A 112,820-nucleotide genomic window follows, 5' to 3' on the forward strand; every position below is an offset into this window, starting at 1 on the left:
CGGTTGACCAGCAAACCCGACCCATACGTGTACATCGACTGGGGCCCGGAATTCCGCCGCCAGCACGATGCGGCCCTGCCGGAAAAAGCCAAGGCCGCGTTGAGCTTCAACCTCGGCCCACTCGGTTTACAGTACATCCTGGAAAACGGCGGCAGCGGCTACTTCCGCACACGCGTGGTCCAGAGTTATGTGCAAAGCGGTGTACTGGAACCTGTACCCAAGGCCCCGGAATTCAATTACCCGACCTACCTGGTGTATTCGCGCGATCGTGATTCGGTCACCCTGCAACGGGCGTTCGATTTGCTGCGTGAGGTGATCCAGTCCGATGACGACTGGTCGCAGCGCTGGAATCCGCTGAGCTGACACACCGCATCATGGCGTTTGTGTCCTCTAGTTGTGCAAGCCTTTGCGGGCAGATCAGCTAATCTGCTGGCTATAACAATAACCAGAGGTGAGCGCAGTGAGGCAGACCGTCCAGGCATTCCGCAGCCGCTATCGCGCCGACATTCATCCCCTCTACAACCCGTGGCTGCACGGCGCTTTTGTGCTGGTTTTCGGGGTGCTGGCCATCGGCGGATTCTGGGGCGCCGTGCATCAGGTCAAGCCGCTGGAATGGCTGGCGGTGCCGATCACGTTGTTGTTCTTCAACTTCGGCGTGTACGCGGTGCATCGACATCTGGGTCATCACAAAAAGAGCTTCGCGCGGATGTTCTACGCCCGTCATGCCGGCGACCATCACAGCTTTTTTGCACCCGGCCACATGACCTACGACAGCGCCCGAGACTGGCGAGTGATTTTGTTTCCAGCCTGGCTGATCGTGGTGTACACCGGCTTCATTGCCCTGCCCTTGTGGTGGCTGCTTGACCGGTTTGATGCCAACGTCGCCGGCCTGGTGGGCGGCTGTCTGGTCCTGGGTTACCTGACCTATGAAGTGTTTCATGCTTGCGAGCACCTGCCACCCGGCAACCCGGTCACGCGATTGCCGTGGATTCGCCAGATGCGCCGCCTGCATGAACTGCATCACCGCCGCGAGCTGATGCAGGAGCGCAATTTCAACATCGTGTTTCCGCTGATGGATTACCTGTTCGGCACCCTCTACTGGGAGCCGGATCATGCCCCCCTGCCCTTGACGAGAACGCCCATGACCCACATGCAGCACCAGATCGCTATCGCAGGAAACCCGATTGACGTGCTCGCCTACGCCAGCACCGTCACCCGTTGGCCGGAGTGGCATCCGTCTTCCCTCAAGGTTGACGGTCAGGCCGGCCCGTTGCACGCCGGCTCACGGTTTGAGGAAGAGATCAGGGCCGGCGGCCGCGACGGGCACCTGAGTTGGGAGGTCAACGAATACCTGCCGGGGCGCCGTTGGAGTGCTCAGGCGAGGGGTGATCACGGGTTGTCGCTGGTGGTGACTTACGAATGCGCGGCCGCGGGTAATGGCACGCAATTTATCCGCACCCTGGAATATCAGTTCTCAGGTGTCGGGATGCGCATCGCCAATCAGCTATTGCTCAAACGGCGCATCGAACGTGAATCCGCCGAATCGATGCTGGCCTTGCGGGAGATGGCGCAAAAACAACTGACACCTGCCGGAGCCAACGTGTGAGAAAAATCATCAAGTTCCGGCAGGTGCTGGCACTGCTCTTGATTGCCCTTTGCGCCTTCCTGTTGCTGTTCCCGACCAAGGTGCAACCGGTCTCCTGGAATCCGCCACCGGCGCCCTCCCTCACCAGCGGCGTCTACGCCGACAATCAGCGCCTCAAAGGCGTGGAGCGTGTCGGGCCGGGTGACATCGAGGGGCCGGAAGCGCTGCTGCTGGAGAGCGACACGCTGATCACCGGCCTGCATGACGGCAGGTTGATTCGCACGAGCATCGACGGCAAAGAAACCAAAGTGCTGGCCGATACCGGCGGCAGACCCTTGGGCCTGGCGCGTCACCCCAATGGTTTGCTGGTGATCGCGGACGGCGTTAAAGGCCTGCTTTCACTGGATGCCCAAGGCCAATTGATACCGTTGACCACCACGGCTGGCGGCGTGCCGTTTGGTTTTACCGATGATGTGGTCATCGACACGTCCGGGCATTTCGCCTATTTCAGCGACGCCTCCAGCCGTTGGGGCTATGGCAAGGATGGCGAGGCGATCATCGAACATGGCGGCGATGGCCGTTTATTGCGTTATGACTTCCAGACCGGGAAAACCGACGTGCTTCTGGACAAGCTGGAGTTTGCCAACGGCGTCACGCTGGGCCCGGACGACAGCTTTGTTCTGGTCAACGAAACCGGCGCTTACCGTATCAGCCGCTATTGGCTGACCGGGCCGAAAGCCGGCACGCATGACCTGTTTATCGACAACTTGCCGGGGCTGCCGGACAACCTCGCGTTCAATGGCCGCGACCGCGTCTGGGTGGCACTCTACGCGCCGCGTAGCGGGCTACTCGACCGCACGGCGCCGCACCCTTTCGTGCGCAAGATGATCGCTCGGGCGATGACGGTGCTGCCTAAACCAGTGGAAAAACGCGCCTTTGCCCTGGGGCTGGATCTGGACGGCAAAGTGATTGCCAATTTGCAGGACGCCAGCACGGGTAATTATTCGCCGATCACAACGGTGCGTGAGTATGGGGACTGGCTGTACTTTGGCTCACTGAAGGCGGAAAACATGGCGCGGTTGCCGCTCGCCACCGCCCTCCAGAAATAACACACCCCTTTGGGAGCCGGGCTTGCCCGGCTCCCAAAGGGGGCTGTGTGGCCCACAGGTAACCTGTGTGGGTTATTCGGAATCTGCGTCGTCAGCCGTTTCCTCATGCCCCCGCTCGGGGTCTTCATCCTCTGGATCCGGATGGGTTGTGATGTGGTTCGGGCTCAACGGCTCAGGATGAGTCGGAATCGGGTCATACCCGCCCTGCTCTTCACTCGGAAATCTGGGATTAGACATAAGGCACCTCTCAGGGAGTCATTAATGATGACTCTTCACTTGCGAGGTGCCGGTTTTCACCCCGTTCCAAATTTTGCGACACCGGTCGTCGGTGGCTCGAAACGACGCGTCAGGACGATGCCTGCAATTGTCGGACGATCTTGTCCTTGACCTGCAAGCGCTTCTCCTTGAGCTTTTTCAACACGTCATCACTGGGCGCATCGGATGACGCGGTCTCGGCTTTCACCACTTCAGCGTCCGCCTGGGAGTATTTGTTGATCAGCGAATCCAGTAACGGATCCTTGGTGCGTTTTTGCTGGATCTCTTCCTTTGAAACCTTCAAGTCCTGAAACAGGTCATGGGGCACCGGCATGGAACACCTCCGTTTGATGATCGGTAGCAAACGCGATCGATTGCGTTCACCAACTATCAGAATGGCCTTGGATTGAGCGTTCTGTCGACCACCTGTCAGACCAGCGGTGCCCGTTCGTCGTCCTTTCGCAAATGCGATAAAACCTTTGCCCAAACCCCGGCCTCCACAGATTAACGATCACTGGATCGCTCTCAAAAACCTGTGTGGAGAATAACCAATGGACGGATTCACCCTGCGCCACCTCGCCCTGGCCGTCGCCTTGAGCACCAGCATGGGCACGGCGTTCGCCGCCACCTCCAATGATTTTGTCGACAGTGCAGCCGCAGGCGGCATTGCAGAGATCGAAACCAGTCGCCTGGCGCTGGAAAAAAGCACTTCGGCCGACGTCAAGGCGTTTGCCAACATGATGATCACCGATCATTCGAAGGCCAACGACGAACTGGCGGCCCTGGCGAAAAAGCATGACATCGAGGTGCCGGACTCGACGACGCTGGTCAAACAGGCCAAGGAGCAAATTCTCGACATGCGCGACGAGTCCTTCGACGCGGCGTATGCGAACAATCAGGTCAAAGCCCACGAGGACACTATCGAGCTCTTCAAGAAAGAAGCCAACACGGTGACGGATGACAAGGTCAAAGGCGCCACCGCATTAAAAGGCTTTGCACAGCAAATGCTGCCCGCCCTTGAGAAACACCTGGCCATGGCGAAAAAACTCCAGGCTGCCCATCCTGATAAATGACTCAACCTGAAGACCGCTGATACGGTCTGCTGTTTGCTGTTTGCTGTTTGCTGTTTGCTGTTTGCTGTTTGCTGTTTGCTGTTTGCTGTTTGAATGGTCTTGGCCTCCACCGGTTCCCAGCAAAAAAAATCGCCGCCATGAGCAGCGGCGACTAGAGTTACCGGGCAATTTACGGTCGTAATGAAAAAAACCGGCGCAAAACGAACAACTATTTCATTCGGCAAAGGTCACTGCCTTCACGCCGGTCGTTTTTCAATGGAACCGGCAAAGACTCATTCAGGAGCACAAGGACATGGCAGCAATGCAAATCAGCACACTCGATGCGATGAAAAATAACCAGACGCAACTGCTCACCGAATGGATCAAGGGCCTGGAAACCAATGGAGCTACCCGCAACCTCAAAGAACAGGACTTAAAGCAGCAAACTGCAGAGTTTCTGCATCTGGTGGTCAGCGGGCTGGAAAAGGGCAACGGGCAGAATGTCGCTGCGCCGGGTTGGGACGAAGCGCGGCATTTCCTCGAAAAGCTCTCCCACAGTCGCGCCCTGCTCGGACAGGATTCCCATCAGACCGCCAGCTTCATCTTCTCGCTCAAGGGTCCGCTGTTTGGCCTGCTGCAAAGCCATTACAAAGACAGTCCGGCCGTGCTCGCCGAACAGCTCTGGGAAGTCTCAGAACTGCTCGATGCGCTGGGCATGCACACCATCCGCACCTTCCAGAAATCCCGCGAAGCGGTGATCAAGCGCCAGCAAGAAGAACTGCTGGAGCTCTCCACACCAGTGGTCAAGCTGTGGGACGGCGTTCTTGCGCTGCCGATGATCGGCACTCTGGATTCGCAACGCACCCAAGTGGTGATGGAATCGCTGCTGCAACGGATCGTCGACACCGGCTCGGAAATCGCCATCATCGACATCACCGGCGTGCCAACAGTCGATACCCTGGTGGCTCAACACCTGCTGAAAACCGTGACCGCCATTCGCCTGATGGGGGCCGACTGCATTATCAGCGGCGTGCGTCCGCAGATTGCTCAGACCATCGTGCACCTGGGCCTGGACCTGCAAGGCGTGGTCACCAAGGCCAATCTGGCCGATGCCCTTAAACTGGCCCTGACCCGCCTGGGAATCACCGTCAGCAAGACGGTATAAGCCAATGGATCGAATTCCTATTTTGCAGATGGGCCATTTTCTGCTGGTGACCATCCAGGTCGACATGCACGACCAACTCGCCCTGACCCTTCAGGACGATTTGTCCGAGCGCATTAGCAAAACCTCGGCGCACGGGGTGTTAATCGACATCTCCGCACTGGACATGGTCGATTCGTTCATCGGCCGGATGATCGGGACTATTTCCGGCCTGTCGAAAATCATGGACGCCGAAACCGTGCTGGTAGGTATGCAACCGGCCGTGGCGATTACCCTGGTCGAGCTGGGCCTGACCCTGCCCGGTGTCAGTACCGCGCTGAATGTCGAGCGCGGAATGAAACTGCTTCAGGAACGAGTACGAGAGCAATGACCCTGCGCAGCAGCGGCACTCATCCGATTCACATTGAGCAGGACGTGGTCATGGCCCGACAGACCGCGCGCAGGCTGGCCACCGAGTGCGGCATGCGCCTGATCGACCTGACCAAAATGGTGACCGCCGTCAGCGAGCTGGCGCGTAACACTATGGTCTATGGCGGTGGCGGCGACATGGATTGGCAGATCCTCGACGAAAATTCGCGGGTGGGCTTGCGCCTGACTTTTCGCGACGAAGGCCCGGGCATTCCCGACATTAAACTGGCAATGACCGACGGCTGGACCTCCGGCAGCGGCCTGGGGTTGGGCTTGACCGGGGCCAAGCGCCTCGTGGATGAATTCGAACTGGATACCGCGCCCGGCCAAGGCACTCGCGTAACGATCACCCGATGGACATGAACATTGCAGGCACCTTGACCGACGTCCTGTTGATCGAAGACAGCAGCCAGATCGGTCATGCACGGCGCACCGCGCAGAAACTCGCCGAACATATCGGCTTCGACACCACCGATGCCGGGCGTGTGGCGCTGGTGGCCACGGAGCTTGCCAGCAACGTGCTCAAACATGCCGCTCGTGGCGAACTGCACCTGCGGACCCTGCCGTTTAAAAACGGTCACGGGATCGAGATGCTGGCGGTTGATCGCGCGCAGGGCTTTGATTTACAGGCGTGTCTGGCGGATGGATTTTCCACCGGAGGTACCCAAGGCATTGGCCTGGGTGCGGTGTCGCGTCAGACTGACGTGTTCGATGTGTACGCCGACTCACGAGGCGCCGTGCTGTTGGCCCGCTTGTATCCGCGCAGCCAAAAAGTGGCGGACCTGCGATTGGGTGTCAGCCAGCACTCGCTGGCCCGCGACCCGGCGTGCGGTGATGTCTGGCACCTGGCAATCGATGGGCCGAACCTCAGCGCCTTGGTGATTGACGGTCTGGGCCATGGCGAAGACGCTGAACACGCCGCCCGCGCTGGTGAAAAAGCCTTCGCACTAGCCCCGTTTGCTTCGCCAGTATTCCTGCTCGAAGACATTCACCAGGCCATGATCGGCACACGCGGCGGAGCGTTGGCCATTGCGCAGTTCGACGCGCAACTCGACAAACTGACGTTCACTGGTATCGGCAACATCGGTGCCAGCCTGATCGGGGCGGACAAATCCCGTGGCCTGGCGTCCCATCCCGGCATCGTTGGCGGGCAATATCGAAAAGCCCAACCCTTTGATTATGCTCACGTGAACGGACATCTATTGATCATGTACAGCGACGGCTTGCAGTCCCGATGGAACTTGCACGACTACCCGGGCCTGGTGCACCGGCACCCGGCCGTGATAGCCGCCGTCCTGCACCGCGATTTCTGTCGCGGCCGGGACGATGTAACGGTATTGGTCGTTGCCCTGGAGGCTTCCCATGGCTGAGTCCCGCACGCTCGCGCCCCACGAACAAACGGCGCTGATCGCACGCTTGCAGAGTGAAACCGCCGCCCTGCGCGAAGAGCTCGATGAAACCAATCAAGGCGTGCTCGCGCTGTACGCCGAACTCGACACCCAGGCCGAAGAGCTGCGTCAGGCTTCGGACCTGAAAAGCCGTTTCCTGTCGTACATGAGCCACGAGTTTCGCACGCCACTGGGCTCGATCCTGAGCATCGCCAGCCTGCTCAGAGATGAACTCGACGGCCCGCTAAGCCCCGAGCAACACAAGCAGGTCACCTTCGTCAGCACCGCCGCGCGGGAGTTGAGCGACATGGTCGACGATTTGCTGGACCTGGCGAAAATCGAGGCCGGGCGCATCACCATTTCTCCGGCCTGGTTCGACATGCTGGACTTGTTCGCCGCCCTGCGCGGCATGTTTCGCCCGATTGTCGATGCCAGCGCCGTGGATCTGATCTTCGAAGAACCGGTGGGTTTGCCGCGTTTGTACACCGACGACAAGAAGCTGGCGCAAATCCTGCGCAACTTCATCGCCAATTCGCTGAAGTTCACCACGCGCGGGGAAGTAAGAGTATCGGCCCGGCTCGAAGGCACGAACTTGGTGCGCTTTGCCGTCAGCGACACCGGAATTGGTATCGCTGCCGAGCTACATGGCACATTGTTTGAGGACTTCTCCCAAGTCGATTCGCCCTTGCAAAAGCGCTTGCGCGGCACTGGCCTGGGATTGTCATTGTGCAAACGCTTTGCCGCGTTGCTGGGCGGCGAAGTCGGGGTCGAGAGTACACCAGGGGTCGGTTCGACCTTTTTCGTGATCATCCCGCTGGCCATAGCCATGGAGCCTGCCGATGAAACATGACATCCGCCTGCTCATCGTGGACGACAACGTTGCGACGCGCTACGCCCTGCGCCGACGCCTGGAGTCACACGGCTACACCGTGCTCGAGGCCGGGACCGGCGGTGATGGCCTGGCGCTGATCGACAGCGAAACGATCGACGCGCTGATTCTGGACGTCAACCTGCCGGACATGAGCGGTTTCGACATCGTGCGCAAGCTGCGTTCCGAGTCCGCCACCGCGCTATTGCCAGTGATTCATGTGTCGGCCGCCTCGATCCAGACCGGCGATATCATTACTGGCCTCGATGCCGGTGCCGATGCCTACTTGATCCACCCTGTCGACCCGGACGTGTTGTTGGCGACCCTGCGCACCCTGCTGCGGGTGCGCGACACCGAAAATGCCCTGCGTGAGAGCGAAGCGCGGTTTCGCGAAATTTTCGTCAATGTATCGGCGCCCATTGCGGTACTGGACGCGCAGTTCAACGTGCACGAGTGCAACCACGCCTTTTCCCGACTGATTCAGGACAATGTTCACCCGGACACCCTGGGTGAATGCTTCGCCGAAGACCAGGACGCGGTGATCGAGGAACTGCGCCTGCGCCTGCTCGCTGGCGAGCGCTGGAAAGGCATTTTGAACCTGCGTGTGGAGGGTGAGCTACGGGAAACCGAGTGGCAGATTTCGCCCTATCGCACTCCGGGATTGAGCCTGGTGTTCGTCGAAGACGTCACCGAACACCGCCATCGCGAACGCTCACACCTGGCCCGACTCGACGACGCCACTTCGCAGCTGGAACGTGAAATCGCCGAGCGCGTGCGCACCGAAGCCCAGTTGCTGCAAGTGCAGAAAATGGACGCGTTGGGCAAGTTGACCGGCGGCATTGCCCATGACTTCAACAACCTGCTGACCGGCATCATCACCAGCCTGGAACTGATCCAGAAACGTGTCGCCGACGCGCGTACCGACAAGGTTCAGTTCTATGCCGATGCGGCGTTGAACTCGGCCATGAGCGCCGCCGCACTGACCCATCGTTTGTTGGCTTTCGCCCGCCAGCAACCGCTCGATACACGGCCGGTGGACATCAACGAACACATCCGCTCCCTCGAAGAATTGCTGGTACGCACCATCGGCGAACACATTGCGCTAAAACTCGAATTGACCTCCAAAGCCGCGATTGCGCTGGTCGACCCGATCCAGCTGGAAAGCGCCGTGCTCAATCTGGTGATCAACGCCCGCGATGCCTTGCCGCAAGGCGGGAATATCTGGGTCAGCACTTATGCGGCGTATTCCCATGGCGACCTGAAACTGGCGGATGGCGCCTACGTCGCCCTGTCGGTACGCGATGACGGTACCGGTATCGAGCACAGTGTGATCGACAAGGTATTCGACCCGTTTTTCACCACCAAACCGCTGGGCCAGGGCACAGGTCTGGGGCTGTCGAGCATTTACGGGTTCGCACGGCAATCGGGGGGCGATGCGCACATCCGCAGCGTGGCCCGACGCGGTACCGAGGTGACCATCATGCTGCCGGCCAGTTCGGACCCGACCTCGGCTGACGTTGTATCAGAGGCGGTGGATCATCAAGGTTCGGGGGAGCATGTGCTGATTGTCGAGGACATGTCTTCAGTGCGCATGTTCGTCGCCGAGGTGCTGGTGGATGCCGGATATCGCTGCACCCTGGCGGGCGACATCGAAGCCGCCCTTGAGCGCCTGCAAAACGATCCGTCGATTGATCTGATGCTGACGGACGTTGGCCTGCCGCGCATGAACGGTCGGGAACTGGCGGATGTCGCCCGAAGGTGGCGTGAGGGATTGCCAATCCTGTTCATGACCGGGTATGCGGAAAATGCGATCAACCGGCAGGTGTTTTTGGGGGATGGCATGGAAATGCTGATCAAGCCGTTTCAGATCAGTGAACTGCTGGACAAGGTTCGGCGCACTTTGGACTGTGCCTGACATACCGCCTTCGACTTGCCCGCGGTGACGCCAGTAAAACCACTGCACCTTTCAAGCCCTGCCAAATACCCGAGCCAAAAACGGCGCTGTCCTGCTTTTTTTGCTTCTGGCCACGGTCTGCGGCGCACCGGCAACAACGATTTTTCCACCCCGATCCCCCGCCCCCGGCCCGATGTCGATCACCCAATCACTCTGCGCCACCACGCGCATTTCATGCTCGACCACGATCACCGTGTGCCCCGCCACCACCAGCGTATTCAACTGCTCCAGCAACCGGTCAACATCCCGTGGATGCAGACCCGTCGTGGGCTCATCAAGCACATACAACGTCGCCCCACGCTGGCTACGTTGCAACTCCGTCGCCAGTTTGATCCGCTGCGCTTCACCACCCGACAACTCGGTCGCCGGCTGCCCCAGGCGCAGATACCCCAGACCAATATCCCGCAGCACCTCCAGGGAGCGGCGAATGCCCGGCTGCTCGGTGAACACTTCGACCGCGTCATCTACCGTCAGCTGCAACACTTGCGCGATGTTCAACCCTTGCCAGGTGATCGCCAGTGTCTCGGGGTTGTAGCGGGCGCCATGGCACGTCGGGCATGGTGCGTAGACGCTGGGCATGAATAACAATTCGACGCTGACAAACCCTTCACCTTCGCAGGTCGGACAGCGGCCCTTGGCGACGTTGAACGAGAACTGCCCGGCGTCGTAGCCATCGGCCTGGGCCTCAGGCGTCGCGGCGTACAGCTTGCGCACGCTGTCGAACAGCCCGGTGTAGGTCGCCAGATTCGAGCGTGGCGTGCGGCCGATGGGTTTTTGATCGACCTGCACCAGGCGCTTGATCGATGTCAGCCCTGCTGTGACCTGTCCGCCGCTGACTTGCGGCGCATCGTCCTCAAGGCTCAACGCTTCGGCTTCGTTGTCGCCGGCGGCACGTCCCAAATGGGCGCCGACCAACTCCAGCAGCGCCTGGCTGACCAGGCTCGATTTACCGGAACCGGACACGCCCGTTACGGCGGTGAAGCAACCCAGCGGAAACTTGACGCTGAGGTTGTTCAGGTTGTTGCGCGTGATTCCCTCCAGGCACAGCCATTCGGTGGCCTCGCGACTGGCGCGCGGTTCGGTGACGTGTTCGGCGAACAGATAGGCGCGGGTCTGAGAGTTCGTCACCTCGGCCAATCCTGACGGCGGACCGCTGTAGAGGATCTGGCCGCCGTTCTCGCCCGCCGCCGGGCCGACGTCGATCAACCAGTCGGCGCGGCGCATGGTTTCCAGATCATGCTCAACCACAAACAGCGTATTGCCGGCGGCCTTCAGACGCTGCAGCGCTTCAAACAACGCCTCACCGTCCGCCGGGTGCAGACCTGCCGAAGGCTCATCGAGGACGTAGATCACACCGAATAGCTGCGAGCCCAATTGCGTCGCCAGTCGCAGTCGCTGCAGCTCACCAGAGGACAGCGTCGGCGTGCTGCGTTCCAGCGCCAGGTAACCGAGGCCCAGGTCCGTGAGGGTGCTGACCCGCTCCAGCAAGTCCTGGGCGATCCGTTGCGCGGCCAAGCGTTTTTCCACTGACAAATTGGGCGTGTGGCGCACGTCCGGCGCGTTGGTATGGCCGCTGGCACCGTGGGCGACTCGCTCTTCGCGGGCCTCACGGGTTTGGCGGTGGGTCAACACGTCGCCGGCCTCCTCGGCTTGCTCAAGGTAACTGTGCGCCGCCACCGGTTTTAGCACGGCGGCCACTTGCAGCAGCGGCATCTGCGATAACTCACCGATGTCGTAGCCCGCGAACGTCACCGACAACGCCTCGCGCTTGAGTCGCTTGCCGTCACACAACGGGCAAGGACTGCCGAGCATGAATTGCGAAACGCGCTTCTTCATCAGCGCACTTTGGGAATGGGTAAAGGTGTGCAGGATGTAGCGTCGAGCGCCGGTGAAGGTGCCCTGATAACTGGGCTCCATCTTGCGTTTGAGCGCGATCCTGGTTTCTTCGGGGGTGAGCCCGGCGTACACCGGCACCGTCGGTGTTTCTTCGGTGAAGAGGATCCAGTCGCGCAGCTTTTTCGGCAGATCGCGCCACGGTTTGTCGACGTCATAACCCATCGTCACCAGGATGTCGCGCAGGTTCTGTCCCTGCCAGGCCGTTGGCCAGGAAGCGACTGCGCGCTGGCGGATGGTCAGGCTCGGGTCGGGCACCATCAGCGCTTCAGTGACGTCGTAAACCCGCCCCAAGCCATGACACTCCGGGCACGCGCCTTGCGGGGTGTTGGGCGAGAAGTCTTCGGCATACAACATCGCTTGTCCCGACGGATAGCTGCCGGCCCGGGAGTACAACATGCGGATCAGGCTCGACAACGTCGTCACGCTGCCCACCGAAGAACGGGTGCTCGGCGTTCCCCGCTGTTGTTGCAGGGCCACAGCCGGTGGAAGACCTTCAATGGAGTCGACATCCGGTACGCCGACCTGATCGATCAGCCGTCGCGCATAAGGCGCCACGGATTCGAAATAGCGGCGTTGCGCTTCGGCGTAGAGCGTCGAGAACGCCAGCGAAGACTTGCCCGAGCCGGAGACCCCGGTGAACACCACCAGCGCATCGCGCGGAATGTCGACGTCGATGTTCTTGAGGTTGTGCTCCCGGGCGCCGCGCACCCTGACCATGCCTGAGGGAGGGTTGGAGGTGCGCTTGGACGTCATCGGAAAACCTTAATGAATTAGCTGAAAACACACATCCCCCCTGTACAAGCGAGCCTGCTCGCGATGGCGTAGTGTCAGTCGACATAAATGTTTAATGACACACCGCCATCGCGAGCAGGCTCGCTCCCACAGTGATCTCTGTTGATCTTCCACAGGGGGATTAGCCATTGAGGACTGTGCGAACCATTCGGGTAAGTGCTTCGGGGTCGTAGGGTTTGCTCAGCAAATGCGTGTCGGGGCTGAGTTGGTGATTGCGCGAGATAATGTCACGGGTATGGCCCGAGGTGAACAACACGGCCACCGGGGGAGTTTGCACCTTGGCCCAGGCCGCCAGGTCAGCGCTTTTGATCAGGCCAGGCATGACCACGTCAGTGAAAATAAGGTCCACTGCCGTGCCTTCCAGCAACCTCTGCATCGCCTGATCGCCGTTGGCCGCCGTCAACACCTGATAGCCTTCTTCACGCAGCAATTCCACTGCCGAGATGCGAACCGCTTCGTTGTCTTCGACCACCAGAATGGTTTCATGACCACCGCTCTGCTGCGCATCTTGCGGTGTTGTTTCACTGGGCGCCGGTCGCAGGCTACGCGGAAAGTACAACTGCACCCGAGTACCGTGCCCCTCGGCGCTGGAAATCTCAATGTGCCCGCCGCTCTGTTTGACGAAACCGAACACCATGCTCAACCCCAGACCCGTGCCCTGGCCGTCGGCCTTGGTGGTGAAAAACGGTTCGAAGGCCTGCGCAAGTACCTGGGGCGGCATGCCAACACCACTGTCCGCCACCGCAACGCAGACGTAGTCGCCGGCCACGATGCCCTTGCCTGCACAAAACTTCTGGTCGAGGGTGATGTGCTCGGCACTCAGACCGATGGTCCCCTCACCTTTCATGGCATCTCGGGCATTGATCGCCAGGTTGAGAATGGCGTTTTCCAGTTGATTGCGGTCCACAAAGATGTGCCAGGGATCATCCGGGGCATTCACCTTGATCTGGAGGGTTTCACCCAGCGCTCGCTGCAAAATTTCTGCCAGACCTTCGAAGACTTGCTTTGGATTGCAGACGGCTGGCGACAGTGGCTGGCGGCGGGCGAAGGCAAGCAATTGCGAAGACAATTTGGCGCCACGTTCGACGGCAGCAATGGATGCACTGACCCGGCGCTGCACGTTGGCGTTGTTCGGTTCGTGCCGCGCCAACAGGTGCAGGTTGCCGGCGATCACCTGCAACAGGTTATTGAAGTCGTGGGCCACGCCACCGGTGAGTCCGCCGATGGCTTCGAGTTTCTGTGATTGGCGCAGTTGTTCTTCGGCAGCCAGCCGCGCTTCGACTTCATCGGCGACGCGCTGCTCCAGATTGCGCGTGAACCTGAGCAAGGATTCTTCGGCAGTCTTGCGTTCATGGATGTCGATCAATACGCCGGGAAAGCGGAACGGTTCACCCTGTTCGTTAAACTCGCAACAGCCACTCGCCTGCACCCACAAATAACTGCCATCCGGGCGCAACACCCGATACTCCACATTAAAGGCATCGCCGGTTTCTACCGATTGATTGACCTGTTCCTGCACCCAACTGAGGTCGTCGGGATGGATCTTGGCTTCGGCGACATCCGGGGGCAGGTTGGCCAGATCCTGATCAGCGGGAAAGGAGAAGGTACGGGCGAAGCGTTCGTCGCCGGAGAGCCTGTTGGCCTTGATGTCCCAGACGAACGAGCCGAGCAAGGCCCCGGCATTGAGCGCCAGGCGCACCCGTTCGTTGTCGGCGCGATACGCGTCTTCGGCGGCCTGACGGCGACGTTCGGAAATGACATGCTCCGTGGTCTCGACCACCATCGCCATGACCCCGGCCGGCTTGCCGTCATCATCAGCCACCGGGCTGTAATAGAGGTCCAGCCAAACGTCTTCGGGGATGCCGTCGCGCAGCAATACCAGCTCTTTATTGCGATAGGACAAGGTGCCACCCGCCAGGCAGGTATCGACCACATTCCGATTGAATTCGGCGACTTCCGGCCAACCCAGTTCAACCGGGGAACCCAACAAGTAAGGATGACGGCCGCCAGCGAATTTGGAGTAGGCATCGTTGTAGATCATGTACGCGGCGCGGCCCCATAGCATCACCATCGGCAATGGCGAGGCGAGCATCAATTGCACCGCACTGCACAGGCTCGCGGGCCAGGTGTCGAGGCTGCCAAGTTCGGTCTGGCACCAGTCGAACGCGCGAATTCGCCCGGCCATTTCGCCGGCCCAACCGGCACACCCGTGGCTTTCATCTAAAAACTGCATCGACTGGCTCTGAATCCCTGTAAGTGAATTGACTTAGGGGGTCGCAACGACATGAGGACCGTGTGGGCCCGTTTGTTTCGAGCGTCGCCGACGTCAATGGTTTCATAGAGGTTAGCTGATTCTTGGGGCCTTCTGCGGCCATCCTGGTCCATTGTGGGAGCGAGCCTGCTCGCGATGGCGGTGTGTCATTAAACATTTATGTCGACTGACACTACGCCATCGCGAGCAGGCTCGCTCCCACAGGGGGGGATCTGCGGCAGTCACACATTTTACATTCAGCGGAAATCCCGGCTGCGCACGCTGATGCCGTCCAGCAATGAACTCAGGTCGCTCAAGCGTCCGGCAATCAGGTGGCGAACCTCGCCTTCCTTTTCCCAGCGGCCATCGACCTTGAGCAATTGCGAACCGACCAGCACCTGGCGTTGCCTTTCGGCCAGGTCGCGCCAGACCACCACGTTGACGTTGCCGAACTCGTCTTCCAGGGTCACGAAGGTCACGCCACTGGCAGTACTCGGACGTTGTCGACCCGTCACCAGGCCTGCGACGCTGACCGGGCGCCCGTGTTCGACCGCCATCAGTTCTTTCGAACTGCGGCAGCGCCGGGCTTTCAGTTCACCGCGCAGTAACGCCAGCGGATGCGGGCCGAGGGTGGTGCCGACACTGGCGTAATCGGCTTGCAGGTCTTCGCCGACGCTGGGTTTGGGCAATGACACGACGTCCTCTTCCTGACTCGGCAGGCCGACGAACAAACCGAGCTGCTTTTGCACCCCCGCCACCTCCCAGCGCGCCCGATGCCGGTCACCGGCCAAACCCCGCAGTGCACCGGCATCGGCCAGTTGCTCTTGGGCGCGGGCGTCGAGTCGCGCGCGTTCGCCCAGGTCGGCGATGTCGACAAACACCCCACACGAGCGCGCCGCTTCGATGCGCCGGGCATCGTCTTCGCGAAAACCTTTGATCATCCGCAATCCCATGCGAATCGCCGGTTGCGCGCCGGTCATCGGCTCCAGGCTGCAATCCCAGTCACTGGCGCGCACATCCACCGGACGAATCTGCAAATGATGCCGGCGCGCGTCCTGAAGAATCTGGTCCGGGCTGTAAAAACCCATCGGCCAGCTGTTGATCAGCGCACAGGCGAAAGCCGCCGGTTCGTGGCATTTCAACCAGCAACTGGCGTAGGTCAGCAAGGCGAAACTGGCGGCGTGGGACTCGGGAAACCCGTAGCTGCCAAAGCCTTTGATCTGTTCGAAGATCTGCGCGGCGAACTCGGCCGTGTAGCCGTTTTTCTTCATCCCGGCGGCCAGCCGATCCTTGTGCGGCTCCAGCCCGCCGTGGCGCTTCCAGGCCGCCATGGAGCGCCGTAACTGATCGGCCTCGCCGGGGCTGTAGTCGGCGGCGACGATGGCGATCTGCATCACTTGTTCCTGGAACAGTGGCACGCCGAGGGTGCGTTTGAGCACCTCGCGCAACTCTTCGGAGGGATAACTTTCGAGCTCTTCCTTGTTTCGGCGGCGCAGATACGGATGGACCATGCCGCCCTGGATAGGACCGGGGCGAACGATGGCCACCTCGATCACCAGGTCATAGAACTTGCGGGGCTTGAGCCTGGGCAACATCGACATCTGTGCCCGGGACTCGATCTGGAACACGCCGATGGTATCGGCCCGGCCAATCATCTCGTAGGTGGCCGGGTCTTCGGACGGGATCGTCGCCAGGCTCAGGTCAAGGTTTCGGTGGCGACGCAGCAGGTCGAAACAACGGCGGATCGCGCTGAGCATCCCCAGCGCCAGAATATCCACTTTGAGCAACCCGACCGCGTCCAGATCGTCCTTGTCCCACTGAATGATCGTGCGCTCGGCCATTGCGGCGTTTTCCACCGGCACCAGGCTGTCCAGAGGCTGTTCGGAAATCACGAAGCCACCGGGGTGCTGGGACAGGTGCCGGGGGAAACCGATCAGCTGTTGCGTCAGGCTCAAGACCCGGCGCAACACCGGGCTTTCGGGGTCGAACCCGCTTTCCAGCAGGCGTTCCACGGGCGGCGTGGCATCACTCCAGTGACCACAGCAATCGGCCAGGGCGTTGACCTGGTCCGGCGGCAAACCCAATGCCTTGGCCACATCACGCACCGCGCCGGCCGCGTGATAGGTGCTGACCACCGCCGTCAACGCCGCGCGCGTGCGGCCATAGCGCTGAAAGATGTACTGCAAGACTTCTTCACGACGTTCGTGCTCGAAGTCCACGTCGATATCCGGCGGTTCGTTGCGTTCCTTGGAAAGGAAACGTTCGAACAGCATGTTCATCCGGTCCGGGTCGATCTCGGTGATGCCCAAGGCAAAACACACCGCCGAGTTGGCCGCCGAGCCTCGACCCTGACAGAGGATTTTCTGGCGCCGGGCGAAGGCCACGATGTCCTGAACGGTGAGGAAATAGCTTTCATAACCCAACTCGGCAATCAGCCCCAGTTCCTTGTTGATCAGCCCGCGCACTTTCTCGCTCGCCCCTTGGGGCCAGCGCTCGCGAATGCCGCGTTCGGTCAATTCGCGCAGCCAGGAATCGGCGCTGTGGCCTTGCGGCACCAACTCCCGTGGATACTGATAACGCAACTGGCCAAGGTCGAAGGTGCAACGCCGGGCAATGGTCAACGTTTCATTGAGCAAGGCTGGCGGGTAGATCGATTGCAAAACCTCCAGGCTGCGCACATGCCGCTCGCCATTGGGGTGAAGGCGCAGCCCGGCTTCGGCCACCGGCAGGTGATGACGGATCGCAGTCATGGTGTCCTGCAAGGCGCGCCGGCCACGGGTGTGCATGTGCACATCGCCATTGGCCACCGCTGGAATCCGTAACTCCCGCGCCAGGGTCAGCAACGCCTCCAGGCGCCGGGTATCGTCCTGGCCGCAATGCAACTGGACGCTCAGCCACAGGCGATCAGCGAAGGTCTGTTGCAGCCAGCGGCCCTGCTCGAAGTCATCGACAGCGTCCGGCGCCCACAACACCAACAGCCCCGGCGTCGGTTCGCTGAAATCTTCACGCAGCACCTGATACTGGCCTTTTTGCGTGCGGCGCCGCGCCCGGGTAATCAGCCGGCACAGGGTCTGGTAGCCCTCAAGGCTCTCCACCAGCAGCACCAGTTTCGGGCCGTTCTCGATGCGGATTTCGCTGCCGATGATCAGCGGCAGTTCCACTGACTTGGCCGCTTGCCAGGCGCGGACGATGCCGGCCAGGGTGCATTCATCGGTAATCGCCAGCGCCTGATAGCCGTGCTTTTTCGCCCGTTGGAAGAGTTCAAGGGCGCTGGAGGCGCCGCGCTGGAAGCTGAAGTTCGACAGGCAGTGCAGCTCGGCATAGTCGATGCTCATGCGAACCAGCCCTGCAGCCACAGCGGACCGCCCTCACCCACCGCCCGATACGCCCAACCCTGCTGGCCGGAACGGGTTTCGACCAGGTAGTAATCGCGGCGCACGTCGGCGCCGTCCCACCAGCCGGACTCGATGCGCTCCGGGCCCATGAGGATGCGCGTCGAACCTTCGTGGAGCGCCTGCGGCTCCGTCAGCAACCAGCCCGGACGCTGCACACCCGGCAACCCCGCGCACAGTTGCATGTCGACCCGTGCCTGCCACGCGCACTCCGGGCGGTGATCGGCCTGAAAGCGCAAGCCGTGCACCGCCTCATCGCCGAGCCGCGCGCGCAAGCGTTCACGCAGTTGCTCCCACGGCAAGGATTGCTGCGGGCGGTCATCGAACAGTTCCTGATACTGCGGAACGAAGCTTGGCAAGTCTTCGGCACGCAGCCGAAAACCGCGCACAGGGGCTTCGACCTGAACCTGTTCCAGTCGCCCCCGCGCCAGTTCGAAGAGCATCCCCGGATCGCGCTCGGCGCCGAGCAGGCCGACCTTGATTACCGAGTCCGGCAGGCCGGCGTGTTCCAGGTGCAGGTCGAAACGCTGCACGCCGCTGTCCCGACCGCAGAGAAATGCCGACAGGTCGCCGGTCAACCGGCGCAGCGGAAACAGCAGCGCCTGATGCGACTGCACGTCGAAATTGAGTTCGATGCGCACGTCGAAACGGTCCGGCGGCAGGTAGAACGCCAGGGCCAGTCGCCGTTTCCCCGTCAACGCGTCCAGATGCTTGAGCACCTGGGCTTCAAAACGTCGGGCCAGACTCTGTCGTGGCAGTGCCTGCACCTGGCTCAAGGTGCGCAAGCCCATGCGCGATAACGCCGTGGCCACCTCGGGCTCCAACGCAATCCGGTCGACGGGCAACTGCCCGAGATGGTGCTGCAAGGCGTCGTTGTCCGGCACCACCAGCCCGTCATACACGTTGGCCAGCACCCGCGCGGCCACCGGGTTGGGTGCAGCGACGATCCGATGGCGAAAACCCAGCTCGCCGAGCTCGGCGCGCAACCGTGCCTCGAACGTTGGCCAAGGCCCGAACAAGCCCAGGCTGGATTCGATTTCAAACACCACGGCACGCGGATAATGCACGCTGACCTGAGAGCTGAAGCGATAGGCCCATGCAGCCAGAAATTGTTGCCAGTGTTCGATCTCGGCAGCGTCGTATTCGGCCGTGGCAAAGCCTTTGCTCAAGGCCTGCGCAGCCGTCATCGACTGCCCCGGACGCAAGCCCAGCGCCCGCGCCGACGCGTTGACCGCTTGCAACACCCGGCGCTGTGCCGGGCCGGTCAGCAGCACCAGCGGCTCATCGGGATCGGGGCGCTGACGCAGCACCGCGTCCAGCGCCAATTGCGGGAAGAGAATACAGACCCAGCGCATGGCAACCTCAATGCCCCACAGGGAAGGGAATCGGCGCCGAACGCGCTAGCCCGCCCCGGCACTTGAGCACGCGCAATTGCGCAGGCCTGGCGTCGATGGCAATGCGCAGGGCGGCGGGCGAAGGGTTGATGGCTTCATGGATCGAGCGGTAGGCGAACGCCAGGGTCGAGCCGGTTTCCGCCGCCACCTGCAAGCGGCGCAACGCCCGGTCATCGGCCTTGTGCGGCCAGCACAGCACTGCACCGCAACTGCCTGAACGCAGGCATTGCTCCGCGGCCCACAAGGCATCGCGCTCACTGGCCTGGATGATCGACAATTGGCGCAGATCGACCCCGGCGTTTTGCCACGCTTGCGGGTACGGCACATAGAGCGGCGCTACCAGAACGATGCGTTCACCCGCCGCCGACAACCGCGCCAGCGCCGGCCACACCAGTTGCAGCTCACCGACGCCCTGCCCGGCCAGGAGGATTTCGGTCAGCGCCGCTTCCGGCCAGCCACCGGTGGGCAACGCTGCATCCAGCGCGGCATGCCCGGTGGGTTGCGGGCTGACGGCCGGTGGCGCAGGCCGGCCCTTCCAGACCTGGCCGCCATTGAACAGCGTATCCAGCGCAACGACGGCGCCCATCACCCTTGCCTCACCAGGCCGCAGAACACGCCTTCGATGGCGAGGTCCTGATCGGGTTGAACGATGATCGGCTGATACGCCGGGTTGCGCGGCAACAGGCGAACCGTATCGCCGGTCCGCTCAAAACGTTTGATGGTGACTTCGCCGTCCAGTCGCGCCACCACGATCTGGCCATTGAGCGCTTCGGGGTGGCGCCGCACGCCCACCAGATCGCCGTCGAGAATGCCGTCCTCGATCATTGAGTCGCCCTGAACCCGCAGCATGTAGTCCGGCACCCGCGAGAAGATCGACGGGTCCAGCAGCAACCGGCTGTGCACTTCGGCATCGGCGCCGATTGGCGCACCCGCCGCCACCCGGCCGAGCACCGGAATGTCCAGCAACTCGGGCCGCGCCGGTTGCCCGAGCAAACGAATGCCCCGAGCCTGATGGGGATTGACCTCGATGAAACCGGCTTCGGTCAGCGCCAGCACATGCTTGCGCGCCACGCTGCGGGAGGCGAAACCGAACGCCTCGCTGATTTCAGCAAGGCTCGGGGACTGACCGTGCTCCGCGATTCGGTCGCGGATAAAGGTCAGGATGGCGGTACGGCGGGGAGTTAGAGTCGTCATGGAGTACATTTGTACTCTTTTGGCATTTTCCTGACAAGGACCGCCAATCAGTTCAACCCACGAGACGCCAGAAACCCTGCGATGAAATCGATAAACGCCAGCACTTTCGCGGTCGCCCGCCGATGGCTCGGGTACACCGCCAGAATATGTGGGCCGAAGCTGTCCGGGTCGATGTCGTAGTCAGCCATAACCTGCACCAGCCGGCCATCGGCGATGTACGGCGCAGCGCTCCACAGCGGTGTGTGCAACAAGCCGCGCCCGGCCAGTGCGTTGGCCAGCAGCAGGTCGTAATTGTCGCTGCGCAATCGCGGGTGTTGCGGCTGCGGCAGACTCAGGCGTTGGCCGTCGCGCTCGACCCACCAGAATTCGCGACTGAGCAACGGATGGCGGTACAACAGCCATTCGTGGTCATCGAGGGTGTTCGGGGTGACCGGCAATGCTTGGCGCGCCAGATAGGCCGGGCTGCTGCACAACGCCAGACGATTGCTGCCGACGACGCGGGCGATCAACCCCGGCAAGTCGTCGTGGCCTTCGCGCAAGGCCAGGTCGTAACCACTTTCCAGCAGATTGACGAACTCATCACACAGGTCCACTTGCAGATTGATCTGCGGGTATTGCTCCAGAAAGCCGCCACACACCTGATCGAGAAACGCGTGCCCATAGGCCAGCGGCGCGGTGATTTTCAGGTTGCCGCGCAGTCCATGCTGCAACTGCTCGATTTCCTCGCTGGCCTCCTCCAGCCGCTGCAACACCTGGCGTGCGGTTTCCAGATAGAGCCGCCCGGATTCGGTCAGCAGAATCCGCCGAGTGCTGCGCTCGAACAAACGGGCGCCGAGTTCGGCCTCCAGGTGGTTGACCGCTTTGGTCAGGGCCGACGGGGTCTTGCCCAGTTGCTCGGCGGCGCGGCTGAAACTGCCCAGTTGCGCCGTGACCACGAACATTTTCAACGCACCCAACTTGTCCATACTTTTTCCATTCAGGCAAAAACGTTTTTCGTGAGGAAGGCGTTCTGCTGCGCACAGGCAGCCACTAATCTGGCCATCAGACGCAATAACAAGGAAACATTCAATGAAAAGATTCATCCCGAATCTGTTGATGGCCGCTGTTAGTTTTGCCTCGATGGAAGCCATGGCAGCCACCGATCTGGTGCTGATCAATGGCAAGATTTTCACCGCCGACCGTGCCCAACCGAAGGTGCAGGCGCTGGCGGTACAGGACGGCAAGGTGCTGCAAGTCGGCAGCGATGCACAGATCAAAGCCTTGATCACGCCGGAAACAAAAGTGGTGGATCTGGGCGGAAAAACCCTGATGCCCGGCCTGATCGACACCCATTCCCATGCGATTTTCGGCGGTCTGGAAATGGTTGTGGCCAACATGGAAGACGAGGTGGTTGACCTCGACGAACTGGAAAAACGCCTGCGCGGATGGCGTGACGACGGCAAGGCCAAGCACGGCGATGTGCTGACCATCGCCGGCATGAGTTCGGTTTACTGGGCCAAGGCCGAAGAGCTGGGCAAAAAATTCAACAACGGTGAATGGGCCAACGTGCCCGTGGTGCTCACCGGCAGCGACCACCACACGGCCTGGGCCAACGACTTCATGCTCAAGCGCGCCGGGATTGATGCCGCGTTGCTCAAGTCATTGCCCGCCGCCGAAGTCGACACCATCGGCAAACGCGCCGATGGCACCCCCAATGGTTTCCTGGTTGATGCCGGTTGGGACCGGGTGTCCTCGAAAATGCCCGTACCGAGCACCGCCGATATGCTCAAGGCCGCCCAATCGGCCGTGCGCTATAACAACAGCTTCGGCATCACGGCGTGGATGGACCCCGCCGCCAATGCCGCTCCCGGCGAACCGCTGTTCGCGCTCAAGCCCACGGAGAAAACCGTCGGCGTGTTGCCGGCCTATAAAGCCCTGGCTGAAACCGGTGGCATGAGTGTCCACGTGGCCGCCCTGCTGGTGGCCAACTCAAAAAGCGTACCGGCTGATCTCGATACGCTGGACAAGGTTCGCCAGCAATTTCAGGGCATCCCGAACCTGACCCTGCCTGGCGTCAAGATCTTCGCCGACGGCGTGATCGAATTCCCGGCCCAGAGCGCGGCAATGATCGACCCTTACAACAACTCGCACAAACAGGGCGAATTGCTGATCGATCCGAAGCATTTCGGCGAACTGATCAGCGCCATCGACCAGCGCGGCTGGCTGGTGCACATCCATGCCATCGGCGACCGCGCGGTGCGGGAGTCGCTGAACGGCATCGCCCAGGCGCGCAAGGATCGCCAAAGCGGCGTGACGCACTCGATCACCCACCTGCAAATCGTCAACCCGAAAGAGTTTGCGCGGTTCAAACCGCTGAACGTCATCGCCTCGATGCAACTGCTGTGGGCTTCGGCCGACGACTACACCACGGACATGATCAAGCCTTACGTCAGTGCCCTCGCCTTCCGCTATCAATACCCGGCGCATTCACTGCTCAAACAGGGCGCGACCATCTCGGGCGCCAGTGACTGGCCGGTGTCCTCGCCCAACCCGTGGAACGCCATGGCCCAGGCCATCACCCGCGTCGGTCCGCTGGGCGTGCTGAACATCAAAGAAGCCGTGGATCGCGAAACGATGTTCTACGCCTACACCCTGAACGCCGCGCGCACCATCGGCCTGGAGAAGCAAATCGGTTCGCTGACCCCTGGCAAGCAAGCGGACTTCATCGTGCTGGACCGTGACGTCTTCACCGTCGACAACAAGGCCCTGAGCGACACCCAAGTGCTGCAAACCTGGTTCGCCGGGCGCGAAGTCTACGCACCGACCCTCTAATAAAAATCCGCTGTAACCCGCTGCCCGCCCCGCGTTCAACGCCGGGGCCGGCGCAGTCTTGCGCAAGAACTGCCCCATAAAACAATCACAATATCGGGACTTTAATCATGAAAGCTTTAACCCTGTTCGCCCTCGGTTCCTTGAGTCTGCTGCCGTTGAGCAGCCAGGCCATCGTCTTGAATGACGACTTCTCCGTACTGATGGACCTGACCCTGGCGAGCGATTACCGCACCCGTGGCATTTCGCAAACCCTCAATGACCCCGCCGTTCAGGCCGGTGTGACCCTGGCTCACAGCTCGGGTTTGTACGTGGGTGCCTGGAGTTCGAACGTCGACTTCGGCGGCGACCTGAAAACCCGTCAGGAAATCGACTACTACGCCGGTTGGCTTTGGGAAGCCACCGAGGACGTCAACCTGGACATTGGCTATCTGCGATACACGTACCCGAAAGAAAGCCAGTTCAACCAGAGTGAGGTCTACGGCATTCTCAGTGTCTACGGGGTGAAACTCGGCGCCTATTACTCCGACGATGCGCCGGGCATCGATAGCAAGCAGAATTCGCTGTACAGCTATGTCGGTTACGAAACCCAATTGCCTTATGACACTGGCCTGAAACTGCGCTACGGCAACATGGACTTCAAGGATCCGCACCTGTTCTCGAGTTCGGGCCATGCCGAGGACTCGTACCGCGAATGGGAAGTCAAACTGACCCACGAACTGGCCGGGGTGCTGCTGGGCCTGGCCTACATCGACACTGACCTGTCGAAAAGCCAATGCACCAGCAACTGGGGCTACGACGACCTGTGCAGCGCCACCGTGGTGGCGAGTGTCAGCAAATCCTACTGACCCACACAGATCCCCCTGTGGGAGCGGGCTTGCTCGCGAAGGCGGTTTAATATTCAACATCAATGTTGACTGACCCACCGCTTTCGCGAGCAAGTCGAATCGTCGCACCGCCGCTCCCACATTAGATATGTGTAGATTCAGAAGTGAGTTGTGCCAGGTAGGGCCAGGGGTAGATGCCGCGTTCGTGGCCGTCGCTGAAGATCAGTTGCAGGCCGTAGCCTTGGGCATTCAACTCGACCACGCGGATGCGCGGATCAACCTTCACGGTCAGCCCTTGCAACCGAAACGCCCGGCATTGCGAGCACGGGCACTGACGCCTCAGTTCAGCATGACCCAGCCACTGCTCACGCCCGTCCGGCCAGTTCAATCGCAGCTGGTGTTTACCCTGGGAATTACCCACTGCCACCGGGTTCATAGCAGTTGACTCAAGGCGATGCGCACGGCTTTACGCACTTCCGGGTCGCCGTCGTCTTGCGCGGCCTGCAAGGGGGCGATAGCACCCTTGTCGTTCAATTCGCCGAGGGCCAGTGCGGCCTCCTTGCGCAGATTGCTGATGCGGTGACCCAAGGTTTCGATCAAGGCTTCAAGGGCCGGGGCGTAACGCAAACGACCGAGGCTGCGAGTGGCGCGCAGGCGGACTTGCCAGTAATCGTCGCTCAAGGCTTCGATCAATGCAGGACCCGCGTCAATGTGGCCGATTTTACCCAACGTGGTCGCAGCTTCTTCGCGCACTTGCCAGGCTTCGTCTTGCAAGGCTTGGCGCAGCGCCGGCAATACTTGCGCGTCGGACGCCAGACCGAGGGCGCCGGTGGCGGCGCGGCGGACTTCGGTGTCCGGGTCGGCGCTGGCCAATTTCGCCAACGCCGGCAACGCATCGAACTGTTTGAGCCAGCCGAGTACGCCAACGGCTTCGCGGCGAACGCTGGCGTCTGCATCGTTCAACGCTTCTAAAGCGGCAGCGGCAGCATCGGGGAAGCGCAACTCACGCAACGCCCTGAACGCAGCAATGCGCACGCTGACGTCGGCATGCCCGGTCCACGGCAGAATCACCCGGCCCGCGGCTTCGCTTTTGAGCAAACTGAGGCTTTGCGCCGCGGCCGATTGCACGGCCAACGAGGGATCGGTCAGCGCCAGGCATAGTGCCTCGACGACCGGCGCGTCTTCCCAGGCTTCAAGCAAGCGTGCGGCTTCAGCGCGGACTTCTTCGCTCGGATCGTGCGCCAGTCGATTGACCAGCCACAACAAGCCGTCCGGTTCTTCGAGGTCGGCCAATTCGATCAGGGCAATGCGACGTACGCCTGGATCGTCATCGCTCAGGCGCGGTTGCAGGGCAAGGATGTCGTCGTTATCGGTTACATCGAATAGAGAGGTCATAGGGCAAATCGCGGCAGTTTGTTTTCAGGGGGCAGTCCGAGAGGGTTCAGGCGCGGTAACTGCCGACCGTCTTCGTGACGCAGTAATTCGAGGCAATGGCGCTTCAAGCGAGAGAACTCATGGCTCGTCACCAGTTCGGTGGTGCGTGGCCTTGGGAAGTCGAGGCGCAGCTCTTCGATGATCCGGCCGGGACGCGAACTCATGACCAGCAGGCGGTCGGCGAGGAACAACGCTTCGTCGATGTCATGGGTGACGAACACCACAGTGGTGCGAATCCGCGTCCAGATGTCCAGCAACAGCTCCTGCATGTTCAATCGGGTCAGCGCGTCGAGTGCGCCGAAGGGTTCGTCCATCAGCAACAGGCGCGGGCGATTGATCAGCACCCGGGCGATTTCCACCCGTTGCTGCATGCCGCCGGAGAGCTGGTCGGGCCAGCGCTCGGCAAAACCATCGAGCCCCACTAACGCGAGGATTTCATCGGCGGCAGCGTGGCGTTCGGGTTTCCCCATGCCACGCATCTTCAGGCCGAAAGCAACGTTGTCGCGCACGGTTCGCCACGGGAACAGCGTGTGGTGCTGAAACACCATGCCGCGCTGCGGCGAAGGGCCTGAGACATTCGCGCCGTCGACTTTCAGGGTTCCGAAGCGAGGTTGCAGATGCCCCGCCAGCGCACCGAGCAAGGTCGACTTTCCGCAACCGGACGGCCCGAGAATGCACACGAACTGCCCCGCTTCAATCTGGCAATCCAGACCTTGCACGGCTTCGAAGGCCTGCGGCCCATCACCGAGGACGATGGACAACTGGCGAATATCGATCCGCCCTTCCGGGGTTTGCATCACGCTCATCAGGCTTTTCCTCGTGGTCGGTGCCACGGCGTGAACAGCCCGCCGAGACGTTTGATCAGCAGGCTGCTGCCCATCCCGAGCACACCGATCAACAACATGCCAACGACGATGTCGGCGTAGTTCTGGATGGTGTAGGACTCCCAGGTGTAATAACCGATGCCGTATTGGCCGGAGATCATTTCCGCCGTCACCAGACAGAACCACGAGGTGCCCATACCGATGGCCAGGCCGGTGATGATGCTCGGAGCGGCGCCCGGCAAAATCACCTCCCGTAGAATCGCCCGACGCCCTGCCCCGAGGCTTTTGGCCGAGGCGATCAGGCGTGGGTCGACGCCTTCGACGCCATGCACGGTGTTGAGCAGGATCGGGAACAGCGCGCCGGTGAAGGTGATGAAGACCATCGACAGCTCTGAAGATGGGAACATGAGAATGGCCAACGGAATCCAGGCGACGGCGGGGATTGGGCGCAGGACTTCCAATGGCGGCAGCAGCAAGTCTTCGGCCCATTTCGAGCGGCCGATGGCCAGGCCGAGGGCAATGCCGATGATCAGTGCAGCGAAGTAACCGGCAAAGACCCGGCTGAGACTGCTGCTCAGGTGCTGGGCGAGCTTGCCGGAATCGCCGAGGCCCAACGCGGCCTGGATCACCGCCACCGGCGTCGGGACGTTGGCGAAGGTGATCAGGCCGAGGTTCCAGTGACCACTGGCGGCGAGTTGCCAGAATATTAGGCAGAGCAGCAGTGAGGCGGCTCGTGGAATCCAGCGTGCATAGGATCGGTACACAATTCTTCCTCTCAACCAGGACTCCTGTGGGAGCGGGCTTGCTCCGGGCGGCGTTCCGACGAATGCGGTGTGTCCGTCAACATCGATGTTGAATGTAAGTCCGCTTTCGTCGGAACGCCGCCCGGAGCAAGCCCGCTCCCACATTTGACCGCAGTGTGTTGGGGGTTAGCGGACGGCAACGGCCTGAGTGGTGGCTTCGGTGAAGTCGAAGACCTTTCCGCCCTGGGCCGTGGCGAATTGCTGGGCCTGGCCTTTGAGCAGGAAGGCACTGAGCTGCCCTTTCGCATCGCTGGCAAACCACGCCTGATCCGCCAACAACTTGATCCCGCTGTCGCTGGCCTGCGCATACACCGCGCGGATGTTTTTGCCTTCCGACTTCAAACCGGCCAACGCGGTGAACGCCGTTTGCGCCGAGGCGTACTGCCGAACTTTCGGTTCGCCGCGCACCCAGATTTCCGCGACATGGCTGAGGTCGGTGATCGCCTGGCCACTCGATGCATCCACAGCTTTCAACGGCGTTTGCCCGTAATTGGCCAGTTGCGCGGTGTAATCCAGATTCGAAGCCTTGAACGCGGCACGAATGTATTGATCGTCGATAAAGGTATTGAGATCGAGACCACGATCAGCCTTCTTCAACAATTTGAGCGTATCGATCGCGGTGCCCACCGCCTGACGGTATTCCGGCTTCCAGCTCAGGTCACGGGTTTGCACGCCCAGGGGACCGTGAAACAGGTAATTGACCTCGGCGTCGACACCAGTGACTTTGGCGATCAGTTCACTGTATTTCTCAGGTTCCGCCGCCAGCAACTGATTGGCCTCTATGCTCGCCCGCAGATAAGCGACGACGATTTCCGGGTACTTCTTCGCGTACGCCTGATCCACCAACGCGCCGTGGAACGTCGGTGCACCGGCCTGGGCACCGTCGTAAATTTTGCGAGCAAACCCACGGCTCGGGAACAGTTCGGCGAACGGCACGAAATCAGCGTGGGCGTCGATCTTCCCGGCCTGTAACGCAGAGCCTGCGACTTCTGGCGGTTGGGCGATGATATTCACATCTTTGAGCGGGTCCCAACCCTGGGCCGCCACGGCACGCAGCAACATCCCATGGGCCGTCGAGGCGAACGGCACGGAAATGGTCTTGCCCTTCAACTCTGCCAACGACTGCACACCCGAAGCACTCGGCACCACGATGCCGTTGCCGCTGCCCTTGATGCTGCCCGAGAGCACGCTGATGAACAGGCTGTGTTTACCGGCGGTTTCGAACGCCACGCCGTTGAACGAACCGGGGAAATCGGCCATGGCGCCGAAGTCGAGTTTGCCGGCGACCATTTCGTTGGTCAGCGGTGCGCCACTGGTGAAGTTTTTCCACTCGACCTCGTATTTGGCGTCTTTGTAGGGACCGTCGTGGGGCAGGTATTTGTCGAGCAGACCACGTTCACGAATCAATAGACCGCCAGCGGCGCAATTGATGGTGGTGTCCTGGGTGCCGATGGCAATGCGGATGGTTTCGGCGGAGGCCGACAGGGTGAATGAGGCCAGTACCAGACCGGCTAATGCTGCACGCAGCAATGTTGGCAAAGACATGAGTGTATCCCCTCGAATCATTTGTTGGATGTTCGTCTCCGCCACGATCAGGGTGTGGTGGGAAACGAGGGGTGGTTTGAATCAGGCGTCCGGTGTTGCCGGATGGCTTCAAGCTGTGTTCGGATTTGCGGCTGCCTGCGATCCCTTGTGGGAGCGGGCTTGCTCGCGAAGGCGTCCTTTCTGTCAATGGATTTGCAAGCTGTGCCGGCCTCTTCGCGAGCAAGCCCGCTCCCACCTTGGCACTGTGTTTCAGCGCAACAGATACGGGATTTCGACCTTCACCGCCCCAGTCGGGCAGTCCTTTTCACAGGGCATGCAGTACCAGCATTCGTCGAACGCCATGTAGGCTTTTTGGGTGGCCGGGTTGATCGCCAGCAGGTCCATCGGGCAGACGTCGACGCATACGGTGCAGCCTTTGTGGGCGATGCAAAGATCCTCGTCGACCGTGACTGGCGCGTTGGAGCGGAAGAAGATTTCCTGGGGTTGATAGGCCATTTGGGGGTTCTCTATTAGTGAGGCTCAGGCGGTAAAGGCAGCGACCCGCAGCCGGTCGTAGGCCTGCATTTCTTCGGCATCGAGCGGGATGATGTAAGGCTCGACGGCTTTCTTGAAACTGGTCATCTGGCCGTCGTCCCCCTTCTTCAGGTGGCAATGGCAGAACCAGTCGCTGTCGTTGCGTTGCGGGTGATCGACCCGATAGTGGTAAAGCCCCCAACGGCTTTCGGCGCGGAACAATGAGGCGCGGGCGGCCATTTCGGCACAGTCGCGGATCATGCTGACTTCCATGGCGCGCATCAGTTCGTGGGCGTTGTGGGCCTTGATCTGATCGAGGTCGCGCTGGATATCGCTGAAGCGTTGCAGGCCGATCTGCATCTTCTTCGTTACTTTCGGCGGTTGCAGGTAGTCGTTCACAAAACGCCGCAGCTTGTACTCGACTTGCGCGGGTGGCAGGCCGTGTTCGCGGTCCAGCGGTGCGTAAACCCGGGCTTTTTCGCTTTCGATTTGATCCACATCCAGCGTTGTAAACTCGCGCCCGGCGACAAAGTCCGCTGCGTTGTTGCCGGCAAACCAGCCATAGGTAAACGCGCCGAGCATGTAGTTGTGCGGCACCGCCGCCATGTCACCGGCCGAATACAAGCCCTTGACCGAAGTTTCCGCTCGCTCGTTTACCCACACACCCGACGCCGAATGCCCGCTGCAAAAACCGATTTCGGAGATGTGCATCTCGACCATCTGCGTGCGGTAGTCAGTCCCGCGATTGGCGTGAAACTGGCCGCGACTCGGGCGTTCGTTGCTGTGCAGGATCTCTTCGATGTTCTGGATGGTTTCCTCGGCCAGGTGATCGAGTTTGAGGAACACCGGGCCGTTGCCGCTTTCGAGTTCCTGGTGGAACTCCCACATCATCTGGCCGCTCCAGTAGTCACACTCGATGAAGCGTTCGCCCTTGTTGTTGGCGGTGTAACCACCCAAGGGGCCGGTGACGTAGGCGCAGGCCGGGCCGTTGTAGTCCTTGATCAGCGGGTTGATCTGGAAGCATTCCAGGTTCGCCAGTTCGGCACCAGCGTGATACGCCATGGCATAACCGTCGCCAGCATTGGTCGGGTTTTCGTAGGTGCCCATCAGGTAGCCCGAGGATGGCAACCCCAAACGCCCGGCGGCCCCGCAGCACAGAATCACCGCTTTGGCCTTGATCACATGGAAGTCGGCGGTGCGGCAATCGAAGCCCATCACACCGTTGACCGCGCCCTCTTCATCGGTCAGCAATCGGGTGCAGACCAGGCGATTGGTGATACTGACTCGCGCCCGCTTCAACTGGCGATACAGGACTTTTTTGATGTCGTGGCCCTCCGGCATCGGCAGTACATAAGCGCCCATGTGATGGACCTTTTTCACCGCGTAGTCGCCGGTCTCGTCCTTCTCGAATTTCACACCCCAGCGGTCCAGTTGCTCGATGGTTTCAAAGCTGTGCGTCGCGTAGGCGTACACCGCCGCCTGATTGACGATGCCGTCATTGGCGATGGTGATTTCCCTGGTGTACTGCTCCGGCGTCGAGTGGCCGGGAATGATCGCGTTGTTCAGCCCGTCCATGCCCATACTGATCGCGCCGCTGCGCTTGACGTTGGCCTTGTCGATCAACAACACACGCAGATCGCGGTTGCGCTCCTTGGCCTTGATCGCCGCCATGGGACCGGCGGTGCCACCACCGATCACGACGATGTCGTATTCCTGCTCCAAAATGCTTCTGGTTATTGAGCTGTGCGTCATGCCTGCCCCCCTTTTTGCCGGTCGATCCGCAAGCGGTACTGAAAGGCATCACCCCGGTAGTAAAGGTGTTCGAAGTCCACGGGTTGGCCGCTGGCATCGTGGGTCAGCCGCTCAATGCGCATGATCGGCGAGCCCGGTTCGACGTTCAGCGCGTGGGTCAGGTCGCTGTCGGCCAGCACCGCGTCGATGGCCAGATCGGCATGGCCGAGGGCCAGACCGCAGTCATTTTCGAGGATCAGGAAAATGTCGCGGGTGACCAGATCAGCCTTCTCCAGCCGTTCGCCGAGGGCTTTGGGCAGGTAGGTGATTTCCAGCGAGATCGGCTCGCGGTTGATCAGCCGCACCCGTTTGATCTGTGCCACGGTTTCACCTTCAGCGACCTGCAAGCGCTCGGCGACGAGTTTGTCGGCGGCGACGAATTTGAAGCTGCGCAGGCGGTTGATCACCTCGTAGCCACGACCGGTCATGGACTCGGCCAGGCCTTGCAGGGTGCTGACGTTCTGGAAGGTTTTCGGTTTGGCGACGAAGGTGCCTTTGCCGTGAATCTTGAAGATCAGCCCTTCTTTTTGCAGATCGCCCAGAGCCTGGCGCACGGTGATCCGGCTGACTTTGAACAACGCGCCGAGTTCGCTTTCGGAAGGCATCTGGCTGTCTTGCGGGTATTCCCCGTCGAGGATGCGGGCGCGCAGTACGTCGCGCAGTTGGGTGTGCAGAGGGATACTGCTGTTGGAAAGAGGGCTGAGGGATAGAACGTTATCAGTCATGGCGATCACTTGTTATAACGAGTTATGACGTGATCTTAGAGAGAGTGTGCGCAGGTTGAGAAATACTGTTTGAGCATAAGGTTAGATTCGCAACGCTATTCCCTGTGGGAGCGAGCCAGCTCCCACAAGTTCAGCCTCGCTTGAGGATCTGGTCCATCACCCAGTCGGTTTTCAACGCTTGCGCCGCCACCGCCGGATGCTGCGTTTGCCCACGAATATGCGCGTTCATGCCCAGCACGTGATGCCACTGGATGTGTTCGTGATGATCGATGTGCAGGCTGATATGTTCTTTCGTGTGAAGCTGCACCGGGTGCTCATCGAACACCGAAAAACTGATCCGGCCCTGGCTGCCGATCACCTCGACCCGGTCCTCGCGACGATCCGCCACGAAGTTCCAGCAGCCCATACCCGTTGCGCCCGAAGCAAACCGCCAACTGGCGCTGACAGCATCTTCGGCGGTATACAGCCCGGCCTGTCGCGCGGTGAAACCGGCGACGTCGGTGATGTCGCCGAGCAGGTACTGGAACAGGTCAAACCCGTGGCTGGCGAGGTCAGCGAAGTAACCGCCACCGGCAATGCCCGGGTCCGTGCGCCAGTTGTATGCACCGCTCAGATCGACTGGCGACGGGGCTTTGGTCAGCGTCCAGGTCAGGTGCCGGACCTCGCCGATCCGCCCCGCTTCCAGCCACTGACGCACTTGCTGGAAGCGCGGCAGCGAGCGCCGGTAGTAGGAAACGAACAGGTGCAATCCGGCGCCGGCAAAGACCTTTTGCATCTCGCGGCTTTGCCCGGCATTCAGCGACATCGGTTTTTCCACACAGCAATGTTTGCCGGCGGCGGCCACCAACAGGCTGTACGCGTGATGACTGTCGGGCGGCGTGGCGATGTACACCGCGTCCACCTCGGGATCATTGATCAGCGCTTGCGCGTCGGTGTACACCCGGGCGATGCCATGGCGTGTGGCGTAATTCGTCACCGCGTCCATACGCCGCCCCATCACCGCCACCAACGCCGAGCCGGGGGCCTTGTAAAAGGCAGGCCCGCTCTTGCGCTCGGCGACACTGCCACAACCGATCATGCCCCAACGCACCACGTCCATGTTCACCTCCTGTTCGTTAGCCAATGCGCAAGGCGCGCAGGTCCAGCTGACCGTCCTTGAGCGGTGGGCACCAGTAGTAGCCACCGGTGATCGGTCGGCTGATGCGGTACAAGCCGTCTGTGATGCCGTCTTCCAGACCGCTCATGCGCCGCAGTTGCGCTTCAAAGGCGTCGAGGGAAAAGCCGAACGCAAGGAACATCAGGCCCGCGCGATCACCTTCGATCCATGGCATCGAACGACGGACGATGAATGCCTCTGGCGCGAAGCTTTCCTGGGCGGTGCGTTTGACGTGAGCCGAGACCGGCGCATCGTCGAGTTCTTCGTTGTCGCTCAAACGACGGCCCATGATGTTGTCCTTCTCATGGGACGGCATCGCGTGGAAGCCTTTGAGGTCATGTTGCCACTGCTGGATCGCGGCAAAGCTGCCACCGACCAGACCGTCCGTACCTTCGCTCAACAGTGCAGCGGCGACAGCGTCTTCGTCGTGCGGGTTTTCGGTGCCGTCTTCGTAACCGGTCAGGTCGTGGCCGGTCATGTGGCGGAAGGTTTCGTTCATCTGCACCAGGCGCAGGGCCGGTGCCAGAGCGGCTTCGAAGGCCTGGCTGCGATTGAGCAATTCACCCCGGTCGACGCCGTGCAACCAGCACCACAGTGCGTGTTGCGTCGACGGGTTATCAACACCAACGCCGGTCAACGCCGGAAAGGTTCGCAGGCCATCGATCTGCGCGTGCAACGCCTTGACTAGCGACGCCCCGAAACCGACGACAGCCGACTTCCCGTCCACCAGTTGCATCAAGTTGTTGAGCGCAACCGGCAATGCTTCGGCGGATTCGAGGGCGAAGAACATATGGCGGGCTTGAGGCGGAACGGGGGTGGCGAGAATGCCCGGCTGGTAATAACTCATATGAACTCCTTGAAAAAGAGGCGGAGTTTAACCCACAACGGCTATTCGGTCAGGCTGGGGCTTTCGTTGCGGAACGCGCTCGGGCTCATGCCGGTCCAGCGCTTGAAGGCGCGGCGGAAACTGCGCACGTCGCTGTAGCCAACGTCTTCGGTGATGCGTTCGATGGACATGTCCGGGTTGGCCAGCAGGCTCATCGTGCGGGCCTGGCGTACTTGTTCCAGCAGCGTTTCGAATGTCAGCGCGTGCTCGGTGAGGCGGCGACGCAAGGTGCGGCTGCTCATGTTGAGGTCGCCGGCGATTTTCTCGATGTGGCTGCCTTCGGTCAGGTCCCGGGCACTCGCCCTCTCCACCGCCTGGATCAAGCCCATTTTCTGATGCACCTGCGTGGCTTCCAGCTCCAGCAGTTTCACGGCCTGACGCAGGGCCAGGGAATGGTGATTGAGCAGGTGAACGTCCAGCCAATGCGCCGCGATCACCATGCGGTTTTGCAGGCAGCCAAAACGCACGTCCGGCCCCAGCAGGCGCGAATACTCGGTTAGTACAGGGTTTAACGGCTGTCCGCAGAAGTCCCCCTAAATGGCCGCCAATACCCTGACTTGTACGGCGCAGACAGCTTATTTCTATGTTGCGGCCCTCGTACGGACGCAGGAAAGCCCGCTAACAATAATAACGAGTACACCCATGATCCCGACCTGCACGAGATTTCCCCTACGGGTCATCAGCCTGGCCGGCGTCTGCGCCATTCAACCGGCGCTGGCCACCGAGGCTGGCGTGGACAACATCGGCCCCGGCACCGACGGTTTTTTCATGTTGCCGCTGTCACCCGACAGTCTTCCGGCCAACATGCTGGCGTTCAACCTCTACTACAACCACTACACATCGACGAAGCTGAACATCAGCTCGCTCGGCGGCAAGGTGCCGGATGTCGACATCGAATCCACGGCGGTGATTCCGCGTCTGGATTACCTCAGCCCGTTGCGGGTATTTGGTGGCCGGGTGGCGGGCTACATCGCGCAGCCCTGGCTCAAGCAGGAAGTCGCGGTGTTCGGCTTGCACGACACTCGCGAAGGCATGGGCGACACCACTGTCGCGCCCATCATTCTCTGGGACATGGGCCCAAACCTGACCCTGGGCGCCGCGCTGGAAATCACCGTGCCGACCGGCGAATACAGCGTCGATCGCCTGGCCAACACCAGCAACAACTTCTACACCTACAAACCGCTGTTCTCCTTCACTTGGCTGCCGTCGGAAAACACCGAGATGTCGATGAAGACGACCTACAGCTTCAACGGAAAAAACAAAGACACCGATTACGAGTCAGGGCAGATTTTCCACTTCGACTATTCGGCCAGTTACAAAATCACCGAAAACTTGATGCTTGGGTTGAACGGCTATTACCTCAAGCAAACCACCGACGACAAACAGTTCGACCACACCGTGCAGTTCAATGGTCAGGACGTTAACGATGGGGTGCGCGGGCAGGTATCAACAATCCGCCCATCCCGCACCGCCAACAAATCCCCAAATTGCAACAACACCGACTCCGTCTGGGTCGGCCTTAAAAACACCTGATCCTCAACCACAAGCCCCACCGCCGCCGAACCATTGACTATTTCCTGATTCGAGCTGCGCCCGTACACCCCGTTACTCTGCAACCCCGGCGGCGATTCGAATTCCGCCATCCAGTTACCGCCATAGATGAAAAATGTCTCGCGCTGATTGGTGTCCCACCAGGAAAACAGCCGGGACTTGTCATCCAGCGCCTGGATGTTCACCGCCCCGGTGCTTTTCAACACCGGCGTGGTGATGTATGCGGCAGGCACATGTTCCACCAACGACGGCAAATCGTAATGCGTTGGTTTGAGCATCGCCGGGCCCACTGATACTTCGCTGCTGAGCTGTTCATGCTCATGCATGCGATAACTCGGGCTGCCGGCTGTGTTGAGGGTCAGCCCTTCATGCCCAAACCGGGGTAGTGCTGACGGGTGAAGTCGACGCTGCGGTTGTAAATCACCATCACATTTGTGAACAACTCCTCGGGCGAACCGAGAATCCCCGGCACACCCATACCGACAAAAGGGTCGTACCCCATGAACCCGGCGAACTCCAGGTGCTGCGGGTGCAGGCTGATCAGCGTCAGCATCCGCCCGAGCACAGCCAGATCACTGACACCGCCACGATGCAGGCCCACGTCCAATTCAATGTTCTCCCGTAACCGCGTACCCAATCCCTGCGCGAGCGCCAGGTATTGTTGAAGTCGCTCAGGCGTATCGAGCAACCACTGCAATTGCTTCGACGGGTCGAAAGGCCCCTTGTGCGTCTGATAAAACAGTTCCGCCGAACGCACTGGCAGTGGTTTGCCCAACAAAATGTCGGACTCGGGAAACTGTACCGCGTCATGATTGAGAAACGGCTGATGAAACGACATCAACCGCTGCGTGTCGGCGCGCTTGGCGATGTACGCCAGCAACCCCGGCGCCGGCAACGACTTCTCCACCAGCCGCAGATGCTTGCTGCCGCGTTTGACCGACTGCATCACCACATCGATGTTGTCATCCAGCCGATCAAGATCGATCAGCATCACCTGACGCATCGGCCCGTGCTCCTTGAGTTCACGGTTCAGCGCACGAAAATAATCGCTGTACGGCGCGCCTCGATCACTTGGCCGCAACCACGCCCCGACACCCACCAACAATGCGCCGACGCCTGCGGTTCCGATCAGAAAGTGGCGGCGATTGACGGCCATTAGCTCCCCCCAGAACGGACGACAGGTGTGGCCAGGTCGGTGGTTTCGTTGAGGGCAATCGACAAGGCGTCGTCGGAATGGGAAACCACTTGCATTTCCCAGTGCTGGTTTTCCCGGGTGTTCTTGTCGAGGTCTTCCAGTAATTCTTCGGTCTTGGCGACCCACTGCCGTTCTCTCAAGCGATACGCCGGGCGGTTTTGCAGACGAATTTTCGTGGCTACACCGAGTGCACCGAGCGACACCCGCGCCGCGCTGAACACCTCAGGATGTCGCGTGCTGTCGCAGTCCAGCACCTCGCCAGTGGCGGTGACCAATTGCAGGCCGCAGACGGGGGCGGAATAGGACTGAAAATTTTTACCGGTGCCGTGGGTCGAGGTGGAAATCGCGCCTGCGAGGGTCTGGTAATCGATGTGGGCCATGTTTTGCAGGGCCTGGCCGATGTCTTTGAGCGGTGTGCCCATGCGCGACATCGGCGTGCCGGCGGCGAACTCCGCTTGCAGTGTTTTCGTGTCGTGATCGAGCAACCCGGTGAAATAACTCAGCGACAGCAGTGTGCCATCGGTGGGCACCAGCGCGCTGAAGGAATGCGCCGAGCCCACCGGGCGAATTTTGCCGGGGGCTTGACTCACCACCTGGGTCAACTCATCCAGATTTTTGGGTGCCAGCCGCGCCGCCGGCAGGCAACTCTGGCCACCCGACCAGTTACGCCGGAATCAGCCGTGGCACGCGTAACAGTTCGGCCAGCGCAGGCGTTGAGCCGAGCGCGGTAAAGGCACCAATGACACTCGCCCGTTGCAACAACTGACGCCGTGTTAAGTCCATCATCATGAATCGCACCCTGCCGTTCTTATTGTTGGATTTGCTGGCTGGACATGAAAGCAATCAGCGCCAGGAACTGTTCTTGCGAACACTGCATGCACGTCCCCATCGGGGGCATGCCGTTGTAGCCGTTGATCGCGTGATCGAGCAGCGTGTCGGCGCCCTGCATGACCCGAGGTTCCCAGGCTTTCTTGTCGCCGGTCAGCGGCGCCCCGGCCGCCGGGTTGGCGTGGCAGAGCTTGCAACTGTTGTCATAGACCTGCGCCAGCTCGGTGTCGGCGGGCCGGGCGGTGGCCGCTTCGCTGTACGTGGCCGGGCTTTTCGGCTCTTCTTTGCCACACCCCGCGAGCAACACCGCGAAGACGCACCCCATCAGGGCAAAACAAAGGCTAGGCTTTTCTGTGAATCGGCGTGCCCGCATGACGTTTCTCTCATTGGGTGCCCGGTCAGCCGGATGCACTGTTTTTGTTGTGATCAAGGAGAGTTCAACACTAAGGCACCCGACGTGGGCAGGTTGAGGGCATTGGCGGCCAACAAAGGAGGCTTCTGAGGCCATGACCCACGTGCCGGGAAACTCACGCGCCATCACGCTGTGCCGCAAGTCACCAAGATGAGTCATGACAAGCGAGGCCGAGGTCTGCTAAAACGTTTCACCAAGGCATCACCTAATCCAGAGGGGGTAGCTACATGACCACAACCAATATTCTCGACAACCTGTTCCCGAGCCACGCTGACATCCCGGAAAAGTACCGCCTCGACGGCCAGACCGAGCAGCGTGAGTACCTGGTCGATGGCGAACTGAAAACCTGGTCCGGGCCTCTCGCCCAGGTCCGAAGCCCGGTTTATCTGACCGGCGCTAATGGCGACGAGCAAGTGATCCTCGGCAGCACCCCCTTACTGGATGCCGACACCGCACTGACCGCCCTGGACGCCGCTGTCCGAGCGTATGACCGTGGCCAGGGCTTGTGGCCTACCATGCGGGTCGCCGAACGCATCCAGCATGTTGAAGCCTTTTTGGGTCGCATGCGCGAGCAGCGTGAGGCGGTGGTCAAGCTGTTGATGTGGGAGATCGGCAAGAACCTCAAGGACTCGGAAAAAGAGTTCGACCGTACCTGCGATTACATCGTCGACACCATCAATGCGTTGAAGGAACTCGACCGCCGTTCCAGCCGCTTCGAGCTGGAACAGGACACCCTCGGCCAGATTCGCCGCGTCCCGCTCGGCGTATCCCTGTGCATGGGCCCTTACAACTACCCACTGAACGAAACCTTCACCACGCTGATTCCGGCGCTGATCATGGGCAACACCGTGGTGTTCAAACCGGCCAAACTCGGCGTGCTATTGATTCGTCCGCTGCTGGAAGCGTTCCGCGACAGCTTCCCGGCCGGGGTGATCAACGTGATCTACGGCAGCGGCCGCGAGACCGTCAGCGCACTGATGGCCAGTGGCAAGATCGACATCTTCGCGTTTATCGGCACCAACAAAGCCGCCAGCGACCTGAAAAAACTTCACCCCAAACCTCACCGTTTGCGTGCGGCGTTGGGCCTTGATGCGAAAAACCCCGGCATCGTCTTGCCTGAGGTCGATCTGGACAACGCGGTGAGCGAAGCGGTGACCGGCTCGTTGTCGTTCAACGGCCAGCGCTGCACCGCACTGAAAATTCTCTTTGTCCACGAAGACGTGGTCGAGGCGTTTATCGAGAAATTCAACGCCAGACTCGCCAGCCTCAAACCCGGCATGCCGTGGGAAAGCGGCGTGGCACTGACGCCGCTGCCGGAGTCGGGCAAGGTCGATTACCTGCATTCGCTGGTGGCGGACGCCGAAAGCAAAGGCGCCAAGGTGGTCAATCCCAACGGCGGTCAGGCCCGCGCCTCGTTCTTCTACCCGGCGGTGCTGTACCCCGTGACCCCGCAAATGCGCATCTATCAGGAAGAACAGTTCGGTCCGGTCATCCCGATTGTGCCGTACCGCCATCTGGACACGGTGATCGATTACGTCCTGGAATCGGACTTCGGCCAGCAGCTGAGTATTTTCGGCACCAACCCGGTCGCGGTCGGCCGGCTGGTGGACACGTTCGCTAACCAGGTCGGGCGCATCAACCTCAACGCCCAATGCCAGCGTGGCCCGGACACCTTCCCGTTCAACGGCCGCAAGAACTCGGCCGAGGGCACGTTGTCGGTGCATGATGCGTTGCGGGTGTTTTCTATCCGGACGTTGGTTGCCACCAAGTTCCAGGAAACCAACAAAGACCTCATCAGCGAGATCATCAGCGGACGCAGCTCAAGCTTCCTGACCACTGATTATATTTTCTGAGGACACAGCGACTGAGCACCTTCAGCCAACGATTGCCACCGCTGCTGCGCCGATTGCTGCGTCCGTTGCTGGACCCGTATCGGCGCTATCGCAACGCCAAACTGATCCACGCGGTGCGAGTCTCGCTCGGATTGCTGGCGACAATCCTGCTGACCACCGGCATCCATTTGCCCCATGGCGAATGGGCGTCGGTGACGATGCTGGTGGTGATCGGTGGCTTACAGCATCACGGCAATATCGGCAAAAAAGCCGCCGAGCGGGCCATTGGCACTTTGATCGGGGCGGGAGTCGGTCTGGTGCTGGTCGTGCAACAGGCCTGGCTCGGGATGCCTTGGCTGACTTATTTCGCCATGTCGGTGGTGTGCGGGTTTTTCTCCTATCACGCCATTGGCAAGGGCGGTTACACAGCGTTGCTGGCCGCCATCACCGTGTTTATCGTTGCGGGACATGGCGACAACGCGGTCACTGCTGGCCTGTGGCGCGCGGTGGACATTCTGATCGGCATCGCGCTGGCGCTGGCGTTTTCCTTCGCGCTACCACTGTATGCGGTGTTTTCCTGGCGCTACAACCTGGCCGATGCGCTGCGCGATTGCGCGACGATCTACGGACGTATCATCAATGGCGAGCCCGTCAGCGATGATGAACACCTCAAACTCATGGGACGCCTGAACACCGTGATGGTGCAATTGCGCTCGCTGATGCCGTCAGTGTCCAAGGAAGTGAAAATCTCCATGACCGAACTGGATGCCATTCAGCGCAACTTGAGGATGTGCGTCAGCACCCTGGAAATCCTCGGCAACACCCGCCCGGATGCCTGCGACCCGCATGGCATGGCGCAGCTGCAATCAGCGATGACCGCGGAACATCGGCAAATCCGCATGCAACTCAGAGGGATGGCGAGGGCCTTGAAAACCGGCGCGTCCCAACGGCTGAGCCGTCCCGTCGACCTACCACCTGCCTCAAGCCTTGAAGCGCCGGTCTACAGCCTGTTGGACGGCTATTGGTTATTGACCCGTCAGTTCGCCTCTAACATCGGTGAAATGCGCCAGCGACTGGCCAAGACCGCGCCGCGCTGGAACATCTGACGCTTACTGTGCCGCTAACTTTCGCGATTTGAAGCCCCAGCCCTGTTGCATCCCCGCGGCAGCCAGCAGTATCGCCGCCACGCCGAGCCATTGCAGGGGCGCGAGGCGATGGCCGAAGGCAAACCAGTCGACAAAAATCGCCGCTATCGGATAGATGAACGACAACGCTCCGGTCAATGCGGTCGGCAGCTTTTGAATCGCGCCGTACAACAGCACATACATCACACCGGTGTGAACGATGCCCAGCGTCACCAGACTGGCCCAGGCACTCGGCGCTTGCGGCAGAGCGGAAAAGTGCGCGAACGGCGCAAGCATCAGCACCCCGGTGCAGACCTGGATCAACGCGATCAGATGCGGCGGCGTACCGGTCAGGCGCTTGATGATCAGCGCGGCAATCGCATAAAGGAAGGCCGCGCCCAGCGCCAGGCCAATCCCCATCAGGTAATCATTGCCGCTCTCGCCCTGCCCGCCATGCGCACTGACAATCGCCAGCATCCCGAGAAACGAAATGCCCAGCCAGAACAGCTTCTGCAAGGTGATCTTTTCGTTGAGGAACAATGCAGCCAGGCCCACCAACATGAACGGCTGAACGTTGTACACCGCCGTACCAATGGCAATTGAGGCGCGCGAATACGACGCAAACAACAGCACCCAGTTGCCGACAATTGCCACGCCACTGAGCACTGCCAGCAGGAACGTGGTACGGGTCAGAATGTCAGGACGCAAAAAGCCGAAGGCCTTGCAAATAAGCAGCAAGGTGCCCGCCCCGAACAGGCAGCGCCAAAACACCACGTCCAGTACCGGTTGCCCGGACACCAGCACGAACCAGCCGATGGTCCCGGAGATCAGCATGGCGGTGGTCATCTCAAATGAACCGCGACGTATTGATTTGTCCATCTTCAGACTCCTGTGTTTGAGCGCAAAGTATGCCAATCCACCGGGGCGCTTCTCCAGCGCAAAAAGCAGGCTAAACTCGATTTCTGCCTTTTTTATCAAGGTGGTTTCAATCAATTGCCTTACAGGGGTTTCGCCATGACCGACGACATCGACCAAGTGCTGATCAGCGCATTGATGGAAGACTCGAGGCGCTCGCTCAAGGCGCTGGCACACCTCAGCGGCTTGTCCTCGCCCAGTGTCGCCGAACGGCTGCGCCGCCTCGAAGAGCGGGGTGTGCTCAAAGGCTACACCGTGGAAATCGATCCAAAATGCTTTGGCTATCAACTCCAGGCCATCGTGCGGATTCGCCCGCTGCCGGGTCAATTACAGGAAGTGGAGCGACAGATTCAGGCGATCCCCGAATTCACCGAGTGCGACAAAGTCACGGGCGACGACTGCTTCATCGCGCGCCTGCACGTGCGCTCCATGGAACAACTGGACACCCTCCTCGACCGCCTCAATACCCACGCCGAAACCAACACGGCGATCGTCAAGAAGACCCCGGTCAAACGCCGGTTGCCACCGATGGCATGAGTGATGTTTGTTTGCCAATGGCGTAGATTGAGGGTTTCCGGCGAAGGATTGGCGGTATATGAAAACTCAGGCGATGCTACTCGCGGCGCTACTGCTGGCGGGCTGTGGCACGATTCAAACGGTGGTGCGCGGTGACGAAGTGGCTGCGACCAGTCTCAAGGAACAGAAGAGCTATTGTGGTGCAGTACCGCGAATCTATAGCGGTGTGAGTTATGATTTTTGCAGTTTGAATGCACCTCTGAAAAAAGGGCTGGATGCACAAGACCACACCGATGCTCCAGCCGTCGTGCTGATTGACGTACTCCTGTCCGGCGCGCTCGACACCTTGTTGCTGCCCTACACCATCTACCGCCAGCAGGCCGATGGCAGCATTGTCATTGACTGAATGACCTGAATGTCAGGCAATAAAAAACCCGCCTGAGCGGGTTTTTTACTTAAAGCCTTCGATTAATCATCGCGGCTCATGATGCCGAACAGCTGCAACAAGCTGATGAACAGGTTGTAGATCGATACATACAGGCTGATGGTCGCCATGATGTAGTTGCGCTCGCCGCCCTGAATGATGGCGCTGGTCTGGTACAGAATGCAGACCGAGGAGAACAGCACGAAACCTGCGCTGATCGCCAGTTGCAGGCCGCTGATCTGGAAGAAGAAGCTCGCCAGCGTCGCACCCAGCAGCACGAAGAAGCCTGCCGTGATGAAACCGCCCAGGAAACTCATGTCCTTGCGGGTAATCAGCACATAAGCCGACAGACCACCAAACACCAGCGCCGTCATCGCGAACGCCGAACTGACCACTTCAGCGCCGCCCTGCATTCCCAGGTAACGGTTGAGGATCGGGCCGAGCAGGAAACCCATGAAACCGGTCAGGGCAAAAGCAGAAACCAGGCCCCAGGCAGAATCACGGAGTTTGTTGGTGAGGAAGAAAAGGCCGTAGAAGCCGATCAGCACTACGAACACGTTCGGGTAACCGACGCGCATCTGCTGAGCGACAAACGCCATCACGCCGCTGAATGCGAGGGTGAGAGCGAGTAAGCCGTAAGTGTTGCGCAGGACGCGGCTAACCTCTAGCTGCTCAGCCTGCACGCTGTTATTAACTGCGTAATCCTGTTCGCGCATGGCGACACTCCTGTTGGTTTGAAACGTTCAGTCGCAAAGATCATAACAGACGCTCTGTAACAAGCTATGCAGAGAGTTTGACAGTGTGTTTCATTCAGGTATTATGGCGCCCGCAACACAAACGGAGGTGTGGCCGAGTGGTTTAAGGCAACGGTCTTGAAAACCGTCGACTGTAACAGGTCCATGAGTTCGAATCCCATCGCCTCCGCCATATTTGTACCGACAAAGCCCTGATTATTCAGGGCTTTGTCGTTTCTGGCTTTCCCTTTACAAAACAAGCACTTACGCGCTATTTCAGCACCACACGTGGCGCACACTGCTCGCTAGATGCTCCAAAAGTGCCTCCAAAGCTTGGGGGCATTTTTTTGTGCGAAAAAACTACGGTAAGCAGATTGTAAGCAGCCTGTGATCCCTATTCTGCTCATAGGTATTGAGTTTTTTGATTGATCCGTACCTAATGGCGTATTGACATAGGGGACATGGAATGCACGAAGCGTTGGTAGCTATTCAGACCCAGCTAGTAGCTGTGATTGCACAAATAAAAGCCGTAGTACCAAACGACGAGCCATTCGGGAACGCGCATTCCAACTGGTCGTTCGCGGGACTTACAAGATCAGAGCTGGTCGAAGAAGCGCAGTCAATCATCGATATGATCGATGAAAATGAAACTGACACCCTTGGGGACTCTGAAGCCCGAATCAGGGACTATGCTCGACGCATAGTTCATCTTCACCAGCACACAATTCCAAATCTTTGGGGCAGCGCTGCAAATGCGATTCCTGCCTACATGCTCACGTTGTCGGGGCTGCGCAAGGCTCTTGAGCCTGTCTTGAAGGCAGACGAACGCGCGGAGGCGCAAGCAAGAATCCGTAGATTGACTGTGCAGCTACGGGCTATGGAGTCGCGAGTCAAGGCGTTAGACCCGCGCACTACTGATCTAAATTCAATGGTTGAGAGGATCGAGCAGGCTTACAACGCGGCTGATCAGCTTCCAGCCGACTTGGAGCAGTTGTCTGAGGCGCAGAATACGATCGACGGCCTTGCTCAGGCAGCCGCCAAAGATCAAGCCCGTATCCTAGCGCTTCGAGAGCATGCCGACGAACTTGATCGTCTGCTGAAAAAAAGTGCTGAGGACGCGGAAGCCGTGCTGAAGCGCTGCGAAACAGCCTACTCCGCAGCGACAAGCGTTGGGCTGGCGGCCGCATTTAGCGAGCGCTCTATAGCTCTATCCAAGTCGATGTGGTTCTGGGTTGCTGGACTTGCCGTTGCCCTTGTGGGGGGTAGCTACTTCGGCTCCAATCAGCTTCACACGCTTTCAGAACTCTTCCAAATTCCAAACATATCGACATCGGTAGTTACACTGAATTTGCTACTGTCACTGCTATCGGTTGGCGCGCCTGTTTGGTTTTCATGGTTGGCTACAAAGCAGATAGGACAAAGATTCAGGCTTGCCGAAGATTATGCCTTCAAGGCATCCATTTCGCGCGCGTATGAAGGTTTCCGGCGAGAAGCTGCTGGGTTTGATAAAGAAATGGAGGCGAAACTACTTACATCTGCGCTTGCTCGGTTCGATGAGCTTCCTCTCCGACTCGTAGAACCTGATAGCCATGGAAGTCCTTGGCATGAACTTGCCTCGTCAGACGTTGTGAAGCAAGCAATCAGAGCCGTTCCGGGTTTTGCCGAACAAGTGAAGGACCTTGCGGGAAGGGCCGTGGATGCGATGACACCTTCAAAGGCCAAAACTACACCTACACCTAAACCTGCGCCTGTACCGACCGAGTAAAAGCAGCTGACGGGTTACGCAGTGCTTACGCACCGCGTGGATGGCATGGGTCTTCCTAGGCGGGGCATGCCGCCGTGCGGTTGTGAACGAATAACTCAAGGTTATTCGTTCGTTGGATTGACGGTGCGGACTTACCTGTATTTGTGGCTCACGTTTTGCGGATCGTGCCCGGTTATTACTGCTGGTTCAGGGCTGGTTTCGCGCGCCTCCGCTACGAGCTTGTCCTGCTGAGCTGTGGCCACAGCTTCCCAATCGTCCAGCGGTAGTATTTCTACCCAACCTTCCTTGCTCCAGCGGGCAAAGGCCCGGCTTCTGAGCGCGATGGGAGTGTTTTCCAAGGCGCTTGAGATAGCTTGAATCTTTGCCCACATTGATGCAGGAATACGAGCTTTCATTGCAGCGTGACCATGGTATGCGAGGCACCTTCGAGCAGTTTCAGCACCCGAAGCGCTAACTGCCTCCCGATCCTATTGAGCGACTCCGAATCTCCAATTGGCGTAGCCGCGCGGTGTTCCTCTGCCCACTGTTCGAATGCACGTTTCTCTGAATGAGTCAGCAGACCGCAAAGCGAAGTAACTTCAAGATTTGCCAGCGTTCGCTCAAGGATTGACGCGTTGGCTTGCTCAGCCAGGTCCTGTAGCGCGGCTTTAGATGACTGCCTGATCTCTTCAGTTGCGCCGTTTCTGGTATTCCACACAGCCTCATGCCGTAGGTTTCGATAGCAGTCATTGGCCTCTGCTTCAGCTGGCTGCACGGTTTCGTTGTAGCGAAATCTGAAAAGCCCCTGTGTCGTTTGGGAAGCATTAAAGGGGCGCGTGCGCTTAAAGCTCTGCATCGTGTCGAGCGCTCGCTGCCAGATGCTGTGGGCAGATTCGTTAGCTTCTAGAACGATGGTGCGGACCACTGCGGGTGCCTCGACAGACTCAAAATCGTGCACTTCGATGGCATCGGGGCACTGCCCATTAATGGCCCCGACGATTGAATACCTTGTGCTTTCTTGGACCCAAAAAATCAGCGAACCTAGCTGTGTGTTGGTCATGACGGCTCCCCTATTCCAAGTCGCCGCTCAATCTCTTCGAGTTTGTGGGCGAGTTCATCTACGTTTCGCATGTTTGCGTAGGCTGCCAGCGAATCGAGCAACATTTTCCCGGCATCCGGCGATAGCTGACCATCAGCCACAGCTGCGATGACCTGCCCCGCCTGCTCGGTGAGAGTCAGGTTGCGATCAAGGTCGAACTGAACCAGCGGCGACTGAGAACGTAACGGCGGCGCTAAGCGAGCCAGTACCAAGCCTGCCGCGTGCATGTCGCCGCCCAATGCCGCCTCAATAACCACAGCTGCAACCTCGGCGCCTTTCTTCTCCAGTTCCTCTCCAAGAAGCGTCCGTTTGTTCTTGGCACCTTTGGGCCGACCCTTCGGGTTGCCGCTTTGGCCGGGCTGCCAAAGACCTCGAGTCGCCTGTTCACCGGCGGTATCTTGTTGGTGTTGCTGGAGCCATTCAGGAGTGGTCGAAGGGGCATTTTCTGCCCCTTCTTGTAATTTGCAGTCCGGTTGCAGGTGGCTCATTTGAAAGGTGCCTCCGCGCGCTGCTTAGCGGTGCGTACGTTGTTAACCTTTGACCAGGACGCCCCCATAGCTTTTTCAATTTCGGTGTGGACCAACCCACCAACCTTGCCAAGCATTTCATATGCAGCCTTTGTCGCCTCCAGCCGCTGTACAGCTTCTGGCGCATTGCTTCGATGGTACATACGCGTGCGAGCTTGCTGCTCCTCATGGCTGATACCGCTCAGATATGCCGGAGCCCCTAGTACAGAGCCAAGAGTTTGTTTGTCACCATTTTTTAAAGCTTGGCGGTTGCAGGAGCTGAGTGCAACACGGTTATTGATTTGAAGTCGGGCCATCATGCCGCATAGCGATGGCCTTTTGCATTACTTGACCCATCACTTCGATTGGACATTTAAAATCGAAGCGTTTGCGTGGGCGCATGTTCAATTGCAGCGCTATGGCATCAAGCTCTTCCTGGCTGTGGACTGACAAGTCAGTCCCCTTGGGCAAGTATTGGCGGATTAGTCCGTTAATATTTTCGTTACTCCCGCGCTGCCAAGGGCTGTGCGGATCACAGAAATAGATCGCCACACCGGTCCTCTGCGTGATTTCGATATGTCTCGCCATCTCCCGGCCCTGGTCGTAGGTCATGCTTTTACGCATCGCCAGCGGCATGCGATTGAGCGCAGCACAAAAGCCTTCCATCGCAGAGGTCGCTGTCGCATCGTTCATTTTCACCAACATCAAGTAGCCGCTGGTACGTTCCACCAAGGTGCCTACAGACGAGGCGTTGGCTTTGCCCTTGATCAGATCGCCTTCCCAATGCCCCGGGGTTAACCGGTCTTCAATCTCCGGTGGTCGCACATGAATGCTGACCATCTCGGGGATCTGGCCGCGCCGATCCACTCCACCAGAGCGCGGCCTACGGGAGGTCTTACCTTGGCGCAAGCAGATGATCAGCTCCTTGCGCAGCTCACCGACCGGCAAGGCGTAGATCGCGGTATAGATCGTCTCGCGGCAGACGTAGGCGTCTTTGAGGCTGGGTATGTTCATGCTGCGCAGCTTGCCGCTAATCTGCTCAGGAGACAAACGCTCACGCAGCATATGGGCCACTAACTCCAGCCGCTCACTGCCCGGCAGTAGCTTACGTTTGGGCCGACAGAGACGACGGCGAACCTGCATCCGTTGCTGAGCAGTTCGCACCAAATAGCGGCTACCTCCCTCCCGGTTACGACGTAGCTCTCGGCTTATGGTCGAGGGCGCTCGGTTGATCAAGCGGGCGATCCTTCGCTGACTAAAGCCTTGGGCCAAACCGAGTTGGATAGTGACGCGTTCTTCGATACTGAGTTCGTGATAGGACATAAGGGCAACACCGTACCGAAATGGTCAGGTGTTGCACTCAGTTTTTGCGGCCGCCCTTCATTTAAGAACTTGTGTCGTTCCTCGACAGATAGCCCTTTCACGTGCGCACGAATCTCAGCAGTTATTCCATCCGCCCTACTTTGCACCAGCGGGGTATTAAGCATGACTTCAATTGCATCAATATTTTTCTTTAGAACCGTCATAGAATGATCAAACTTTTTATTTATAGAAAACTGATGCTTTTCTGCAAAATCTGCAACTACCAGCAACCGACCCGCGTCGTTCATAGTAGGGTTGGTAGCAGCGCCCTGACGCGCCTTATGGATAGCATCGACACCTTGATACGCGGTATCTAACGCCTCAACCGCAGTGGCTAAGTGCGGTGCGATCTCTTCATTATATCCCGGCACGGAAGAAATATTCATGGGGTGAAGAGATGGGGTTACGTGCGAAAGAATTTCCATGGAAGGAGCCCTAGAGTTATTAGTGGTTGTTTACGGTGTGGTAACAAGTTACAGGTAATTGCAGGACATCTACAAAACTATTTGTTAATTAACAGGCAGTTAGCTCACATCCTTGTATTAGCCGCATCGTATTTACAGTTTGCTGTTCCTAAATCTGATGGAGAAATTCAATCAAGACTCAGTTCTTGATGCGGATAATTAGACGGGATATAGCAAGCGCTCGTTGCAGAGGCTTGACGCGGCGTCTTAGCGTTGCCCCATCAATAAATGAACGAGAAACAATGATGGAATCGAAGACGACCTATACGAAGCGTGAAAACGCCCGCCGCGCTGGCCTTGCTGCTACAGGTGTCCCGAGTGAGCGCTTAGACATTACCGTTCATAAGAAAGGTAGCGAAGTTAAGTTCGGATGGAAGGTCAAGGCTGTTGAGCTTGAACCTGTCGTGACCACAGCAGCCGCTCGCGATGTCAAAGGCGCCCCGGAGGTACAAAACGGGATCAAGCGGCCAAGGTCTGGCACCCTCTGCGGCAATGTGTGGGATTGGCTTGATGCCGAAGGTGACCAGCCAGTGAAGGATGTTAAAGCAGCGGCACTTCAGAAAGGCTGGAACCAGAACAATGCAGCAATCGAACTGTATCAGTGGCGCAAGTATCACGGGTTGAACAAGCGCAACGTCAATGCCGCTTGACCACAGGGGCTTGCGCGCGCCTCCCACCGGCCAGTGCGTGGGGCCGGTTGTATATGCTGAGCAGGCTCCCAGCCAGCCCCGTAGCGCGCCGATCGGGCCGGGCTCAAGGCAAGGGTAGCGGGGAGCATATTACAGTTGCCACAGGGTTTGTTGGTTCTGGGGCTGTTTGAAGTTCTGCCCGGCGCCCATGGTAGTCCGGCTGCCGAAAGTTTGGGGTTTTAGGTTTAAGCTAGCCTAGCCCTAAAAAGCCCCCAAAACAGCAATAACAATACACCCCCCCTTAAACCTTTAAAGTTATTAAACTATTACTGCTAGGCCGCGCAAATACTAGGCTGGGCGCGTTTAAGGAAAAAACAAGACAGGCTTAAATTTTAAGGCTCAGACAGGCAAATTCCTTCAAACGTTTAAGGGCGCAAATGCATTTGCGCGCCGAAATATTGGCGAGCTAAAACTTACAACTCGCGGAAGGCTTACCCTTTAAAGCCCGTGCCATCGAGTTTAAAAGAGCATGTGGTCAGGGTGTTTTATTGTTTGCGTCATCTATCACCTTATCCATCCAGTGCTTTGGCTCCGGCCTTGAAAAACCGGGCAAGTCCAGAACTCGGTATGCCTGCCCATGAAAATCGCATTTTTTATGAACTTCGATTTTCGGAACCTCCGCAAAATACCCGGACTTGACCAAAGATGATATGGCTAGATCCATTGCCTTTGTTGCTCCGTTGCGATTGTTTCTGAAGGCGGCGACGTTCGCGGTCTTGGTTTGAATATACTTTCGTGCAATGATGTTGTAATTATGACAGAGCGACATTCCTGCTGCGGATTTTGGTAGTTCGTGCCACGGGGTTTCGAGGTATTCTTTCGCTATCGCTAGAATTTTCTTTTCTAATATATCATCGCTGTCACCGATATCACCTTCATCGAGCTTTCCTGAAAATGAAGCAATATCCCGGCGGATAAAATCAATGGCCCATTGCGCCTGCACTGTGGTGATAACCGGGTTCAATGGGTTCTGTGATGTAGCCAAAAGTGATGCCAGTTTAAGAGCTTTTAGATAAGCACGATTCCACATCTGCCGCTTTGATTCGTCATCACCTGCCTTCATGATGTTTATGTCAGCCTCAGACTCAAATGATTCGAGCGCCAGCCACCCATCAGGCTCACATATCACTTGGTGCGTCATGTCACGCTGTTGCAGCGTTATAGAATGCAGCATCAAGTTTCGTAGGATAGTAATAATATTTGTTGGCTCAGCCTTTGAGTATTGTTCTGCATACTGATTTTTAGGCGGGCGCTCACCTTTGTACTCAACAACGCAAAAGCGTGACATAAAGCCGTCAGCCATCATGTCGGGTGTAATTAGTTCATAGAAGGTGCCAGGTGTTGTCTCACCTATTAAGCTATATGCCACTCCGCTGACGCTTGCAATATTTTTGTCTTTATCGCTATAGCCGAGACCGCCAGCAACAGAGTCAGGCCCGGACTTGGAATACAAATTCACCAAAACTCGCCTGAGGTTTTGCATCGGTGAGTCAGGGCTTTTTGAGCTTCCAGCGATTTGCTTTAGCCGCATCCCAAACTCACCAGTCACATTCACGAAGGACGGATTTGAAGCCGCAGCCTTCTGCAAGGCTTGTCCCGATACATAGTCACTGAAGTCAACAAACTGTCGGGCTAGCGTCATATCAGCACTCTTTGTTGCCATGCCCATGAGTTTTGAAATGCCGTCATGCATGGCCTCTTTGCCAACAGCACTTCGCGCGACCAAGACTATGTAAAGATTTAAGCCAGTCGGTTTTCCTGGGGTTGTCCAAGACTTACCGCAGATTCCGGCCAGCAAACCCATAGCCCCAACGATAGCCACTTCTGGGACGGGGCGAATTGCTGTGTCGTAGATATAACGAGCAATTTCTCCTGCAAAGCCGGGTGGCCATGCTAGACCGAGTGAAAGGGGCGCCGTTGCGCTTGGCCGTTGCACAGCTTGATCAGAATCAGGGCAAGGGTACTGGGGAGTCTGCTGCGTCGCGCTGGTGCCGTTATGGGGAGCCTGCAAGTTATCAAATGCGGCGCTGTGGCTAGAGTTCATATAGGGGATGTTCATCAAGTAATTCCTTTTAGCGGCCCCCCAAGGCCGCTTTTTGTTGCACTGTGCTTACGCGAATAGATGTGGCTGGGGCACATCTCGCGGCGCAGTTCCGTTAGCGCTCGAGCGAACGCCATATATGCGGTAAGTCGTAGGTTAAATTGCGGCTAGGCGGCCAGCGCAGAACGGCGTCGAGTACTGGCTGGTGCTGGTGCAGGTCTGAGCGTCAATCCAAGCAATAACGTCAGACTCAACGTAACGAATAGCTCGACCAATTTTGCGAAATTGGGGCCCCTTGCCTTGGGTGCGCCATATTTCGAGTGTGTTGGCTTTAAGGCCAAGCAGGTAGGCAGTTTCGTTATTTGTAAGAAGTTTTAAGGCGAGTGCTGAGGTCATGTGATAGGGCTCGTAGACTTACCTTGCTGAGCATCTTAGCGCCAGCACGGAGAATGCTTGTCCATCGAGTTTTGTGTGATCACCTGCCCCAGACGGTTGCGGGGGTGTCCGGGTCCTGGGGGATTCTCACCCTTACTGCACCGGCTCAAGTCTTTAAGTTTCTGGGTTTTTGCCTCGCCCGCCCCCAGTGTTGCGCAACCTACCCCAGATTGCGTGGGGTAGGCTTAAGTAGGGCCAACTTTACGGCGCTCTGTGGTGACGGTGCAACTGATTTTTTTTGTTTATTTTTTAGTACCTTAACGGGCGTAAACGAAGGTTAACTCGCGTGTAGTTGAATCACGTTTTCACCATCAGCGATCATCCGCGCAATACGGCCTTGCTCAGCAATCCAGTCGGCAATACGTTGTACCTCGGGTTTGAGATATTGAAGGTGCGAGGTTTCTAAATAGTGCCGCGCGGTCACGCCCTTCGGTACGTGGTTCGTCAATAGCTCCACCTTGTGCAAGTCGATGCCACATGTGGCAACTCCTATCGTGGTGAACGTGCGTCTCAAGTCGTGGGGCGTGATCTTCGTGCCTGCAACGACAGACAGGTTTTTCATCGTATCTCGCGGGTCTTTGAGGTGGCCGCACTTCCCCCAGGATGTGAAAACGAAGGAGCTGCCCTCGATGCGCTGGCGTGTGGTCAATAGCTCCACTGCCTGTGTCGACAGTGGCAGCCATACTGGGTTCGAGTTCTTCGGATCGGGAATATGCCACCAACCCTCTTCGAGATTAACCCTGTCCCATGTGAGAGCGGACGCCTCGCCGATGCGCGCACCAGTTAGCATTAGGAACATGACAAGGTCCAGGCTAGCAAGGGTGTCACGGTTGTACGCAACCTCGCGGCTTTGTTGCAGGTGTGACCACACTGCCCCTAGCTTGCTGTCTGGAACGCGGCTAGTGCGGGGCTTGATCGGAGTCCATTTTTTGTAGAGGACATCGACAGGGTTATCTGTGATGACAGGCGAGCCATCTGGCTTTCGGTATTCGCGAATCGCGTAGTTGAAGAGCGCCCGCAACACAGAGAAGCTCTGATTTGCCTGCGCGGGTGCTGGACCATCGCCCCGCAAGCCCTTGGTCTTCATCTCATTGAAGCGCTTCGTGACTGCCTCACGACGGATAGAGGTAATGGGCTTTTTCTGCCATGCGTCAAATGTCGTAGTCACATGACGGTCAATTTCGCTCTTGCTGCTTTCCTTCAATGGGCGATCACGCATGTAGGCATCTGCAACCTCCCGCAGCGTCACGTTAGCGGCAGCTTCTTCCTTTGCCGTCTCGCGTGGGTCAATACCCATACGCATGCTACGAAGATGTTCACGAGCGACTTCCCGCGCTTGGTCGACAGTGAAGACACCATGCGGTCCGATTGTGATGCGGGCTGATTTGGCACGCACCCGACCTTGAACTATGTAGGTGACTTTCCCAGCTGCGGTGCACCGCAGGCCAAAGCCCTTGGTTTCGCTACACCAGTGCAGGGCGTATCCGTCGGCAGGTGCTTCGATTTTATCAACGAATGACTTCGTCAGCTTAGGCATGCGACACCTCGCGGACGTGCGCGAGCAGCGCAACTGTGGTTACTATGAGCATGTTGGCTTCCTTGGAATAGAAGGAGGTTGACCACGCGGTCGGGGCTGTTAGCGCAGCTGCCGGCCGCATCTGCTTTTCACGCTAGTGAGCGTATTGTAAGCAGGCTGGGTAAAGCTAGGACAACCTACAACAAACATGCAAGCGACTTAAGTGCTTGAACTACAAGGGTTGGAGAAGCTTACCAAAGGAGTGGGAAGCACTATAAAGCTGTCCTACGGCATACTTGAAAACCGTCGACTGTAACAGGTCCATGAGTTCGAATCCCATCGCCTCCGCCATATTCGCATCTAAAAGGCCCCAATTATTGGGGCCTTTTTGCTTTCAGCCTTCTGTGTTTTCCACCTGCTGCTCCCCCACTCTCCATCTCACCTGACCTGCCGGATTGCCCGTCGGGGGGCGTGAGCTGGCCTCTTAAGCGTCAGTAAACACCCTATTTTCTACAGTTTCGCTCACTGAGTCGCGACTCTCCCGCCCTGCGTCACGGTTTTGAAGTCTTGGACTAGACTCAACCGTCTTGGGGGGTTGTTGTACAACTTGGAGAGCAACCATGAAAACAACCTTGTTATCCTTAACACTTGCTATTGCACCTCTGCTCGGCGGTGCTGCCGTCGCCGATACATCCAAACCCAATATTGTATTCATCATGGGTGATGATATTGGCTGGATGCAGCCAAGCGCCTACCACCGAGGCTTGATGGTTGGTGAAACACCAAATATAGATCGTATTGCTAATGAAGGATCGATTTATATGGACTATCTCGCGGAGCAAAGTTGCACTGCTGGACGCAACGCATTTTTCACCGGCATGCATCCTCTGCGCACAGGCATGATCCCGCCACAACTACCCGGCAGTCCCTCCTATCTGCGGCCCGGCACGCCAGCGCTGGCCAAATTCCTCTACGATTTGGGCTATACCACGGGTGAGTTCGGCAAGAACCACTTGGGAGACCACCCGGCAGCACTGCCAACTGCCCATGGTTTTCAAGAGTTTTGGGGCTACCTCTATCACTTGGATGCGATGCAAGGGGTGAGTTTTCCCGATATCAACAAGTCGCCTACTGAACAAGCCATTGCACCACCCTGCAAAAATGAGCCGCTGCCCGGAGTTCCCGAGGTACCAGGGTCTGTTGACCCCAGGACAGCAAACTGCCTGACACCGCCACGACCGGTGCTTGCCTGCGTGTCCTCCGACGGCACACAGCAGAATCAGAAGTGTAAAGATGAAGGCCCGTTAACCCTTGACCGGTCAAAAACCGTCGATGAGGAAATCTCTACACACGTCATAGATTTCCTCGACCGCAACGACCCTAAAAAGACCGGCAAGCCGTTCTTTGTTTGGTACAACCCTGCACGCATGCACATCACTACCGTGCTGTCTGACAAGTATCTGGCCATGGTTGGTACCCCAGGAGGCAAGGATTGGGGGGTCAATGAGGCTGGTATGAAACAAATGGATGACAATATCGGGTATGTCATCAAAAAGCTTGAGGACATGGGGCAACTGGAAAACACCATAATTGTGTTTACCACCGATAACGGTGCTGAAGTCATTACCTATCCTGACGGCGGCGTCACCCCCTTCAAAGGTGGCAAACTGACAACCTGGGAAGGCGGCATGCGTGCACCGATGGTTGTACGTTGGCCAGGACATATCAAGCCAGGCACCGTCAGGAGTCAGTTGTTTTCATCGCTGGACTGGGTGCCAACCCTGGTCGATATCGCCGGTGGCCCGAAAGGGAATGACCTGAAGACACAGATAGAAGGTGGCAAGTACCCTGGCATCGTCAAAACCACACTTGATGGCGTCAATCAAGTCGACTATTTGACAGGCCAGAGTGATAAGTCCGCGCGCGAGATTTTCTTTTATTACACCGGCTCGAAGCCTTCGGCGGTGCGCTACAAAAACTGGAAGATGTACTACACGATGGTGCCAACCGATCCTACGGGGGCTATGAAAGGACCTGTAAGCTATTCCTGGACCATGGTTGACAATATCAAGCGCGATCCCTTCGAGATTGCTGGTGGGTTGGACGATCCTAAATCCATCGCGGGTTACGCCGGGGCACTTGCTGCACCCGCCACGGCTTATATCTACGACTGGAATATGTTGCCCCTTGGTCAGTTGCTGTGGATGAAAGAACTTGCTTCGTATAAAGAATTCCCACCCTTGCAAGCACCTGAAACCTACAACCTGGACGGTATCATGGCGGAAATGGCAGCCTCCAGAGCGTCGAGTCATGCCGGCGAATAGAACGCGGGAGCGAGTGTGAAATAACCACCGATTTCCTGCGCCGCTATATCGCTCAAGAAGTCGGTGGTTAACCGTTCAGTCACACGAAACGTCGCATGCCGATAAATGCCCGGCATGAATACTCTTTAACGCACACAACAACACCCTTCTATATCCAAGGGCTGCAAAAATTTCGTTGCCTGCCCCCCCTGACATCAAGCGATCCACTTCAAGAAGACTTGCCCCAAACAGCGTTCCCCCTTTGACAACGCTCGTACCTCATGCATTTACCCCCGAACGAACGGCCAGGATCGAGTAGGAGGCGGATTGAATCCGCCGTCATCTCGCGACGCCGGTAGCACATGGCAGGCTAAACAGATCTCCCAGGGTAATTCGCGCGACCTTCCTGCTTATGCCTGTCGGATCTACGCCACAGCGTTCCGTGCAAGTATTGGGCTTTGGCAATTTTGGCTACCTCACCCCACTGCACCGCCTAATCCGCTTGTTCGTCAGGCCAGCAGTTTGCCTCGGGCTTCCTTCAGATTCGCAGTCACCCACGACACCCTTGCCTCTGGCTAACACTTCCCCTTGCCGGGTGTGCAGAGGACTTTCACCTCCAAGTCACCAGCGTGGCCACCACAGCCAAGCTGATTGCGCTTGCGCGCAACGCGCCATGCCTGGCGCACAAAAAAAAGGGAGGGCATCCAATGCCCTCCCCTCCTTTGTCCGCGCTCCCTGCGGCAGTACTGACCAGGACCTCAAGTAGCCAGAATGAAGTCCGTAGCAGTAACGGTTGTTGCGTCGGCCACACCTACCAGGCGGATGGAGTCAGCTCCGATGGTGATCAAGGTATCCGCACCGACATCGGCGATGTTGACGCTACCGGCAAAGGCCGCCGCCGTGATGTTGAATGCGGAAATATTGAGCAAATCCTGACCGCCACCGATGGGATTGGTATCGAAACCGTTAATCTGATCGTTTCCGAAACCTGCGCTGAACACGAAGGTGTCATTGCCAATGCCACCCGCGAATACGTTGTCTGACGCATTACCGACCACCGTGAAGTTGCCGGTACCGCCAAAGAACACATTCTCGACGTTTGCGCCCAAGGTGTAATTGTTCAGGGATGTCCAGACGCTATCAATACCTCCTCCAACGCCTTCGATCACCACATCGCCTGCATCTGTCACCTCGAAGACGTCATTCCCGGCGCCGCCGATTAGCGTGTCAGCACCCGCACCACCAAGGATGATGTCATTCCCGGCCCCTCCGCCAATCACGTTATTGAGCTGATTGCCGACCGCAAGGGAGTCGCCGATACCGCCAAAGAACAAGTTCTCGACGTTTTGGCCCAAGGTGTAACTGCTTAGGGAACTCCAGACGGTATCAACCCCTCCCCCGGCACCCTCGATCACTGTATCGCCGGCATCCGTCACCTCGAAGACGTCATTCCCTGCGCCGCCGATTAGCGTGTCAGCACCCGCACCACCAATGAGAATGTCATTCCCGGTTCCACCCACCATCACGTTATCCAACTGATTGCCGACCGCCGTGAAGTCGCCGACACCGCCGAAGAACACATTCTCGACGTTGTCGCCCAAGGTGTAACTGTTCAGGGATGTCCAGACGCTGTCAACACCTCCTCCGATGCCCTCGACCACTACATCGCCGGCATCTGTCACCTCGAAGACGTCATTCCCGGCGCCGCCGATGAGCGTGTCAGCACCCGCACCACCAATGAGAATGTCATTCCCGGCCCCTCCACCAATCACGTTAGCCTGCGAATTGCCGATCGCAGTGGAGTCGCCGATACCGCCAAAGAACACGTTCTCGACGTTGTCGCCCAAGGTGTAACTGCTTAGGGAAGTCCAGACGGTGTCAACGCCTCCCCCGGCACCCTCGATCACTGAATCGCCAGCATCCGTCACCTCGAAGACGTCATTCCCGGCGCCGCCGTTCATGACATCCGCGCCGAGCCCACCGATGAGGATGTCGTTGCCGTCCTCACCAAACAGGAAGTCGTTGCCGTCCCCGCCGTTGAGAGAATCGTCGCCAGTGCCGCCAACCAACTGGTCGACACCGCCCAGGCCATTGAGCGTATCGTTCCCGCCCAGGCCAAGAAGCACATCGCTAGCCGCGGTACCGATAAGGGTGTTCGCCAGGGCGTCTCCCTGCTGCACCGCACCCACTATCAATACCGCCGCCGTCGCCGCAGAGGTCACCGATTCCAGTGCACCGAAGCCATCGGTGTACCGCACGATCACCCGCAGTTGCTGATTGAGCTGCGGCACACCAGGAGTGAAGGTCGCAGCGGTCGCGCCGTTGATGTTGGTGAAAGTAGCGCCAGCACCTTGCTGCCATTGGAAGCTGAATGCGCCCAGCCCATCCGCATCGACAATCCCGGCAGTCAGCGCGGTCAGCACCTGGCCTTGATTCGGTGTCGTATCGCTGATCAGCAACGCGCCTGTCGGTGCATCGTTGACGTTGGCCACCGGGTCCGAAGGGTCGGACGCAATGCTTTCGGCCACACCGAAGTCATCCACGTAACTGACCACCACACGCACCTGATCGCCGACCTGATCCTGGCCAAGCGTCAACGTGTTACCGGTGGCTCCGACGATGTCGACAAAGCTAACCCCGTTGGTCGCCTGCCACTGGAAGGTGAACTGCGGATTGCTCAGGCCATCGATGTCGATGATGGTCGACGGGTCAGCGGTCAACACCTGGTTCTGCACCAGAAGCCCGGTGACTGTCGGCCCTGCAGTCGGTGCATTGTTCGCCGACGAGTCGACGATCTCCAGCGTGCCCTTGGCATCCTGATACACCGCCCGGACGCGGATGTTCAGACCCGCTACATCGTCCGCCACCTGATAGGTGGTGCCAATCGCCCGCGATGCCTCGCCAGCGGCGACAAAGGTGATGTCTTCATAGACGCCCGAGCCAGCAATGTTTTCGACCTGCCAGTAGTAAGCCACCCCACCGGTAATCGCGCCGGTCGGATTGAGCAGGCTGACGTTGTCCGCATCCCGTACCGACTCATCACTGACGCGCAGCAACTGGCCAGCGACCGGCGCATCCTCACGCAGACCGGTGTCCGCATCAAGGATCGCCAGATGACCCGATGGGTCGCTATTTAGGGCGGTGCCAACGCCGGATGACTGCGAAACGTCAGAGAACTGCAGACGCTCGATACCCGTCAACCGATCGACACCATCACGCCCCGCGACCAGATCGGTCACGATGACGGTGCTGCCCTCGACAGAGACGCTATATTCCGACGCAATACCGGAGTACACCGCAGTGTCGAAGCTGTTACTGCCGTTCAGAATCTCCCGCACGATGACCAGTTGGCCAGGGTTGTAAGTACCGTTCAGCATCAGCGGCACCATCGGCTCCATGCTGTCGAACGAGGCGATTTCCGGACCCGTGCCATCAATATTCGCCCTTACGCTGATGCGTACGTTCAGCCACTTGTCACCATCGAGGATGTCGTCACCACCGCGACCTTCGATAAGGTCGCTGCCGCTACCACCGAGGATGATGTTGCCGCCGTCAAAGAACGTAGCTCCGGCTGGCAGCAGAGCCGCCAGGCCATTGATCAGCCCGATGTTGGTCAACACACTGCCGGTTGCACCCGCGGTGGGCAGCGAAGTGGAATCTTCGTTATCACCGCGCAGGAAGTCACCGTGAGCCGAACCCGACAGACCTTCCACGATGTCAAATCGCACCAGCGCCGAGGCACCTGAACCCGGTACCGGTGGCACATCGAAAAAGCGGTCGCTGTAATCGATGGTCACGCCTTGGGCCAGTCCCTTGAAGGTCGCCCAGTCGTAGCCTGAGCCGCCGATATAGCGGTCACCGAAGCCGAGACTGCCGACCATGATGTCGTCACCGCCTTCGGCGTTGAACTTATCGTTCTCGTTACCGCCGATGAACACATCGTTACCGATCACCGGATCGTTGCCGAGCGGGTCGAAGTTGTCGCCAGGTGCACCGTCCGAAGTGCCCTTCTCGATCCAGTCGTCGCCTTCGTTACCCATGTCCTGCTCGTTGGCTTTGCTGCCCAGGATGAAGTCGTTGCCCTGGCCACCAATAGCCTCGGAAGCGTCCTCACCGGTGACGATGAAGTCGTTGCCGAAGCCGCCAATGATCAGGTTGATGCCGTTGCCTCCGTGGAGCACGTCGTTGCCGTCGCCACCCTGGATGTTATCGTCACCGCCGACGTCAGTAATAATGTCGTCGCCGGCGCCACCGCGCAGCTGATCGTTGCCGTAACCGCCATCAATGCGATCATTGCCGGCATCACCCCAGACCGTGTCATCGCCTTCACTGGAGATGAGGATGTCTGCGCCGTTGGTGCCGCCCAGCACGATGTGCTCTGCACCGGTGTATTTGATGTAGTTAGTGTCCAGCCCTGCCGTCAGCGGGTTGTCGCGGAACACCACCTGCGCTCCGCCCTCAAGCGGATCGACATTGCCCAGGCCTTCGTTGAACTGCTTGCTCTGGTCCACCTCCAGATAGAACCCTGGGTCCGAGAACACCAGGCCCGGCAAGTGGGTGGCCGAGGTGTTGGCCATGATCAGCTTGGCGAACGAGTTGCTTTCCAGTTCGGCATTCATCGACAGGCCAGAGGTACGCTCCAGGTAGTAGAAACGGTCGCCGTCCTGCAGTTTTTCCAGCTGGTTCTCGAACACGAAGTTGAAGGTCGAGCCAAGCATGCCGCCGAACGGAGTTTTCTCTTCGGCCAGGCCGCCGATCCAGAGGTCGATGGCATCGACGCCCGTGATCGTCACACCCTTCAGATCATCGGCAGTTCCCAGCACCGCATCCTTGCCGGCCAGCGTTACGTTGGCCCAGGTACCACTGCCGTTGAGGAAGTCCAAACGGTCAGCCGGCTCACCCGCACCACCGAATACCAGCAACATGGCTGCAGCGCGTTTACCTTCCAGCGTGGTCGCCGCCGTGATCGTGTCATGCGTACCGTAGGCAGCGATGAAGTTGATCAACGACTCTGGATGTTTGAGGTGCTGCACCAGGTCGACCCAGCTGTTGTAAGGCTTGAGTTGGGTATCACCGGTTTGGTTGTAGATGTCGCGGCGGATCGCATTGAGCGAAGGGATCCCGACGTCGCGGCCACGGGCGATGTTGAGCGCCGGCAGGTCGAGCGGCAGGCCGAGCAGGTTATTGCGCAGCGCCTCGGTGACGAACTCGTCGATTTCGTTGCCGGCCTGGCGAGTCACCCCACGGATGATCGCACTGGTCGCATCCTCTGGCGTCACCCCACTGGCGGCGTACGCCAACGGGTTGAGGAACGCCGCGATCAAGCCGAGTTGCTGATCGGGATTCGTGTTGTTCGGATCGCCAACCACGTTGAAGTTCACGTCATAGCGATCGACGGTCTCGGTCAGCATCGAGTGGCCAAACCGGTACACGGTGTGGGCGAACTCGGCGACGATCGAGGCATCAAGGTCGACGTCATAGACTTGGGTCGGTGCGAAGAACAAGTCGACCCGAGGCTGGATGGTCCGCGCAAACTCCTCGAACACCAGGTGCTGATACTGCATCTCGGTGCCGAACTTGGCAGCTTGGAACAAGCGCTCGCCATTCCACACCAGCGCATCGATCTCAGCCTGGTTGGCGGGCAACGCGTTCACCGGATTGAGCAGCCACTCGTTGAGGAAGGCCACGTCACCCGAATCGAGCACCGTGTCCATGGTTTGCGCAACCAGCCGATTGTGCTCGGCGTGGAAGATCGCATGCACGGCGGTCAGGCCAATGTTCTCGTTGACCCGGCCGTCGCCAGCGATGTAGTGAGCGTCGAGCAGTTCGTTGTCATAGGTCAGGTTGGTGCCGCCTGGGCCAGTTGGCTGCGCATTGCCGACATCAGAGTCAGCATCCGCCTGCAGAACCCCGCCGACGATTACCGGCGCTGCATTGTTGTTAATGTCGACGAGGAATTGATGACCGGTGCGCACAGCATTGGTCAGGCTAATGGGGGCAAGCGGATTGCCTTCGACAAGAATGTCATCAGCCGTGCCGCCAAGCCCGTCAGCACCTTTCATCACGACCATCGGGAAGCCGTTCGGCCCCTTGATGAAATTGCCATAGGCGTCGGTCGCCAACAGCGGTGCATTACCGACGTCGGCATCGGTCAGGTTGATACCGAGAACGTCACGCGCCTGCGCCTTGACCACCTTCCAGGTCGCCATACCACCGATTTCGGTGTCGTCTGCGGTGCCATACTTGCCATCCAACCCCAGGTTAACGTTAGTGATCAGCCTGCCGGTCGCTATTGGGCCGTCAGGGGTCAGCTCATAACCGCGCAGGAACACCTGGTGCGACGGGTGCGAGCTGTAGGTCTGGTTTTGGTCCACGAACGGCGTGGTGGTGTTGGTTTGCTCATGGATGTCGTCGGCCGTGCCGAGAACGCCATCCGCCCCCGGCAGGTTGGTCGCGCGGGACAGCACCATGAAGTTGGCGCTACCGCCTGGAACATACAGCGGATCATCCGGTTGCAGCGGGATGAAGATGGTGCCCGAACCGCCTTTGGTGACCAGGTCCAGACCGTGATCGAAGAACTGCCCGAAGAAGGTCATCCAGGCGTTGAACGGCGCGGACAAGCCCGCATCCGCCGTGGTGTTCTCGAACAGGTACACATCGTGATCGTCGGCAGTACCGAACTGACCATCCATGCCGGGGCTGGCGACTATCCGTACACCATCCTTGAGCACATCGTCGTTACCCGCCGCACCGAAGTTGAGCACACCGTCCACACCCGGGTCGTAAGCCGTGGCATAGGCCGCCGGGTTGTTCGACGTCTGGTCGACGATCAGATTACTGATGGTGCGCGGTTGCGAGTCAAACACAAAGCCGCTGTTTTGCGCATACGACGAACCCGGGATGGCTGGCGAGCCGGGGCCGAAGAAGCCGGCTGGAGCACCTTCCGCTGGATTGAAGACCGGATCGGTCAAGCGCGGAAAGACGTTATCGGCAGCACCAAATTGGGTGTTGTTGTGGCCATTGAGGTTCAGCAGGTTGTTGTTCGACCCGTCGACCGCACGCAGACCCAACGGCGCACGGATATTCGGGATCAGCGAGAGGATGTCCTGACCGTCCGCTTCAGCTTCGGCAATCTTGATCTGATCAAGAATGAAGTTGAGGTCGGAGCGGACCATGTGCAGGCCTTCGCCACCCGCCGTGGCATCGACCACAGGTGTCGGCGCCGTCGGCACAACCGGCGCGCCGGGAGCCACCACGGCAGTCGGTTGCGAGAACACTATTTCAGTCGTGCCATGAGCATCCTGGTAGATCGCCTTGACCCGCAGTGACAGCCCGGCAAGGTCCGGAGAGACCTTGAACGCAGTGCCGTCGGCACTCTGGAACGCCAGGTCGCCAGCCGGCAAGAGGATGATGTCCTCGAATACGCCGCTGCCAGGATTTGCCTCGAACTGCCAGTAGTAGGACACCGAGGAGTTGTTGAGCGTACCCGTCGGATTACCCGCCGCGATGTTGTCGGCATCGCGCACCGTGGCCACGCTGACTCTCAGCGTGTCGCCCACCGTGATTGCCCCGCCGTTTCCATCCGCGATGGTCGGACTGTTAACCGGTTGGTTATTGAGCCCCGTCACCAGCACTCGCTGGGTATCGGCGAACTGCAGGCGTTCGATATGCAGCAGGGTATCGGTGCCGTCGCGACCGGCTACGGTGTCTGCCACCGTCCAGACATCGTCCGTAACATCAGCCGTATTGCGGGTGTCACGAGTCACCGTGTACTCGGACTGAACCCCGGAGTAAATAGCGGTGTCGAAGGCCGCCCCGCCTGTCGAGGTGCCGGGCAGGATTTCCCGCACAGCCTTGAGTTGGCCTGGGTTATAGGTGCGGTCGAGCATGAACGGGATCATATCGACCATGCTGTCGAAGGAGGCGATCTCAGGCCCGGTATGGTTGACGTCGCCGGCGGCATACACCGCAATTCTGACGTTGATCCACTTGTCGCCGTCGATCAGATCATCGCCGCCGCGACCTTCGATCAGGTCACTGCCATTGCCACCGAGAATGATGTTGCCAGTGGCAAAGCCGGTGGTTGGCAAACCGGCATCGGACAGAAACTGCGCCAGTCCGCGGATCAACGCCACATTGGTCAGCGCACTGCCCGTGGCACCACCGTGGTTGATGATAGTGTCCGCATCGACATCATCGCCTTTGAGCACGTCGGCGAAGTTCGAACCGGACAAGCCTTCGACCTCGGCAAAACGGTCGAGTATCGAGGCCGGCGAAGCACCGACCGGATTGAACACCCCGGCGTTCTGGTTTGGCGCGTTCCCGTGTGGCTGCGCCAGCGCGGCCAGGGACAGGTCAGCGGTCACGCCGTAATCGTCATTTTTGTAGGTTATCCAGTCGAAACCGGACATGCCGTCCATCTTGTCCTGGGCATCGCTGCCGACAAAAATGTCATCGCCACCCTCGCCGATCATTTCGTCGAAGCCACCACCGCCGACAAAGATATCGTTGCCGATCGTATCGTCAGTGAGCAACGGTGCAGCGTTATCGCCAGGCGCACCGTCCTGGGTACCTTTTTCGATCCAGTCATCACCTTCGTTGCCGGTAGGTGGCAGGTTGGTCTTGGCACCGAGGATGAAATCGTCACCCCGACCGCCGAAGGTGGTGGTGATGTCTTCAGTGGTGACAATGAAGTCCTGGCCATCTCCACCCAGGATCAGGTTGCCTGCAGCAAGCATGCTACCGGCCACGATCACATCGTTGCCGGCATTACCTTCCAGACGGTTGTCGCCGAACGAGTCGGTGATGATGTCATCGCCCGCGCCGCCAAGCACCGCATCGTTCCCGGCGCCGCCTTCGAGACGGTCGTTGCCTTCATCGCCGTAAACGGTGTCATCGCCTTCACCGGAAATGATGATGTCATTGCCGGCAGTACCGCCCAGGACGACATGGTCTTCACCGGTGTAATGCAGATAATTACTGTCCGGACCTACGGTGTCGGGGTTGTCGCGGATCACCAGCGGCACGACTTCCACGCCGTTGATCATGATGCCGCCCGTTGGATCGGCTTTGAGGTCTGCGCCAAGGCCCGTGAACTGATTGGCCTGATTCACTTCGAGGGTGAACGTCGGTGTCAGGAACACGGTGTTCGACAGGTGGGTGACATCGGTGTTGAGCATCATCAACTTGGCAAAGGAGTTGTTTTCCAACTCGGTGCCGAAGTTCAGGCCTGCTGTACGCGACAGGTAGTAGAAGCGGTCACCGTTCTGCAACGCCTCCAGCTGGGTTTCAAACACGAAGTTGAAGGTGGAGCCGAGCATGCCGCCGAACGGCATTTTCTCCTCGGCGAGGCCACCGACCCAGAAATCGACGTCATCGAGGCCCGTGATCGTCACGCCCTTCAGGTCGTCTGCAGTGCCCAGTACCCCGTCCTTGCCGGCCTGCGTGATGTTGGCCCAGGCACCGGTGCTATTGAGGAAGTCCAGGCGGTCAGCCGGCGAACCGGCGCCACCGAATACCAGCGCCGAGGCTGCAGCGCGTTTGCCTGCCAGCGTGGACGCCCCCGTAATCGTGCCATGCGTACCAAAGGCAGCGATGAAGTTGACCAACGATTCAGGGTGCTTGAGGCTGTCCACCAAGTCAGCCCAACTGATGTAAGGCTTGAGTTGGCTGTCGCCGGTTGCAGCATAGAACTCACGGCGCGCCTCATTCAACGTGGGGATGCCCGTGTCGCGACCACGCGCCAGGTTCAGGGCCGGCAAATCGAGCGGCAGACCGAGCAGATTGTTGCGCAACGCTTCGGTGACGAATTCGTCAATCTCGTTGCCGAGCTGACGGGTCACACCGCGAATGATTGCTCCTGCCGCTTCGTCCGCAGTCGCCCCGCTACCGGCAAACGCCAGCGGGTTGAGGAAGGCTGCGATCAGGCCGAGTTGCGAGTCCGGGTTGTTCGGGTCAGTCAGGAGCGGATTGAACGCGGGGTCGAAGCGATCGACGGTCTCGGTCAACATCGAGTGACCGAAGCGGTACACCACGTGGGCGAACTCGGCGAGGATGGCCGGGTTGATCGAGGTGTCATACCCGTTGGGTGCAAGGAATCCGTCGATCTGCGGTTGAACGGTCCGCGCAAACTCCTCGAACACCAGGTGCTGGTACTGCATCTCGGTGCCGAACTTGGCGGCCTGGAACAGACGTTCGCCGTCCCACACCAACGCTGCGATTGCGGCAGGTGTGGTCGGTATTGCGGTGACGTCGTCTATCAGCCACTGATTGAGGAAGGCCAGATCGCCGGAGGTCAGGATGGTTTCCTTGGTTTGCTCGACGAGGCGGTTGTGCTCGGAGTGGAACACATGGTGCACGGTGGTCAGGCCGATGTTCTCGTTTGCCCGGCCATCGCCGGCGATGTAGTGAGCGTCGAGCAGTTCGTTGTCATAGGTCTGGTTGTTACCAAGACCGTCAGTTGGCTGCGCATTGCCGATGTCGGTGTCACCATCGGCTTGCAGAACCCCGCCGACGACGACTGGCGCGGCATTGTGGGCGATGTCGTCGAGGAAACCATGCCCGGCGCTTACGGCGTTGGCCAGGCTGATCGGAGCATCCCGGTTGCCTTCGACCAATTGAGTGATGTCATCAGCCGTCCCCGCGATACCGTCAGCACCGTTGCTGACGCGCATCACCACCTGCGGCATGCCGCTCGCCCCACGGATAAAGTTGCCATACGCATCGGTGGCCAGCAGCGGCACGCTGTGCACATCGGCGTCGGTCAGGTTGATGCCGAGAATGTCGCGGGCCTGGGCCTTGACCACGGCCCAGGTCGCCATACCACCATCTGTTCCGTCGCCATCATCGGCAGTGCCAAATTTGCCATCGGGACCAAGATCGCGGTTGGTAATCAAGCGCCCCGTTGCAATAGGGTCACCTGCCGCGTTGATTACGTATTCACGCAGGAACACCTGATGCGAGGGGTGCGAGCTGTAGGTTTGGCTCTGGTCTACGAACGGCGAGGTGGTGTTGGGCTGGCCATCATCGTTAGTGCCGAGTATTCCGTCCGCGCCGGCAGTACGCACTGCACGTGACAGCACCATGAAGTTGGTCGGGCTGCCCGGTACGAACAATGGATCGTCCGGCTGCAGCGGAATAAACACGACGTCGGTACTGCTCTTGGTGACCAGGTCGAGACCATGGTCGAAGAATTGGCCAAAGAAGGTCATCCACGAGTTGAAACCGGCGGTCAGACCGGCGTCTGCCGACACGTTGGGGATGAAGAACACTTCCTTGTCGTCGGCCGTGCCGAACACGCCATCCAGACCGGGACTGATCACCGGGGCCGAACCGCCGTTCGCCGCCACTGCGGCCGGGTTATTGGCGGTCTGGTCGACGATCAGGTTACTGATAATCCGTGGCTGCGGGTCGACCACAGACCCAGTCCCTGCGTAAGCCGCGTTTCGATACTGGGGATCAAGCAGGCGCAAGAAGGAATTGTCCGCGGCGCCAAACTCGCTTTGTCCGGCGACCAGGTTGTTGAAGCTGCCATCGACGGTGCGCAGACCGAATGGCACCTGACTGTTGGGTAGCAAATCAATAAGGCTGGTGCCATTGGCATGCGCCTCTGCGATGAAGATTTGCTTGAGGATGAATTCCAGGTCCGCCTTGTTGAAATTAGCCATTTGGATTGCCCTCGATCTATATGGAGAAAGGCACGGGACGATAAACATCCACCCACGCCCAGTCAGGTGCTGGCTTGCGCAGTTTTATAGTTCTGTTTTTTGGCGAGAGCAGGCGCGGAAAAGGCCAGGCCGTTCCCCGGGATGTGCACCTGGAATTCGCGGAATGTAGTGCTCGCCGGACGATCAGGCAGAGCAAATCGGAGACGTGGGTGGGCCATGGAAACTGGAAGTAATGGAGAACTTCCTGAACGGCCCCGTCACTCTGCAATAGAACGAAATGATCGACATGTTTTGCTCCTTCAGGAAAATCACCGCGCCTTGCGTTGCCAAAGTAATGGCAAGCTCCAGGCAGGCGGCCCCCCCGATAACTAAGACTAAAGTTCCATAGCAAAGGAATGTCAATTTTACGCCGCAAAAACAGACGACCGGCCATTCGACCTGTAACTGCCTGTTTTTACGTGACTTATGGAATTTTAAGAGCAGCTATAGAGCAAAATGTTATTTCAGAGTGTTGCGCTACGACCTACGCTTTTGCTTGCGGGAGCACCGCAGAGATTTCGCAAGAATCGCCAATAGAGTGACCAGCCTGCGAGTCGACCAGCGGCCTACAAAAATACATCTACCGTTAGCTGTAGAGCTGGAGGGAACCGGCATTTCGAAGGGGAGATCCAGATGCAAAAGCAGCCGAGCACCCGTTCCGAACTGGCCGACGCGCTCTTTCGCCTGCGCCACAGTTTTTACGCGCTGGCAGGGTTCAGCGGCGTCATCAACGTCATGATGTTGACGCCCGCCGTGTACATGCTGCAGGTCTATGATCGAGCCTTGGTCAGTCGCAACGTTACGACGCTGGCGATGTTGACCGTTTTGGTAATAGGCCTGTTCTTGCTGATGTCCACACTGGAATTGGTCCGCACCCGCATGCTTATCCGGGTCGGCAACAACCTCGACATGGACCTCAACCGGCGCATCTTCACCGCCGCATTCGAGCGCAACCTGAGCCGCGCCGGGGGTAATCCGGCCCAGGCCCTGCAAGATCTCGCGCAGGTTCGTCAGTTCCTCACCGGCAATAGCCTGTTCGCTTTCTTCGATGCGCCGTGGACACCGATCTACCTGTTAATCGCCTATCTGATCCACCCGCTGCTCGGGCTGCTCACTCTGATCGGCTCGCTGATTCTGGTGGGCCTGGCTTATCTGACCGAGAAGGCGACGCAGAAGCCGCTGGCCGAAGCCAATCAGGCCGCGCTTTCCTCCTCCAGCTACGCCAACAACAACCTGCGTAACGCCGAGGTCATCGAGGCCATGGGCATGCTGCCCTCGATCGGCAAGCGCTGGTACCAAAGCCATTTGCGCATTCTGGAAATGCAGACGCTGGCCTCCGACCGCGCCGCCATGATCAGCAGCACCGGACGCTTCGTACGTATCACTTTGCAGTCGCTGATCCTCGGCGCCGGCGCACTGCTGGCGATCGAAGGCAAGATCACCCCAGGGATGATGATTGCCTGCTCGATCCTCACCGGCCGCGCGCTGGGTCCGGTGGAACAAGTCATCGCGTCGTGGAAACAACTGCTGGGCTGCCGTTCGGCCTGGGGCCGGCTCAACGAAATGCTGAGCGATTATCCGCGCCGGCCACCGAGCATGTCGCTGCAGCGGCCGATGGGCATGCTGGCGGTGGAGAATGTGTATGCCGGTTCTCCCGGAACCAACAACACCATTCTGCGCGGAGTGAGCTTCAGCCTTGTACCCGGCGAAAGCCTTGGCGTTATCGGTCCATCCGCCTCGGGCAAATCCACCCTTGCCCGCCTGCTGGTTGGCGTCTGGCCGGCACAGGCCGGCAAGGTGCGCCTGGACGGCGCGGACATATTCAATTGGAATAAGGGCGAACTTGGCCCCTGGCTCGGCTACCTGCCACAGGACGTGGAGCTGTTCGAGGGCAGCATCGCCGACAACATTGCGCGCTTTGGCGAAGTGGACAGCGATGCGGTCATCCGCGCCGCCAAGACCACTGGAGTGCACGAGATGATCCTGCGTTTTCCGCAAGGTTATGACACTCGCCTGAGCACCGATGGCAGCCCGCTTTCCGGTGGTCAGAAGCAACGCATCGCCTTGGCCCGCGCGCTGTATGGCGAGCCCAATCTGATCGTGCTGGATGAGCCGAACGCCAACCTCGACGACGTCGGCGAAAAGGCCCTGGTCGATGCGCTGGCCAAACTCAAGGAGCGTGGCGCCACCGTCATTCTGATTTCCCATCGTCCCAACGTGCTCTGCGCCGTCGATCAGGTGCTGATGCTGCGCGACGGTGGCGTGCAGATGCTCGGCACCCGAGACGAAGTATTCGCAGCGCTGCGCAAGGCCACTGTAATGCCTGCAGGCACATCAACTCCGCTGGCCTCCGTCAAATCACGGGAGTGATCGATCATGCAAATGAGCCCACACACCGAGATGATTCATATCGATCCCAAGAACGTGGTGGATCTGAACATCCGTAGACCCGCGCGCTGGGGCATTTGGTTGGTGCTCGCCGGCTTCGGCGGTTTCCTCCTGTGGTCCTGGCTGGCGCCGCTGGATGCCGGCGTGGTAGCCACAGGCACGGTCAAAGTCACCAGCAAAAGCAAAGCCGTGCAGCATCTCAGCGGGGGTACCGTGGAGGCAATTCTCGTTCAAGAAGGCGATGTCGTGGCAAAAGGTCAGGAAGTGGTGCGCCTCGACTCCTTGCGTGCCGTTGCCGAACAAGGTGCGGTCAGCGCCCAGTACATCGTCAGCAAGACGGTGGAAAACCGCCTGGAAGCGGAACGTGACAACCGCGCTGTGGTGAACTTCGATCCCGAGTTGCTCAAGCGCTTCAGGGGTGACCACCGCCTGATGGCCGCCATGGACCTGCAACAGCGCCTGCTGGACACCCGGCGCGCCGGTCTCGCTGGCGAAATCAGCATCCTGGAGGAAAACCTGGCGGCGTCGGCGGTGCAGCTCAAGGGTCTGCAGCAGGTCTATAACGCCCGCGGCTCGCAGATCAACTTCCTCAACCAGGAACTACAAGGCACCCGCGTGCTGGCGGCCGAAGGCTATGTGCCGCGCAACCGCCTGCTTGAGCTGGAACGCAGCAATGCCGACCTCTCCGCCGGTCAGGCCGAGAACCTCAACAACATCGCTCGCGTGCGCAGCCAGACGACCGAAATCAAACTGCGCATCCTGCAGCGCCAGCACGATTACCTGAAGGAAGTCGAATCGCAACTGACCGACACCGCCAAGGAAAACACCACCCTGGCCGACCGCTTGCGCGCGCTGGACTATGAAGTGACCCACACCGTGATTCGATCGCCGATCGATGGCATGGTCCAGGCCCTGAGCATTGCCACCGTCGGCGGGATCATTCAACCCGGATTCAAGATCATGGAAATCGTTCCGCTCAACGAACCGCTGCAGGTCGACGCGATGATCCCCGTGCAGGCCATCGACAAGATGGTCCCCGGCCTGGCCGTGGACATTGCCTTCCCGGCCTTCAACCATTCCCGGACGCCCAACATCCCCGGCCGCGTGAAGACCATCTCCGCTGACCGCCTGCTCGACGAGGCAAGCAAGGAACCGTTCTATCTGGCCCAGGTGGAAGTCACGCCCGATGGCATGGGCCTGCTGGGAACCAATCACATTCGCCCCGGCATGCCCGCCACCGTCACCATCAAAACCGGCGAACGCAACATGATGAGCTATCTTCTTAAACCAATGCTCGACCGTGTAGATAGCTCATTCAAGGAACAATGAAATAAATGGAACGTCATTGCCTGTTCTTCTGCCTGCTAGGGCTGGCTTTACCGGCCAGCGCCATGGACCTCAAACAAGCCTGGGACCTGTTGCAGTTCCAGGGCCCCATCTACCGCGCCGCCGTGCATGAAAAACAGGCCGGTTCGGAAAACCGCGCCATCGGCACGGCTGGCCTGCTACCGCAGATCAATGCCTCGGCCTACGACAACAAAGTCAATGGTTCCCAACGCCAGAGCGGCGTCGACAAAGATCTGGACTACACCTCCAAGGGCGCTAACGTGCGCCTGCGCCAGCCGCTGTTCAACAAACAGAAGATGGCCGAGTACCGCCAAGGTCAACAGCGTGCCGACTACAGCGTCGCGGTGTTCGATGCCAAGACTCAGGACGCCGCGGTGCGTCTGGCCGAAAGCTATTTTGACGTGCTCCTGGCCAGCGAAACCATCGCCCTGGCCAAGTCCAAGCTGCGCGCCTTCGACGAGCAACTCGCCTCGGCGAAACGGCGCATGGAGCTGGGGGCCGGCACCGTCACCGACATCGACGAGTCGGTCGCTCGCCGAGACCTCGCCGAGGCCGAACTGATCGAAGCGCAGGACAACCTGGTCAACGCGCGCAGCAAACTTGAGGAATATATCGGTGAAACCCCCGAATCGCTGACGACCTTACGTCCGAACTTCGATACACCGCCGCTGCTGCCGAGTAACCTGCAGGACTGGTTGGTCAAAGCCCAAACCGATAGCCCGCTGATCCTCGCGCGTCGTTATAGCCGCGACCTCGCCGAAGAAGAAGTGAAGCGCGCCAGCGCTGGCCACTGGCCTACACTGGATTTCATTGCCGGCTACACCGCGGGCCAGAGCCAATCACTGTCCGAATTGAATCAACGCAACCGCTACGGATCAATCGGGCTGGAAGTCAATTTCCCGCTGTTCAGCGGTGGCGGCGTCAGCGCGCTGACACGCCAGGCCAGTGCCAATAGCGATAAGGCCCTGGACGAACTCGACGCCACACGACTGGAAGTCATCTCAGGAACCACCCGTGAGTTTCGCGGCATTCAGAGTGGCGCCAAACGTATTCACGCGCTGGAGAGAGCTGTAGAGTCCAACGAACGCTCACTGATTTCGACACGCAAGGGCTTCAAAGAGGGCGGCACCAGCACCAACGTGGACGTCCTCAATGCCGAAGAGCTGCTCTTCGTTGCGCGCCACGATCTGTTCGAGGCCAAGTTGCGCTATTTGATGTCGCACTTGCGCCTGGCCTCGTCGGTGGGCAGTCTGGGCGACGACGATATCAATCAAATCAACAACTACCTCGGCCCGGAACTGCTGGTCACCAACTGATTTTAACCTGCCGTCGGTCGAGCCAAATGATGGCTGACCGGCGTTCCACTCAGGGGCAACGTGAGTTGATAGTTGCCCGACATCCCACTCACCTCTGAACTGAATGCACCATTGCAGTGCAATGCATTGGCGAAAATCTGATTTCTCAACTAGGGTCTCTACGCAATCTAATGTCCCCGCTTATGCGTGGGGGACTGATCAAGGAGAGATTAATGAAGTCCGTTCGCAATACCGAAAAAACCTATCGAGCCTGGTCGAGCCCGATCCTGCTGGAACTTAAAGAGAGAGAACACCAACTGGACCCCGCCGCGCGCCAGGCACTCGACAACGTTTTGGTCGAAAGACGGCTGATAAACCTTGGCAACCCTTCAGGCACTGATCGGCGCAACGCTGATCACGACACACATCAGTAACCCACGTACATGTCTTATTAAAAATCTACCTTTTGCTCATGCAAGCAGAAGTTCGATATCCAAGGGAACTGGCACTACGCCATTTATGTCGTAGCGCAAGCACCTGGAGAATCGGATGACTCACACTCGCTACTTTCAAATCACTTACCGCTTCAAAGATGATCGGTACATTTTCGTGCAGCCGGACACGCACATGAGTCACGCGGACGCCTGGTATTACGCCTGCCTGCATTCCGGATTGGGGCTTTTGTATGGGCACGATCACGATCAACAAAACCACGAGGTAGTTCGAAGCCATGCGCAAACAGGTGGTTTGTTCGACGTCAGCTGGGAAGAATTACCGAGTTGACAAGACCGCTACGCGCCCTTATCAACTTACAAACACGCCTTGACTGCCTTGCGCATCGCATCGGACTTGGCCCACGGTGGCCCCTGATACAGCGAAACCCTGCTGCCGTCCTTGTATTTGACGATGTCGAGAATTTCGTCCGCCGTAAAGATGCTCGGTGCGTTGATTCGATAGCCATTGGAAATGCCGGCCTGAGTCGTCTTCGGAACTTCTTTCTGCCACGCTGGCAAAATGCATGCGGCCAGTTCTTTCGGCGGTTTGTTGCTGTATTTGCTGACGTTAGGCTCACCCGGCACCACAGACGCTGGCAACGAACAACCCGCCAGCATCGCCAGCATTACTCCCCCAATCAACATCCGCATGACGCACCCTTATTCCGTAAAATGCGAAATGTACCGCGTCGCCGTCCGGACATCCATCTATTGAATACAACTCAGTGTGAAGCATTGTTTTCAGGAGGGTCTGGATAGGTTCTTTTGTTCAGATAGGCCATCCACCTTTCATACGCTTCATGCTGCCATTGTGTGACCCGTTCCCACTCTGAGCCACTCAGTTGATGAGCTGAAATCAGCTTCATCATCTCTGAAGTCGCGGCATCCAGATCAACGATCAACTCATGGGCATGCAATCTGAAATCTTCGGTAGTGCTCATTTGGGGTGACCTCGCCCTGATGACATACATTGACCTTCGTACGACATCGGGCGGTGTCACTCGCACTCATCTTTCCGACCAATGGAAGCACCTTCTATCGCTCGGGGATCAGAAGAACAAACGTTGTGTCATACCAAATGGAACTACTATTTCCTTGGGAGAAATTGCAGGAGGTCGTCATGTGGCTTAACGAAGATGAAAACGAACTTCGCCGCGACCTGCAAAGCGTTGCGTCGGATTTGAGATGGTCGGCAGTAGAATTGCTGCGCATTTCAGAGCAGCTACGCCAGGCGGGCAATGATGTGGATGCACAAGCCGTGCTCAGGTTGTGCGAGTTGTTTCAGGGCGATGAAGGACGACTGGCGGGCTATGCCGAAGAAGTGAAAGCCAAGGTGATCAGTCGAACGAAAGTTCACTAACGGGAGCACTGCGATGAACAAATCTCTGTTCACGCTGGTGGTCGTGCTGGCGGCAGGTGGCTGCAGCACCGAGGAACGCGTTTACAGTGCCCAGCCGCTGGTCGCCAGGGTCGAGACAGGGATGAGCAAGGACCAGGTGCAGCAGATTGGCGGGAAGCCTGTCTCGATAACGGACCGCACGGTGGAACCTGGCACTTGTTTCGACTACACGTTGACGCAGGCAGGCCAGCATCAGCCGTACAACATCAGCTTCGATGGCAACGGTAAAGTCGATCACAAAAGCTTTATGACCTGCGCGCAGTGGAGTCACGCGCAACAGACTGCCAGGGAACCCTCCCACTCTGGTGGAGGCTACTGACCATTTTGACGTGCTGGATCCGCTAGCCGTACGCACGCTTATTGCAGGTATCCAAAGAAAAAGCCCCGTAATCCCGGGGCTTCAAACGTGCTGTCATGTTGATTTCTGGCCTGACGGGCGGGCCGTCCTTGTTCGATAGGCGGGAAGCGATGCGGCATAAGCCAGTGCTTCCTCTCTGCTGCTAAAATCCCCCAACCGATCACCTTGGGTGCACACCCGCCAGGGGCCATTGTTTACGCTGAGTACGTCATAACCGTTCAAGTGCATTTTGTTCAACATCGGAACGCTCATAGTCACCTCCTGTTCGGCACTGAAGTCGACGATTGACCCGATTACCTTACACCCCTGCTTTGCCCAAGTGCCAACCAGACGTCGCGCCAGTATTCCAGCATTCAATTGCACTTTTCGCTGAGCGCATTGCTCTAACCCGTGTAGCAGAGGCCACGGCCCAAATATTGCATTTTGATGTTTTTTTCATGGCATTCGTTAGTTAGGTAACAAATGAAAGTACGTGCAACGGTCATTTGCGAACTGGACCGACATGTTCTCCTGGTGCGTAAACCCAGGTGTCGCTGGAGCTTGCCCGGAGGAAAAGTCGAGCTAGGTGAAACCACGGGGGGCGCAGCGCTGCGTGAACTTCAGGAAGAAACGGGCCTTGGCGCGGACAGCCTGCTGTACCTCATGGAACTGGAATCGGGCGGCACCCGCCACCACGTCTACGAAGCGTGGGCGCCGAACCTTTATCTGGCCCGACCATTGAATGAAATCGTCGATTGCATCTGGCATCCACTGGAGACAGTGGACAACCTGAGCACGAGCGACGCCACGCGCCAGATAATCAAAGCGTTTCTGCGTCGCCTGTAAACTGTCTCGGCCTAAACCAGTAATGGGTGGTTTTCAGTGAGCGTCAGCCCTGATCACCGCCGCCGACCGGCATGATCATGCCAGTGATGTACGACGCTTCTTCGCTGGCCAGAAACAGAATAGCGCCTGCCTGCTCATCCAGCGTGCCATAGCGCTTCATCAAACTGCTGTCGAGCGTTTGCTCGACGATCTGCTGATACCAGACCATTTCTTCAGCGCTTTGCTCGGCATCGTTGCGTGCAATAACCCGAGGCGGCGCTTCGGTGCCGCCGGGTGCGGTCGCATTGACCCGTACCCCGCGGCCGGCAGTTTCAAAGGCCAGGCAGGCAGTCAGGGCATTCACCCCACCCTTCGCCGCGCCATAGGGCACGCGATTGATACTGCGCGTGGCGATGGACGAGACGTTAACGATGGCGCCACTGCCCTGCTCCAGCATGATCGGCAGCGCCGCATGACAGCACCACAACGTCGGGAACAGCGAACGGCGGACCTCGGCTTCGATCTCCTGCTCTGCATAGCGCTCGAACGGCTTGGTCCAGATCGTGCCACCCACGTTGTTGACCAACACGTCGAGGCGTCCGAAACGCTCAATGGCAGTGCGCATCACGCGGCTGCATTCGGTGTATTGCTCAAGGTCGGCGGTCAGGGCCAGCACTTGGTTACTCTGCTCTAATTGTTGCTGCAACTCGAACACGTGCTCGGAACGATCGACCAGAATCAACCGAGCGCCTTCAGCAGCCATGCGTTCGGCGACCCGTCGCCCGATGCCTTGCGCCGCACCGGTGATCAGCGCGACTTTTTCTTGGAATCTGTTCATACCCACCTCGAGAAAAAACACTGACCTGTAGGAGCCGGGCTTGCCCGCGATGGCGGTTTTACCTGCACCATTCTTGGTGACTGACACACCGCTATCGCGAGCAAGCCCGGCTCCTACAGGGATTGCGTGCACCCTTCAAGCCGCGCTGGCGGCGAATTTCTCGTAGTAGAAATTCGCAGGCTTGAAGCCTTGCTCGCGAATGAACTGACTGACCGCCTCGACCATCGGCGGCGGACCGCACAGATAGACGTCGACGTCGCCCTCGTTCAAATGCCGGGGTTCGATGTGCTGAGTCACGTAACCCTTGAGTGGATGCTGACTGTTGGGGCTGGCCACGCAGGCACTGAAGCTGAAATTCGGGATGCGTGCGGCGAAGGCTTCAAGCCGATCAAGTTGCACCAGATCAAAATCGTTGGTCACGCCGTAGATCAAATGCAGCGGATGTTCGCTGCCCTGTTCGACGATTTTTTCCAGCATTGCCGTGAACGGCGCCAGTCCCGTGCCACCAGCCAGTAGCAACAACGGACGACGAATGTCACGCAGATAGAAGCTGCCCAACGGCCCGGCCAGGCTCATGCGGTCGCCCGCCTTGGCCAGGCCGGTCAGGAAACTGCTCATCAGGCCGCCAGGCACGTTGCGGATCAGAAAACTGACCTCGCCGTCGCGCTGCAACGAGCTGAACGAATAGGCGCGGGTCTGCTCGCTACCGGGAACCCCTAGGTTGACGTATTGCCCCGGCAGGAACGCCAGTGTGTTCAGCGCTTCGCCCTTGATCGACAGCGCGATGGTGCTGTCAGACAGCTGCCGCACAGCACTGATTGTCGCGTCGTAACTGGCCTGTCGTGTGCGGCAAACGTCGGAGGACGCCGGCACTCGCACCACGCAATCGCTCTGGGCGCGCATCTGACAGGTCAGGACAAAACCCTGCTCGGCTTCTTCGGCGCTGAGCGCGTCTTCGATGTACTCCTCGCCCAAATAATAACGACCGGCCTCGGCGAAGCATTTGCAGGTGCCGCACGCGCCGTCGCGGCAATCCAGCGGGATGTTGATGCCCTGGCGGTACGCAGCATCGGCCACGGTTTCGCCGGCATTGGCGTCGATGAACCGGGTGACGCCGTCTTCAAAATTGAATGCAATGGAATGCGTCATGACGGTCGCCTCACAAGTGGTAGACATCAATGACCTGGCGAACGTAATCGTTCTTCAGGATCACTTTCTTGGCCTTGATCAGCGGGTTTTCACCGCGCACATCGAGGGTGTAGAAACTGCTGCCGAAATAGCTGTCGACGGTCTTGTAGCGAAAGCTCAAGGTGTGCCAGTTGAAGCGCACCTTGCACAGGCCGTCCGCCTGCTCGAGCAGTTCGATGTTGCTGAGGTTGTGCGAAGTCCGGGTGTCCGGAATGCTCGCACTGGAGCGCTCAGTCTTGATGCGGAAGATGCGGTCTTCCAGGCCCGTGCGGTTGCCGTACCAGATCAGCGAGATTTCCCGCTGCGGGTCTTCGGTCAACTCGTCGTTGTCGTCCCAGGACGGCATCCAGAACGAGGCATCGACGGCGTACAGTTCCAGCCACTCGTCCCATTGCTTGTCGTCGAGGTAGCGCGCTTCGCGGTAAAGAAAGTCGCGCACGGCTTCATAGGTGATGGTCATTGCACGGCCTCCACGGCAATCAGTTCGGGCTGTGCAGCGGCCAATGCCTTGAGCATGGTCTGCTGCCAATACTTGTGTTGCAGCACGAACAGGCCTTCATCCTCGGTGCGCACGCCGCTGAGCAGCGGATGCAGGTCGATTTCTTTAGCCGCCTCATCGGCGCCCTCGACCCAGTGCTCGGCCCCGCGGGACATGTCATTCCAGGTGGTGACGCTGCCCTGATAGCTGGTCTGGCACGAGCGAAACTCTTCCAGATCGTCCGGGGTGGCCATGCCACTGACGTTGAAAAAGTCCTCGTACTGGCGAATCCGGCTGGACCGCGCGTGGTCGCTCTCGCCTTTGGGGGCGATGCAGTAAATGGTGATTTCCGTGCGGTTGACCGAGATCGGCCGGGCAATGCGGATTTGCGAGCTGAACTGGTCCATCAGGTAGACGTTGGGGTACAGGCACAGGTTGCGCGAGTTCTCGATCATCCAGTCGGCGCGGGCCTTGCCGAAATCCCGAGCCAGTTCGTCGCGGCGCTCGTACAGCGGACGATCTTCGGGGTTGGACCAGCGCGTCCAGAGCAACATGTGGCCTTTGTCGAAAGAATAAAAACCACCGCCCTGCTTGGCCCAGGTGCCAGCGCTCATGGTCGGATTGCTGTCGCCGGCATCACGTTGTTTGCGCTGGTTTTGCGTAGCCGCGTAATTCCAGTGCACCGAGCTGACGTGGTAACCATCGGCGCCGTTTTCGGCGGTGAGTTTCCAGTTGCCTTCGTAGATGTAGCTCGAAGACCCGCGCAGCACTTCCAGGCCATCGGCGGACTGGTCGACGATCATGTCGATAATCTTGGCGGACTCGCCGAGATGCTCAACCAGCGGCACCACATCGGCATTCAGGCTGCCAAACAGGAAACCGCGATAAGACTCGAACCGCGCAACTTTGGTCAGGTCGTGAGAGCCTTCGCAGTTGAAGCTCGCCGGGTAGCCGGCCGCTGCCGGATCCTTGACCTTGAGCAGCTTGCCGGAGTTGTTGAAGGTCCAGCCGTGGAACGGGCAAGTGTAGGAGCTTTTGTTGCCGGTCTTGTGCCGGCACAGCGTCGCGCCGCGATGGCTGCAGGCATTGATAAAAGCGTTGAGCACACCGTCCTTGTTGCGCGCGATGAAGATCGACTGGCGCCCCATGGTGGTAGTGTAGAAATCATTGACGTTGGGGATCTGGCTTTCGTGAGCCAGGTACAGCCAGTTGCCTTCGAAGATGTGCTGCATCTCCAGATCGAACAACCGTGGGTCAGTGAACATCTCGCGCTTGCAGCGGTAGATGCCGGTTTCCTTGTCATCTTCAAGCAGGGAGTGAAGGTATTCGGGTCGCAGGGACATGGCCGCCGCCTCCATTGTTTTTATTCAGGCAGGGCCATGCTAGGACGGGGGGATGAGGCGGACTATCCGCTGGGTGCAGACTTGTATCCGTTTTTTGCAATCCACTAATACGTTGAATTGCACTATTTACCGTAGGAGCAAAGCTTGCTCGCGATGGCGTCGTCTCAGGCGACATGAACGGTGAATGTGTCGGCCTCATCGCAGGCAAGCAATGCTCCTACAGGGGTGCGTTTGCGAAGTCAGTGCCGGCGCTTGAGGGTATCGGAGGGCAGTTCGCCGAACTGTTTGCGGTAGCTGTCGGAGAATCGGCCAAGGTGCAGGAAGCCATAATCCATGGCCACTTCGGTGACGTTGCGCACGTTGCAGGTCGGGTCGCTCAGGCACAGGTTGATGCGTTCGAGCTTCTTCTGCCGGATGTAGTTTTGCGGGGAGGTTCCCGCGTTGCGCTCAAACAGCCCATACAACGAACGCAGGCTCATCCGCGCCTGGCGTGCCAGTTCCTCACTGTCGATGTCGTGTTTGAGGTTGCGTGCGATGTAATCGGCAATCACCTCGAACGTGGGCGAACCCAGGCTACTGCGGATAACGTTGGTTTTCATCAGGCTGAGCATCTTGCTGACGATGATCTGCGCGTAGTGTTCTTGCACGCGGGGGATCTGCTCGGTGGCTTCGGCTTCCTGACAAATCATCGCCAACAGGCTGACAAAACCTTCCAGCTCATCGAGCTGGTAACGGTTCTCCAGGAACCGCACGCCCTGCCCCGGATAACGCCAGCGCTGTTCATCGCACACGGATTCAAACAGCCGGGTGGGGACTTTGAGGATGAATTTTTCGCAATCGTCAGAATAAGTCAGATCGACCGGTTCATCGGGGTTGATCAGCAGCAACTCACCCGGCGCGAAGTAATGCTCCTGACCCCCTCCGCGCGACAGGCAGTTGCCCCGCAGCAGCACTTGCAGATGATAAATGCTGTCGAGTGCGCCCGACGTCACGCGTACGCTGGCGCCGTAACTGATGCGGCACAGGTCCAGGCTGGCGAATTTACGGTGATCAAGGCTGGCCAGGGGGCGACCGACCTTGGGCATCAGGATGCAATGGTTGCCGACATGCTGATTGACGTAACCCGATACCGCATAAGGGTCGGCATGGTCGAATACTCTGCTGCGCTGACTCAACAGTTGCGCGTGCATCATCGGGTCACTCTCATTGTTGTTATCGGCTGTCGGGCCATTCTAGAACCGCCGTGGCCCAAACGCAGAAAGCCACGAGATAAACGGTCAGTTATCTCGTGGCCCGGTCCTGCGCGGCGAGGCATCAATCCTCGAGCGCACGAACCCGTTCGTGGCGCTGCTGTTCTTCAGGTTGCGCCGTGGACTGCAAGGTGAAATCGAATTCGATTTCGGCAAACCGGCCGCTGACACCATAGGCCGTTGCGCGTTGTTGATCGTCGCTGAAGGTGTTCTTGGCAATCAACTCATCACGGGTGGCGTAAGCGAAATCGTCGTGCAGGTATTGATCGCCATCGAGGTTGATCTGGGTGGTCAGGTGACGATGATCCGGCGCCGAGATAAAGAAGTGAACGTGCGCCGGACGCTGACCGTGACGCCCCAGTTGATCGAGCAGTTGCTGGGTCGGACCGTCCGGCGGGCAGCCATAACCCGAAGGCACGATGCTGCGGAAACGATAGCGACCTTCTGCATCGGTCACGATCCGGCGGCGCAGGTTGAATTCCGATTGCGCGGTATCGAAGTACGAGTAAGTGCCACCGGTGTTGGCGTGCCAGACGTCGACCACGGCACCTGCCAGCGGTTCGCCGGCGGTGTTGAACACGCGCCCTTGCATGAACAATGTCACACCTGGATCGAGGCCATCATCGAGTCGCGCTTCGCCTTCGGACAACGGCGCGCCGGCCACGTACAGCGGGCCTTCGATGGTGCGTGGCGTGCCGCCGGATTTGCCGGCCTGCTCGTCTTCAGCGTCCATCAGCAGATCGAGGTAATGCTCCAGCCCCACCCCGGCCACCAACAATCCCGCTTCCTGACGCGCGCCCAGTACGTTCAGGTAATTGACCGCTTTCCAGAATTCTTCCGGGGTCACGGACAGGTCTTCGATGATGTTCACCGAATCACGCAGAATGCGGTAGATCAGGGCTTTAACGCGCGGGTTGCCGGCGTCGTTGAGCAAGCCACTGGCGTCTTCGAGAAACTTCTGTGCGCTGGCAGTGTGGGAAATCTTTACGTTCATGGTGGTTCCTCATCTTGTAATTATTAGCGTAGCGAACTGAACAGGCTGGGTTCAGCGGTCATCCTCGCGGATGGAAGACGGGTGCCGGCACATCGCGTCAATCTCGATCGCCATGTACGGAAACAGCGGCAATTGCATCAGCAGGTCGTGCAGTTCTTGAATGCTGTCGACATCGAATACGCTGTAGTTGGCATAGTGCCCGGCGATGCGCCACAGGTGGCGCCACTTGCCTTGCTCTTGCAGGCGTTGGGCCAGGGCTTTTTCATCAGCCTTCAGCTTGGCGGCAGCTTCCGGGTTCATGGCGACCGGTAGATTCACGGTCATTTTTACGTGGAATAGCATGATCTCTCCTCAGGCTTGATGAACGGAGGTGGATGTTTTGTCGCGACGGAAAAACGCCAGGAGTTCTTCATCCAGGCTCAAGCCCAGGCCCGGTGTTTGCGGGACGTGCAGTTCGAAGTCGCGATAGACCAGCGGCTCGCTGAGAATGTCTTCGGTCAGCAGCAAGGGGCCGAACAGTTCAGTGTCCCAGGCCAGTTTGTTCAAGGTGATAAAGGCATGAGCCGAGGCCATGGTGCCGAGGCCGCCTTCCAGCATGGTGCCGCCATACAGGGCGATGCCGGCTGCTTCGGCAATCGCAGCAGTGCGCAACACGGCGCGGGGGCCGCCGTTCTTGGCGATCTTCAAGGCAAACACCGACGCTGCCCCTTCGCGCGCCAGATTGAAGGCATCCTCCACGCATTCGATGGACTCGTCGGCCATGATTGGCGCCGGGCTCATCGCATTCAGACGCGCCATGCCCGCGCGGTTGTTGCGCGAGATCGGCTGCTCGATCAGGTCGATGCCGTTGGTGCCGAGGATCCGGCAAGCGCGCAATGCGACCGCTTCGTCCCAGGCCTGATTGACATCGACCCGCACGCTGGCGCGATCGCCCAGGGCTTTTTTGATCGCAATGACGTGGGCCAGGTCGCGATTGACTTCACCGGCACCGATTTTCAGCTTGAAGATCCGATGGCGGCGCAGGTCGAGCATTTTTTCTGCTTCGGCGATGTCTTTGTCGGTGTCGCCGCTGGCCAGGGTCCAGGCCACCGGCAAGGCATCACGGACACGCCCGCCCAGCAACTCGCTGACCGGAAGGCCGAGGCGCTTGCCCTGGGCGTCGAGCAACGCGGTTTCGATCCCGGATTTGGCAAAGGTATTGCCGCGAATGCTGCGCTCCAGACGCAACATGGCGGCATTCACATTGCCGCTGTCCTGGCCGATCAGCAGGGGCGCAAAGTGTGTGTCGATGTTGGTCTTGATGCTGTCCGGGCTTTCGTTGCCATAGGCCAGGCCACCGATGGTAGTGGATTCACCGATCCCTTCGATGCCATCGGCGCAGCGCACACGGATGATCACCAGGGTCTGATTCTGCATGGTGTGCATCGCCAGCTTGTGCGGGCGGATGGTCGGCAGATCGACGATGATCGTCTCGATCGATTCAATGGCTGTTGCACGCATGTCGATACCCGTCAGGTTCTTAAAGTTCTGAAACCGATTCTCGTACGGCTTTTTTCGGGAAGCCAATATAGAATTGGTCTGACTTGATACCTTTAAGGTATGCAAACGACAAACACCCGGAGGCCCCATGGAACTGCGTCACCTGCGGTATTTTCAGGTGTTGGCTCAAACCCTGAATTTCACCCGCGCCGCCGAACTGCTGCACATCGCCCAACCGCCCCTGAGCCGGCAGATCCAGCAACTGGAAGAAGAACTCGGGGTGTTGTTGCTGGAGCGTGGCCGGCCGCTGAAGCTGACAGAGGCCGGGCGGTTTTTCCATGAGCACTCCACCGCCCTGCTCGAACAATTGAACAAAGTCTGCGACAACACGCGGCGGATCGGCCTGGGGGAAAAGACCTGGCTGGGCATCGGCTTCGCGCCTTCAACCCTGTACGGTGTGCTGCCGGAACTGATCCGGCGTTTGCGCAGCGGCGAGCCTCTGGAGCTTGAACTGGGGCTATCGGAGATGACCACGCTGCAACAAGTGCAAGCGCTCAAGGCCGGCCGGATCGATATCGGCTTCGGGCGCATTCGCATCGACGACCCGGCCATCATTCAAACGGTGCTCACCGAAGACCGGCTGGTCGCCGCCCTGCCCGCCGGCCATCCCCTGCTGGCCGGGCCAGTCAGCCTTCGTCAACTGTCCAAAGAACCCTTTGTGCTGTACCCGGGCAACCCGCGCCCGAGCTATGCCGACCATGTGATTGCCCTGTTCGAGTCCTGTGGCGTGAGCATCCACGTGGCGCAATGGACCAATGAACTGCAAACGGCAATCGGTCTGGTGGGGGCCGGGATCGGCGTCACGCTGGTGCCGGCCTCGGTGCAGTTGCTGCACCGCGACGACATTGGCTTTACCCCGCTGCTGGAAGACAACGCCACCTCGCCGATCATTCTCAGTCGGCGCGTGGGCGATGTCTCACCGGGGTTGAATCATTGTTTGAAGGTGATCGAAGAGCTGCAACCGCAGGCGACGTTTTAATGGGAATTTTTGTCCCAGAACCAGTTCCAGAAACCCGGCAGTTCTACTGGCTGCGAACTGTCCTTGACGGTGCGCGCCATCGCCGCGCGCAGAACGGCGTCGTGATTGTCGTAAAACGGTTTTTGCGCCAGTGGCACGCCGGTCGCCTTGGCGCTGTCGATCAGGATTTGCAGGTATTCCCGGGTGTGTCGGGCGGTATACCGATTGAGGTCGTGGAAGGTCACCACCACCGGTATCACCCCATCCACGGTCGGCAACTCGCCCAGCGCGATGCGCTCACGCACTTCAGACATTGAACGCAGCATATGAGACCGACGCCGGGGGCTGGCGTTGAAGCCCCAGATTTTGCCGTCATTGGCGCTCAAATCGGTCAGCAATACCTGCATGCCGTACTGCTGATAAGCGGCGAATACGCGTTTGTCGTAGTTCCAGAATGGCGGACGAACCAGGGTCGGCGGCGCACCGGTGATAGCCGCGATGTCTGCACTGCCTTTGCGCAACGACTGCTCCAATTCTTCCGGGCTCAGCGAACGGTGATTGGTGTGCCAGTGGGTGGCCGTGTGAAATCCCAGCACCTGACCTTCTTCCTGTTCGCGATGCATGAGCTTGCGACCGATGTCGCTGTCGCCGGCCCGTGGCGCGCCGGTCTGCACGAAAAACACCGCTTTGATGTTCGGCTGTAGAGGATTGTCCTTCAGGCTGTCGAGCACGGTCGCGGTGGGATTCCAGAGGCTCGAAGCGCTGGGGCCGTCGTCGTAGGTCAGCAGAAAACGAATCGGTGCCTGCACCTGTAGACGTTGTTCCGTCTGCGGGGTCAGTTCGATGGGTGCAGCGATGCAGCCTGCCAGCCCGACGGCGATGGCAATTGTGCTTAATAGTTTGAACAGCTGTTTCATGTTTTGCCTTGGATCAGACCGTGACGGTCAACTCATCAAATGGCAAAAATCCTTCGCCCGTTCATCCTTCGCCGGCCCGCCAGTTTCGCGGGCCGAGGTTGGATCAGGGTACACAGTGTTTGGTTCCGCCGCCCACCCTCGGGATCGGCGCGATCCGCTGCCGGCGAGTTTGAAGGCATTGTCATTGACCGAACTGCAGCGTGCCCATGTGATCTGAAGGCTAAGCTGAACATTCCCGTCACAGCTTTCTACCGCAGGGTTTGCCGATGTGTGGACGACTGTCGCAGTACCGTGGCATTCACGACTTTGTCGCCGTGCTGAGCATTCCCGATGCGATGATCAATCACGTCGGGGATGAGCCCTTGGCTCGCTACAACGCGGCGCCCACCACCCCACTCGCCCTGTTGCACCTTGAGCCTGACGGGTTGCACGCCGATCCGGTGCGCTGGGGTTGGCGCCCACATTGGGCGAAGGATCGTGCGGCGCCGATCAACGCACGGGTTGAAAAAGTCGCTCACGGCCCGTTCTTCCGGGCGATCTGGCCACACCGGGCGATTGTGCCGATCGACAACTGGTTCGAATGGGTCGATGCCGGCGATTCGACGCGTCTGCCCTGGCTGATTCGTAGACGGGACGGCGCACCGAGTTACTGTGCAGCCATCGGCCAATTTCCCGGCGCTGGTAACGAGCCGCGCGGCGACGATGGTTTCGTCATCATCACGGCGGACAGCGCTGGCGGCATGCTTGATATTCATGACCGGCGGCCGGTGGTGTTGTCAGCGGAACTGGCGCGCGAATGGCTTGATCCGGCCACCCCAAAAGAACGCGCCGAACAGATGGTGCTTTTACAGGGTGAAACCAGCGAGGTCTTCGAGTGGTACAGGGTCGACAAAGCCGTTGGCAATGTCAGGAACCAGAATAGTGAATTGATAAATGAGCTTATTTAATGCAGAGCCTATATGGCCCTTTATAGGCATGGAGAATATTAGCCAATCAACAGAACACATAATGGTTGCACATTCTGTTTTACGCGAAAAACACTTGTCGATGAATGCGGGGATTTCCCATTAACCGCTTGTCTGACAACTCGCTCGCTGTACATACATTTAGTATCACTAAAGCTAGGATGCGCGCCGTATTTCCGTGACTTCACCCAGTTGACCAAAGAGTCGACAAAGAAGGAAATCCCTAAAAATCAACAAGCCTTGCAGAGAACTAAGTTGCGCGACGATCTTGTCATTAATCAAGTCAGCAGCCTGGAGTGTGTGCACCTGTCTTTGACAGAACGCTATCAACTTGACTGCTTTATCGGGCAATACATAAGAACCCGAAACCTGCACTCCAACCCCAACATCAACGATATTCTGCGTTCAACCCTTGCGACCTACTCCGGCAAACCGCCGGTCATGGTCAACGAGCTGAATGCATGGATCGACAAGACCTTGGGCTATAGGGCTTCGCATCCGGATTTTCCGTCGTTGGAAGACCTTTGAAATGACGTCCGGTGCCGTTCGGCAAAAGAAGAGCCCCGCTTGATAGCGGGGCTCTTCGTATGCGTGAGTCGGTCAGGGCTTCAACGGACGATCTTCATCGCGGTCTGACAACTCTCGGCTGTCGTCATGTTTCCAGTCCTGCCGCGAACGTTCTTGACGCCTGATCTCTTCCTCCGAGGGTTCATCCTCATCTTCAACATCCGGACGTTTGGGATCATTGGCCATGCGCACCTCTCTTCCTGTGAAGGGACTTATTTAAGCGTAGAACAAATTCGAGCGCTCGATTCAGAGCCACCAGCGCAGCAAGAAGAAAAAACCCATGCTCAGCAGCATACTGAGCAACGTGTTGCGGGTGTAAAGCACCAGCCCCACCGCCACCAGTGAACTGATCAGGTAGGGGTTGTCCCACTGCAAGTTCAGTTGTTTGTCGGGCATGAACACGATCGGCCCGCAGATGGCGGTCAACATGCCCGGTACGGCAAAACCGAGGAATTGCCGGGCATTGCTGCTCAGGCGCACCGGCAACCGGGGTTCGAGAAACACGTAGCGGTTGAGAAACACCAGCACGCCCATTCCGATAATCACCGCCCACACCATCATGCTGCGCGCCCCCTGTAGAGTTTGTTGCAGATAAAGCCCGCGGTCATGCCCGCCAATCCGGACAGCACCAGCGCCGAGCCCCATTGCCAGTAACTGAACAACACCGAGCAGAACAGCGACACCGCGACACACACCACGGTGGGCACGCTGCGCACCACCGGCGTGATCAAGGCGATGAAGGTGGCTGCGATGGAGAAGTCCAGTCCCAAATGCTCCAACCCCGGAATGCTGCTGCCCAGCACAATGCCTGCCAGGGTGAACAAGTTCCAGGCGATGTAAAACGTCAGCCCGACACCCAGCGCGTACCAGCGATTGAATTGCTGTTTGTCGTGCTGACTGGTCAAGGCAAACAGCTCATCGGTGAGCAAAAAGCCCAGCCCCACTCGCCAGCGCCCTGGCAATGGCGAAATCACTGAACGCATGCTCATGCCATAAAGCAGATGCTGCGAAGTCAGCAGCAAGGTGGTCAGCAGAATCGAAAAGATCCCGGCACCGCCCTTGAGCATGCCGATGGCGACCAACTGCGCGGCGCCGGCAAACACGATGCTCGACAGTCCCTGCCCTTGCAGCGGGGTGAGGTTGGCCTCAATGGCCATGGACCCGGCCAGCAAGCCCCATGGCGCGGTGGCCAGGGACAGCGGCATGATCGCCGCGGCGCCACGCAGAAACGCACTGCGCGGCATGAGTGAATTCGACATAACGCCCTGCAACCAGTGAAAAACCAGTGATGTTGCCAGTAGTCGCGTGGATTATCGAGCCAAACTCAATCGAGTTCGCTGACTTTCGCTGAACACCTCGAACCCATAGAGCTGCCGCTGACGTCCGAGTACCATGAAGCAACTCGCATAACAGGTCAGGGAGGCGACATGCTTTACCGGATCGCTGCCGACGGGCTGCTTTTATTTCATCTGTTGTTCATTCTGTTCGTGCTGTTCGGCGGGCTGCTGGTGCTCAAGTGGCGACCACTGATCTGGGCCCACCTGCCCGCTGCCGCATGGGGCGTGACGGTTGAAGTCTTGCACTTGACCTGCCCGCTGACCCAGTGGGAAAACCTGATGCGCCAGGCAGCCGGGCAAACCGGCTACGGTGGCGGCTTTATCGAACACTACGTATGGCCAGTCATTTACCCCGCCGGCCTGACACCGGCGATTCAACTGGCGCTGGGCAGCGTGGTGCTGGCTATCAACGTGCTGGTCTATCTTCGGCTGATCAGGCTGTGGAGATTGCGCCGGGCCACCTGAAACAAGCGCCGAGGATGAGTCCATGCTGTCGATTGAAGACCTGAGTCTGCTCCAGGCGATCCGCGAGACCGGCAGCCTGTCCCGAGCCGCCGCGCACTTGGGCAAGGCGCCGTCGACCGTGTCCTACGCCGCGCGGCAACTGGAGGAACGCTTCGACGCGTTGCTCTTCGATCGCCGTCGTTACCGCTTGCAGCTCACCCCGGCCGGCGAGTTGCTGGTGAACGAGGCGGCGCGGTTGATGCAGGACGTGTCCCGGCTGACCCAGCGGGTGCAGCAAGTGGCCAACGGCTGGGAAAGCCGGTTATGGATTGTCACCGATGAATTACTCGAATTCGAAGCCTTGATTCCAGTGATCCACGAATTCGACGCGCTGGAATCCGGCGTACCGCTGCGCATCACTCAAGAGGTGCTCAAAGGCGTTTGGGAAGCCCTGCGTGAAGGCCGCGCGGACTTGATCATTGGCGCCACCAACGAACCGCCAGCGATCCCGACCCTGCGCTGGATGCAATTGGGGGAAATGGAGTGGGTGTTCGCGGTGTCGCCCAAACACCCGCTGGCCAAGGCCAAAGAACCGATTTCACGGGCGATGGTGGCGCAGCACCGGGCGATTGTCGTGGCCGATTCATCGCGGATCACGGAGGGCAGCACCTACGGCGTCTCTGGCGGCCAACCGGTGCTCGCGGTGCCGACCATGCGCGCAAAAGTCCTGGCGCAATGCAATGGGCTCGGCGTCGGCTGGCTGCCCCGGCACCGGGTGGGCTCGTTACTGAAAAACGGCACCCTGGTCGAAAAGCAGATGGCCGACCCGCGCGAACCGAACATTCTGTATGCCGGCTGGCGCGGCGATCATGACGGTCGTGCATTGGGCTGGTGGCTGGAAAAACTCAAGCAATCGTACCTCTGCACCCAACTGGTTCAGGGCAGCGACCGGTTTGTCTGAACTCAGTTAGCCGTGACACTCATGTTCCGCCCACTGACCTTGGCCACATACAGCGCCTTGTCCGCCGCGCTGACCAGATCATCGGGCTGGTCCTGCGAAGCCGGGTTGTAGGCGCAAACACCGATACTGACCGTCACCCTGCCCTCCGGGCTTTCGCAGTGCGCAATATCCACTCGCAGTACCGCATGACGGATGTTTTCGGCCACCAGGAAAGCGCCCGCATAGTCGGTGCCCGGCAGCACCACAGAGAACTCTTCGCCGCCATAACGCGCGGCAAGGTCGCCGGGGCGCTTGATGTTGTCCTTGATGATCGCGCTGATCCGGCGCAAACACTCATCGCCGGCCACATGGCCATAACGATCGTTGAAGCTCTTGAAGTGATCGACATCGATCATCAGCATGGCAAGGTCAGTCTGCGTGCGCCGTGCGCGGCCCATTTCCGCAAGGATAAACACGTCGAACTGACGCCGGTTGGACAGCCCGGTCAGCGCATCCTCAAGGGCCAGCAATTCAAGGCTGCGATTGACCTCGATGAGTTTTTCCTGGCCATCGAGCAACACACGCTGGACGTGTTGTTGCTGCTTCATGACGTGAATGAGGCGGTAACCGAGCCCGCCCAGAAACAGCAGCAGCGAGACCACGATACCTGCGCTCAATGCCGTCTCTTTGCGCCAGCCGGCCAGGACTTCCTCCTTGTCCAACGCGGCAAAGATGATCAGCGGATACCCGCTGACCCGCCGAAACCCGACCACCCGTTCCACACCGTCCACATATGACTTGACGGTGGCCGTTCCGAAATTACCTTTGGGCAACAGTTGGGTAAACAGCGGCGCCTTGGCCACGCTTTTGCCAATGTCAGCCTCATTGAACGGCCGCCGCACAACAATGCTGGCGTCATCGGCAAACAGGCTGATCACCCCGTTGCGGCCCATATCGATACTGTCGTAAAGCTCAAGGAAATGACTGAGATAGATCGTTGCCAGCGCCACACCGGCAAATCGACCATCCGGATGATTGATCCGGCGTGACACGGTCATGATCCATTCGCCGCTCGAACGACTTTTTATCGACTGACCGATATGCGGGCCCCGGTCAGGATGGTCTCGATGAAAGATGAAATACTCACGGTCAGAATTGTTCGCCTCAGGCATCTCTGCGCCATTGGAATTGGCGATCCAGCGCCCTTCTTCGTCAAAGACGAACAAGCCATGCAGTTGCTTCAGTTCGCTGCGTTCAGCGCTGAGCAAACGTTGCAATCTGGGCAGTTGTTGCGCACCGACACCATCGTTTTCGACACGGTCCACGAGCGCAAACAGCAGCGTATCGGCCTGTTTTATCGACGCTTGCGTTTGCGACGCCAGGGTCTGCGCCAGGTTGGACATCGCCACTTCTTTGTCATGCAGATGGTACTGGCGCAAAGTCCAGGCTTCCCAGATCACGATTGCCGTCATCGACAGGCACACCGCCACGAGCAGAACTACCGCGTATCGGACCTTGAGCCTCGACGCATGCTGGCCGGGCTCCCACGGCGTAGCGGGACGGGCGCTTTCAGTTGGATCTTTAATGGACGAATGCCCCTATAACGTTCCCTGATTCGTTATGACAGGGCAACTTTTCCTGTTCGCCCTTTGAATGCCGTACCAGCAACAAGATAGGCGATTTGCGAACTTCACGACGGGATTGTGTGGGGAATCCGCCCTGAAGTCTTACTTCGGCGACTGTTTCACCGCCTCAAGCCAGGCCGGATCCAGACGGGTTTGATCGGTGTCGATGCCCAGCGCATCCATCCGCGCCTTGTGCTGATCCATCTCGCGGATCAACTGACTGTGGTCGCTGGAGTTGCCGTCCAGTTCGTGCATCTGGTTCAAGCCCAGGTGGTAAAAACGCAGCAGCTTCATGGCCACCGGATCACCCGTCTCAACCGCTGCGGTGACCTGATGCATGATGTTGGTGATGCTCATCAGGCTGCGCTTGAGCTGCCAGCCGTACACCGCGGCCGCCATCCATGGCTGGTTCCAGAACTTGCCGCGCATCAGCGCGACCATCAGCAACACCGCAATAAACACGCCGCCGACGTTATACCGCAGGTTATCGCCGCCGGGTTCACCGAACAACGCCACCGCCGCCGTGGACAGCACCATCGCCAGCGCCAGGAACATCAGGGCAATAATCACCGTACTGCGGCGCGTCTGTTGTCGATAGGTTTGAGCATTCTGCGGCTGGATTTCGAACATCGCGACAGGGTTCCTTGAGGGCATGAACAAAAAAGACGGCCAGGCATTATCGCCTCTGCGAGGGATTTAGCTATGCTGGGGCTCCTTTTCATCTTTTCTTCGTCAAACGGGGGACATGGCGGTACAGCGCAGATCGTGCCATCTTCATCCATGGATACACTCTATTCGGATGCCATTCGCGCGGCTCGGTGAGTGACATCGTTTTAAGGATCATTGAATGACCCAACGACAAGTAATCAACGCCTCGGTCAGCCCAAAAGGCAGCCTGGAAACCCTTTCTCAACGCGAAGTCCAACAACTGAGCGAAGCCGGTTCCGGCAGCACCTACGACATCTTCCGCCAATGCGCTCTGGCCATCCTCAACACCGGCGCCCATGTCGACAATGCCAAAACCATCCTTGAAGCCTACAAAGATTTTGAAATCCGCATCCACCAGCAGGATCGCGGCGTACGTCTGGAACTGCTGAATGCCCCGGCCGACGCCTTCGTCGACGGCGAAATGATCGCCAGCACGCGCGAGATGCTGTTCAGCGCCCTGCGTGACATCGTCTACACCGAAAACGAACTCGACAGCCAGCGCATCGACCTGAGTACTTCCCAAGGCATCAGCGACTACGTGTTCCACCTGCTGCGCAACGCCCGCACCCTGCGCCCCGGCGTCGAGCCGAAGATCGTGGTCTGCTGGGGCGGCCACTCGATCAACACCGAAGAATACAAATACACCAAGAAAGTCGGCCACGAACTGGGCCTGCGCAGCCTCGACATCTGCACCGGTTGCGGCCCCGGCGTGATGAAAGGCCCGATGAAAGGCGCGACCATCGCCCACGCCAAACAGCGTATTCACGGCGGGCGTTACCTTGGATTGACCGAACCGGGCATCATCGCCGCCGAAGCGCCAAACCCGATCGTCAATGAGCTGGTGATCTTGCCGGACATCGAAAAACGTCTGGAAGCGTTCGTCCGTGTCGGCCACGGCATCATCATTTTCCCGGGCGGCGCGGGCACGGCCGAAGAGTTCCTGTACCTGCTCGGCATCCTGATGCACCCGGACAACCAAGGCCTGCCCTTCCCGGTTGTTCTCACCGGGCCAAAACATGCCGCCCCATATCTGCAACAACTGGACGCGTTCGTCGGCGCCACGCTTGGCGACGCCGCGAAGAAACATTACGAGATCATCATCGACGATCCGGCTGAAGTCGCACGGCAGATGACTCAAGGACTCAAAGCCGTCAAACAGTTCCGCCGCGAGCGCAATGACGCGTTTCACTTCAACTGGCTGCTGAAGATCGACGAAGGCTTCCAGCGCCCGTTCGACCCGACCCACGAAAACATGGCCAACCTGAAACTGAGCCAGGCCCTTCCCGCCCACGAACTGGCGGCCAACCTGCGGCGCGCGTTCTCCGGCATTGTCGCCGGCAACGTCAAGGACAAGGGCATCCGCCTGATCGAACAGCACGGGCCTTACCAAATCCGTGGCGACGCGGCGATCATGCACCCGCTGGATGAACTGCTCAAAGCCTTCGTCGCCCAACACCGGATGAAACTGCCGGGTGGAGCGGCTTATGTGCCGTGTTATCAGGTCGTGGCATAGCCCTCGACCCGATTAACACCTAACTCCATGTGGGAGCGAGCCTGCTCGCGATGAGGCCCTGTCAGTCAACATTGATGTTAAATGACACACCGTCATCGCGAGCAGGCTCGCTCCCACAGGGGTTTATAGGTGATCGGCGTCGATGATCGCCTTGGCAAAGGCCTGCGGATCTTCCTGTGGCAGGTTATGGCCGATGCCGCCATTGATCAGTCGGTACTCATACTTGCCGGTAAAACGCTTGGCGTAATCCTCGGCCGCCGGGTGCGGTGCGCCATTGGCGTCGCCTTCCATCGTAATGGTCGGCACCGTGATCGAAGGTGCCTTGGCCAGCCGCTGTTCCAGCGCTTCATATTGGGGTTCACCCTGGACCATGCCCAACCGCCAGCGGTAAATGAAAATGGTGATCGCGACATGGTCCGGGTTGTCCAGCGCGACTGCGCTGCGATCATAGGTCGCGTCATCGAAGGCCCATTTCGGCGACGCCAGTTGCCAGATCAACTTTGCGAAATCATGACGGTTTTTTTCGTAGCCGGCCTGGCCGCGCTCGGTCGCGAAATAGAACTGATACCACCACTGCAACTCGGCCTTGGGCGGTAACGGGTTCTTCCCGGCAGCCTGATTACCGATCAAATAGCCGCTCACCGAGACCAGCGCCTTGACCCGTTCCGGCCACAGCGCCGAGACGATGTCCGCTGAACGCGCGCCCCAGTCATAGCCGCCGAGCACGGCCTGTTTGATCTTCAGCGCATCCATGAAGTCGATGACGTCACTGGCCAACGCCGCAGGCTGGCCGTTGCGCAGGGTCTTGTCAGACAGGAAATGCGTGTCGCCGTAACCCCGTGCATACGGGATCAGCACCCGGTACCCCTTGGCCGCCAGCAGCGGCGCCACTTCGCTATAACTGTGAATGTCGTAGGGCCAACCGTGCAGAAGTATCACCACCGGACCATCGGCGGGCCCCACCTCTGCGTAAGCCACATTCAGCAAGCCGGCTTTGACGTGCTTCAACGGACCGAACGGGGTATACGAATCCGCACTGGCCACAGCCGGCTCTGCGGTCGGAGTGGCAGCTTGCGCATTGGCAGCACCGAGGGCACCGAACTGCATCAGCGCGAAAGCGAGCATCGTCGGCGCCATAAAGCGCCGGCGTGATGCGGTTTTACGGCTCAACACATTCATCTTCATGGTGATTTCCCTACAAGTCATTTGTCTGTGGTTCTGAACGACGTAGTGGATGGATCAACCGCCCTGATTGGCGCATTCGCCGACTTTGCTGTAATCGAGCACTTTGTGTATGCCGCTGGAATCCAGGTAGTTCAGGCGAGCATTGACAATGCCGCAACCGCTGCCCGAATCTTCGATGGAAAGCACCTGCTTGATATCCAGATGAGCTCCGTGAACAGAAGTCTGCGGCGTCGTTTGAACATCGGCCTGGGCCGAGAACGCGGCAACGTTCAGGACGGCGAAGAAGCTGGCGGCAACGAGTGTGTTCCAGTTCATGATGAATACCTCAGGGTTGCGATAGGCGGTGGGTGTGAGGCAAGTCGTCTTGCCTCGATGCAAGCCATTTAATCGCCCGCAGGTATCTGCCATGTGTCGTCAAAACGGCGTTATTAAGGCGTAAGGTGTCAAACAGGGCGCCCGATACAGTGCGATACAAATCCCGCAACGCTCGGTAATGCGCACCAATCAAGAGGGTTGAGCAATGGAGCATGTGAACCACATCCTGATCGTCGATGACGATCGCGAGATCCGCGAGCTGGTGGGCAATTACCTGAAGAAAAACGGCTTGCGCACAACCGTGGTTGCCGACGGCCGGCAGATGCGCCATTTTCTGGAAACCAATCAGGTGGACCTGATTGTGCTGGACCTCATGATGCCCGGTGATGACGGCCTGGTGCTGTGCCGTGAATTACGCGCAGGCAAACACAAAGCCACACCGATCCTGATGCTCACCGCCCGCAACGACGAAACCGATCGTATCCTGGGCCTGGAAATGGGTGCCGACGATTACCTGACCAAACCCTTCGCCGCCCGCGAGCTGCTGGCTCGGATCAATGCGGTATTGCGCCGTACGCGGATGCTGCCGCCAAATCTGCTGATTACCGAAACGGGCCGGCTGCTTGGCTTCGGACGCTGGCGCCTCGACACAACGGCGCGCCACTTGCTGGATGAAGACGGCACGATGGTCGCCCTCAGTGGCGCGGAATACAGATTGCTGCGCGTGTTCCTCGATCACCCGCAACGGGTGCTCAGCCGCGACCAATTGCTCAACCTGACCCAGGGCCGCGATTCCGACCTGTTCGACCGCTCCATCGATTTGCTGGTGAGCCGTTTGCGCCAGCGTCTGCTGGATGACTCACGCGAGCCGACCTACATCAAGACCGTGCGCAGCGAAGGCTACGTGTTCTCTTACCCGGTGGAATTGCTCGGCGCCCCCCAATGAGGTTCTCCCTGAATTAGCCGCGCACGCTGACGTCCCAACCTTTATTCCTGATAACCAAGCTTGACGCATCGGCTGACCTGGCTTGCACCATGAAGCATTTATGACAATATTTGTCGCACACTTCGTGGTCAGTCCGAATTTGGACTTAATATTGTCACTCACCAACATCGGCGCTAATGTCAATACCAGCCCGACACTAAGCCAAGAACAAGTAGACCTTCAAGTCAAGCGATCTTCTTACTGAGTATTACTTGTTTAACCGGCAACTGTACTGATGATTGGCTGCGCGGGCAGACAGTCGAACTGCCAGTAGCAACAGCTCGCGAAGTAGTTGTGTCATGCAGCCAATTTATTGGAGGCACGCCGACAATGCTATTGCACATCCCACTTCAAAAGAAGTTCTACATTCGCAAGGCGATAGTTAATCATGATCAAGAGACAAAGTAATATAAAGTTTTTTATTTTAGGCAATTTAATAGTGGCCAGCGCAATCATCGCCTCGAGTATCGCGCTAAACTTTCATGCCGAAGCGAAAACCACTAAAACTCGCTATGAAGAAGCACGCGAGGAAAGACTTCAGATAATGCAGATCCGCGTGGACACTCTCAGGGAGCTTAAGTACGTACTAAAATACACCACTGGAATACCCTCCCCTGACTTACTAAAAGCGAAACACACCTTAGACCAGTTAATCTCTGACATAGAAGTCCAGCGCATTCAAATCAACATAGAAAATAATAGGGGGAAAAAAAATGGCTCACATCAATGAGAAAGAAGCTGGCGGACTAAATACCCTTGCTTTTTTGGACATGCTTGCGTGGTCAGAAGGGACGGACAATGGAAAACAGTGCACCAGCAATCATGGTTACGATGTGATCGTTGGCGGCGAGCTATTTACTAGTTACGTTGACCATCCGCGAAAACTAGTCGCTTTACCGAGGCTGGGTATTAAGTCCACGGCAGCGGGTCGCTATCAACTGCTTTCGCGGTATTGGGATGCCTACAAAGGTTCGCTTAAACTTGTCGGTGGTTTTACGCCCGAAAACCAGGACCGAGTCGCTATACAGCAGATTCGTGAGCAGGGAGCACTTAAAGACATTAAAACTGGAAGAGTAACGGAAGCCATCGCTAAGTGTTCAAATATCTGGGCAAGTCTACCGGGCGCAGGATATGGACAGCGTGAACACGCCGTTGAGCAACTCATCGCTCACTATATTTACGCAGGTGGTGCGTTAGAGGCTTGATAACGAGTCCAGCATGATGAATGTATAGGCCCGTACATCTTACCGACCCTTTTGCAGTGAGATTATAAAAACACCAAGGAGGTATTCATGTGATCGCTCTTACTCTGAAATCTATCGCGCTGATTTCCGCAGCCGTGATCGCGGCAAGTTCCACGTGGATAATTCAGGGGTGGCGATATGGCGCCGAGATTGAAACCATACAGCGGGTTCACGCCGACACCCTGGCCGAAATTAGCCGAGTCGCTGCGCGACAATTACAGGCGCAACTGGACCGGCATAAGGAACAGTCCAACGAGATTACGTTGCTCGATCAGAGGCACTATCAGGAGTTACAAGATGCACAGCAAAATACCGTTCGTCTTAGTGCTGATCTTGCCGCCACTCGTCAGCGGTTGTCAGTCCGCGTTCAGCGTTGCTCCTCCAGCCACTTGCCTGCAAACGCCACCCCCCCCGGCCTGGATGATGGAGCCCAGCGAGCCGAACTATACCCAGAGGATGCAGCGGCTCTTGCAACCCTCACCGGAGACGCCGATCGTTGCGCAGTAAAGCTGAGCGGACTGCAAGGTTACGTTTGTGCAATCAAATCGGATGCACCTGGTTGTGGATTAGTCAGTAAAGGCGCGGCAAGGCCTGAATAGGAAAACCGCGTTGAATTCGGTTCGAAATATCAGCGGTAATGATCGCTATCCGCCACACAATGAAGATCAATTGTAGGAGCGGGCTTGCTCGCGATCGCGACGCTACATTTAACATTTCAAATCAGGCAGCGCTGGCTGGTCGACCGCACACCTCGCTGACAGGAATCAACGGTCTCGATAACGACTATGCCCAACGGTGTTTTTTCATCATCACGCTCCAGCACTACAGTGGCGACATCTTCTCCCCACGCTCTGGAGCAACATCATGAAAAGCCTCATCGGTCTTGGTTTCGCCCTGTCGGTTCTTGGCGCTACGTCCGCTATCGCGGCGCCGCACGCCACCTCACAGGTTGTCGACGCCGTTAAAGTCAGCCAACCGGCCACACTCACTGTGAACACTGTTGGTAGCGATCACAAAGACAGTCAGCCGAGCACACTGTACGTCGCTGAAAACCGCCCTGAGTTCGGCTCGAAGTATCAGCGGTATTGATTAACGGCTTTGCGCCGCTTGAACAAAAAACCCCGGGTAGATCCGATCTACCCGGGGTTTTCTTTGTTAAACGCAATCCCCAACGAGTCGCGCCGCCAGGGCTTTAGCCTGTAGGGCTACGTCGGTGACTGCCGTACTTTCCCACCACATGCCGCGCAACGGTGGACCCATGGCGAACAGGCGCCGGGCGGCCTGCCCTTCGGCGTCAAGTACGGCACCGTCGACAGCCGCCGAAATCCCCAATGCCAACGGTCCCGGCCGGATCAATCCGCGCGCCAACAGTTGCTGTGGCAGCGGTCGGGCGACCCGGCGCCAGTCATACTCGATGCCGCTGGAGTTGATCAACGCCGCGCCAAGGACCACACACGTGTCGGCCTCGCCCCGACGGCGAATGCGGATGCTGACTCCGTCCTGCGACCCGGGTTCAAGGCCTTTGAACGACGCCGCTTGAATCCGCAAGCGCCCTTCTCTGTGCAAGCGCGCCACGAGGGCGGCACTCAACGGTGGCGAGCGGTGGTGATGACTTTCCCACCACGGCCGGACATGTCGCACAAACTGCCGACGCTGCCGGTCCGTCGCCTGATTCCACAAACGGCCAATATGCGCACGCACGGTGTCGAGCGGTGCTTGCCAGTCGATGCCTTGGGCGATGGCCTCCCGACAATGTCGTCGCAGTTCGCGCACCAACTGGCGGGGTGTGCGAATGCTGTGATCGTCAGCCAGAAAATCTACCCAGGCCGGTGGTTGTCGACGCACATGCGGCAGCAAGCCGTGGCGGGAAAACACTTCGATCGGCCCGCGATGCCCGGCCTGTTCCAGCGACACCACAGCATCGACCATGGTCAGGCCGGAACCGATGATCAGCACCGTCGACTGTGGATCTAGCTGGCGCATGGCGGCGACATCCCACGGATCCAGCGCTGCGGCGTTCAAACCGCTGGACTCTTTCAGTGGCGTGCGCGCCGCGGGAAACATCCCGGTCGACAGCACCGCATAAGCGCCCTGCAAGCGTTGCCCGTCACTCAATGTCAGCCGAACCGAAACGTCGTCCGTTTGCAGATCGATCACTTCGGCCTGCACGTGTTCGAGCGTTGAGTCATTCAGCGTCCCGACGGCTTGCGCTTCGGCCAGGCGTTGCTGCACGTACACGCCGAACAGGCCCCGTGGCGGGAACAACTCGCTGATCGGCACAGGTTGCTCGGCCGATTCCGGCCAGCCACCGGTGGCGATGTGTTCAGTCAACCATTGCGTCAGGTCATCGGCGTTGTCCGGATCGACGCTCATCCGCGCCGAGTTGCCGTTCAGCGTATGGCCCAACTCGACCGCACTGTAGGCTTCGCCCCGACCGAGCTCCGCACGGGGTTCGATCACCAGTACCGAACGACGGCCAGGCAAGCGCATTAATTGCGCCGCCAGCATCGCGCCACTGAGGCCGCCGCCGACGATCAGAATGTCTGCGTGGCGGGTGGCGTCGATCGTCTGCGCGCTTTGGATTTCGTTCATGCCCTGCTCATTGGTCAATGTTTACCGGAATGGAACGCTGTGCGTGCCACCTTAATGTTTTGCTCTCCCGCACACAAACCTCCCCCAAGGAGTGAGCCTGCTCGCGATGCGGTGTGTCAGTCGCCATTAGCGCTGGCTGGCCTGACGCCTTCGCTGGCAAGCCAGCTCCTACAGATGACCTCGTTTTCTGTGAGACAGCCGATCAAATGCAGTGAAGGCGTCTAGGCAGACACCACCTTCTTCACCTGCTGATGCAACGCTGCCAAGTCCCGATAACCGGCACCCGGATGAATATCCGGCAACCGCGCTCCTTCCCCAAACAACTTCTCACGCAAGGTCCCCGGCGCATATTCCGTTTTGTACACCCCGCGCTTCTGCAACTCCGGCACCAGCAATTCCACGGCATCGATGAAGGTTTCGTGGGTCAACGCATAGGCCAGGTTGAAACCGTCCACGTCGGTCTCCTCAACCCACTCTTGCAGAAGATCGGCGACCGTCTCGGGACCGCCGACAAACAACGGCCCAAAGCCGCCAATCCCCACCCAGTCTGCCAGTTCGTTGGGCGTCCAGACCTTGTTCGGGTCCGCCGTGGAAAACGCTTCCACCGCCGATTGAATGGCATTGGTGTGCACGTGCTTGAGCGGTTCATCGGGTTTGAACTGGCTGAAGTCGATGCCGGTCCAGCCGGAAATCAACGCCATGGCCCCTTCGTAGCTGACCCAGGACTTGTATTCCTCGAACTTGGCTTTGGCCTTCGCGTCGGTTTCACCGAGGATTACCGTTTGCAGGTTAAAGATCAGGATTTTCTTCGGATCGCGCCCGGCCTCGGCGGCACGTCGGCGAATGTCCGCCACGGTTTTCTTCAGCAACACTTTCGACGGCGCGGCGACGAATACGCATTCGGCATGTTCGGCCGCAAACTGCTTGCCTCGACTCGATGCGCCGGCCTGATAAAGCACCGGCGTGCGTTGCGGCGAAGGTTCGCAGAGGTGAATGCCCGGAACCTGGAAGTGTTTGCCAACGTGGCGGATCTCGTGAATTTTGCTCGGTTCGCTGAAGATCCGTCGCTCGCGATCACGCAGAATCGCGCCCTCTTCCCAACTGCCTTCCCAGAGCTTGTAGCAAACCTCCAGGTATTCCTCAGCGAAGTCATAACGGGCGTCGTGTTCGGTCTGGTTTTTCTGGCCGATGTTTTTTGCGCCACTCTCCAGGTACGACGTGACGATGTTCCAGCCGGCGCGGCCCTTGGTCAGGTGATCCAGCGTCGACAGGCGTCGGGCGAACGGATACGGATGTTCAAACGATAGCGAGGCGGTCAGGCCAAAGCCCAGATGCTCGGTCACCAGTGCCATCGGCGGGATCAGTTGCAGCGGATCGTTGACCGGCACTTGCGCTGCCTGACGGATCGCTGCCTCACCGTTGCCGTTGTAGACGTCGTAGATACCCAGCACATCAGCAATGAACAAGCCGTCAAACTTGCCGCGCTCAAGAATTTTCGCCAGATCGGTCCAGTATTCGAGGTCTTTGTATTGCCACGAACGATCGCGCGGGTGCGCCCACAAGCCCGGCGACTGATGGCCGACGCAGTTCATGTCGAAGGCGTTCAGGCGAATTTCGCGGGAAGTACGTGGGGATTGGGCTGGGGTTGTCATGGGCCGACTCCGGGATTCTGGTGAATGCTCCGGGAGCTTTTGCAGGAGTCGTGCCTGAATATAATTTCATGTTATTTCAACAGGTTGGCGAATCTTCCAAGAAAAACATGAAGCTTTTGAAGGGCAAAGTGTCTATCCACTGTTGATCGGCAAACAGTCAAATCACCACGTTGCGCACAAACCGCGCGGCCACCGGACCATCATTGCGATAGGCATGGGGCTGGTTGCTGGCGAACATGAAGAACTCACCGGCAGCGATAAGCTGCTGTGTGTCGCCCAACATCAGGGTCAGGCAGCCTTCAAACACGTAGATCTGCTCGCTCCAGCCTTCAGCATCCGGTTGCGACGGGTAGATTTCCCCCGGTTGCAGGCACCACTCCCATTGTTCCACTTCGCGAGTAGCGGTGGCCTTGGACAGTAAAACGGCTTTGCTGCCGGGGATCAATCCGGCCCAGGCCACTTCGTTGATGCGGCTTGGGTCCCGGGCGTCCGGGGCCTGGATCAGATCGCTGAAGGCCACCTCCAGCGCTTCGGCCACGCGGTCGAGTGTGGTCAGGCTGACGTTCTTCTCGCCGGCCTCGATGGCCACCAGCATCCGGCGGCTGACCCCCGACTTTTCGGCCAGTGCGGTCTGGCTCATGTCAGCGGCGTGGCGCAAACGTCGAACGTTTTGGCTGACGTGCTGGAGGACCGAAGCCCGTTGCGTGGAATCTTTGTGCACTATATTGCTCACTCGGTGGGGTTGGGCAGTATACTGCGCAACATTCGGCGCATTGTGCGTCCCCCCCAAGTAGTGTGCAAGGTCATGATGTTGGCGAACTCTTCCTCCCGTTTCTCACGGTTCAGTAAAGCCGAGTGCGTGCTGGTGCTGATCACCATGGTCTGGGGCGGCACCTTTTTGTTGGTGCAGCACGCGATGACCGTCAGCGGCCCGATGTTTTTCGTCGGCCTGCGCTTCGCCGCAGCCGCGATCCTGGTTGCGCTGTTCTCCTGGCGCCACCTGCGGGAACTGACTCTGTTTGAACTCAAGGCCGGTGCCTTTATCGGTGTGGCGATCATGCTCGGTTACGGCTTGCAGACAGTCGGTTTGCAGAGCATTCCCAGCAGCCAGTCAGCGTTTATCACCGCGTTGTACGTGCCTTTCGTGCCGTTACTGCAATGGCTGGTGCTGGGACGACGCCCGGGGTTGATGCCGAGCATCGGAATCATGCTGGCGTTTACCGGGTTGATGTTGCTGTCGGGGCCTTCCGGCGCGTCGTTCAATTTCAGCCCGGGTGAAATCGCCACGCTGATCAGCTCCGTCGCGATTGCCGCGGAGATCATTCTGATCAGCACCTATGCCGGCCAGGTCGATGTGCGCAGGGTGACGGTGGTGCAATTGGCTACCACGTCAGTGCTGGCGTTTTTGATGGTGGTGCCAACTCAGGAACGCATTCCGGACTTTTCCTGGCTGCTGTTGTGCAGTGCTTTGGGCCTGGGCGCGGCGAGTGCGGCGATTCAGGTGGCAATGAACTGGGCGCAGAAAAGTGTTTCACCGACGCGGGCGACGTTGATTTATGCGGGAGAACCGGTGTGGGCCGGGATTGTCGGGCGGATTGCCGGGGAGCGACTGCCGGCGATTGCACTGGTTGGCGCAGGGTTGATCGTGGCAGCGGTGATTGTGAGTGAGTTGAAGACCAAGGGTAAGGGTGCTGCGGCGCAGGAAGAGTTGGAACAGGAGACACAAGGTTAAACTGCAGCCTCTGTGTTGTTTGATTGAAAGCCATCGCGAGCAGGCTCGCTCCCACAATTGATCGCGGTGTACTCAGATTATGTGTACACCAAAGACCTATTGTGGGAGCGAGCCTGCTCGCGAGGGGCCGCAAGGGTTTAAACCGGCACTTTGAAACAATGTGAACCAAGGCTTTTGCGTCTACCGTGAAGGATTCTGCGACAGCATGGCGTTTGGCGATCTGGGGAGTGGCACGTATGATGCATCACAAACTTCCGCAGATTAGAAGCCTATGTCTCTGATAGTTCTACTGCTTCTGCCTTTCATCGGCAGCTGTCTGGCAGCCGTTCTGCCGCACAACGCGCGTAATACTGCCCCCCTGCTGGCTGGCCTGATCGCACTGATCGGCACGGTCCAGGTCGCGCTCCTGTACCCACAAATCGCCCATGGCGGCGTGATCCGCGAAGAATTTTTCTGGCTGCCGAGCCTCGGCCTGAACTTCGTCTTGCGTCTGGACGGGTTCGCCTGGCTGTTCTCGATGCTGGTGCTGGGCATCGGCACCCTCGTCTCGCTGTACGCACGCTACTACATGTCGCCGGACGATCCGGTGCCGCGGTTTTTTGCGTTTTTCCTGGCTTTCATGGGCGCCATGCTCGGGCTGGTGATTTCCGGCAACCTGATCCAGATTGTGTTTTTCTGGGAGCTGACCAGCCTCTTCTCATTCCTGCTGATCGGTTACTGGCACCACCGCAGCGACGCACGACGCGGCGCCTACATGGCACTGATGGTCACCGGCGCGGGCGGCTTGTGCCTGCTGGCGGGGGTCATGCTCCTCGGCCATGTGGTCGGCAGCTACGACCTGGACAAGGTCCTGGCCGCTGGCGATCTGATTCGCGCGCACACCCTCTACCCGCTGCTGTTACCCCTGATCCTGATCGGCGCCTTGAGCAAAAGCGCGCAATTCCCTTTCCACTTCTGGTTGCCCCACGCGATGGCGGCGCCGACACCCGTCTCGGCTTATCTGCACTCGGCGACCATGGTCAAGGCCGGGGTGTTTCTGCTGGCACGGCTTTGGCCTTCGCTGTCCGGCAGCGAAGAATGGTTCTACATCGTCAGCGGAGCCGGCGCCTGCACCTTGCTGCTGGGTGCTTACTGCGCAATGTTCCAGAACGACCTCAAAGGATTGCTGGCCTACTCGACCATCAGCCATCTGGGCCTGATCACCCTGCTGCTGGGCTTGAACAGTCCGCTGGCCGCCGTGGCCGCGGTGTTCCACATTCTCAACCACGCCACCTTCAAGGCCTCGCTGTTCATGGCCGTCGGGATCATCGACCACGAAAGCGGCACCCGGGACATTCGCAAGCTCAGTGGCCTGATCAAGCTGATTCCGTTCACTGCCACCCTGGCCATGGTCGCCAGCGCCTCGATGGCCGGCGTGCCGCTGCTCAACGGTTTTCTGTCGAAAGAAATGTTCTTTGCCGAAACCGTGTTCATCAATGCCACGGCCTGGGTCGAGTGGAGCCTGCCGATTGTCGCAACCATCGCCGGTACCTTCAGCGTCGCCTATTCGTTACGCTTCACTGTAGATGTGTTCTTCGGCCCGACCGCCACCGACCTTCCGCATACCCCGCACGAGCCACCCCGCTGGATGCGCGCACCGGTGGAACTGCTGGTGTTCACCTGCCTGATTGTGGGGATTTTTCCGGCGCAAGTGGTCGGCTCCATACTGGCTGCCGCAGCCCTGCCCGTGGTGGGCGGCACCCTGCCGGAATACAGCCTGGCGATCTGGCACGGCTTGAACGCGCCGATGATCATGAGCTTGATCGCCATGTCTGGCGGCATCGCGCTCTATCTGCTGTTGCGCAATCAGCTCAAGCGCGGGCGCTTCAAGTATCCGCCGGTTATTGGCCGGCTCAGCGGCAAGCGCCTGTTCGAGCGCAGCTTGGTGATCACGATGCGTCTGGCCCGTCGTCTGGTGCGACGGATCAGCACTAACCGCTTGCAAACCCAATTGTTCCTGGTAGTCCTCACCGCCGTATTGGCAGGGTTGATCCCGATGCTCCACAGCAGCCTGAGCTGGGGCGACAGGCCGAAAATTCCCGGCTCGATCGTCTTCGTGACCCTGTGGTTGCTGGCGATTGTCTGCGCCCTCGGCGCGGCGTGGCAGGCCAAGTATCACCGACTCGCGGCCCTGACCATGGTCAGCGTCTGCGGCCTGATGACGTGCGTGACCTTCGTCTGGTTTTCCGCACCCGACCTGGCACTGACGCAACTGGCGGTCGAAGTGGTGACCACGGTGCTGATTCTGCTGGGCCTGCGCTGGCTGCCACGACGGATCGAAGAGGTGTCGCCACTGCCAAGCAGCCTGCGCAAGGCACGCATCCGGCGTATCCGCGACTTGCTGCTGTCGACCGTGGTCGGTGGCGGCATGGCCTTGCTGGCCTACGCGATGCTGACACGCCAGACGCCCAACGACATTTCTTCGTTCTACCTCAGCCGTGCCCTGCCCGAAGGCGGTGGCAGCAACGTGGTCAACGTGATGCTGGTGGACTTCCGCGGCTTCGACACCCTCGGTGAAATCACCGTGCTGGTGGCCGTGGCCCTGACCGTGTTCGCCCTGCTGCGACGCTTCCGCCCCCCCAAAGAAAGCCTGCAACTGCCGGCCCAGCAACGCCTGTTGGCACCGGACGTGGTCACCGATCTGGTCAACCCGCGCCACGCCAGCGATACCGCACTGGGTTTCATGATGGTCCCGGCAGTGCTGGTGCGTCTGCTATTGCCGATTGCACTGGTGGTGTCGTTGTACTTGTTCATGCGCGGGCACAATCAGCCGGGCGGCGGTTTTGTCGCCGGGCTGGTGATGTCGGTGGCGTTCATCCTGCAATACATGGTCGCCGGCACACAGTGGGTCGAGGCGCAAATGAGCCTGCGACCGCTGCGCTGGATGGGCACCGGGCTGCTGTTCGCCACGGTCACCGGGCTCGGGGCCATGGCGGTCGGTTATCCGTTCCTGACCACCCACACCTGGCATTTAACACTGCCGGTGCTGGGTGACATTCACATCGCCAGCGCACTGTTTTTCGACATCGGCGTGTATGCCGTGGTGGTCGGTTCGACGCTGTTGATCCTCACCGCCCTCGCCCACCAATCGGTTCGCGGCCACAAAACCGCAGCCCAGCCAAAACCCGTCGCCACGCAAGGAGCCGTCTGATGGAAGAAGTCATCGCAATCGCAATCGGCGTTCTTGCTGCGTCCGGCGTCTGGCTGATCCTGCGGCCACGGACCTTTCAGGTGGTGATGGGCCTGTGCCTGCTGTCCTATGGCGTCAACCTGTTCATTTTCAGTATGGGCAGCCTGTTCATCGGCCGGGAGCCGATCATCAAGGACGGTGTGCCGCAGGACTTGTTGCACTACACCGATCCACTGCCGCAGGCCCTGGTGCTGACCGCCATTGTGATCAGCTTCGCCATGACCGCACTGTTTCTGGTGGTGCTGCTCGCTTCACGGGGCTTGACCGGGACCGACCATGTCGATGGCCGGGAGCCTAAAGAATGAATGCGATGACGCACCTGATCGCCGCACCGATTCTGCTGCCGCTGCTGACCGCCGCCATCATGTTGATGCTCGGCGAGAAACACCGTCCGCTGAAGGCTAAAATCAACCTGTTCTCCAGCCTGCTCGGCCTGGGGATTTCCGTGTTGTTGCTGCAATGGACACAAACCACCGGCGTCCCTGGTTCCATCGGCGTGTACCTGCCGGGCAACTGGCAAGTGCCGTTCGGCCTGGTGCTGGTGGTCGATCGCCTGTCGGCCTTGATGCTGGTGTTGACCGGGATCATTGGCGTCAGCGCCTTGCTGTTCGCCATGGCCCGTTGGGACGGCGCCGGTTCCAGCTTCCACGCGCTGTTCCAGATTCAATTGATGGGGCTGTACGGTGCGTTCCTGACCGCCGACCTGTTCAACCTGTTCGTGTTTTTCGAAGTGCTGCTGGCGGCGTCCTACGGCTTGATGCTGCACGGTTCCGGCCGACCGCGGGTGTCGGCGGGGCTGCATTACATCTCGATCAACCTGTTGGCGTCGTCGCTGTTCCTGATTGGCGCGGCACTGATCTACGGCGTCACCGGCACCCTGAACATGGCCGACCTGGCGCTGAAAATCCCTCTGGTGACAGAAGCCGATCGCGGCTTGCTGCATGCCGGCGCGGGGATTCTCGCGGTGGCGTTTCTGGCCAAGGCCGGGATGTGGCCACTGAACTTCTGGCTGGTGCCGGCGTACTCCTCGGCCAGCGCACCAGTGGCGGCCATGTTCGCGATCATGACTAAAGTGGGCGTCTACACCTTGCTACGCTTGTGGACACTGCTGTTCTCCGGTCAGGCCGGGGCGTCGGCGTATTTTGGCGGCGACTGGCTGATCTACGGCGGCATGGCGACGATCGTCTGCGCGGCGCTGGCGATTCTGGCGGCCCAACGCCTGGAACGCATGGCCAGCCTGAGCATTCTGGTGTCGGCCGGGATTCTGTTGTCAGCCATCGGCTTCGCCCAACCGAACCTGATCGCGGCGGCGCTGTTCTATCTGGTCAGCTCGACCCTGGCGTTAAGCGCGTTGTTCCTGCTGGCCGAGTTGATCGAGCGTTCCCGTTCGGTCATTGAAATACCGCTGTTCGATGACGCTGACCTGATTGCGCGTCCGACACCCTCCGTGCAGCCGCCCAAAGGCACCAACCTCGATGACGATCAGAAAGCCGTGGTCGGCCAAGTGATTCCCTGGACCATGGCCTTCCTCGGTTTGAGCTTCATTGCCTGCGCATTGTTGATTATCGGCATGCCACCGCTCTCCGGATTTATCGGCAAACTCAGCCTGCTCAGCGCCCTACTCAACCCGCTAGGCCTGGGTAATGGCGCGGGTGAACCAGTGTCGAACGCGGCGTGGGGATTGCTGGCACTGCTGATTCTGTCGGGGCTCGCCTCGCTGATCGCATTCTCGCGCCTGGGCATCCAGCGATTCTGGACCCCGCAAGAACGTCCATCGCCGCTGCTGCGTCGCTTTGAGTGCGTGCCGATCTTTGTGCTGCTTGGGCTGAGCATAGCGCTGACGTTCAAGGCCGAACCGCTGCTGCGCTACACCCAGGCCGCCGCCGATGCCTTGAACAACCCGCAGCAATACGTGATGGCCGTGCTCGGCACCCGCGCCGTGCCAAGCCCGGAAGCCCAAGCGGCGATGGCGGAGGTGCAACCATGAAACGCCTGTTTCCTTCTCCCTGGTTGTCGCTGGCGCTCTTGCTATTGTGGCTGGTGCTGAATCAGTCAATGAGCCCGGGCAACCTGTTGCTTGGCGCCCTGTTGGGTTTCTGCGCACCGTTGATGATGCGCAGGTTGCGACCGCTGCCGATTCGTATTCGTCGCCCCGGGGTGATCCTGCGTTTGCTCTCGGTGGTCGGCCGAGACGTGGTGGTATCCAACCTCGCCGTGGCCTGGGGCGTGCTCAATGCCGGTCGCCGGCCGCCGCGATCACGCTTCATCAAAGTGCCTCTGGACCTGCGTGATGCCAACGGCCTCGCCGCGCTGTCGGCAATCTGCACAGTGGTCCCTGGCACCGTCTGGTCGGAGCTGGCGCTGGACCGCAGCATCCTGTTGCTGCATGTGTTCGATCTGAATGACGAAGCACTGTTCATCCAGCACTTCAAGGCGACTTATGAGCGCCCCTTGATGGAGATCTTCGAATGAGCGCATTGCTGTCGAACGCAATCCTGCTGAGCCTGTTCCTGTTTTCCGTGGCGATGATCCTGACGCTGATCCGTCTGTTCAAAGGGCCATCGGCCCAGGATCGGGTACTGGCGCTGGATTACCTGTACATCATCGCGATGCTGATGATGCTGACGCTGGGCATTCGCTATGCCAGTGACACCTATTTCGAGGCGGCGCTGTTGATCGCCCTGTTCGGTTTCGTCGGCTCGTTTGCCCTGGCGAAATTCCTGCTGCGGGGCGAGGTGATCGAATGAATGGCGAACTGTCGCTGTGGGTTGAGATTCCAGTGGCGATTCTGCTGCTGCTCAGCAGTCTGTTTGCGCTGATCGGCGCCATTGGCCTGGTGCGGATGAAGGATTACTTCCAGCGCATGCACCCGCCGGCGCTGGCCTCGACATTGGGCGCGTGGTGCGTGGCGCTGGCGTCCATCATTTACTTTTCGGCGCTCAAGTCGGGGCTGGTGCTGCATGCCTGGCTGATTCCGATTCTGTTGGCGATTACCGTGCCGGTGACCACCTTGCTGCTGGCCCGGGCGGCGCTGTTTCGCAAGCGCATGGCCGGGGATGACGTGCCTGCCGAGGTGAGCAGTCGACGGAGTGAGAGCGGGAGCTAATCCGGGTTTTGCATTGACCGTCAGGGCCTCATCGCGAGCAGGCTCGCTCCCACATTGGATCTGCAGTGAACACAAAATTTGTGGATCAACCAGATCAGGTGGGGGTGAGCCGGCTCCGGGCGGCGTTCCGACGATGCAATTTCAGCAACAGCTCAAATCCAGGCAACTGCCAGCAACCCGGCCCCCAACACCACACACAACGGCGAATACACCCACGTGTCGAGCCGCGCAAACGTCGACTCCTTGACCTCTTTGAAGAACCCCACCAGATTCGAATCGCCAATCGCCCGGGCGAACATCAGAATCGCAATGGCACTGATCACCCATTGCAGCCACCGGTTATGCACCACAGGCAGACACAGCCCGACTCGAAGACACACCAGCATGGTGATCATCAGCAACCCCACCGCCACCAGCAATGTCACCCAACCCGACGGCTTGAACGCCGGCCTTGATTGCGCGCCGCCCTCCCCGGGTACTCGCGGCACCGCCGCCTCGCTACCCCACTTGCCGCCCGATGCCCAATACACGTGGAGAAGGCTGATCATCAAAAAGATTGCAGCCATCCATTGCGCGAACAACAGGCTCATATTCAGACATCCATCCAGTGGGAGCGAATGTGCTCCGGGCGGCGTTAGAAGTACTTAACAAACCATAACCGTGCAAATCACCCGTTTACTTCAGTTCGGCGGAAACCTTATCAGCCACCTCCTTTGGCACCCACGCCTGCCAGATCTCCGGGTGCGTCTTCATGAACGCTTGCGCCGCCTGGCGTGGCGGGGTGTGCTTTTCGCTCATCTCGGCCAAGGCCTTGTTCAGTGGATCGATCGGCAAATCGACCTTGCTGAAAAACTCGGCGATTTGCGGGTACTGTTTTTGAAACGGCGCAGACACACCGATGGACAGCTTGGAGGGCAGTGAACGAGTCGGCTTGGGGTTGGGATTGTCGGCGTCGGTCAGGGTTTTCCAGGCTTCGGCGTCGAAGGGTGGCTCCTCCAGCTGAATCAGCTTGAAGCGTCCAAGCAAGGGTGTCGGAGACCAGTAATAGAACAGAACCGGTTTACCCCGATGGATCGACGACGTGATTTCTGCGTCCAGCGCGGCCCCGGAACCGCTGCGAAAATTCACATAGCTGTCGTTCAGGCCATAGGCGGCGAGTTTCTGCTTGTTAACCACTTCCGACGTCCAGCCGATAGGGCTGTTGAGGAAGCGCCCCTTGCCCGGGGCTTCCGGGTCGGCGAACACGTCTTTGTATTTGGGCAGGTCGCTGACACTACGCAGCCCCGGCGCCAGCGGCTTGATACCTTTGGCCGGGTCGCCCTTGATCACATATTCCGGGACCCACCAGCCCTCGGTCGCGCCCTTGACCGTATCGCCCAGGCTCGCGACCTTGCCTTCCGCCTCCGCCTTGACCCAGACCGGGCTGCGACCGGCCCATTCTTCACCAATGACCTGAATGTCATTGTTGGCCAGTGCGGTTTCCAGGGTAATCGTGGTTCCCGGCAAGGTATCGGTCGGCAGCCCGTAACCCTTCTCGACAATGATCCGCAGGATATCCGTGATGAGACTGCCGCTTTCCCAATTCAGGTCAGCGAAATGGATCGGAGCCTGGGCCGCGAATGCAGGAACGGGGGAGGTCAACAACCCGAAACTAGTCAGTGACGCCGCCAGCAACCGTCGAAATCCTCTCATGCTTTTGCACCTCGTGCTGTTCACAGCAATAGCAGGATGGCCTGATAAAAGACCGCAAGCCTCAAAATATTCAGTCAATTGACTGTAGTAGAGGATCCTGATTTCGAGGGGCGGGAATTAATTTTCGCCAGCGTCCTGCAAGCGTGACAGCGCTCTTCTGACCATGCTGGCGTACGCCGCCGGGCGCAGCGTATAGATCTGTGACGCCACCCAATTCAGCCAGGCTCCCTGCAGAACAGCCTTCTGCTCGAACAGCCGCCGGGCTTCAGTGTGTGCACTGGCCTGGTTCTGATCGTGGAAATCGGCGCGGGTCAGTGTCATTACTCGCTGGCCTTGAAGGTCACCAGTTCGCCCTTGCGCCACTTGGCGGCCTTGGCGGTAACGGCTTTCAGGGTTTTGGTCAGGCCTTCCTGCAACTGTTGGTGGGCGGCGAACACCGTCACCACGCTATGGCCTTCCTTGAACACAATCGCCTGACCTTCGGCGGTGGTGACAAACGCGTAATCGCCCAACCCATATACGGTCAGTTTGATTTCGCGGAACTTGATGTCCAGCTTGCCACCTTCGCGACTCGGCAGAACAGAGGCGCTGAAATGATCGCCGACCTTGAGTTTGAGCCCCGGCTTGTCGTCCACCACCAGCGCTTCTTCGGTATCGATCTCGGCAATGTAAATGCCTTCGGCGTTCTGTTCGGTGATGTAGACGAAACGAGATTGAAACTGTTTAACCAACTTTGCGCGCAAATCACCCAGCACGAACAAAGCATGCATATCGAGATTACTTACTGCCAAGGAAACATCCCCACATCTGAAATTGATACCGCACGCAGGAAAAGCGCACAGCAGAAAAAAGCGGCCATACCGATGGTCTTGCAAAAAAACCGGGTTGAAATCCTGATCCGGGCTGAGGGCTCGTGCATCGCGAGGTCCGTGAGCGTACTGGAACATCACTCTCGCCGTCTTCCCTCAACGTCGTCAGAGGTTGAAGGAAAATACCCTTCTTACTGCCAGAGGAAAAAGGATGACTAACTTTAAGGAAAAAACTCTTCAAGAAAAGCACTTTTCTGACATATCGCCCGCAAAAAATTGCTTTAGATGTACTCCATTCGCCAACCGGTGATGGCAATTCTAGAGCAGCGATGCTGACAGCGACTAGCCAAAACGACGTACATACGTCGGCAAAACAATGAAAAGGACTTCATATGTGCACTATGACTCATTTTGCAACCGCCCAGGCGCCTTATACCCACAACGCCTCGTCACTGCCTCAGGGGGTGTTCGACCAACCTCGTCTGCACCCCGGAGACCCCGCCTGGCCAAGGTTCCAGGTGGTTTTGGCCGGTAACGCGTTCTTCCATATCAAGGAAGCTGCCACAGGCCGCGTCAGAGGTTTCCGCGGCGACCACAACGAAGCCTGTGCACTTGCCCGCTCGCTAGAGTCACGCGAATGAGGCGCCGCTGAACTCAACCCAACAGACATTTCGTCACACCGCCGACTTATCTCAGCCATCGGCGGGCAACTACTGCCATACTGCCCGCCCCATGAAACCCGTTCCCACGTCGGACGGCGCTCAAAACAACAAAATATTTCCAAGGGAAGGCTGCTACGTGACGGAATTTGATATTGGCGAATTTATTATCCGGGGCGAAGCCAGAGAGATCGACGGCGAATTCCAGGCAGTGATTGTCATGCGCGCCAAACCGAAATTGACCACGGTGACGTATCACCAGGTCGAGAAGGATCGCTGGTTCAAAACGGCGGATACTGCCGCCATTGCCGCTCAGGAATCGGCCAAAGCCCTGAAGGCCGCAGTCGATGCAGGTGCACTGAAAGCCTGATCATCGAAATTGCCGTCTATGCTCACTCCTGCTTTGGAACATCCATCGAACTCCTGAAGCGCGACCTCCTCAGATGCAATGAAGTCGCCCTTCAGATCTCGCATTCACGGGAACCACCAGGAGATGAACATGGATTCACCCACACACGACTTGA

The 112,820-nt window shown here is 58.9% G+C and carries 107 protein-coding genes, 1 tRNA gene and 4 pseudogenes (2 of these 112 cut by a window edge); 51 read left to right on the forward strand and 61 right to left on the reverse strand.

What is annotated here, in order from left to right; translation table 11 throughout:
• The 3 genes from ACA048_RS16275 to ACA048_RS16285 form a co-directional block, all read left to right on the forward strand.
• Nucleotides 1-363, forward strand: partial view of a LysR family transcriptional regulator gene (locus ACA048_RS16275; RefSeq protein ID WP_497625340.1) — the 3' end only. The gene continues 501 nt to the left of window position 1, outside the view; the window shows 363 of its 864 coding nt (coding positions 502-864); the start codon falls outside the window, past its left edge; its stop codon occupies nucleotides 361-363.
• A 97-nt stretch (nucleotides 364-460) separates the two neighbouring features.
• Nucleotides 461-1,606, forward strand: coding sequence for a sterol desaturase/SRPBCC family protein (locus ACA048_RS16280; protein ID WP_497625341.1), 1,146 nt, complete (start codon nucleotides 461-463; stop codon nucleotides 1,604-1,606).
• Nucleotides 1,603-2,694, forward strand: coding sequence for an SMP-30/gluconolactonase/LRE family protein (locus ACA048_RS16285; protein ID WP_497625342.1), 1,092 nt, complete (start codon nucleotides 1,603-1,605; stop codon nucleotides 2,692-2,694). Before ACA048_RS16280 ends, ACA048_RS16285 begins: the two co-directional genes overlap by 4 nt.
• A 72-nt stretch (nucleotides 2,695-2,766) precedes the next feature.
• On the opposite strand, the gene ACA048_RS16290 is transcribed toward ACA048_RS16285, so the two are convergent.
• Together ACA048_RS16290 and ACA048_RS16295 are read right to left on the reverse strand one after the other, a co-directional pair.
• The gene (locus tag ACA048_RS16290) at nucleotides 2,767-2,931 is read right to left on the reverse strand and encodes a hypothetical protein (RefSeq protein WP_497625343.1); all 165 of its coding nucleotides are present in this window, start codon (nucleotides 2,929-2,931) and stop codon (nucleotides 2,767-2,769) included.
• Nucleotides 2,932-3,040: 109 nt separating this feature from the next.
• Nucleotides 3,041-3,283 (reverse strand): DUF465 domain-containing protein, encoded by a 243-nt coding sequence (locus tag ACA048_RS16295; protein ID WP_497625344.1) that lies wholly within the window; start codon nucleotides 3,281-3,283, stop codon nucleotides 3,041-3,043.
• A 217-nt stretch (nucleotides 3,284-3,500) separates the two neighbouring features.
• Between ACA048_RS16295 and ACA048_RS16300 the strand changes: the two genes are divergently transcribed.
• The 7 genes from ACA048_RS16300 (at nucleotide 3,501) to ACA048_RS16330 (ending at nucleotide 9,742) form a co-directional block, all read left to right on the forward strand.
• Complete coding sequence (locus tag ACA048_RS16300) at nucleotides 3,501-4,022, forward strand: DUF4142 domain-containing protein (RefSeq protein WP_497625345.1); 522 nt, start codon at nucleotides 3,501-3,503, stop codon at nucleotides 4,020-4,022.
• 292 nt (nucleotides 4,023-4,314) lie between these two features.
• Entirely contained in the window at nucleotides 4,315-5,166 is an 852-nt protein-coding gene (locus ACA048_RS16305; protein WP_497625346.1) for an STAS domain-containing protein, read from the forward strand.
• Between the two features lie 4 nt (nucleotides 5,167-5,170).
• A complete protein-coding gene (locus ACA048_RS16310; protein WP_497625347.1) occupies nucleotides 5,171-5,533 on the forward strand; it encodes an STAS domain-containing protein in 363 nt (120 codons plus the stop codon).
• Nucleotides 5,530-5,934 (forward strand): anti-sigma regulatory factor, encoded by a 405-nt coding sequence (locus ACA048_RS16315; protein WP_497625348.1) that lies wholly within the window; start codon nucleotides 5,530-5,532, stop codon nucleotides 5,932-5,934. Before ACA048_RS16310 ends, ACA048_RS16315 begins: the two co-directional genes overlap by 4 nt.
• Nucleotides 5,931-6,941, forward strand: coding sequence for an ATP-binding protein (locus tag ACA048_RS16320; protein WP_497629880.1), 1,011 nt, complete (start codon nucleotides 5,931-5,933; stop codon nucleotides 6,939-6,941). Before ACA048_RS16315 ends, ACA048_RS16320 begins: the two co-directional genes overlap by 4 nt.
• Complete coding sequence (locus ACA048_RS16325; protein WP_497625349.1) at nucleotides 6,934-7,809, forward strand: sensor histidine kinase; 876 nt, start codon at nucleotides 6,934-6,936, stop codon at nucleotides 7,807-7,809. Before ACA048_RS16320 ends, ACA048_RS16325 begins: the two co-directional genes overlap by 8 nt.
• Nucleotides 7,799-9,742 (forward strand): PAS domain-containing hybrid sensor histidine kinase/response regulator, encoded by a 1,944-nt coding sequence (locus ACA048_RS16330; RefSeq protein WP_497625350.1) that lies wholly within the window; start codon nucleotides 7,799-7,801, stop codon nucleotides 9,740-9,742. Before ACA048_RS16325 ends, ACA048_RS16330 begins: the two co-directional genes overlap by 11 nt.
• Before the next feature lie 51 nt (nucleotides 9,743-9,793).
• Here ACA048_RS16330 and ACA048_RS16335 read toward each other — a convergent pair whose 3' ends face one another.
• From ACA048_RS16335 to ACA048_RS16365, 7 genes are all read right to left on the reverse strand, one after another.
• Complete coding sequence (locus ACA048_RS16335) at nucleotides 9,794-12,430, reverse strand: excinuclease ABC subunit UvrA (protein ID WP_497625351.1); 2,637 nt, start codon at nucleotides 12,428-12,430, stop codon at nucleotides 9,794-9,796.
• Between the two features lie 160 nt (nucleotides 12,431-12,590).
• Nucleotides 12,591-14,702: a hybrid sensor histidine kinase/response regulator gene (locus tag ACA048_RS16340; protein ID WP_497625352.1), complete on the reverse strand. Its 2,112-nt coding sequence runs from the start codon at nucleotides 14,700-14,702 to the stop codon at nucleotides 12,591-12,593.
• Nucleotides 14,703-14,977: 275 nt separating this feature from the next.
• Complete coding sequence (locus ACA048_RS16345) at nucleotides 14,978-18,076, reverse strand: error-prone DNA polymerase (protein ID WP_497625353.1); 3,099 nt, start codon at nucleotides 18,074-18,076, stop codon at nucleotides 14,978-14,980.
• Complete coding sequence (locus ACA048_RS16350) at nucleotides 18,052-19,467, reverse strand: Y-family DNA polymerase (protein WP_497625354.1); 1,416 nt, start codon at nucleotides 19,465-19,467, stop codon at nucleotides 18,052-18,054. The genes ACA048_RS16345 and ACA048_RS16350 overlap by 25 nt, the downstream gene beginning before the upstream one ends.
• Before the next feature lie 7 nt (nucleotides 19,468-19,474).
• Nucleotides 19,475-20,092 (reverse strand): translesion DNA synthesis-associated protein ImuA, encoded by a 618-nt coding sequence (gene imuA, locus ACA048_RS16355; protein WP_497625355.1) that lies wholly within the window; start codon nucleotides 20,090-20,092, stop codon nucleotides 19,475-19,477.
• A complete protein-coding gene (gene lexA / locus ACA048_RS16360) occupies nucleotides 20,092-20,709 on the reverse strand; it encodes a transcriptional repressor LexA (RefSeq protein WP_497625356.1) in 618 nt (205 codons plus the stop codon). The genes imuA and lexA overlap by 1 nt, the downstream gene beginning before the upstream one ends.
• Nucleotides 20,710-20,747: 38 nt before the next feature.
• Nucleotides 20,748-21,665 (reverse strand): LysR family transcriptional regulator, encoded by a 918-nt coding sequence (locus ACA048_RS16365; protein WP_497625357.1) that lies wholly within the window; start codon nucleotides 21,663-21,665, stop codon nucleotides 20,748-20,750.
• A gap of 103 nt (nucleotides 21,666-21,768) precedes the next feature.
• Here ACA048_RS16365 and ACA048_RS16370 point away from each other — a divergent pair, with 103 nt between their 5' ends.
• Complete coding sequence (locus ACA048_RS16370) at nucleotides 21,769-23,511, forward strand: amidohydrolase (RefSeq protein WP_497625358.1); 1,743 nt, start codon at nucleotides 21,769-21,771, stop codon at nucleotides 23,509-23,511.
• Between the two features lie 107 nt (nucleotides 23,512-23,618).
• Nucleotides 23,619-24,356 carry a TorF family putative porin gene (locus ACA048_RS16375; protein ID WP_497625359.1) on the forward strand — a complete coding sequence of 246 codons (738 nt, stop codon included), beginning with the start codon at nucleotides 23,619-23,621 and terminating at the stop codon, nucleotides 24,354-24,356.
• A gap of 121 nt (nucleotides 24,357-24,477) precedes the next feature.
• Here ACA048_RS16375 and ACA048_RS16380 read toward each other — a convergent pair whose 3' ends face one another.
• The 11 genes and pseudogenes from ACA048_RS16380 to ACA048_RS16430 form a co-directional block, all read right to left on the reverse strand.
• Nucleotides 24,478-24,771, reverse strand: a complete 294-nt coding sequence (locus tag ACA048_RS16380; RefSeq protein ID WP_497625360.1) for a DUF971 domain-containing protein — start codon at nucleotides 24,769-24,771, stop codon at nucleotides 24,478-24,480.
• Nucleotides 24,768-25,730: a HEAT repeat domain-containing protein gene (locus tag ACA048_RS16385; protein ID WP_497625361.1), complete on the reverse strand. Its 963-nt coding sequence runs from the start codon at nucleotides 25,728-25,730 to the stop codon at nucleotides 24,768-24,770. The genes ACA048_RS16380 and ACA048_RS16385 overlap by 4 nt, the downstream gene beginning before the upstream one ends.
• A complete protein-coding gene (locus ACA048_RS16390; RefSeq protein WP_497625362.1) occupies nucleotides 25,727-26,575 on the reverse strand; it encodes an ABC transporter ATP-binding protein in 849 nt (282 codons plus the stop codon). The genes ACA048_RS16385 and ACA048_RS16390 overlap by 4 nt, the downstream gene beginning before the upstream one ends.
• Nucleotides 26,575-27,357: an ABC transporter permease gene (locus tag ACA048_RS16395; protein ID WP_497625363.1), complete on the reverse strand. Its 783-nt coding sequence runs from the start codon at nucleotides 27,355-27,357 to the stop codon at nucleotides 26,575-26,577. The genes ACA048_RS16390 and ACA048_RS16395 overlap by 1 nt, the downstream gene beginning before the upstream one ends.
• A 165-nt stretch (nucleotides 27,358-27,522) precedes the next feature.
• Nucleotides 27,523-28,941: an ABC transporter substrate-binding protein gene (locus tag ACA048_RS16400; RefSeq protein WP_497625364.1), complete on the reverse strand. Its 1,419-nt coding sequence runs from the start codon at nucleotides 28,939-28,941 to the stop codon at nucleotides 27,523-27,525.
• Nucleotides 28,942-29,190: 249 nt separating this feature from the next.
• On the reverse strand, nucleotides 29,191-29,436 hold the full coding sequence (locus ACA048_RS16405; protein ID WP_007946457.1) for a 4Fe-4S dicluster domain-containing protein: 246 nt from the start codon (nucleotides 29,434-29,436) through the stop codon (nucleotides 29,191-29,193).
• Nucleotides 29,437-29,460: 24 nt separating this feature from the next.
• Nucleotides 29,461-31,206 (reverse strand): fumarate reductase/succinate dehydrogenase flavoprotein subunit, encoded by a 1,746-nt coding sequence (locus tag ACA048_RS16410; RefSeq protein ID WP_497625365.1) that lies wholly within the window; start codon nucleotides 31,204-31,206, stop codon nucleotides 29,461-29,463.
• The gene (locus ACA048_RS16415) at nucleotides 31,203-31,970 is read right to left on the reverse strand and encodes a GntR family transcriptional regulator (protein WP_497625366.1); all 768 of its coding nucleotides are present in this window, start codon (nucleotides 31,968-31,970) and stop codon (nucleotides 31,203-31,205) included. The genes ACA048_RS16410 and ACA048_RS16415 overlap by 4 nt, the downstream gene beginning before the upstream one ends.
• A 130-nt stretch (nucleotides 31,971-32,100) precedes the next feature.
• Nucleotides 32,101-33,069 carry a Gfo/Idh/MocA family protein gene (locus ACA048_RS16420; RefSeq protein ID WP_497625368.1) on the reverse strand — a complete coding sequence of 323 codons (969 nt, stop codon included), beginning with the start codon at nucleotides 33,067-33,069 and terminating at the stop codon, nucleotides 32,101-32,103.
• Between the two features lie 16 nt (nucleotides 33,070-33,085).
• Nucleotides 33,086-33,973: a Dyp-type peroxidase gene (locus ACA048_RS16425; protein ID WP_497625370.1), complete on the reverse strand. Its 888-nt coding sequence runs from the start codon at nucleotides 33,971-33,973 to the stop codon at nucleotides 33,086-33,088.
• Nucleotides 33,974-34,014: 41 nt separating this feature from the next.
• Nucleotides 34,015-34,512, reverse strand: a pseudogene (locus ACA048_RS16430) (helix-turn-helix transcriptional regulator); the annotation flags it as partial.
• A gap of 142 nt (nucleotides 34,513-34,654) precedes the next feature.
• On the opposite strand from ACA048_RS16430, the gene ACA048_RS16435 reads away from it, so the two are divergent.
• Nucleotides 34,655-35,545 carry a SphA family protein gene (locus tag ACA048_RS16435; protein WP_497625371.1) on the forward strand — a complete coding sequence of 297 codons (891 nt, stop codon included), beginning with the start codon at nucleotides 34,655-34,657 and terminating at the stop codon, nucleotides 35,543-35,545.
• On the opposite strand, the pseudogene ACA048_RS16440 reads toward ACA048_RS16435, so the two are convergent.
• From ACA048_RS16440 to ACA048_RS16450, 3 genes and pseudogenes are all read right to left on the reverse strand, one after another.
• Nucleotides 35,449-36,644: pseudogene (locus ACA048_RS16440) on the reverse strand (DSD1 family PLP-dependent enzyme); the annotation flags it as partial. The gene ACA048_RS16435 and the pseudogene ACA048_RS16440 sit on opposite strands and share 97 nt — an antisense overlap.
• A gap of 98 nt (nucleotides 36,645-36,742) precedes the next feature.
• Nucleotides 36,743-37,547, reverse strand: a pseudogene (locus ACA048_RS16445) (FAD-binding protein); the annotation flags it as partial.
• 19 nt (nucleotides 37,548-37,566) lie between these two features.
• Entirely contained in the window at nucleotides 37,567-37,959 is a 393-nt protein-coding gene (locus tag ACA048_RS16450; protein WP_497625372.1) for a c-type cytochrome, read from the reverse strand.
• A gap of 266 nt (nucleotides 37,960-38,225) precedes the next feature.
• On the opposite strand from ACA048_RS16450, the gene ACA048_RS16455 reads away from it, so the two are divergent.
• Nucleotides 38,226-39,851, forward strand: coding sequence for an NADP-dependent glyceraldehyde-3-phosphate dehydrogenase (locus tag ACA048_RS16455; RefSeq protein ID WP_497625373.1), 1,626 nt, complete (start codon nucleotides 38,226-38,228; stop codon nucleotides 39,849-39,851).
• A gap of 41 nt (nucleotides 39,852-39,892) precedes the next feature.
• Nucleotides 39,893-40,936 (forward strand): FUSC family protein, encoded by a 1,044-nt coding sequence (locus tag ACA048_RS16460; RefSeq protein WP_497629881.1) that lies wholly within the window; start codon nucleotides 39,893-39,895, stop codon nucleotides 40,934-40,936.
• A gap of 3 nt (nucleotides 40,937-40,939) precedes the next feature.
• Here ACA048_RS16460 and ACA048_RS16465 read toward each other — a convergent pair whose 3' ends face one another.
• Complete coding sequence (locus ACA048_RS16465; protein ID WP_497625374.1) at nucleotides 40,940-41,833, reverse strand: DMT family transporter; 894 nt, start codon at nucleotides 41,831-41,833, stop codon at nucleotides 40,940-40,942.
• Nucleotides 41,834-41,968: 135 nt separating this feature from the next.
• On the opposite strand from ACA048_RS16465, the gene ACA048_RS16470 reads away from it, so the two are divergent.
• Nucleotides 41,969-42,406, forward strand: coding sequence for an Lrp/AsnC family transcriptional regulator (locus ACA048_RS16470; protein ID WP_059182827.1), 438 nt, complete (start codon nucleotides 41,969-41,971; stop codon nucleotides 42,404-42,406).
• Nucleotides 42,407-42,464: 58 nt separating this feature from the next.
• Nucleotides 42,465-42,791: a YceK/YidQ family lipoprotein gene (locus ACA048_RS16475; protein ID WP_497625375.1), complete on the forward strand. Its 327-nt coding sequence runs from the start codon at nucleotides 42,465-42,467 to the stop codon at nucleotides 42,789-42,791.
• 62 nt (nucleotides 42,792-42,853) lie between these two features.
• On the opposite strand, the gene ACA048_RS16480 is transcribed toward ACA048_RS16475, so the two are convergent.
• Entirely contained in the window at nucleotides 42,854-43,525 is a 672-nt protein-coding gene (locus tag ACA048_RS16480) for a Bax inhibitor-1/YccA family protein (protein WP_489332654.1), read from the reverse strand.
• Nucleotides 43,526-43,648: 123 nt separating this feature from the next.
• Here ACA048_RS16480 and ACA048_RS16485 point away from each other — a divergent pair.
• Both ACA048_RS16485 and ACA048_RS16490 read left to right on the forward strand, forming a co-directional pair.
• Nucleotides 43,649-43,736, forward strand: a tRNA-Ser gene (locus ACA048_RS16485).
• 273 nt (nucleotides 43,737-44,009) lie between these two features.
• A complete protein-coding gene (locus ACA048_RS16490; protein WP_497625376.1) occupies nucleotides 44,010-45,308 on the forward strand; it encodes a hypothetical protein in 1,299 nt (432 codons plus the stop codon).
• A 131-nt stretch (nucleotides 45,309-45,439) separates the two neighbouring features.
• On the opposite strand, the gene ACA048_RS16495 is transcribed toward ACA048_RS16490, so the two are convergent.
• From ACA048_RS16495 to ACA048_RS16520, 6 genes are read right to left on the reverse strand one after another with little or no spacing between them, the layout of a single operon-like run.
• Entirely contained in the window at nucleotides 45,440-45,703 is a 264-nt protein-coding gene (locus ACA048_RS16495; RefSeq protein ID WP_497625377.1) for a hypothetical protein, read from the reverse strand.
• Nucleotides 45,700-46,347, reverse strand: a complete 648-nt coding sequence (locus ACA048_RS16500) for a hypothetical protein (RefSeq protein WP_497625378.1) — start codon at nucleotides 46,345-46,347, stop codon at nucleotides 45,700-45,702. Before ACA048_RS16500 ends, ACA048_RS16495 begins: the two co-directional genes overlap by 4 nt.
• Entirely contained in the window at nucleotides 46,344-46,874 is a 531-nt protein-coding gene (locus ACA048_RS16505; protein ID WP_497625379.1) for a DUF5681 domain-containing protein, read from the reverse strand. The genes ACA048_RS16500 and ACA048_RS16505 overlap by 4 nt, the downstream gene beginning before the upstream one ends.
• Nucleotides 46,871-47,212, reverse strand: coding sequence for a hypothetical protein (locus ACA048_RS16510; RefSeq protein ID WP_497625380.1), 342 nt, complete (start codon nucleotides 47,210-47,212; stop codon nucleotides 46,871-46,873). The genes ACA048_RS16505 and ACA048_RS16510 overlap by 4 nt, the downstream gene beginning before the upstream one ends.
• Nucleotides 47,187-48,215, reverse strand: a complete 1,029-nt coding sequence (locus tag ACA048_RS16515; RefSeq protein WP_497625381.1) for an IS30 family transposase — start codon at nucleotides 48,213-48,215, stop codon at nucleotides 47,187-47,189. Before ACA048_RS16515 ends, ACA048_RS16510 begins: the two co-directional genes overlap by 26 nt.
• Nucleotides 48,125-48,679 carry a hypothetical protein gene (locus tag ACA048_RS16520; protein WP_497625382.1) on the reverse strand — a complete coding sequence of 185 codons (555 nt, stop codon included), beginning with the start codon at nucleotides 48,677-48,679 and terminating at the stop codon, nucleotides 48,125-48,127. The genes ACA048_RS16515 and ACA048_RS16520 overlap by 91 nt, the downstream gene beginning before the upstream one ends.
• Nucleotides 48,680-48,960: 281 nt before the next feature.
• On the opposite strand from ACA048_RS16520, the gene ACA048_RS16525 reads away from it, so the two are divergent.
• Nucleotides 48,961-49,368: a hypothetical protein gene (locus tag ACA048_RS16525; protein ID WP_497625383.1), complete on the forward strand. Its 408-nt coding sequence runs from the start codon at nucleotides 48,961-48,963 to the stop codon at nucleotides 49,366-49,368.
• A 514-nt stretch (nucleotides 49,369-49,882) separates the two neighbouring features.
• Here ACA048_RS16525 and ACA048_RS16530 read toward each other — a convergent pair.
• The 3 genes from ACA048_RS16530 to ACA048_RS16540 all read right to left on the reverse strand — a co-directional run bounded on the left by ACA048_RS16530 (nucleotide 49,883) and on the right by ACA048_RS16540 (nucleotide 53,420).
• Nucleotides 49,883-51,466 (reverse strand): DUF3987 domain-containing protein, encoded by a 1,584-nt coding sequence (locus ACA048_RS16530; RefSeq protein ID WP_497625384.1) that lies wholly within the window; start codon nucleotides 51,464-51,466, stop codon nucleotides 49,883-49,885.
• A gap of 138 nt (nucleotides 51,467-51,604) precedes the next feature.
• Nucleotides 51,605-51,844 (reverse strand): helix-turn-helix transcriptional regulator, encoded by a 240-nt coding sequence (locus ACA048_RS16535; protein ID WP_497625385.1) that lies wholly within the window; start codon nucleotides 51,842-51,844, stop codon nucleotides 51,605-51,607.
• 316 nt (nucleotides 51,845-52,160) lie between these two features.
• Complete coding sequence (locus ACA048_RS16540; protein WP_497625386.1) at nucleotides 52,161-53,420, reverse strand: tyrosine-type recombinase/integrase; 1,260 nt, start codon at nucleotides 53,418-53,420, stop codon at nucleotides 52,161-52,163.
• 599 nt (nucleotides 53,421-54,019) lie between these two features.
• Here ACA048_RS16540 and ACA048_RS16545 point away from each other — a divergent pair.
• Nucleotides 54,020-55,723 (forward strand): arylsulfatase, encoded by a 1,704-nt coding sequence (locus ACA048_RS16545; RefSeq protein WP_497625387.1) that lies wholly within the window; start codon nucleotides 54,020-54,022, stop codon nucleotides 55,721-55,723.
• A 737-nt stretch (nucleotides 55,724-56,460) separates the two neighbouring features.
• Here ACA048_RS16545 and ACA048_RS16550 read toward each other — a convergent pair.
• Nucleotides 56,461-67,368 carry a peroxidase family protein gene (locus tag ACA048_RS16550; protein ID WP_497625388.1) on the reverse strand — a complete coding sequence of 3,636 codons (10,908 nt, stop codon included), beginning with the start codon at nucleotides 67,366-67,368 and terminating at the stop codon, nucleotides 56,461-56,463.
• Nucleotides 67,369-68,040: 672 nt separating this feature from the next.
• On the opposite strand from ACA048_RS16550, the gene ACA048_RS16555 reads away from it, so the two are divergent.
• The 5 genes from ACA048_RS16555 to ACA048_RS16575 all read left to right on the forward strand — a co-directional run bounded on the left by ACA048_RS16555 (nucleotide 68,041) and on the right by ACA048_RS16575 (nucleotide 73,220).
• Complete coding sequence (locus ACA048_RS16555) at nucleotides 68,041-69,777, forward strand: type I secretion system permease/ATPase (RefSeq protein ID WP_497625389.1); 1,737 nt, start codon at nucleotides 68,041-68,043, stop codon at nucleotides 69,775-69,777.
• A 6-nt stretch (nucleotides 69,778-69,783) separates the two neighbouring features.
• A complete protein-coding gene (locus ACA048_RS16560) occupies nucleotides 69,784-71,124 on the forward strand; it encodes an HlyD family type I secretion periplasmic adaptor subunit (protein WP_497625390.1) in 1,341 nt (446 codons plus the stop codon).
• 5 nt (nucleotides 71,125-71,129) lie between these two features.
• The gene (locus tag ACA048_RS16565; protein ID WP_497625391.1) at nucleotides 71,130-72,458 is read left to right on the forward strand and encodes a TolC family outer membrane protein; all 1,329 of its coding nucleotides are present in this window, start codon (nucleotides 71,130-71,132) and stop codon (nucleotides 72,456-72,458) included.
• 212 nt (nucleotides 72,459-72,670) lie between these two features.
• The gene (locus ACA048_RS16570) at nucleotides 72,671-72,871 is read left to right on the forward strand and encodes a hypothetical protein (RefSeq protein ID WP_497625392.1); all 201 of its coding nucleotides are present in this window, start codon (nucleotides 72,671-72,673) and stop codon (nucleotides 72,869-72,871) included.
• 115 nt (nucleotides 72,872-72,986) lie between these two features.
• Nucleotides 72,987-73,220, forward strand: coding sequence for a DUF6555 family protein (locus ACA048_RS16575; RefSeq protein WP_497625393.1), 234 nt, complete (start codon nucleotides 72,987-72,989; stop codon nucleotides 73,218-73,220).
• A 26-nt stretch (nucleotides 73,221-73,246) separates the two neighbouring features.
• On the opposite strand, the gene ACA048_RS16580 is transcribed toward ACA048_RS16575, so the two are convergent.
• Both ACA048_RS16580 and ACA048_RS16585 read right to left on the reverse strand, forming a co-directional pair.
• Nucleotides 73,247-73,582 carry a hypothetical protein gene (locus tag ACA048_RS16580; protein ID WP_497625394.1) on the reverse strand — a complete coding sequence of 112 codons (336 nt, stop codon included), beginning with the start codon at nucleotides 73,580-73,582 and terminating at the stop codon, nucleotides 73,247-73,249.
• Nucleotides 73,583-73,653: 71 nt separating this feature from the next.
• Nucleotides 73,654-73,872 (reverse strand): hypothetical protein, encoded by a 219-nt coding sequence (locus ACA048_RS16585; RefSeq protein ID WP_497625395.1) that lies wholly within the window; start codon nucleotides 73,870-73,872, stop codon nucleotides 73,654-73,656.
• Between the two features lie 179 nt (nucleotides 73,873-74,051).
• On the opposite strand from ACA048_RS16585, the gene ACA048_RS16590 reads away from it, so the two are divergent.
• Nucleotides 74,052-74,291: a hypothetical protein gene (locus ACA048_RS16590; protein ID WP_497625396.1), complete on the forward strand. Its 240-nt coding sequence runs from the start codon at nucleotides 74,052-74,054 to the stop codon at nucleotides 74,289-74,291.
• Nucleotides 74,292-74,304: 13 nt separating this feature from the next.
• Nucleotides 74,305-74,649: an osmotically-inducible lipoprotein OsmE gene (gene osmE / locus ACA048_RS16595; protein ID WP_497625397.1), complete on the forward strand. Its 345-nt coding sequence runs from the start codon at nucleotides 74,305-74,307 to the stop codon at nucleotides 74,647-74,649.
• 93 nt (nucleotides 74,650-74,742) lie between these two features.
• Here osmE and ACA048_RS16600 read toward each other — a convergent pair whose 3' ends face one another.
• Nucleotides 74,743-74,940: an SPOR domain-containing protein gene (locus tag ACA048_RS16600; protein WP_497625398.1), complete on the reverse strand. Its 198-nt coding sequence runs from the start codon at nucleotides 74,938-74,940 to the stop codon at nucleotides 74,743-74,745.
• A gap of 210 nt (nucleotides 74,941-75,150) precedes the next feature.
• On the opposite strand from ACA048_RS16600, the gene ACA048_RS16605 reads away from it, so the two are divergent.
• The gene (locus ACA048_RS16605; protein WP_497625399.1) at nucleotides 75,151-75,513 is read left to right on the forward strand and encodes an NUDIX hydrolase; all 363 of its coding nucleotides are present in this window, start codon (nucleotides 75,151-75,153) and stop codon (nucleotides 75,511-75,513) included.
• A 43-nt stretch (nucleotides 75,514-75,556) separates the two neighbouring features.
• Here ACA048_RS16605 and ACA048_RS16610 read toward each other — a convergent pair whose 3' ends face one another.
• The 8 genes from ACA048_RS16610 to ACA048_RS16645 all read right to left on the reverse strand — a co-directional run bounded on the left by ACA048_RS16610 (nucleotide 75,557) and on the right by ACA048_RS16645 (nucleotide 83,083).
• Nucleotides 75,557-76,330, reverse strand: coding sequence for a 1,6-dihydroxycyclohexa-2,4-diene-1-carboxylate dehydrogenase (locus tag ACA048_RS16610; RefSeq protein ID WP_497625400.1), 774 nt, complete (start codon nucleotides 76,328-76,330; stop codon nucleotides 75,557-75,559).
• 135 nt (nucleotides 76,331-76,465) lie between these two features.
• Nucleotides 76,466-77,479, reverse strand: a complete 1,014-nt coding sequence (benC, locus tag ACA048_RS16615; protein WP_497625401.1) for a benzoate 1,2-dioxygenase electron transfer component BenC — start codon at nucleotides 77,477-77,479, stop codon at nucleotides 76,466-76,468.
• A 10-nt stretch (nucleotides 77,480-77,489) separates the two neighbouring features.
• A complete protein-coding gene (benB, locus tag ACA048_RS16620) occupies nucleotides 77,490-77,978 on the reverse strand; it encodes a benzoate 1,2-dioxygenase small subunit (protein WP_007944753.1) in 489 nt (162 codons plus the stop codon).
• The gene (gene benA / locus ACA048_RS16625; protein ID WP_497625402.1) at nucleotides 77,975-79,339 is read right to left on the reverse strand and encodes a benzoate 1,2-dioxygenase large subunit; all 1,365 of its coding nucleotides are present in this window, start codon (nucleotides 79,337-79,339) and stop codon (nucleotides 77,975-77,977) included. The genes benB and benA overlap by 4 nt, the downstream gene beginning before the upstream one ends.
• 239 nt (nucleotides 79,340-79,578) lie before the next feature.
• Nucleotides 79,579-80,532 (reverse strand): AraC family transcriptional regulator, encoded by a 954-nt coding sequence (locus ACA048_RS16630; protein WP_497625403.1) that lies wholly within the window; start codon nucleotides 80,530-80,532, stop codon nucleotides 79,579-79,581.
• A gap of 121 nt (nucleotides 80,533-80,653) precedes the next feature.
• On the reverse strand, nucleotides 80,654-81,583 hold the full coding sequence (gene catA, locus ACA048_RS16635) for a catechol 1,2-dioxygenase (protein ID WP_497625404.1): 930 nt from the start codon (nucleotides 81,581-81,583) through the stop codon (nucleotides 80,654-80,656).
• Between the two features lie 51 nt (nucleotides 81,584-81,634).
• Nucleotides 81,635-81,925 carry a muconolactone Delta-isomerase gene (gene catC / locus ACA048_RS16640; RefSeq protein WP_497625405.1) on the reverse strand — a complete coding sequence of 97 codons (291 nt, stop codon included), beginning with the start codon at nucleotides 81,923-81,925 and terminating at the stop codon, nucleotides 81,635-81,637.
• A 9-nt stretch (nucleotides 81,926-81,934) separates the two neighbouring features.
• Nucleotides 81,935-83,083, reverse strand: coding sequence for a muconate cycloisomerase family protein (locus ACA048_RS16645; protein WP_497625406.1), 1,149 nt, complete (start codon nucleotides 83,081-83,083; stop codon nucleotides 81,935-81,937).
• 127 nt (nucleotides 83,084-83,210) lie between these two features.
• Between ACA048_RS16645 and ACA048_RS16650 the strand changes: the two genes are divergently transcribed.
• Complete coding sequence (locus ACA048_RS16650) at nucleotides 83,211-84,101, forward strand: LysR family transcriptional regulator (protein ID WP_497625407.1); 891 nt, start codon at nucleotides 83,211-83,213, stop codon at nucleotides 84,099-84,101.
• Here ACA048_RS16650 and ACA048_RS16655 read toward each other — a convergent pair.
• On the reverse strand, nucleotides 84,098-84,997 hold the full coding sequence (locus ACA048_RS16655) for a polysaccharide deacetylase family protein (RefSeq protein WP_497625408.1): 900 nt from the start codon (nucleotides 84,995-84,997) through the stop codon (nucleotides 84,098-84,100). The two genes, ACA048_RS16650 and ACA048_RS16655, sit on opposite strands and share 4 nt — an antisense overlap.
• Nucleotides 84,998-85,127: 130 nt before the next feature.
• On the opposite strand from ACA048_RS16655, the pseudogene ACA048_RS16660 reads away from it, so the two are divergent.
• From ACA048_RS16660 to ACA048_RS16670, 3 genes and pseudogenes are all read left to right on the forward strand, one after another.
• Nucleotides 85,128-85,214, forward strand: a pseudogene (locus ACA048_RS16660) (ABC transporter ATP-binding protein); the annotation flags it as partial.
• A gap of 49 nt (nucleotides 85,215-85,263) precedes the next feature.
• Nucleotides 85,264-85,944 carry an SOS response-associated peptidase gene (locus ACA048_RS16665; RefSeq protein WP_497625409.1) on the forward strand — a complete coding sequence of 227 codons (681 nt, stop codon included), beginning with the start codon at nucleotides 85,264-85,266 and terminating at the stop codon, nucleotides 85,942-85,944.
• A gap of 273 nt (nucleotides 85,945-86,217) precedes the next feature.
• Nucleotides 86,218-86,490: a hypothetical protein gene (locus ACA048_RS16670; protein ID WP_497629882.1), complete on the forward strand. Its 273-nt coding sequence runs from the start codon at nucleotides 86,218-86,220 to the stop codon at nucleotides 86,488-86,490.
• Nucleotides 86,491-86,562: 72 nt separating this feature from the next.
• Here ACA048_RS16670 and ACA048_RS16675 read toward each other — a convergent pair whose 3' ends face one another.
• From ACA048_RS16675 to ACA048_RS16685, 3 genes are read right to left on the reverse strand one after another with little or no spacing between them, the layout of a single operon-like run.
• Nucleotides 86,563-86,715, reverse strand: a complete 153-nt coding sequence (locus ACA048_RS16675; RefSeq protein ID WP_497625410.1) for a hypothetical protein — start codon at nucleotides 86,713-86,715, stop codon at nucleotides 86,563-86,565.
• Nucleotides 86,716-86,775: 60 nt separating this feature from the next.
• Complete coding sequence (locus tag ACA048_RS16680) at nucleotides 86,776-87,087, reverse strand: AzlD domain-containing protein (RefSeq protein WP_162830874.1); 312 nt, start codon at nucleotides 87,085-87,087, stop codon at nucleotides 86,776-86,778.
• Nucleotides 87,087-87,788: an AzlC family ABC transporter permease gene (locus ACA048_RS16685; RefSeq protein WP_497625411.1), complete on the reverse strand. Its 702-nt coding sequence runs from the start codon at nucleotides 87,786-87,788 to the stop codon at nucleotides 87,087-87,089. The genes ACA048_RS16680 and ACA048_RS16685 overlap by 1 nt, the downstream gene beginning before the upstream one ends.
• 168 nt (nucleotides 87,789-87,956) lie before the next feature.
• Between ACA048_RS16685 and ACA048_RS16690 the strand changes: the two genes are divergently transcribed.
• The gene (locus ACA048_RS16690; RefSeq protein ID WP_497625412.1) at nucleotides 87,957-88,331 is read left to right on the forward strand and encodes a DUF2784 domain-containing protein; all 375 of its coding nucleotides are present in this window, start codon (nucleotides 87,957-87,959) and stop codon (nucleotides 88,329-88,331) included.
• Nucleotides 88,332-88,353: 22 nt separating this feature from the next.
• Nucleotides 88,354-89,271, forward strand: coding sequence for a LysR family transcriptional regulator (locus tag ACA048_RS16695; protein WP_497625413.1), 918 nt, complete (start codon nucleotides 88,354-88,356; stop codon nucleotides 89,269-89,271).
• Between the two features lie 2 nt (nucleotides 89,272-89,273).
• On the opposite strand, the gene ACA048_RS16700 is transcribed toward ACA048_RS16695, so the two are convergent.
• Together ACA048_RS16700 and ACA048_RS16705 are read right to left on the reverse strand one after the other, a co-directional pair.
• Nucleotides 89,274-90,722 (reverse strand): sensor domain-containing diguanylate cyclase, encoded by a 1,449-nt coding sequence (locus ACA048_RS16700; RefSeq protein ID WP_497625414.1) that lies wholly within the window; start codon nucleotides 90,720-90,722, stop codon nucleotides 89,274-89,276.
• Between the two features lie 255 nt (nucleotides 90,723-90,977).
• Nucleotides 90,978-91,505, reverse strand: a complete 528-nt coding sequence (locus ACA048_RS16705) for a DUF3087 domain-containing protein (RefSeq protein ID WP_497625415.1) — start codon at nucleotides 91,503-91,505, stop codon at nucleotides 90,978-90,980.
• Between the two features lie 217 nt (nucleotides 91,506-91,722).
• On the opposite strand from ACA048_RS16705, the gene ppnN reads away from it, so the two are divergent.
• Nucleotides 91,723-93,096: a nucleotide 5'-monophosphate nucleosidase PpnN gene (gene ppnN, locus ACA048_RS16710; RefSeq protein ID WP_497625416.1), complete on the forward strand. Its 1,374-nt coding sequence runs from the start codon at nucleotides 91,723-91,725 to the stop codon at nucleotides 93,094-93,096.
• Between the two features lie 123 nt (nucleotides 93,097-93,219).
• Here ppnN and ACA048_RS16715 read toward each other — a convergent pair whose 3' ends face one another.
• A complete protein-coding gene (locus ACA048_RS16715) occupies nucleotides 93,220-94,281 on the reverse strand; it encodes an alpha/beta fold hydrolase (protein ID WP_497625417.1) in 1,062 nt (353 codons plus the stop codon).
• Between the two features lie 54 nt (nucleotides 94,282-94,335).
• Nucleotides 94,336-94,596 carry a DUF2790 domain-containing protein gene (locus tag ACA048_RS16720; protein WP_497625418.1) on the reverse strand — a complete coding sequence of 87 codons (261 nt, stop codon included), beginning with the start codon at nucleotides 94,594-94,596 and terminating at the stop codon, nucleotides 94,336-94,338.
• A 205-nt stretch (nucleotides 94,597-94,801) separates the two neighbouring features.
• Here ACA048_RS16720 and ACA048_RS16725 point away from each other — a divergent pair, with 205 nt between their 5' ends.
• The 5 genes from ACA048_RS16725 (at nucleotide 94,802) to ACA048_RS16745 (ending at nucleotide 97,914) form a co-directional block, all read left to right on the forward strand.
• Complete coding sequence (locus ACA048_RS16725; protein WP_223511171.1) at nucleotides 94,802-95,542, forward strand: response regulator; 741 nt, start codon at nucleotides 94,802-94,804, stop codon at nucleotides 95,540-95,542.
• Nucleotides 95,543-95,969: 427 nt separating this feature from the next.
• Nucleotides 95,970-96,311: a hypothetical protein gene (locus ACA048_RS16730; RefSeq protein ID WP_497625419.1), complete on the forward strand. Its 342-nt coding sequence runs from the start codon at nucleotides 95,970-95,972 to the stop codon at nucleotides 96,309-96,311.
• Nucleotides 96,295-96,786: a glycoside hydrolase family 24 protein gene (locus ACA048_RS16735; protein WP_497625420.1), complete on the forward strand. Its 492-nt coding sequence runs from the start codon at nucleotides 96,295-96,297 to the stop codon at nucleotides 96,784-96,786. Before ACA048_RS16730 ends, ACA048_RS16735 begins: the two co-directional genes overlap by 17 nt.
• Before the next feature lie 89 nt (nucleotides 96,787-96,875).
• The gene (locus tag ACA048_RS16740; protein ID WP_497625421.1) at nucleotides 96,876-97,424 is read left to right on the forward strand and encodes a lysis system i-spanin subunit Rz; all 549 of its coding nucleotides are present in this window, start codon (nucleotides 96,876-96,878) and stop codon (nucleotides 97,422-97,424) included.
• Nucleotides 97,425-97,689: 265 nt separating this feature from the next.
• Complete coding sequence (locus ACA048_RS16745) at nucleotides 97,690-97,914, forward strand: hypothetical protein (RefSeq protein WP_497625422.1); 225 nt, start codon at nucleotides 97,690-97,692, stop codon at nucleotides 97,912-97,914.
• Nucleotides 97,915-97,980: 66 nt separating this feature from the next.
• On the opposite strand, the gene ACA048_RS16750 is transcribed toward ACA048_RS16745, so the two are convergent.
• The 3 genes from ACA048_RS16750 to ACA048_RS16760 all read right to left on the reverse strand — a co-directional run bounded on the left by ACA048_RS16750 (nucleotide 97,981) and on the right by ACA048_RS16760 (nucleotide 101,790).
• Complete coding sequence (locus tag ACA048_RS16750) at nucleotides 97,981-99,417, reverse strand: FAD/NAD(P)-binding protein (RefSeq protein WP_497625423.1); 1,437 nt, start codon at nucleotides 99,415-99,417, stop codon at nucleotides 97,981-97,983.
• 221 nt (nucleotides 99,418-99,638) lie between these two features.
• Entirely contained in the window at nucleotides 99,639-101,069 is a 1,431-nt protein-coding gene (locus tag ACA048_RS16755) for an LLM class flavin-dependent oxidoreductase (protein ID WP_497625424.1), read from the reverse strand.
• A gap of 157 nt (nucleotides 101,070-101,226) precedes the next feature.
• Nucleotides 101,227-101,790 (reverse strand): helix-turn-helix domain-containing protein, encoded by a 564-nt coding sequence (locus ACA048_RS16760; RefSeq protein WP_497625425.1) that lies wholly within the window; start codon nucleotides 101,788-101,790, stop codon nucleotides 101,227-101,229.
• Between ACA048_RS16760 and ACA048_RS16765 the strand changes: the two genes are divergently transcribed.
• From ACA048_RS16765 to ACA048_RS16795, 7 genes are all read left to right on the forward strand, one after another.
• Nucleotides 101,785-102,801 carry a DMT family transporter gene (locus ACA048_RS16765; protein WP_497625426.1) on the forward strand — a complete coding sequence of 339 codons (1,017 nt, stop codon included), beginning with the start codon at nucleotides 101,785-101,787 and terminating at the stop codon, nucleotides 102,799-102,801. The two genes, ACA048_RS16760 and ACA048_RS16765, sit on opposite strands and share 6 nt — an antisense overlap.
• A 271-nt stretch (nucleotides 102,802-103,072) precedes the next feature.
• Nucleotides 103,073-105,991, forward strand: coding sequence for a monovalent cation/H+ antiporter subunit A (locus ACA048_RS16770; RefSeq protein ID WP_497625427.1), 2,919 nt, complete (start codon nucleotides 103,073-103,075; stop codon nucleotides 105,989-105,991).
• Nucleotides 105,991-106,335 carry a Na+/H+ antiporter subunit C gene (locus ACA048_RS16775; protein WP_007944721.1) on the forward strand — a complete coding sequence of 115 codons (345 nt, stop codon included), beginning with the start codon at nucleotides 105,991-105,993 and terminating at the stop codon, nucleotides 106,333-106,335. Before ACA048_RS16770 ends, ACA048_RS16775 begins: the two co-directional genes overlap by 1 nt.
• Nucleotides 106,332-108,017 (forward strand): monovalent cation/H+ antiporter subunit D, encoded by a 1,686-nt coding sequence (locus ACA048_RS16780; RefSeq protein ID WP_497625428.1) that lies wholly within the window; start codon nucleotides 106,332-106,334, stop codon nucleotides 108,015-108,017. The genes ACA048_RS16775 and ACA048_RS16780 overlap by 4 nt, the downstream gene beginning before the upstream one ends.
• Complete coding sequence (locus ACA048_RS16785; protein ID WP_497625429.1) at nucleotides 108,014-108,502, forward strand: Na+/H+ antiporter subunit E; 489 nt, start codon at nucleotides 108,014-108,016, stop codon at nucleotides 108,500-108,502. The genes ACA048_RS16780 and ACA048_RS16785 overlap by 4 nt, the downstream gene beginning before the upstream one ends.
• Entirely contained in the window at nucleotides 108,499-108,777 is a 279-nt protein-coding gene (locus tag ACA048_RS16790) for a K+/H+ antiporter subunit F (protein ID WP_007944718.1), read from the forward strand. Before ACA048_RS16785 ends, ACA048_RS16790 begins: the two co-directional genes overlap by 4 nt.
• Nucleotides 108,774-109,136 (forward strand): Na+/H+ antiporter subunit G, encoded by a 363-nt coding sequence (locus ACA048_RS16795; RefSeq protein WP_452626920.1) that lies wholly within the window; start codon nucleotides 108,774-108,776, stop codon nucleotides 109,134-109,136. Before ACA048_RS16790 ends, ACA048_RS16795 begins: the two co-directional genes overlap by 4 nt.
• 152 nt (nucleotides 109,137-109,288) lie before the next feature.
• Here the strand turns inward: ACA048_RS16795 and ACA048_RS16800 are convergent, their stop codons facing one another.
• From ACA048_RS16800 to ACA048_RS16815, 4 genes are all read right to left on the reverse strand, one after another.
• A complete protein-coding gene (locus ACA048_RS16800) occupies nucleotides 109,289-109,726 on the reverse strand; it encodes a DUF3995 domain-containing protein (protein ID WP_497625430.1) in 438 nt (145 codons plus the stop codon).
• A gap of 85 nt (nucleotides 109,727-109,811) precedes the next feature.
• The gene (locus ACA048_RS16805; RefSeq protein WP_497625431.1) at nucleotides 109,812-110,828 is read right to left on the reverse strand and encodes an ABC transporter substrate-binding protein; all 1,017 of its coding nucleotides are present in this window, start codon (nucleotides 110,826-110,828) and stop codon (nucleotides 109,812-109,814) included.
• A 117-nt stretch (nucleotides 110,829-110,945) separates the two neighbouring features.
• Complete coding sequence (locus ACA048_RS16810) at nucleotides 110,946-111,149, reverse strand: hypothetical protein (RefSeq protein ID WP_497625432.1); 204 nt, start codon at nucleotides 111,147-111,149, stop codon at nucleotides 110,946-110,948.
• On the reverse strand, nucleotides 111,149-111,598 hold the full coding sequence (locus ACA048_RS16815) for a hypothetical protein (protein ID WP_497625433.1): 450 nt from the start codon (nucleotides 111,596-111,598) through the stop codon (nucleotides 111,149-111,151). The genes ACA048_RS16810 and ACA048_RS16815 overlap by 1 nt, the downstream gene beginning before the upstream one ends.
• Nucleotides 111,599-112,029: 431 nt before the next feature.
• Between ACA048_RS16815 and ACA048_RS16820 the strand changes: the two genes are divergently transcribed.
• The 3 genes from ACA048_RS16820 to ACA048_RS16830 all read left to right on the forward strand — a co-directional run.
• A complete protein-coding gene (locus ACA048_RS16820) occupies nucleotides 112,030-112,278 on the forward strand; it encodes a hypothetical protein (protein ID WP_497625434.1) in 249 nt (82 codons plus the stop codon).
• A gap of 157 nt (nucleotides 112,279-112,435) precedes the next feature.
• Nucleotides 112,436-112,666 (forward strand): hypothetical protein, encoded by a 231-nt coding sequence (locus ACA048_RS16825; protein WP_497629883.1) that lies wholly within the window; start codon nucleotides 112,436-112,438, stop codon nucleotides 112,664-112,666.
• Nucleotides 112,667-112,795: 129 nt separating this feature from the next.
• On the forward strand, nucleotides 112,796-112,820 hold the 5' end (the start) of the coding sequence (locus ACA048_RS16830) for a DUF2789 domain-containing protein (protein ID WP_452626926.1). It continues 215 nt past the right edge of the window; the window shows 25 of its 240 coding nt (coding positions 1-25); the start codon lies at nucleotides 112,796-112,798; its stop codon lies off the right edge, out of view.

This window comes from Pseudomonas sp. LBUM1659, assembly GCF_059716045.1.

Excerpts from the sequence above, each read along its gene's own strand:
- ACA048_RS16405 (WP_007946457.1), bottom strand. The coding sequence starts at position 29,436 with ATGGCCTATCAACCCCAGGAAATCTTCTTCCGCTCCAACGCGCCAGTC.
- ppnN (WP_497625416.1), top strand. The coding sequence starts at position 91,723 with ATGACCCAACGACAAGTAATCAACGCCTCGGTCAGCCCAAAAGGCAGC.
- ACA048_RS16505 (WP_497625379.1), bottom strand. The coding sequence starts at position 46,874 with ATGAGCCACCTGCAACCGGACTGCAAATTACAAGAAGGGGCAGAAAAT.
- ACA048_RS16290 (WP_497625343.1), bottom strand. The coding sequence starts at position 2,931 with ATGTCTAATCCCAGATTTCCGAGTGAAGAGCAGGGCGGGTATGACCCG.
- ACA048_RS16755 (WP_497625424.1), bottom strand. The coding sequence starts at position 101,069 with ATGACAACCCCAGCCCAATCCCCACGTACTTCCCGCGAAATTCGCCTG.
- ACA048_RS16500 (WP_497625378.1), bottom strand. The coding sequence starts at position 46,347 with ATGACCAACACACAGCTAGGTTCGCTGATTTTTTGGGTCCAAGAAAGC.
- ACA048_RS16410 (WP_497625365.1), bottom strand. The coding sequence starts at position 31,206 with ATGACGCACAGCTCAATAACCAGAAGCATTTTGGAGCAGGAATACGAC.
- ACA048_RS16610 (WP_497625400.1), bottom strand. The coding sequence starts at position 76,330 with ATGAACAGATTCCAAGAAAAAGTCGCGCTGATCACCGGTGCGGCGCAA.
- ACA048_RS16530 (WP_497625384.1), bottom strand. The coding sequence starts at position 51,466 with ATGAACATCCCCTATATGAACTCTAGCCACAGCGCCGCATTTGATAAC.
- ACA048_RS16330 (WP_497625350.1), top strand. The coding sequence starts at position 7,799 with ATGAAACATGACATCCGCCTGCTCATCGTGGACGACAACGTTGCGACG.
- ACA048_RS16525 (WP_497625383.1), top strand. The coding sequence starts at position 48,961 with ATGATGGAATCGAAGACGACCTATACGAAGCGTGAAAACGCCCGCCGC.
- ACA048_RS16400 (WP_497625364.1), bottom strand. The coding sequence starts at position 28,941 with ATGTCTTTGCCAACATTGCTGCGTGCAGCATTAGCCGGTCTGGTACTG.
- ACA048_RS16300 (WP_497625345.1), top strand. The coding sequence starts at position 3,501 with ATGGACGGATTCACCCTGCGCCACCTCGCCCTGGCCGTCGCCTTGAGC.
- ACA048_RS16770 (WP_497625427.1), top strand. The coding sequence starts at position 103,073 with ATGTCTCTGATAGTTCTACTGCTTCTGCCTTTCATCGGCAGCTGTCTG.
- ACA048_RS16480 (WP_489332654.1), bottom strand. The coding sequence starts at position 43,525 with ATGCGCGAACAGGATTACGCAGTTAATAACAGCGTGCAGGCTGAGCAG.
- ACA048_RS16630 (WP_497625403.1), bottom strand. The coding sequence starts at position 80,532 with ATGATGCACGCGCAACTGTTGAGTCAGCGCAGCAGAGTATTCGACCAT.
- ACA048_RS16730 (WP_497625419.1), top strand. The coding sequence starts at position 95,970 with ATGATCAAGAGACAAAGTAATATAAAGTTTTTTATTTTAGGCAATTTA.
- ACA048_RS16695 (WP_497625413.1), top strand. The coding sequence starts at position 88,354 with ATGCTGTCGATTGAAGACCTGAGTCTGCTCCAGGCGATCCGCGAGACC.
- ACA048_RS16705 (WP_497625415.1), bottom strand. The coding sequence starts at position 91,505 with ATGTTCGAAATCCAGCCGCAGAATGCTCAAACCTATCGACAACAGACG.
- ACA048_RS16350 (WP_497625354.1), bottom strand. The coding sequence starts at position 19,467 with ATGCGCTGGGTCTGTATTCTCTTCCCGCAATTGGCGCTGGACGCGGTG.
- ACA048_RS16550 (WP_497625388.1), bottom strand. The coding sequence starts at position 67,368 with ATGGCTAATTTCAACAAGGCGGACCTGGAATTCATCCTCAAGCAAATC.
- ACA048_RS16535 (WP_497625385.1), bottom strand. The coding sequence starts at position 51,844 with ATGACCTCAGCACTCGCCTTAAAACTTCTTACAAATAACGAAACTGCC.
- ACA048_RS16510 (WP_497625380.1), bottom strand. The coding sequence starts at position 47,212 with ATGATGGCCCGACTTCAAATCAATAACCGTGTTGCACTCAGCTCCTGC.
- ACA048_RS16560 (WP_497625390.1), top strand. The coding sequence starts at position 69,784 with ATGCAAATGAGCCCACACACCGAGATGATTCATATCGATCCCAAGAAC.
- ACA048_RS16490 (WP_497625376.1), top strand. The coding sequence starts at position 44,010 with ATGCACGAAGCGTTGGTAGCTATTCAGACCCAGCTAGTAGCTGTGATT.
- ACA048_RS16340 (WP_497625352.1), bottom strand. The coding sequence starts at position 14,702 with ATGCAGTTTTTAGATGAAAGCCACGGGTGTGCCGGTTGGGCCGGCGAA.
- ACA048_RS16315 (WP_497625348.1), top strand. The coding sequence starts at position 5,530 with ATGACCCTGCGCAGCAGCGGCACTCATCCGATTCACATTGAGCAGGAC.
- ACA048_RS16700 (WP_497625414.1), bottom strand. The coding sequence starts at position 90,722 with ATGACGGCAATCGTGATCTGGGAAGCCTGGACTTTGCGCCAGTACCAT.
- ACA048_RS16690 (WP_497625412.1), top strand. The coding sequence starts at position 87,957 with ATGCTTTACCGGATCGCTGCCGACGGGCTGCTTTTATTTCATCTGTTG.
- ACA048_RS16465 (WP_497625374.1), bottom strand. The coding sequence starts at position 41,833 with ATGGACAAATCAATACGTCGCGGTTCATTTGAGATGACCACCGCCATG.
- ACA048_RS16575 (WP_497625393.1), top strand. The coding sequence starts at position 72,987 with ATGACTCACACTCGCTACTTTCAAATCACTTACCGCTTCAAAGATGAT.
- ACA048_RS16750 (WP_497625423.1), bottom strand. The coding sequence starts at position 99,417 with ATGAACGAAATCCAAAGCGCGCAGACGATCGACGCCACCCGCCACGCA.
- ACA048_RS16665 (WP_497625409.1), top strand. The coding sequence starts at position 85,264 with ATGTGTGGACGACTGTCGCAGTACCGTGGCATTCACGACTTTGTCGCC.
- ACA048_RS16815 (WP_497625433.1), bottom strand. The coding sequence starts at position 111,598 with ATGCATGCTTTGTTCGTGCTGGGTGATTTGCGCGCAAAGTTGGTTAAA.
- ACA048_RS16520 (WP_497625382.1), bottom strand. The coding sequence starts at position 48,679 with ATGGAAATTCTTTCGCACGTAACCCCATCTCTTCACCCCATGAATATT.
- ACA048_RS16785 (WP_497625429.1), top strand. The coding sequence starts at position 108,014 with ATGAAACGCCTGTTTCCTTCTCCCTGGTTGTCGCTGGCGCTCTTGCTA.
- ACA048_RS16780 (WP_497625428.1), top strand. The coding sequence starts at position 106,332 with ATGAATGCGATGACGCACCTGATCGCCGCACCGATTCTGCTGCCGCTG.
- ACA048_RS16515 (WP_497625381.1), bottom strand. The coding sequence starts at position 48,215 with ATGTCCTATCACGAACTCAGTATCGAAGAACGCGTCACTATCCAACTC.
- ACA048_RS16470 (WP_059182827.1), top strand. The coding sequence starts at position 41,969 with ATGACCGACGACATCGACCAAGTGCTGATCAGCGCATTGATGGAAGAC.
- imuA (WP_497625355.1), bottom strand. The coding sequence starts at position 20,092 with ATGGGCGCCGTCGTTGCGCTGGATACGCTGTTCAATGGCGGCCAGGTC.
- ACA048_RS16735 (WP_497625420.1), top strand. The coding sequence starts at position 96,295 with ATGGCTCACATCAATGAGAAAGAAGCTGGCGGACTAAATACCCTTGCT.
- ACA048_RS16375 (WP_497625359.1), top strand. The coding sequence starts at position 23,619 with ATGAAAGCTTTAACCCTGTTCGCCCTCGGTTCCTTGAGTCTGCTGCCG.
- ACA048_RS16415 (WP_497625366.1), bottom strand. The coding sequence starts at position 31,970 with ATGACTGATAACGTTCTATCCCTCAGCCCTCTTTCCAACAGCAGTATC.
- ACA048_RS16435 (WP_497625371.1), top strand. The coding sequence starts at position 34,655 with ATGATCCCGACCTGCACGAGATTTCCCCTACGGGTCATCAGCCTGGCC.
- ACA048_RS16675 (WP_497625410.1), bottom strand. The coding sequence starts at position 86,715 with ATGGCCAATGATCCCAAACGTCCGGATGTTGAAGATGAGGATGAACCC.
- ACA048_RS16455 (WP_497625373.1), top strand. The coding sequence starts at position 38,226 with ATGACCACAACCAATATTCTCGACAACCTGTTCCCGAGCCACGCTGAC.
- ACA048_RS16335 (WP_497625351.1), bottom strand. The coding sequence starts at position 12,430 with ATGACGTCCAAGCGCACCTCCAACCCTCCCTCAGGCATGGTCAGGGTG.
- ACA048_RS16390 (WP_497625362.1), bottom strand. The coding sequence starts at position 26,575 with ATGAGCGTGATGCAAACCCCGGAAGGGCGGATCGATATTCGCCAGTTG.
- ACA048_RS16800 (WP_497625430.1), bottom strand. The coding sequence starts at position 109,726 with ATGAGCCTGTTGTTCGCGCAATGGATGGCTGCAATCTTTTTGATGATC.
- ACA048_RS16365 (WP_497625357.1), bottom strand. The coding sequence starts at position 21,665 with ATGGACAAGTTGGGTGCGTTGAAAATGTTCGTGGTCACGGCGCAACTG.
- ACA048_RS16305 (WP_497625346.1), top strand. The coding sequence starts at position 4,315 with ATGGCAGCAATGCAAATCAGCACACTCGATGCGATGAAAAATAACCAG.
- ACA048_RS16795 (WP_452626920.1), top strand. The coding sequence starts at position 108,774 with ATGAATGGCGAACTGTCGCTGTGGGTTGAGATTCCAGTGGCGATTCTG.
- ACA048_RS16655 (WP_497625408.1), bottom strand. The coding sequence starts at position 84,997 with ATGAAACAGCTGTTCAAACTATTAAGCACAATTGCCATCGCCGTCGGG.
- ACA048_RS16605 (WP_497625399.1), top strand. The coding sequence starts at position 75,151 with ATGAAAGTACGTGCAACGGTCATTTGCGAACTGGACCGACATGTTCTC.
- ACA048_RS16475 (WP_497625375.1), top strand. The coding sequence starts at position 42,465 with ATGAAAACTCAGGCGATGCTACTCGCGGCGCTACTGCTGGCGGGCTGT.
- ACA048_RS16385 (WP_497625361.1), bottom strand. The coding sequence starts at position 25,730 with ATGACCTCTCTATTCGATGTAACCGATAACGACGACATCCTTGCCCTG.
- ACA048_RS16370 (WP_497625358.1), top strand. The coding sequence starts at position 21,769 with ATGAAAAGATTCATCCCGAATCTGTTGATGGCCGCTGTTAGTTTTGCC.
- benC (WP_497625401.1), bottom strand. The coding sequence starts at position 77,479 with ATGACGCATTCCATTGCATTCAATTTTGAAGACGGCGTCACCCGGTTC.
- ACA048_RS16775 (WP_007944721.1), top strand. The coding sequence starts at position 105,991 with ATGGAAGAAGTCATCGCAATCGCAATCGGCGTTCTTGCTGCGTCCGGC.
- ACA048_RS16310 (WP_497625347.1), top strand. The coding sequence starts at position 5,171 with ATGGATCGAATTCCTATTTTGCAGATGGGCCATTTTCTGCTGGTGACC.
- ACA048_RS16420 (WP_497625368.1), bottom strand. The coding sequence starts at position 33,069 with ATGGACGTGGTGCGTTGGGGCATGATCGGTTGTGGCAGTGTCGCCGAG.
- ACA048_RS16600 (WP_497625398.1), bottom strand. The coding sequence starts at position 74,940 with ATGAGCGTTCCGATGTTGAACAAAATGCACTTGAACGGTTATGACGTA.
- catA (WP_497625404.1), bottom strand. The coding sequence starts at position 81,583 with ATGAACGTAAAGATTTCCCACACTGCCAGCGCACAGAAGTTTCTCGAA.
- ACA048_RS16645 (WP_497625406.1), bottom strand. The coding sequence starts at position 83,083 with ATGCGTGCAACAGCCATTGAATCGATCGAGACGATCATCGTCGATCTG.
- ACA048_RS16590 (WP_497625396.1), top strand. The coding sequence starts at position 74,052 with ATGTGGCTTAACGAAGATGAAAACGAACTTCGCCGCGACCTGCAAAGC.
- ACA048_RS16725 (WP_223511171.1), top strand. The coding sequence starts at position 94,802 with ATGGAGCATGTGAACCACATCCTGATCGTCGATGACGATCGCGAGATC.
- benA (WP_497625402.1), bottom strand. The coding sequence starts at position 79,339 with ATGTCCCTGCGACCCGAATACCTTCACTCCCTGCTTGAAGATGACAAG.
- ACA048_RS16820 (WP_497625434.1), top strand. The coding sequence starts at position 112,030 with ATGTGCACTATGACTCATTTTGCAACCGCCCAGGCGCCTTATACCCAC.
- ACA048_RS16585 (WP_497625395.1), bottom strand. The coding sequence starts at position 73,872 with ATGAGCACTACCGAAGATTTCAGATTGCATGCCCATGAGTTGATCGTT.
- ACA048_RS16555 (WP_497625389.1), top strand. The coding sequence starts at position 68,041 with ATGCAAAAGCAGCCGAGCACCCGTTCCGAACTGGCCGACGCGCTCTTT.
- ACA048_RS16545 (WP_497625387.1), top strand. The coding sequence starts at position 54,020 with ATGAAAACAACCTTGTTATCCTTAACACTTGCTATTGCACCTCTGCTC.
- ACA048_RS16685 (WP_497625411.1), bottom strand. The coding sequence starts at position 87,788 with ATGTCGAATTCACTCATGCCGCGCAGTGCGTTTCTGCGTGGCGCCGCG.
- ACA048_RS16580 (WP_497625394.1), bottom strand. The coding sequence starts at position 73,582 with ATGCGGATGTTGATTGGGGGAGTAATGCTGGCGATGCTGGCGGGTTGT.
- ACA048_RS16745 (WP_497625422.1), top strand. The coding sequence starts at position 97,690 with ATGAAAAGCCTCATCGGTCTTGGTTTCGCCCTGTCGGTTCTTGGCGCT.
- ACA048_RS16805 (WP_497625431.1), bottom strand. The coding sequence starts at position 110,828 with ATGAGAGGATTTCGACGGTTGCTGGCGGCGTCACTGACTAGTTTCGGG.
- ACA048_RS16320 (WP_497629880.1), top strand. The coding sequence starts at position 5,931 with ATGAACATTGCAGGCACCTTGACCGACGTCCTGTTGATCGAAGACAGC.
- benB (WP_007944753.1), bottom strand. The coding sequence starts at position 77,978 with ATGACCATCACCTATGAAGCCGTGCGCGACTTTCTTTACCGCGAAGCG.
- ACA048_RS16495 (WP_497625377.1), bottom strand. The coding sequence starts at position 45,703 with ATGAAAGCTCGTATTCCTGCATCAATGTGGGCAAAGATTCAAGCTATC.
- ACA048_RS16295 (WP_497625344.1), bottom strand. The coding sequence starts at position 3,283 with ATGCCGGTGCCCCATGACCTGTTTCAGGACTTGAAGGTTTCAAAGGAA.
- ACA048_RS16540 (WP_497625386.1), bottom strand. The coding sequence starts at position 53,420 with ATGCCTAAGCTGACGAAGTCATTCGTTGATAAAATCGAAGCACCTGCC.
- ACA048_RS16565 (WP_497625391.1), top strand. The coding sequence starts at position 71,130 with ATGGAACGTCATTGCCTGTTCTTCTGCCTGCTAGGGCTGGCTTTACCG.
- ACA048_RS16715 (WP_497625417.1), bottom strand. The coding sequence starts at position 94,281 with ATGAAGATGAATGTGTTGAGCCGTAAAACCGCATCACGCCGGCGCTTT.
- osmE (WP_497625397.1), top strand. The coding sequence starts at position 74,305 with ATGAACAAATCTCTGTTCACGCTGGTGGTCGTGCTGGCGGCAGGTGGC.
- ACA048_RS16425 (WP_497625370.1), bottom strand. The coding sequence starts at position 33,973 with ATGAGTTATTACCAGCCGGGCATTCTCGCCACCCCCGTTCCGCCTCAA.
- ACA048_RS16810 (WP_497625432.1), bottom strand. The coding sequence starts at position 111,149 with ATGACACTGACCCGCGCCGATTTCCACGATCAGAACCAGGCCAGTGCA.
- catC (WP_497625405.1), bottom strand. The coding sequence starts at position 81,925 with ATGCTATTCCACGTAAAAATGACCGTGAATCTACCGGTCGCCATGAAC.
- ACA048_RS16790 (WP_007944718.1), top strand. The coding sequence starts at position 108,499 with ATGAGCGCATTGCTGTCGAACGCAATCCTGCTGAGCCTGTTCCTGTTT.
- ACA048_RS16450 (WP_497625372.1), bottom strand. The coding sequence starts at position 37,959 with ATGCGGGCACGCCGATTCACAGAAAAGCCTAGCCTTTGTTTTGCCCTG.
- ACA048_RS16380 (WP_497625360.1), bottom strand. The coding sequence starts at position 24,771 with ATGAACCCGGTGGCAGTGGGTAATTCCCAGGGTAAACACCAGCTGCGA.
- ACA048_RS16650 (WP_497625407.1), top strand. The coding sequence starts at position 83,211 with ATGGAACTGCGTCACCTGCGGTATTTTCAGGTGTTGGCTCAAACCCTG.
- ACA048_RS16720 (WP_497625418.1), bottom strand. The coding sequence starts at position 94,596 with ATGAACTGGAACACACTCGTTGCCGCCAGCTTCTTCGCCGTCCTGAAC.
- lexA (WP_497625356.1), bottom strand. The coding sequence starts at position 20,709 with ATGTACTCCATGACGACTCTAACTCCCCGCCGTACCGCCATCCTGACC.
- ACA048_RS16570 (WP_497625392.1), top strand. The coding sequence starts at position 72,671 with ATGAAGTCCGTTCGCAATACCGAAAAAACCTATCGAGCCTGGTCGAGC.
- ACA048_RS16680 (WP_162830874.1), bottom strand. The coding sequence starts at position 87,087 with ATGGTGTGGGCGGTGATTATCGGAATGGGCGTGCTGGTGTTTCTCAAC.
- ACA048_RS16325 (WP_497625349.1), top strand. The coding sequence starts at position 6,934 with ATGGCTGAGTCCCGCACGCTCGCGCCCCACGAACAAACGGCGCTGATC.